Origin of the sequence: Pseudomonas sp. TWI628 (assembly GCF_039673865.1) — a bacterium.
GTDB lineage: Bacteria > Pseudomonadota > Gammaproteobacteria > Pseudomonadales > Pseudomonadaceae > Aquipseudomonas.
In genome coordinates, this window is sequence record NZ_JBDJMM010000019.1 from 1 (window position 1) to 112839 (window position 112839).

General features: G+C 62.9%; 109 protein-coding genes, 1 other RNA gene and 1 pseudogene (1 of these 111 only partly in view). 41 read left to right on the forward strand and 70 right to left on the reverse strand.

All coding sequences use genetic code 11. The features are described from left to right. Positions 1-101 precede the first annotated feature (101 nt). From pcaF to pcaR, 3 genes are all read right to left on the reverse strand, one after another. A complete protein-coding gene (gene pcaF / locus ABE528_RS16055) occupies positions 102-1307 on the reverse strand; it encodes a 3-oxoadipyl-CoA thiolase (protein WP_178083378.1) in 1206 nt (401 codons plus the stop codon). Positions 1308-1460: 153 nt separating this feature from the next. Continuing rightward, the gene (locus tag ABE528_RS16060) at positions 1461-2804 is read right to left on the reverse strand and encodes an MFS transporter (RefSeq protein WP_152954664.1); all 1344 of its coding nucleotides are present in this window, start codon (positions 2802-2804) and stop codon (positions 1461-1463) included. A 291-nt stretch (positions 2805-3095) separates the two neighbouring features. Continuing rightward, complete coding sequence (pcaR, locus tag ABE528_RS16065) at positions 3096-3956, reverse strand: pca regulon transcriptional regulator PcaR (RefSeq protein ID WP_346653532.1); 861 nt, start codon at positions 3954-3956, stop codon at positions 3096-3098. Positions 3957-4430: 474 nt separating this feature from the next. Between pcaR and ABE528_RS16070 the strand changes: the two genes are divergently transcribed. Both ABE528_RS16070 and ABE528_RS16075 read left to right on the forward strand, forming a co-directional pair. Next, the gene (locus tag ABE528_RS16070) at positions 4431-4631 is read left to right on the forward strand and encodes a hypothetical protein (protein WP_027917930.1); all 201 of its coding nucleotides are present in this window, start codon (positions 4431-4433) and stop codon (positions 4629-4631) included. Between the two features lie 316 nt (positions 4632-4947). Next, positions 4948-6420, forward strand: a complete 1473-nt coding sequence (locus ABE528_RS16075; RefSeq protein WP_152954668.1) for an inorganic phosphate transporter — start codon at positions 4948-4950, stop codon at positions 6418-6420. Positions 6421-6478: 58 nt separating this feature from the next. Here the strand turns inward: ABE528_RS16075 and ABE528_RS16080 are convergent, their stop codons facing one another. Beyond that, positions 6479-7954: a helicase HerA-like domain-containing protein gene (locus ABE528_RS16080; RefSeq protein ID WP_346653488.1), complete on the reverse strand. Its 1476-nt coding sequence runs from the start codon at positions 7952-7954 to the stop codon at positions 6479-6481. Between the two features lie 166 nt (positions 7955-8120). Between ABE528_RS16080 and ABE528_RS16085 the strand changes: the two genes are divergently transcribed. The 4 genes from ABE528_RS16085 (at position 8121) to ABE528_RS16100 (ending at position 13059) form a co-directional block, all read left to right on the forward strand. Next, positions 8121-9995, forward strand: a complete 1875-nt coding sequence (locus ABE528_RS16085; protein WP_346653489.1) for a methyl-accepting chemotaxis protein — start codon at positions 8121-8123, stop codon at positions 9993-9995. Between the two features lie 196 nt (positions 9996-10191). After that, complete coding sequence (locus ABE528_RS16090; protein ID WP_346653490.1) at positions 10192-11313, forward strand: glycosyltransferase family 1 protein; 1122 nt, start codon at positions 10192-10194, stop codon at positions 11311-11313. After that, positions 11306-12070, forward strand: a complete 765-nt coding sequence (locus ABE528_RS16095) for a DUF2334 domain-containing protein (RefSeq protein WP_346653491.1) — start codon at positions 11306-11308, stop codon at positions 12068-12070. Before ABE528_RS16090 ends, ABE528_RS16095 begins: the two co-directional genes overlap by 8 nt. Further along, entirely contained in the window at positions 12067-13059 is a 993-nt protein-coding gene (locus tag ABE528_RS16100; protein WP_346653492.1) for a lysylphosphatidylglycerol synthase transmembrane domain-containing protein, read from the forward strand. The genes ABE528_RS16095 and ABE528_RS16100 overlap by 4 nt, the downstream gene beginning before the upstream one ends. Here the strand turns inward: ABE528_RS16100 and ABE528_RS16105 are convergent. Continuing rightward, positions 12965-13195: a hypothetical protein gene (locus ABE528_RS16105; RefSeq protein ID WP_256669050.1), complete on the reverse strand. Its 231-nt coding sequence runs from the start codon at positions 13193-13195 to the stop codon at positions 12965-12967. The genes ABE528_RS16100 and ABE528_RS16105 overlap by 95 nt on opposite strands. Before the next feature lie 44 nt (positions 13196-13239). After that, entirely contained in the window at positions 13240-14091 is an 852-nt protein-coding gene (gene purU, locus ABE528_RS16110) for a formyltetrahydrofolate deformylase (protein ID WP_023378897.1), read from the reverse strand. A gap of 297 nt (positions 14092-14388) precedes the next feature. Here purU and mvaT point away from each other — a divergent pair, with 297 nt between their 5' ends. Further along, complete coding sequence (gene mvaT, locus ABE528_RS16115; protein ID WP_152954681.1) at positions 14389-14766, forward strand: histone-like nucleoid-structuring protein MvaT; 378 nt, start codon at positions 14389-14391, stop codon at positions 14764-14766. Between the two features lie 70 nt (positions 14767-14836). On the opposite strand, the gene sbcB is transcribed toward mvaT, so the two are convergent. The 3 genes from sbcB to ABE528_RS16130 all read right to left on the reverse strand — a co-directional run bounded on the left by sbcB (position 14837) and on the right by ABE528_RS16130 (position 17190). After that, complete coding sequence (gene sbcB, locus ABE528_RS16120) at positions 14837-16273, reverse strand: exodeoxyribonuclease I (protein WP_346653493.1); 1437 nt, start codon at positions 16271-16273, stop codon at positions 14837-14839. 46 nt (positions 16274-16319) lie between these two features. After that, positions 16320-16679, reverse strand: a complete 360-nt coding sequence (locus tag ABE528_RS16125; protein ID WP_152954682.1) for a PilZ domain-containing protein — start codon at positions 16677-16679, stop codon at positions 16320-16322. A gap of 124 nt (positions 16680-16803) precedes the next feature. Next, the gene (locus ABE528_RS16130; RefSeq protein WP_152954683.1) at positions 16804-17190 is read right to left on the reverse strand and encodes a tetratricopeptide repeat protein; all 387 of its coding nucleotides are present in this window, start codon (positions 17188-17190) and stop codon (positions 16804-16806) included. A 181-nt stretch (positions 17191-17371) separates the two neighbouring features. Between ABE528_RS16130 and pyk the strand changes: the two genes are divergently transcribed. Beyond that, positions 17372-18826, forward strand: a complete 1455-nt coding sequence (pyk, locus tag ABE528_RS16135) for a pyruvate kinase (protein ID WP_152954684.1) — start codon at positions 17372-17374, stop codon at positions 18824-18826. Between the two features lie 34 nt (positions 18827-18860). On the opposite strand, the gene ABE528_RS16140 is transcribed toward pyk, so the two are convergent. Continuing rightward, on the reverse strand, positions 18861-19781 hold the full coding sequence (locus ABE528_RS16140; protein ID WP_346653494.1) for an iron-sulfur-binding ferredoxin reductase: 921 nt from the start codon (positions 19779-19781) through the stop codon (positions 18861-18863). A gap of 250 nt (positions 19782-20031) precedes the next feature. On the opposite strand from ABE528_RS16140, the gene ABE528_RS16145 reads away from it, so the two are divergent. After that, positions 20032-21555, forward strand: coding sequence for a fumarate hydratase (locus ABE528_RS16145; RefSeq protein WP_060508498.1), 1524 nt, complete (start codon positions 20032-20034; stop codon positions 21553-21555). 45 nt (positions 21556-21600) lie between these two features. Here the strand turns inward: ABE528_RS16145 and ABE528_RS16150 are convergent, their stop codons facing one another. Beyond that, the gene (locus ABE528_RS16150) at positions 21601-22473 is read right to left on the reverse strand and encodes a carbon-nitrogen hydrolase family protein (protein WP_346653495.1); all 873 of its coding nucleotides are present in this window, start codon (positions 22471-22473) and stop codon (positions 21601-21603) included. Then, positions 22470-23060 (reverse strand): GNAT family N-acetyltransferase, encoded by a 591-nt coding sequence (locus ABE528_RS16155; RefSeq protein WP_152954689.1) that lies wholly within the window; start codon positions 23058-23060, stop codon positions 22470-22472. The genes ABE528_RS16150 and ABE528_RS16155 overlap by 4 nt, the downstream gene beginning before the upstream one ends. 115 nt (positions 23061-23175) lie before the next feature. Between ABE528_RS16155 and ABE528_RS16160 the strand changes: the two genes are divergently transcribed. Further along, positions 23176-23574, forward strand: a complete 399-nt coding sequence (locus ABE528_RS16160; protein ID WP_025340507.1) for a nuclear transport factor 2 family protein — start codon at positions 23176-23178, stop codon at positions 23572-23574. A gap of 44 nt (positions 23575-23618) precedes the next feature. Here the strand turns inward: ABE528_RS16160 and ABE528_RS16165 are convergent, their stop codons facing one another. The 6 genes from ABE528_RS16165 to ABE528_RS16190 form a co-directional block, all read right to left on the reverse strand. Then, a complete protein-coding gene (locus ABE528_RS16165; RefSeq protein ID WP_054885073.1) occupies positions 23619-24197 on the reverse strand; it encodes a DJ-1/PfpI family protein in 579 nt (192 codons plus the stop codon). 51 nt (positions 24198-24248) lie between these two features. Then, a complete protein-coding gene (locus ABE528_RS16170; RefSeq protein WP_346653496.1) occupies positions 24249-25406 on the reverse strand; it encodes a phosphatidylserine/phosphatidylglycerophosphate/cardiolipin synthase family protein in 1158 nt (385 codons plus the stop codon). 1 nt (position 25407) lies between these two features. Then, on the reverse strand, positions 25408-25989 hold the full coding sequence (locus tag ABE528_RS16175; RefSeq protein ID WP_152954693.1) for a YceI family protein: 582 nt from the start codon (positions 25987-25989) through the stop codon (positions 25408-25410). A 44-nt stretch (positions 25990-26033) separates the two neighbouring features. Continuing rightward, positions 26034-26330, reverse strand: coding sequence for an amidase (locus ABE528_RS16180; RefSeq protein WP_152954695.1), 297 nt, complete (start codon positions 26328-26330; stop codon positions 26034-26036). After that, on the reverse strand, positions 26327-27409 hold the full coding sequence (locus ABE528_RS16185) for a serine hydrolase (protein WP_346653497.1): 1083 nt from the start codon (positions 27407-27409) through the stop codon (positions 26327-26329). The genes ABE528_RS16180 and ABE528_RS16185 overlap by 4 nt, the downstream gene beginning before the upstream one ends. Positions 27410-27476: 67 nt before the next feature. After that, positions 27477-28364: an acyl-CoA dehydrogenase gene (locus ABE528_RS16190; protein ID WP_346653499.1), complete on the reverse strand. Its 888-nt coding sequence runs from the start codon at positions 28362-28364 to the stop codon at positions 27477-27479. 147 nt (positions 28365-28511) lie between these two features. On the opposite strand from ABE528_RS16190, the gene olsB reads away from it, so the two are divergent. Both olsB and ABE528_RS16200 read left to right on the forward strand, forming a co-directional pair. Then, positions 28512-29267, forward strand: coding sequence for an L-ornithine N(alpha)-acyltransferase (olsB, locus tag ABE528_RS16195; RefSeq protein ID WP_346653500.1), 756 nt, complete (start codon positions 28512-28514; stop codon positions 29265-29267). Further along, positions 29267-30055: a lysophospholipid acyltransferase family protein gene (locus ABE528_RS16200; RefSeq protein ID WP_346653501.1), complete on the forward strand. Its 789-nt coding sequence runs from the start codon at positions 29267-29269 to the stop codon at positions 30053-30055. The genes olsB and ABE528_RS16200 overlap by 1 nt, the downstream gene beginning before the upstream one ends. A 70-nt stretch (positions 30056-30125) precedes the next feature. On the opposite strand, the gene ABE528_RS16205 is transcribed toward ABE528_RS16200, so the two are convergent. Then, positions 30126-30710 (reverse strand): ACP phosphodiesterase, encoded by a 585-nt coding sequence (locus ABE528_RS16205; protein WP_346653502.1) that lies wholly within the window; start codon positions 30708-30710, stop codon positions 30126-30128. A 152-nt stretch (positions 30711-30862) separates the two neighbouring features. Here ABE528_RS16205 and ABE528_RS16210 point away from each other — a divergent pair, with 152 nt between their 5' ends. Next, positions 30863-31165, forward strand: coding sequence for a helix-turn-helix transcriptional regulator (locus ABE528_RS16210; protein ID WP_054885082.1), 303 nt, complete (start codon positions 30863-30865; stop codon positions 31163-31165). 17 nt (positions 31166-31182) lie between these two features. Beyond that, entirely contained in the window at positions 31183-32232 is a 1050-nt protein-coding gene (locus tag ABE528_RS16215) for an alkene reductase (protein ID WP_346653503.1), read from the forward strand. Positions 32233-32269: 37 nt separating this feature from the next. On the opposite strand, the gene ABE528_RS16220 is transcribed toward ABE528_RS16215, so the two are convergent. The 3 genes from ABE528_RS16220 to ABE528_RS16230 all read right to left on the reverse strand — a co-directional run bounded on the left by ABE528_RS16220 (position 32270) and on the right by ABE528_RS16230 (position 35110). Next, positions 32270-33091, reverse strand: coding sequence for an ATPase (locus ABE528_RS16220; protein ID WP_346653504.1), 822 nt, complete (start codon positions 33089-33091; stop codon positions 32270-32272). An 87-nt stretch (positions 33092-33178) separates the two neighbouring features. Beyond that, positions 33179-34174, reverse strand: a complete 996-nt coding sequence (locus ABE528_RS16225) for an NAD(P)-dependent oxidoreductase (protein WP_346653505.1) — start codon at positions 34172-34174, stop codon at positions 33179-33181. Positions 34175-34219: 45 nt separating this feature from the next. Beyond that, entirely contained in the window at positions 34220-35110 is an 891-nt protein-coding gene (locus ABE528_RS16230; protein WP_346653506.1) for a LysR family transcriptional regulator ArgP, read from the reverse strand. Between the two features lie 90 nt (positions 35111-35200). On the opposite strand from ABE528_RS16230, the gene ABE528_RS16235 reads away from it, so the two are divergent. From ABE528_RS16235 to ABE528_RS16275, 9 genes are all read left to right on the forward strand, one after another. After that, complete coding sequence (locus tag ABE528_RS16235) at positions 35201-35800, forward strand: LysE/ArgO family amino acid transporter (protein ID WP_152954715.1); 600 nt, start codon at positions 35201-35203, stop codon at positions 35798-35800. A gap of 191 nt (positions 35801-35991) precedes the next feature. Continuing rightward, positions 35992-36588, forward strand: a complete 597-nt coding sequence (locus ABE528_RS16240; protein WP_346653507.1) for a Fe-Mn family superoxide dismutase — start codon at positions 35992-35994, stop codon at positions 36586-36588. 237 nt (positions 36589-36825) lie between these two features. Further along, positions 36826-38877 carry a GGDEF domain-containing phosphodiesterase gene (locus tag ABE528_RS16245; RefSeq protein WP_152954718.1) on the forward strand — a complete coding sequence of 684 codons (2052 nt, stop codon included), beginning with the start codon at positions 36826-36828 and terminating at the stop codon, positions 38875-38877. 159 nt (positions 38878-39036) lie between these two features. Then, positions 39037-40374 carry an imelysin family protein gene (locus ABE528_RS16250; RefSeq protein ID WP_346653508.1) on the forward strand — a complete coding sequence of 446 codons (1338 nt, stop codon included), beginning with the start codon at positions 39037-39039 and terminating at the stop codon, positions 40372-40374. A gap of 195 nt (positions 40375-40569) precedes the next feature. Then, positions 40570-41997 carry a di-heme oxidoredictase family protein gene (locus tag ABE528_RS16255; RefSeq protein WP_346653509.1) on the forward strand — a complete coding sequence of 476 codons (1428 nt, stop codon included), beginning with the start codon at positions 40570-40572 and terminating at the stop codon, positions 41995-41997. Positions 41998-42016: 19 nt separating this feature from the next. Further along, positions 42017-43081 (forward strand): imelysin family protein, encoded by a 1065-nt coding sequence (locus ABE528_RS16260; protein WP_152954726.1) that lies wholly within the window; start codon positions 42017-42019, stop codon positions 43079-43081. A 2-nt stretch (positions 43082-43083) separates the two neighbouring features. Continuing rightward, a complete protein-coding gene (locus tag ABE528_RS16265) occupies positions 43084-44181 on the forward strand; it encodes a DUF1513 domain-containing protein (protein WP_346653533.1) in 1098 nt (365 codons plus the stop codon). Positions 44182-44327: 146 nt separating this feature from the next. Continuing rightward, entirely contained in the window at positions 44328-45476 is a 1149-nt protein-coding gene (locus ABE528_RS16270; RefSeq protein ID WP_346653510.1) for an efflux RND transporter periplasmic adaptor subunit, read from the forward strand. Between the two features lie 13 nt (positions 45477-45489). Beyond that, positions 45490-48534 carry a multidrug efflux RND transporter permease subunit gene (locus ABE528_RS16275; protein WP_152954731.1) on the forward strand — a complete coding sequence of 1015 codons (3045 nt, stop codon included), beginning with the start codon at positions 45490-45492 and terminating at the stop codon, positions 48532-48534. 61 nt (positions 48535-48595) lie between these two features. Here ABE528_RS16275 and ABE528_RS16280 read toward each other — a convergent pair whose 3' ends face one another. The 5 genes from ABE528_RS16280 to colR all read right to left on the reverse strand — a co-directional run bounded on the left by ABE528_RS16280 (position 48596) and on the right by colR (position 52284). Next, a complete protein-coding gene (locus ABE528_RS16280; protein ID WP_152954733.1) occupies positions 48596-48817 on the reverse strand; it encodes a hypothetical protein in 222 nt (73 codons plus the stop codon). Then, positions 48814-49515 (reverse strand): lipopolysaccharide kinase InaA family protein, encoded by a 702-nt coding sequence (locus ABE528_RS16285; protein WP_152954735.1) that lies wholly within the window; start codon positions 49513-49515, stop codon positions 48814-48816. The genes ABE528_RS16280 and ABE528_RS16285 overlap by 4 nt, the downstream gene beginning before the upstream one ends. Positions 49516-49521: 6 nt before the next feature. After that, entirely contained in the window at positions 49522-50202 is a 681-nt protein-coding gene (locus ABE528_RS16290; RefSeq protein ID WP_152954738.1) for a class I SAM-dependent methyltransferase, read from the reverse strand. 107 nt (positions 50203-50309) lie between these two features. Then, the gene (locus ABE528_RS16295) at positions 50310-51611 is read right to left on the reverse strand and encodes a HAMP domain-containing sensor histidine kinase (protein WP_152954740.1); all 1302 of its coding nucleotides are present in this window, start codon (positions 51609-51611) and stop codon (positions 50310-50312) included. Next, positions 51601-52284 (reverse strand): two-component system response regulator ColR, encoded by a 684-nt coding sequence (gene colR, locus ABE528_RS16300; protein WP_346653511.1) that lies wholly within the window; start codon positions 52282-52284, stop codon positions 51601-51603. Before colR ends, ABE528_RS16295 begins: the two co-directional genes overlap by 11 nt. A gap of 180 nt (positions 52285-52464) precedes the next feature. Here colR and ABE528_RS16305 point away from each other — a divergent pair, with 180 nt between their 5' ends. Continuing rightward, positions 52465-53193, forward strand: coding sequence for a phosphatase PAP2 family protein (locus ABE528_RS16305; protein WP_152954742.1), 729 nt, complete (start codon positions 52465-52467; stop codon positions 53191-53193). A gap of 71 nt (positions 53194-53264) precedes the next feature. On the opposite strand, the gene groL is transcribed toward ABE528_RS16305, so the two are convergent. The 5 genes from groL to ABE528_RS16330 form a co-directional block, all read right to left on the reverse strand. Further along, positions 53265-54908, reverse strand: coding sequence for a chaperonin GroEL (gene groL / locus ABE528_RS16310; protein WP_152954744.1), 1644 nt, complete (start codon positions 54906-54908; stop codon positions 53265-53267). 49 nt (positions 54909-54957) lie between these two features. After that, on the reverse strand, positions 54958-55251 hold the full coding sequence (locus tag ABE528_RS16315) for a co-chaperone GroES (RefSeq protein WP_152954746.1): 294 nt from the start codon (positions 55249-55251) through the stop codon (positions 54958-54960). 251 nt (positions 55252-55502) lie between these two features. Then, the gene (locus ABE528_RS16320; RefSeq protein WP_152954748.1) at positions 55503-55964 is read right to left on the reverse strand and encodes an FxsA family protein; all 462 of its coding nucleotides are present in this window, start codon (positions 55962-55964) and stop codon (positions 55503-55505) included. A 67-nt stretch (positions 55965-56031) separates the two neighbouring features. Further along, on the reverse strand, positions 56032-56763 hold the full coding sequence (locus ABE528_RS16325; protein WP_346653512.1) for a HugZ family protein: 732 nt from the start codon (positions 56761-56763) through the stop codon (positions 56032-56034). Between the two features lie 91 nt (positions 56764-56854). Then, entirely contained in the window at positions 56855-57862 is a 1008-nt protein-coding gene (locus ABE528_RS16330) for a DUF481 domain-containing protein (protein ID WP_152954750.1), read from the reverse strand. Positions 57863-58015: 153 nt separating this feature from the next. On the opposite strand from ABE528_RS16330, the gene ABE528_RS16335 reads away from it, so the two are divergent. Both ABE528_RS16335 and ABE528_RS16340 read left to right on the forward strand, forming a co-directional pair. Further along, entirely contained in the window at positions 58016-58369 is a 354-nt protein-coding gene (locus ABE528_RS16335) for an MGMT family protein (protein WP_346653513.1), read from the forward strand. A gap of 43 nt (positions 58370-58412) precedes the next feature. Then, positions 58413-59960: an AmpG family muropeptide MFS transporter gene (locus ABE528_RS16340; RefSeq protein WP_152954754.1), complete on the forward strand. Its 1548-nt coding sequence runs from the start codon at positions 58413-58415 to the stop codon at positions 59958-59960. A gap of 70 nt (positions 59961-60030) precedes the next feature. On the opposite strand, the gene ABE528_RS16345 is transcribed toward ABE528_RS16340, so the two are convergent. The 3 genes from ABE528_RS16345 to ABE528_RS16355 all read right to left on the reverse strand — a co-directional run bounded on the left by ABE528_RS16345 (position 60031) and on the right by ABE528_RS16355 (position 62842). Continuing rightward, positions 60031-61275 (reverse strand): MFS transporter, encoded by a 1245-nt coding sequence (locus ABE528_RS16345; protein WP_346653514.1) that lies wholly within the window; start codon positions 61273-61275, stop codon positions 60031-60033. A 122-nt stretch (positions 61276-61397) separates the two neighbouring features. After that, positions 61398-62240 carry a mechanosensitive ion channel family protein gene (locus tag ABE528_RS16350; RefSeq protein ID WP_152954758.1) on the reverse strand — a complete coding sequence of 281 codons (843 nt, stop codon included), beginning with the start codon at positions 62238-62240 and terminating at the stop codon, positions 61398-61400. 116 nt (positions 62241-62356) lie between these two features. Further along, positions 62357-62842 (reverse strand): YajQ family cyclic di-GMP-binding protein, encoded by a 486-nt coding sequence (locus tag ABE528_RS16355; protein ID WP_152954761.1) that lies wholly within the window; start codon positions 62840-62842, stop codon positions 62357-62359. Between the two features lie 102 nt (positions 62843-62944). Here ABE528_RS16355 and ABE528_RS16360 point away from each other — a divergent pair, with 102 nt between their 5' ends. The 3 genes from ABE528_RS16360 to ABE528_RS16370 are packed head-to-tail and all read left to right on the forward strand — an operon-like array spanning position 62945 to position 66491. Further along, complete coding sequence (locus ABE528_RS16360) at positions 62945-63862, forward strand: putative 2-dehydropantoate 2-reductase (RefSeq protein ID WP_346653515.1); 918 nt, start codon at positions 62945-62947, stop codon at positions 63860-63862. A gap of 30 nt (positions 63863-63892) precedes the next feature. Beyond that, positions 63893-65923: an ATP-binding protein gene (locus tag ABE528_RS16365; RefSeq protein ID WP_152954765.1), complete on the forward strand. Its 2031-nt coding sequence runs from the start codon at positions 63893-63895 to the stop codon at positions 65921-65923. Between the two features lies 1 nt (position 65924). After that, positions 65925-66491, forward strand: a complete 567-nt coding sequence (locus tag ABE528_RS16370; RefSeq protein WP_346653516.1) for a cob(I)yrinic acid a,c-diamide adenosyltransferase — start codon at positions 65925-65927, stop codon at positions 66489-66491. Between the two features lie 32 nt (positions 66492-66523). On the opposite strand, the gene ABE528_RS16375 is transcribed toward ABE528_RS16370, so the two are convergent. The 4 genes and pseudogenes from ABE528_RS16375 to secA all read right to left on the reverse strand — a co-directional run bounded on the left by ABE528_RS16375 (position 66524) and on the right by secA (position 71772). Next, a complete protein-coding gene (locus tag ABE528_RS16375; RefSeq protein ID WP_152954769.1) occupies positions 66524-67468 on the reverse strand; it encodes a Nudix family hydrolase in 945 nt (314 codons plus the stop codon). After that, a pseudogene (locus ABE528_RS16380) lies at positions 67465-67623 on the reverse strand (glutathione S-transferase); the annotation flags it as partial. The gene ABE528_RS16375 and the pseudogene ABE528_RS16380, both read right to left, overlap by 4 nt. A gap of 107 nt (positions 67624-67730) precedes the next feature. Further along, positions 67731-68948 (reverse strand): bifunctional glutamate N-acetyltransferase/amino-acid acetyltransferase ArgJ, encoded by a 1218-nt coding sequence (argJ, locus tag ABE528_RS16385; protein ID WP_152954770.1) that lies wholly within the window; start codon positions 68946-68948, stop codon positions 67731-67733. A gap of 88 nt (positions 68949-69036) precedes the next feature. Next, complete coding sequence (gene secA, locus ABE528_RS16390) at positions 69037-71772, reverse strand: preprotein translocase subunit SecA (protein ID WP_152954772.1); 2736 nt, start codon at positions 71770-71772, stop codon at positions 69037-69039. Positions 71773-72071: 299 nt separating this feature from the next. On the opposite strand from secA, the gene ABE528_RS16395 reads away from it, so the two are divergent. Continuing rightward, a complete protein-coding gene (locus ABE528_RS16395; RefSeq protein WP_152954774.1) occupies positions 72072-72527 on the forward strand; it encodes a DciA family protein in 456 nt (151 codons plus the stop codon). A 151-nt stretch (positions 72528-72678) separates the two neighbouring features. Here ABE528_RS16395 and lpxC read toward each other — a convergent pair whose 3' ends face one another. The 18 genes from lpxC to rsmI all read right to left on the reverse strand — a co-directional run bounded on the left by lpxC (position 72679) and on the right by rsmI (position 92066). Continuing rightward, positions 72679-73590 (reverse strand): UDP-3-O-acyl-N-acetylglucosamine deacetylase, encoded by a 912-nt coding sequence (gene lpxC, locus ABE528_RS16400; RefSeq protein ID WP_152954776.1) that lies wholly within the window; start codon positions 73588-73590, stop codon positions 72679-72681. Positions 73591-73704: 114 nt separating this feature from the next. Further along, the gene (ftsZ, locus tag ABE528_RS16405) at positions 73705-74901 is read right to left on the reverse strand and encodes a cell division protein FtsZ (protein WP_003260772.1); all 1197 of its coding nucleotides are present in this window, start codon (positions 74899-74901) and stop codon (positions 73705-73707) included. Between the two features lie 55 nt (positions 74902-74956). Then, positions 74957-76219 carry a cell division protein FtsA gene (gene ftsA, locus ABE528_RS16410; RefSeq protein WP_027594020.1) on the reverse strand — a complete coding sequence of 421 codons (1263 nt, stop codon included), beginning with the start codon at positions 76217-76219 and terminating at the stop codon, positions 74957-74959. A gap of 14 nt (positions 76220-76233) precedes the next feature. Beyond that, positions 76234-77103 (reverse strand): cell division protein FtsQ/DivIB, encoded by an 870-nt coding sequence (locus ABE528_RS16415; RefSeq protein ID WP_152954778.1) that lies wholly within the window; start codon positions 77101-77103, stop codon positions 76234-76236. A gap of 5 nt (positions 77104-77108) precedes the next feature. Beyond that, on the reverse strand, positions 77109-78065 hold the full coding sequence (locus ABE528_RS16420) for a D-alanine--D-alanine ligase (protein ID WP_152954780.1): 957 nt from the start codon (positions 78063-78065) through the stop codon (positions 77109-77111). Continuing rightward, on the reverse strand, positions 78062-79510 hold the full coding sequence (murC, locus tag ABE528_RS16425) for a UDP-N-acetylmuramate--L-alanine ligase (RefSeq protein WP_110635803.1): 1449 nt from the start codon (positions 79508-79510) through the stop codon (positions 78062-78064). Before murC ends, ABE528_RS16420 begins: the two co-directional genes overlap by 4 nt. Then, on the reverse strand, positions 79503-80582 hold the full coding sequence (gene murG / locus ABE528_RS16430; protein ID WP_152954783.1) for an undecaprenyldiphospho-muramoylpentapeptide beta-N-acetylglucosaminyltransferase: 1080 nt from the start codon (positions 80580-80582) through the stop codon (positions 79503-79505). The genes murC and murG overlap by 8 nt, the downstream gene beginning before the upstream one ends. Continuing rightward, complete coding sequence (ftsW, locus tag ABE528_RS16435; RefSeq protein ID WP_346653534.1) at positions 80572-81783, reverse strand: putative lipid II flippase FtsW; 1212 nt, start codon at positions 81781-81783, stop codon at positions 80572-80574. Before ftsW ends, murG begins: the two co-directional genes overlap by 11 nt. After that, positions 81783-83129, reverse strand: coding sequence for a UDP-N-acetylmuramoyl-L-alanine--D-glutamate ligase (gene murD, locus ABE528_RS16440; RefSeq protein ID WP_346653517.1), 1347 nt, complete (start codon positions 83127-83129; stop codon positions 81783-81785). Before murD ends, ftsW begins: the two co-directional genes overlap by 1 nt. 6 nt (positions 83130-83135) lie before the next feature. Next, entirely contained in the window at positions 83136-84218 is a 1083-nt protein-coding gene (gene mraY, locus ABE528_RS16445) for a phospho-N-acetylmuramoyl-pentapeptide-transferase (protein ID WP_054884625.1), read from the reverse strand. Then, positions 84218-85585 carry a UDP-N-acetylmuramoyl-tripeptide--D-alanyl-D-alanine ligase gene (gene murF / locus ABE528_RS16450; protein WP_346653518.1) on the reverse strand — a complete coding sequence of 456 codons (1368 nt, stop codon included), beginning with the start codon at positions 85583-85585 and terminating at the stop codon, positions 84218-84220. The genes mraY and murF overlap by 1 nt, the downstream gene beginning before the upstream one ends. Beyond that, on the reverse strand, positions 85578-87065 hold the full coding sequence (locus tag ABE528_RS16455; protein ID WP_346653519.1) for a UDP-N-acetylmuramoyl-L-alanyl-D-glutamate--2,6-diaminopimelate ligase: 1488 nt from the start codon (positions 87063-87065) through the stop codon (positions 85578-85580). The genes murF and ABE528_RS16455 overlap by 8 nt, the downstream gene beginning before the upstream one ends. Further along, positions 87065-88798 carry a penicillin-binding protein 2 gene (locus ABE528_RS16460; protein WP_178120029.1) on the reverse strand — a complete coding sequence of 578 codons (1734 nt, stop codon included), beginning with the start codon at positions 88796-88798 and terminating at the stop codon, positions 87065-87067. Before ABE528_RS16460 ends, ABE528_RS16455 begins: the two co-directional genes overlap by 1 nt. Further along, positions 88798-89091: a cell division protein FtsL gene (gene ftsL, locus ABE528_RS16465; RefSeq protein ID WP_261941472.1), complete on the reverse strand. Its 294-nt coding sequence runs from the start codon at positions 89089-89091 to the stop codon at positions 88798-88800. Before ftsL ends, ABE528_RS16460 begins: the two co-directional genes overlap by 1 nt. Continuing rightward, positions 89088-90029 carry a 16S rRNA (cytosine(1402)-N(4))-methyltransferase RsmH gene (gene rsmH, locus ABE528_RS16470; RefSeq protein WP_346653535.1) on the reverse strand — a complete coding sequence of 314 codons (942 nt, stop codon included), beginning with the start codon at positions 90027-90029 and terminating at the stop codon, positions 89088-89090. Before rsmH ends, ftsL begins: the two co-directional genes overlap by 4 nt. Before the next feature lie 2 nt (positions 90030-90031). Continuing rightward, complete coding sequence (mraZ, locus tag ABE528_RS16475) at positions 90032-90487, reverse strand: division/cell wall cluster transcriptional repressor MraZ (protein WP_011535546.1); 456 nt, start codon at positions 90485-90487, stop codon at positions 90032-90034. Between the two features lie 309 nt (positions 90488-90796). Further along, an RNA gene (gene rnpB / locus ABE528_RS16480) (RNase P RNA component class A) lies at positions 90797-91156 on the reverse strand. Positions 91157-91223: 67 nt separating this feature from the next. Continuing rightward, complete coding sequence (gene rsmI / locus ABE528_RS16485) at positions 91224-92066, reverse strand: 16S rRNA (cytidine(1402)-2'-O)-methyltransferase (RefSeq protein WP_346653536.1); 843 nt, start codon at positions 92064-92066, stop codon at positions 91224-91226. Between the two features lie 221 nt (positions 92067-92287). Here rsmI and ABE528_RS16490 point away from each other — a divergent pair, with 221 nt between their 5' ends. The 5 genes from ABE528_RS16490 to ABE528_RS16510 all read left to right on the forward strand — a co-directional run bounded on the left by ABE528_RS16490 (position 92288) and on the right by ABE528_RS16510 (position 96029). Beyond that, complete coding sequence (locus ABE528_RS16490) at positions 92288-94105, forward strand: penicillin-binding protein activator (RefSeq protein ID WP_152954793.1); 1818 nt, start codon at positions 92288-92290, stop codon at positions 94103-94105. Continuing rightward, a complete protein-coding gene (locus ABE528_RS16495; RefSeq protein WP_110635776.1) occupies positions 94105-94476 on the forward strand; it encodes a YraN family protein in 372 nt (123 codons plus the stop codon). Before ABE528_RS16490 ends, ABE528_RS16495 begins: the two co-directional genes overlap by 1 nt. Before the next feature lie 86 nt (positions 94477-94562). After that, a complete protein-coding gene (locus ABE528_RS16500; protein WP_008097558.1) occupies positions 94563-95156 on the forward strand; it encodes a phosphoheptose isomerase in 594 nt (197 codons plus the stop codon). Continuing rightward, positions 95153-95731, forward strand: coding sequence for a BON domain-containing protein (locus ABE528_RS16505; protein ID WP_152954795.1), 579 nt, complete (start codon positions 95153-95155; stop codon positions 95729-95731). The genes ABE528_RS16500 and ABE528_RS16505 overlap by 4 nt, the downstream gene beginning before the upstream one ends. 79 nt (positions 95732-95810) lie before the next feature. Beyond that, positions 95811-96029, forward strand: coding sequence for a YgdI/YgdR family lipoprotein (locus ABE528_RS16510; protein ID WP_103449214.1), 219 nt, complete (start codon positions 95811-95813; stop codon positions 96027-96029). A 52-nt stretch (positions 96030-96081) separates the two neighbouring features. Here ABE528_RS16510 and ABE528_RS16515 read toward each other — a convergent pair whose 3' ends face one another. From ABE528_RS16515 to rplM, 7 genes are all read right to left on the reverse strand, one after another. After that, complete coding sequence (locus ABE528_RS16515) at positions 96082-96513, reverse strand: ClpXP protease specificity-enhancing factor (protein ID WP_152954797.1); 432 nt, start codon at positions 96511-96513, stop codon at positions 96082-96084. A 10-nt stretch (positions 96514-96523) separates the two neighbouring features. Next, complete coding sequence (locus ABE528_RS16520; RefSeq protein ID WP_152954799.1) at positions 96524-97147, reverse strand: glutathione S-transferase N-terminal domain-containing protein; 624 nt, start codon at positions 97145-97147, stop codon at positions 96524-96526. 117 nt (positions 97148-97264) lie between these two features. Further along, positions 97265-98044: a cytochrome c1 gene (locus ABE528_RS16525; RefSeq protein WP_152954801.1), complete on the reverse strand. Its 780-nt coding sequence runs from the start codon at positions 98042-98044 to the stop codon at positions 97265-97267. After that, positions 98044-99255 (reverse strand): cytochrome bc complex cytochrome b subunit, encoded by a 1212-nt coding sequence (locus ABE528_RS16530; protein ID WP_016395499.1) that lies wholly within the window; start codon positions 99253-99255, stop codon positions 98044-98046. The genes ABE528_RS16525 and ABE528_RS16530 overlap by 1 nt, the downstream gene beginning before the upstream one ends. Further along, positions 99255-99848, reverse strand: coding sequence for a ubiquinol-cytochrome c reductase iron-sulfur subunit (gene petA, locus ABE528_RS16535; protein WP_016395498.1), 594 nt, complete (start codon positions 99846-99848; stop codon positions 99255-99257). The genes ABE528_RS16530 and petA overlap by 1 nt, the downstream gene beginning before the upstream one ends. Before the next feature lie 263 nt (positions 99849-100111). Next, positions 100112-100504 (reverse strand): 30S ribosomal protein S9, encoded by a 393-nt coding sequence (gene rpsI, locus ABE528_RS16540; RefSeq protein WP_003260797.1) that lies wholly within the window; start codon positions 100502-100504, stop codon positions 100112-100114. Positions 100505-100518: 14 nt separating this feature from the next. Next, complete coding sequence (rplM, locus tag ABE528_RS16545; RefSeq protein WP_003260798.1) at positions 100519-100947, reverse strand: 50S ribosomal protein L13; 429 nt, start codon at positions 100945-100947, stop codon at positions 100519-100521. A 258-nt stretch (positions 100948-101205) separates the two neighbouring features. Here rplM and ABE528_RS16550 point away from each other — a divergent pair, with 258 nt between their 5' ends. Further along, entirely contained in the window at positions 101206-102246 is a 1041-nt protein-coding gene (locus ABE528_RS16550) for an NADP(H)-dependent aldo-keto reductase (protein ID WP_346653520.1), read from the forward strand. Positions 102247-102434: 188 nt separating this feature from the next. Continuing rightward, entirely contained in the window at positions 102435-103355 is a 921-nt protein-coding gene (locus tag ABE528_RS16555) for a GlxA family transcriptional regulator (protein ID WP_178120030.1), read from the forward strand. Between the two features lie 31 nt (positions 103356-103386). Here the strand turns inward: ABE528_RS16555 and zapE are convergent, their stop codons facing one another. From zapE to ABE528_RS16570, 3 genes are all read right to left on the reverse strand, one after another. Then, on the reverse strand, positions 103387-104481 hold the full coding sequence (gene zapE / locus ABE528_RS16560; protein ID WP_152954805.1) for a cell division protein ZapE: 1095 nt from the start codon (positions 104479-104481) through the stop codon (positions 103387-103389). Positions 104482-104566: 85 nt separating this feature from the next. Next, entirely contained in the window at positions 104567-105916 is a 1350-nt protein-coding gene (locus ABE528_RS16565) for a tryptophan--tRNA ligase (protein ID WP_152954808.1), read from the reverse strand. A gap of 25 nt (positions 105917-105941) precedes the next feature. Next, a complete protein-coding gene (locus ABE528_RS16570; protein ID WP_346653521.1) occupies positions 105942-106577 on the reverse strand; it encodes an alpha/beta fold hydrolase in 636 nt (211 codons plus the stop codon). A gap of 135 nt (positions 106578-106712) precedes the next feature. Between ABE528_RS16570 and ABE528_RS16575 the strand changes: the two genes are divergently transcribed. Then, a complete protein-coding gene (locus ABE528_RS16575) occupies positions 106713-107150 on the forward strand; it encodes a DUF1043 family protein (protein ID WP_346653522.1) in 438 nt (145 codons plus the stop codon). 59 nt (positions 107151-107209) lie between these two features. Here the strand turns inward: ABE528_RS16575 and ABE528_RS16580 are convergent, their stop codons facing one another. Beyond that, the gene (locus tag ABE528_RS16580) at positions 107210-108406 is read right to left on the reverse strand and encodes a methionine gamma-lyase (RefSeq protein ID WP_152954812.1); all 1197 of its coding nucleotides are present in this window, start codon (positions 108404-108406) and stop codon (positions 107210-107212) included. 127 nt (positions 108407-108533) lie between these two features. Here ABE528_RS16580 and ABE528_RS16585 point away from each other — a divergent pair, with 127 nt between their 5' ends. The 3 genes from ABE528_RS16585 to ABE528_RS16595 all read left to right on the forward strand — a co-directional run bounded on the left by ABE528_RS16585 (position 108534) and on the right by ABE528_RS16595 (position 110864). Continuing rightward, the gene (locus ABE528_RS16585; RefSeq protein ID WP_054884646.1) at positions 108534-109013 is read left to right on the forward strand and encodes an Lrp/AsnC family transcriptional regulator; all 480 of its coding nucleotides are present in this window, start codon (positions 108534-108536) and stop codon (positions 109011-109013) included. 1270 nt (positions 109014-110283) lie between these two features. Continuing rightward, complete coding sequence (locus ABE528_RS16590) at positions 110284-110604, forward strand: S-type pyocin (RefSeq protein WP_152954819.1); 321 nt, start codon at positions 110284-110286, stop codon at positions 110602-110604. Beyond that, complete coding sequence (locus ABE528_RS16595; protein ID WP_346653523.1) at positions 110601-110864, forward strand: bacteriocin immunity protein; 264 nt, start codon at positions 110601-110603, stop codon at positions 110862-110864. The genes ABE528_RS16590 and ABE528_RS16595 overlap by 4 nt, the downstream gene beginning before the upstream one ends. A gap of 164 nt (positions 110865-111028) precedes the next feature. Here the strand turns inward: ABE528_RS16595 and ABE528_RS16600 are convergent, their stop codons facing one another. Next, the gene (locus ABE528_RS16600; RefSeq protein WP_346653524.1) at positions 111029-111478 is read right to left on the reverse strand and encodes a hypothetical protein; all 450 of its coding nucleotides are present in this window, start codon (positions 111476-111478) and stop codon (positions 111029-111031) included. Positions 111479-111732: 254 nt separating this feature from the next. Then, positions 111733-112839, reverse strand: partial view of a sulfate adenylyltransferase subunit CysN gene (gene cysN, locus ABE528_RS16605; RefSeq protein WP_152954826.1) — the 3' portion only. Its footprint extends 795 nt past the window's final position; only the last 1107 of its 1902 coding nucleotides appear in the window; its start codon lies off the right edge, out of view — the gene reads right to left on this strand; the stop codon is at positions 111733-111735.

Here is a 112839-nt window from a genome sequence, read left to right on the forward strand (position 1 = left end):
GGTCGTACGGGCCGGCCTCTTCGCGGGTAAACCCGCTCCCACACCGGGCGGCGTGGTTCCCCTTGGGGGAGCGGGTTTACCCGCGAAGAGGCCGGTACAGATCAAACCCGCTCGATGGCCAGCGCCAGGCCTTGGCCGACGCCCACACACATGGTCGCCAGGCCCTTGCGGCCACCGCTCTTCTCCAGCTGGTGAAGCGCAGTCAGCACCAGGCGCGCACCGCTCATGCCCAGCGGGTGGCCCAGGGCGATCGCGCCGCCGTTGGGGTTCACCTGCGGCGCATCGTCGGCCACACCCAGCTCACGCAGCACCGCCAGGCCTTGGCTGGCAAAGGCTTCGTTGAGCTCGATCACATCAAAATCATTGACCGCCACACCCAGGCGCTCGGTCAGCTTGCGCACCGCCGGCACCGGGCCGATGCCCATGACTCGCGGGGCAACACCGGCGCTGGCCATGCCCAGTACGCGGGCACGTGGGGTCAGGCCGTGCTTCTTCACCGCCTCGGCCGAGGCCAGGATCAGTGCCGCAGCGCCATCGTTGACGCCCGAGGCGTTGCCTGCGGTGACTGTCTTGTCCGGGCCATTGACCGGTTTGAGCTTGGTCAGCGCTTCCAGGGTGGTCTCCGGGCGCAGGTGCTCGTCACGCTCGACGATGGTTTCGCCCTTCTTGTGGGCGATACGCACCGGCACGATCTCCTCGGCGAAGAAGCCGGCGGCCTGGGCCGCAGCAGCCTTCTGCTGGCTGCGCAGGGCGAAAGCGTCCTGGTCAGCGCGGGAAACCTTGTAGTCGTCAGCCACGTTGTCGGCGGTTTCCGGCATGGCGTCGACGCCGTACTGGCTCTTCATCAGCGGGTTGATGAAACGCCAGCCGATGGTGGTGTCTTCCAGCTTCATGTTGCGCGAGTAGCCGCTTTCGGCCTTGCCCATGACGAATGGCGCACGCGACATCGACTCGACGCCGCCGGCAATCACGAACTCCATCTCGCCGCTGGCAATGGCGCGGAAGGCCGTGCCGATAGCGTCCATGCCCGAAGCGCACAGGCGGTTCAGGGTCACGCCCGGGACGCTCTCTGGCAGGCCAGCCAGCAGCAGGGCCATGCGCGCGACGTTGCGGTTGTCTTCACCGGCCTGGTTGGCGCAGCCGAAGAACACTTCGTCGAGCTGGTCCCACTGCACCGACGGGTTGCGTTCGATCAGCGCCTTCAGCGGCACGGCCGCCAGGTCGTCGGCACGCACGCCGGCCAGGGCGCCGCCGAAGCGGCCGATCGGGGTGCGGATGGCGTCACAGATAAATACTTCACGCATCAGGCTTCTCCTGCCAGGGGTGCTACGTTGCGCCCAGATTAAGGAGACAGGGGGGTCGCTTACAATTCGATAATCGACTATTCGTGCGATTATCGAACCAAATGTTACCCCACTATCCATCTTCGCTTACGGGGCCGCGGTGCGGTCCCCGCCTGCTCAGGTCGCGTCGGCGTGGCTCACCAGCCCTTTGACGATCACGCCCACCGTCGCCAGCGCCGCCGGCACCAGCAATGCGGTCAGAACCTGCTCGAAGTTCCAGCCCAGGCCCAGCAGCGTCGCGCCGCTCCAGGCCCCGAGGATCGCGCCGAAGCGGCCGATGCCCAGCATCCACGATACGCCTGTGGCGCGCGCTTGGGTCGGGTAGAACCGTGCAGCCAGCGATGGCATGGCCGACTGCGCGCCGTTCACGCACATGCCGGCGACCAGCACCAGGGTGGCAAGCACGGTGATGTTGCCCAGGCTCTGGCCGACAGCGTAGGCAAATACACCGGCCAGCAGGTAGAAGATGCCGATGACCTTGTGCGGGTTGAAGCGGTCCATGGCCCAACCCACCCCTACGGCGCTGAGCACGCCGCCGAACTGGAACAGCGCACCGATGAACGCGGCCTGTTCCATGCTGGCACCGCTGTCGCGCATCAGTGTCGGCAGCCAGCTGGTCAGCAGGTAGACGATCACCAGGCCCATGAAGTAGGTCAGCCACAGCAGCACCGTGCCCAGGCCGTAAGTCCCGGAGAAGATCACCGCAAACACGTTGCGTGCAGCCACAGCCTTCTGCTCCGGCACGCTGAAGCTGGCCGCCTGCGCCACTACCGCCGGCGCGATCGGCGCCAGGGTCTTGCGCACCTTGTCGTTACCACGGTTGCGCACCACCAGGAAGCGCGCCGACTCCGGCAGCCAGACCATCAGCACCACGGCCAGCAGCAACGGCAGCACGCCACCGATCACCAGCAGGCTGTGCCAGCCGTAGGCCGGGATCATCTTCGCCGAGATGAAACCACCACCGGCCATGCCCAGGTTGAAGCCGCAGAACATGCTGGTCACCAGCAGCGACTTGAGGCGTTCCGGGGTGTATTCGGACAGCAGCGTGGTGGCATTGGGCATCCCCGCCCCCAGCCCGAGGCCTGTCAGGAAGCGCAGCACCAGCAGTTGGTCTACGTTGCCAGCATAGGCCGAAGCCAGGCTGAAACCACCGAACACCAGCACTGCACCGACCAGCACGCCCTTGCGCCCGAAACGGTCGGCCAGCGGCCCGGAACCCAGGGCGCCGAACACCATGCCGATCAACGCGGCGCTCATCACCGGGCCGAGGCTGGCACGGTCGATGCCCCACTCTTGCGACAAGGCTGGTGCGATGAAGCCCATGGCAGCCGTATCAAGGCCATCGAGGAAGACAATCAGAAAGCAGAGGATTACTACGCGCCACTGATAGCGCGACAGCGGTTGCTCATTGATGAATGACTGTACGTCGAGATTATTCCCGACAGACTGTGGTTGGTTCATTGTTGTTATCCAGAAAGGGGCACGGTCGGGCCACTGCACTTGGGTCAACAGCACAGGGCTTGATTATCGATGAAGTGCGGCCTGAATCAGCCTGGATACAACGGTACTGCGAACGGGTGCGGCCGCGGCAGTCGAGTGACAGTGGTCATGGGATGCGCCTCATATGTTTTTCTTGTATCGGTCGGCAGAGCCGACCGTTGCGAGAGACATTAATCAGCGATGGGGGGAGGCGCAATTGACCCGAAGCGACACTGTGCGTTTATCGAACAGGAAACAGTGCCGCCCCTGCCGTCAACCGAACAACTGGTGGCAGAGATCGCGGCTGGCCGCCAGCAGGATCGGCAGGAAGCGCTGCTCCAGTTCGCTGCGCGTCACCCGACCGACGTGGGTGCTCACGTTCAGCGCTGCCAGCACCTGCCCGGACGCATCATAGATAGGCACGGCGATCGAGCGCAGCCCCTGCTCCAGTTCCTGGTCGACCACGCACCAGCCCTGCTCCCGCACTTGCTGGATGCAGGCGAACAACGACTCGGGGTCATTCAGGGTACGGCTGGTGCGCGCCTTGAGGTCGGCGCGGTCGAGGTACTCGCGCAGACTGGTGTCGTCCATCGCCGCCAGCAGGATACGGCCCATGGACGTGCAATAGGCTGGCAACCGACCACCGACCGACAGGTCGACCGAAATCAGCCGCTCCACCGTCGCCGAACGGGCTATATAAAGAATGTCGTCGCCTTCGAGGGTGGCCATGTTGGCAGCCTCGTGCAACTGGTCGCTGATACGGTCCAGATAAGGCTGGGCCGATACCGCCAGTGGCGTCGACGACAGGTAGGCATGGCCCAGGGTCAGCACTTTCGGCAACAGCGAATAGGTGCGCCCGTCGGTGGTGGCGTACCCCAGCTTGATCAGCGTGTGCAGGCAACGGCGCACGGCGGCCCTGGGGATTTCGGTGCGATGGCTGATCTGGGCGATGGTCAGGTGGCGCTTGCGCTCCTGGAAGGCCTGGATCACCGCCAGGCCACGCGCCAGGGAGGTCATGAAGTCAGGGTCACCGGTAAACGCTTGGATGCGCTTGGCCGCCGAAGCCACGATCGGCGGTGCCAGCGCAGGTGCGCTTGGACGGGGCGCCTCTGGGTTGGCAGATTCGTTGGCCATGGTTTCGTCGTTCATCGCTCACCTCAAAAAAATCACTGGCTCGTGCGATTATCGAACGAACGGCCGATAATCGCAATTGACCGCCGACAAATTTACTTATACCTTTCTCCTGCCACATGTGGCTTCTTTGGAGAGACTGGTCAGGTACCCACCGTAGAAGTCCCCAGGCAACGGCCTCGCCTCGTGCGGGGCCGTTTTATTTCTGCCTTGCGGTAAAACGGCAGCGAACTATTCCAGGCGTTGTTTGCTCAAAGTTTGTACAGGCCGCCTGGGTCTTGAAACTTTGCACACTGTTGTATAAATAACCCTGTTTGGCGATTTACCGATTGCTATAATCGATTCCGCTGGCCCGGATCGATACGCCGGCAATGCGCAATACTGGCCCGGCTTTCATCCGCCAACCAGCACGTCGTGTGCATGGGCAACTTGCACCTGCATGCAACACCCGCCACTTCTACTCATTCAGGTATTACTGTGACGAAAGATGAACTGCGCGCAGAACTCGAGCGCCAGGCAGAACGTTACAAGGAAGTTTACGGTGGTGAAGTCACCACCTATGCCGCGCAACCGGAACCGGAACGCAAGCCGTGGCGCAAACGTGCCACCGTCCAGGACCAGGCCTTTAGCCAGGAACTGGAAAAAATGGAAAAGGAGCTGCGCAGCGAGCAGCCCTGAGCTGCCCTCTGCACCGCCCCTCACGTCGCGGGCCACCCGCCCTCGACGCGGCCGATCTTTACCGAATGGCCGAGGATGAAATGGAATTACACAAATTTCATACAACCGTTTGAAGCCTTACGGCACAGAGATTTTCCCAGAAATTTAACGAATTTTTGGCGATTTCCTGATTTTTAACGGAACTTTTTCCGCCAGATCCCGTCACCTGCTGGGTTGAGAGCGCGCTCAAAAAGCTGCCATCGGTCAGCAGTGGGTGCATCGATTGCCAAGGTTTTCTGGCATAATCCCGCCCCCCTATGACCGCCAGACAACCTTCATGATCGATTTATTCAGCGGACTGGATGCCTGGGTATTGGTGAGCCTGCTGCTCGCCCTGACCTTCGTGCTCGCATTCGAGTTCATCAATGGCTTTCATGACACCGCAAACGCGGTAGCCACCGTCATCTATACCAAAGCCATGCCACCACACCTGGCCGTGTTCTTCTCCGGGGTATTCAACTTCCTCGGCGTTCTGCTCGGTGGTGTCGGGGTGGCCTACGCCATCGTGCACCTGCTGCCGGTCGAGCTGCTGATCAATGTGAATACCGGGCATGGCCTGGCCATGGTCTTCTCGCTGCTGGCCGCTGCCATCACCTGGAACCTCGGGACCTGGTACTTCGGCATCCCTGCTTCCAGTTCGCACACCCTGATCGGCTCGATCCTTGGCGTGGGCCTGGCCAACGCACTGATCAACGACATCCCGCTGGGCGATGGGGTCAACTGGCAGAAGGCGATCGACATCGCCATGTCGCTGGTGGTCTCGCCGATCGCCGGCTTTGCTGTCGCCGCGCTGGTGCTGGTCGGCCTGAAATGGTGGCGCCCGCTGTCGAAGATGCACAAAACCCCGGACCAGCGCCGCAAGCTCGACGACAAGAAGCACCCACCGTTCTGGAACCGCCTGGTCCTGGTGATTTCGGCCATGGGCGTCAGCTTCGTGCACGGCTCCAACGATGGCCAGAAAGGCATCGGCCTGATCATGCTGGTGCTGATCGGTATCGTACCGGCCAAGTTCGTCCTCGACCTGAACAGCACCACCTACCAGATCGAGCGCACCCGCGACGCCACCCTGCACATGAGCCAGTTCTACCAGCGCAACGCCGCCACCCTGGGCGAGTTCCTGGCACTGGGCAAGGCCAAGTCGACCGACCTGCCGGAGAAGTTCAGCTGCAACCCGCAGCAGACCGAACCGACCATCGCCGCCCTGCAGTCCTCGCTGCAAGGCGTGACCGACTACCACGCGCTGGATGCCGAGAAGCGTGTTGAAGTGCGCCGCTACCTGCTGTGCCTGGACGACACCGCGAAGAAGGTCGGCAAGCTGCCTGGCCTGGAAGCCCGTGAAAAGGCCGACCTCGAGAAGCTGCGCAAGGACCTGACTGCCACCACCGAATACGCCCCGTTCTGGGTGATCGTGGCCGTCGCCCTGGCCCTGGGCCTGGGCACCATGGTCGGCTGGAAGCGCGTGGTGCTGACCGTCGGTGAGAAGATCGGCAAGCAGGGCATGACCTATGCCCAGGGCATGTCGGCGCAGATCACCGCAGCCTGCGCCATCGGCATGGCCAACGTGTTCGCCCTGCCGGTATCGACCACCCACGTGCTGTCGTCTGGTGTTGCCGGCACCATGGTCGCCAACAAGAGCGGCCTGCAAGGCGGCACCGTGAAGACCATCCTGCTGGCCTGGGTCCTGACCCTGCCGGCCTCGATGGGCCTGGCGGCCGGGCTGTTCTGGCTGGCCTCCAAGGCACTGGCCTGAGCGATTGCGCTGCACTGAAAAAGGCGCCTCATGGCGCCTTTTTCGTGGGTGCAGGAAGTTATTTCTTCTTGCTACCCAGCAACGACCCCATCAACCCACGCACCAACTGCCGCCCCAACTGGTTGGCTGCCTGGCGCACCGCCGACTTGATCGCCTGCCCCGCCGCGCTCTGCAAAAAGTCCCCTGCCTTGTCGGCGAAACTCTCTTCATCCGCTTTCGGCACTGGCACCGGCTCCACTGCCTCACCTTTACGCTGAGTCAGCATTTCATAGGCCGACTCCCGGTCAATCGCCTTGTCATAGCGCCCCAGCAAGGGTGAAGCCGCAATCAACGCACTGCGCTCTGCCCCACTCAACGGCCCGATCCGCGATTGCGGTGGTGCGATCAGCACCCGCTGGACCATCGCCGGCGTACCCTTGTCTTCCAGGGTGCCGACCAACGCCTCGCCAATCCCCAGCTCGGTCAGCACCGCCAGGCTGTCGAACGCCGGGTTCGGGCGGAAGCCATCAGCCACGGCCCTGAGCGACTTCTGCTCTTTGGCGGTAAAGGCGCGCAGACCGTGCTGGATACGCAAACCCAACTGGGCCAATACGCTATCGGGCAGATCGCCCGGCGACTGGGTGACGAAATACACCCCAACGCCCTTGGAACGGATCAGCCGCACCACCTGTTCCAGACGGTCCTGCAGCGCTTTCGGCGTGCCGTTGAACAACAGATGCGCCTCATCGAAGAACAGCGCCAGCACCGGTTTGTCGGCATCACCGCGCTCCGGCAACTGCTCGAACAGCTCGGCCAGCAACCACAGCAGGAAGGTCGCGTACACTTTCGGCGCCTCATGCACCAGCCGGCTGGCGTCGAGCAAGTGGATACGCCCACGGCCATCGGTATCCGGCCGCAACAGGTCCTCCAGTTGCAGCGCCGGTTCACCAAACAACGCCTCGGCACCTTGTTGCTCCAGGGTTGCCAGCCGGCGCAGCAAGGCCTGGGTCGAGCCGGTGGTCATCAGCGCGCTGTCTTCGCCGAGCAGTTGCGGGTTGTCCTTCAGGTGCGCCAACAGGGCCTTGAGGTCTTTCAGGTCGAGCAGCAACAAGCCTTCGCGATCCGCCACCTTGAACGCCGCATACAACGCGGCCTGCTGGCTGTCTGTCAATTCCAGCAGGTTGCCGAGCAACAACGGGCCCATTTCACTGAGCGTGGTCCGCAACGGATGACCGGACTGCCCCGCTACATCCCAGAGCGTTACCGGATAGGCTTTTGCCGTGTGCCCGAGCCAGGGCATGCCAGCGATCCGCTCGGCCACTTTGCCTTGTGGCGCACCTGCCGCCCCCAGGCCGCACAGGTCGCCTTTGACGTCTGCCGCGAACACTGCCACGCCAGCATCGCTGAACACCTCCGCCAGGTGCTGCAGGGTCACGGTCTTGCCGGTGCCGGTGGCACCGGCGACCAGGCCATGGCGATTGGCCAGGCGCATGGCTTGCTGCACTGGCTGCCCGCTCGGGTCAGCGCCTACAACTATGGTCGAAGTATCCGACATCTCTCTAATCCCCCGCTCAAGCTTTGGCTTAATTCGGCCGATACCTTTGGGTGATATTCGCCTTAATAGACAGGAGCAACCGAAAAAGGACTTTTCGGGATGTTGCACTGTTTGCAGCGACACCGTGCGAACGCCCGATAAAAACCTTAGCGGAACCGATTACGCCATGAACAAAAACCTGCGTTTCAGCCACAAGATTCTTTTGGCTGCGTCATTGATCGTGATACTCGCCTTCAGCCTGTTCACCCTTTACAACGATTACCTCCAGCGTAATGCGATCCGCGAGAATCTGGAGAATTATCTGGCTGAAATGGGCGAATCCACTTCGACCAACATCCGCAACCTGTTCGATGGCCGTATCAAGCTGGTGGAAAACCTGGCGCAGAACATTGCCCAGCAACCGGCCAACGCCGAAACACTGATGGGCCAGAATGCCCTGATATCGAGCTTCCTCACCGTTTACCTGGGCAAGGTCGATGGTGGTTTCAGCGTGCGTCCAGACACCAAGATGCCTGATGGCTACGACCCGCGCAGCCGCCCTTGGTACAAGGACGGCATGAACGCCCAGGGCACCATTCTCACCGAGCCGTACATCGACATGGCCACCAACAAGATGGTCATCGGCATCATCAGCAAGGTTTCCGCCAGCGTCGGTGTGGTCGGTGGCGACCTGGCCCTCGATGGCCTGGTGCAGATCATCAACTCGCTGAACTTCGGCGGCATGGGTTATGCCTTCCTGGTCAACGACCAGGGCAAGATCCTGGTTCACCCGGACAAGGACCTGGTGATGAAGTCGCTGTCGGACCTGTTCCCACAGGACACGCCGAAACTGTCCGGCGCGCTGACCGAAGTCCGCGCCAATGGCCAGGCCCGCCTGCTGACCTTCACCCCGATCAAGGGCCTGCCCTCGGCCAACTGGTACATCGGCCTGTCAGTGGACAAGGACAAGGCCTTTGCCATGCTCAGCACCTTCCGCACCTCGGCGGTGATCGCCACCTTGGTGGCGGTGGTGATCATCATCGGCCTGCTCGGCCTGCTGATCCGCGTGCTGATGCAGCCGCTGCACACCATGACCCGCGCCATGGAAGACATCGCCGAAGGTGAAGGCGACCTGACCAAGCGCCTGAGCATCCACAACCACGACGAGTTCGGCATCCTCGGCAAGGCCTTCAACCGCTTCGTCGAACGTATCCACGGCTCGATCCGCGAAGTGTCGTCGGCGACCGAGCAGGTCAACGAAGTGGCCCTGCGCGTGATCAGCGCCTCGAACTCGTCGATGGCCAACTCCGACGAGCAGTCCAACCGCACCAACAGTGTCGCCGCGGCCATCAACGAACTCGGCGCCGCCGCCCAGGAAATCGCCGGCAATGCCGCCCAGGCCTCGCAGCACGCAAGCTCTGCGCGCCTGCTGGCCGAGGAAGGCCAACAGGTGGTGGAGCGCAATATCGCCGCGATGAACCGACTGTCCGACCTGATCGTCACCTCGAGCGCACACATCGAGACGCTCAACAGCAAGACCGTGAACATCGGCCAGATCCTCGAAGTGATCACCAGCATTTCCCAGCAGACCAACCTGCTGGCGCTCAATGCCGCGATCGAAGCGGCCCGCGCCGGTGAGGCCGGGCGTGGTTTTGCCGTGGTCGCCGACGAGGTACGCAACCTGGCGCACCGCACCCAGGAGTCGGCGCAGCAGGTGCAGACCATGATCGAAGAGCTGCAGGTCGGCGCCCGCGAGTCGGTTGACACCATGGGCCAGAGCCAGCGCCACAGCCAGGACAGCATGCAGATCGCCAACCAGGCCGGCGAGCGCCTGGACAGCGTGACCGTGCGTATCGGCGAAATCGACGGCATGAACCAGTCGGTGGCCACCGCCACTGAAGAGCAGACCGCCGTGGTCGATTCGATCAACATGGACATCAACGAGATCAACATGCTCAACCAGGAAGGTGTCGAGAACCTGCAGGCCACCCTGCGCGCCTGCTCGGACCTGGAGCAGCAGGCCACCCGCCTGAAACACCTGGTTGGCAGCTTCCGTATCTGACCAACAGACCGCGTCGCCTGCCGCGCGGCCAAAGCCGCTCCTACAGGATTGAGGAAATCCCTGTGGGGGCGGCTTTAGCTGCGAAGAATCCACCACTGCCCTCCCGCCCAACCCGATCGAACAAACTATCCTTCAGGTAGGTCAACCTTTAGGCGCGTCATCACCAGATGACAGACCCGAAGACGATCCCGGAGGGATGCTGATCGTGCACATCGCCGACATCACCATGTTCTACGCCCCGGCCAGCGGCGGCGTGCGGACTTACCTCGACGCCAAACACCATCGCCTCGACGCGCAAGCGGGCGTACGCCACAGCCTTCTGATCCCCGGCCCCAGCGCCAGCCATGCCGATGGCATCTACCAGGTCCCCGCACCGCCCTTGCCGTTCGGCAAAGGCTACCGCTTCCCGGTGCGCCTGGCGCCCTGGTGCAACGTGCTACGCCGTCTCAAGCCCGACCTGATCGAAGTAGGCGACCCGTACCTTACCGCCTGGGCAGCGCTGGAAGCCCGGCGCCAGCTCGACGTGCCGGTGATCGGCTTCTACCACTCCGACCTGCCACTGCTGGTGAGCAACCGCATGGGCAACTGGTTCACACCCAATGTCGAAGCCTATGTCAGCAAGCTGTACGGCAATTTCGACCGGGTGCTGGCGCCGAGCCTGGTGATGGCCGACAAACTACGCCGCCTCGGCGTGCGCGACGTGCACGTGCAGCGCCTGGGTGTCGACCTGCAGACCTTCCACCCTGACCATCGTGACCCGCAACTGCGGGCCCAGTTGGGCATCGCCGATAACAGCCGCCTGCTCATCTATGCCGGGCGCGGTTCACGGGAGAAGAACCTGCCGGTGCTGCTGGAATGCATGCAACACCTCGGGCAGCCCTATCACCTGTTGCTGGTCGGTTCGAACATGCCGGCCAGCGTGCCCGAGAACGTCAGCGTCATCGGCCAGTTCCGCCCGCCGCAGGAAGTCGCCCGCCTGATGGCCAGCGCCGACCTGCTGGTACATGCCGGCGACCAGGAAACCTTCGGCCTGGTCATCCTCGAAGCCATGGCCAGTGCCACGCCGGTCGTCGCGGTTCGCGCCGGGGCCTTCGGCGAGATCGTCAACGAACAGTGTGGCCGCCTGTGCCAGGCCAACGATGGCCAGGCCATGGCCCTGGCCGTGCGCGAAGCGTTCGAAGCCGGCGTGCGTACGCTCGGCGCCCAGGCCCGCCGCCATGTGGAGCAGCACTATTCATGGGACAACGTGGTCACCGGCCTGCTGCAGCACTACCAGGCCGTGCTCGGCCACCAACCGCAGGTGCGCGCCCATGGCTGAGCCCGGTAATGCCGCAGGCAGCCTGATGCTGGTGCTGCACGATATTGCGCCCGAAACCTGGCCTGACTACCAGCCGTTCGTGCAGGCCGTGGACGAGATGGGCAATGTGCCAATGACCTGGCTGGTGGTGCCAGACTTCCACCACCGCAACCCGCTGACCCGCTCACCGACCTTCTGCCGCCTGCTCGAACGGCGCCTGGCCCGCGGTGACGAACTGGCCCTGCACGGCTTTTACCACGCCGACGACGGCCCAACGCCGCGCAGCCTCGGCGAATACTTCATGCGGCGTATCTACACCCATGAAGGCGAGTTCTATGCCCTTGACCAGGCACACGCCCTGCAGCGCCTGGAACAAGGCCTGGCGCTGTTCGCCAGGCAAGGCTGGCCAGTGGCCGGCTTCGTCGCCCCGGCCTGGCTGATGAGCCAAGGCACCCGGCAGGCCCTGAGCCAGCTGCCGCTGCGCTACACCAGCACGCCCCAGCACCTTTATCGCTTGCCGGACTTCACCGCGTTCGAGGCACCGGGGCTGGTATGGAGCGCGCGCAGCGCGTGGCGCCGGGGGCTGTCGCGGGTGGTCTGCGACTGGCAGTGCCGGCGCTGGCGCACCGCTGAAACCCTGCGCCTGGGTTTGCACCCGGTGGACATGCGCCACCGCTCAGCGCGCAATTACTGGCTGCGCACCCTCGACAGCCTGCTGCTGCAAGGCCGCGAGCCGCTGACCAAGTCGGCCTGGCTGGAGCGCCAGGTGATCGCATGAACCGCCTCGGCTGGCTAAGCCTGGCACTGGTCGGCGCCCTACTGGTGCCGGCATTGCTCGGCGGCAACGAACTGCTGCCCAGAGTGGCGACCTTCGACATCCGGCTCTTGCTGGCCCTGCTCGGCATGATCCTGCTGTGCTGGGTGATCAATGCCATGCGCCTGCGCCTGCTGCTCGGCCAGCAAGCGCGGCAGCTTGGCCGTGTGCGCAGCCTCGGCGTGGTGATGGCCACCGAGTTCGCCATCTGTACCACCCCTGGCGGCAGCGGCGGCCCGATCACCCTCATGGCCCTGCTCGCCCGTGACCGCATCGGGCCGGCGCGCAGCGGCGCGGTGTTTGCCATGGATCAGCTGAACGACCTGCTGTTCTTCTTCTGCGCGATGCTGGCGATTGCCGGCTATGCCCTGTTCCACAGCCTCGGGCGCAGCCAGCAAAGCATGCTGCTGGGCAGTGCGCTGCTGCTGTGCGCTGCCCTGGCCATTATCGTGGTACTGCTGCGTTATCGCCGGGCGCTGATGCGCTTCAACGGGCGCGTGCTGCAGCGCCTGGGCGTGCCTGGCAAACGCAGACGCCGCTGGGCCCGCAAAGTCTTGCATTTCATCGATGCCCTGGCACAGACCTGGCAGTTGCCAAAACGCACCCTGGCGCTGGTGTTCAGCCTCACCTGCCTGCACTGGAGCCTGCGCTACAGCGTGCTGTACCTGGTGCTGCAGGGCCTGGGGGTGGAGCTGTCGTGGATCCCGAGCTTCCTGGTACAGATGCTGGCGCTCAGTGCCGGCCAGTTCAGCCTGCTACCGGGTGGCGCCGGTGCCGCCGAGCTGACCTCGGCCAGCCTGCTGACACCGCTGGTGGGCAGTTCGACAGCCGCAGCGGCAATCCTGATCTGGCGAGCGATCACTTACTACTTTTATCTGCTGGCGGGCGGGCCGGTGTTTGTCTGCCTGCTGGCGCGTCCGTTGCTGGAGCGCTGGCGGCGTCAGGCGGGTTGAGCTGGCGCCACAATTGGGCGGCATCGGGGAAATCGGTACCGTCGTCTTCGCTCAGGGCTTGGGGGTCGTAGCGGGCCAGGCAGCCTTCGCCGAGGGTGGGCGGGGGGGAGGCGGTGGGATTGTTACGCTTGGCCATATTCGTTCCCCGGCAAAAGGGGGCGCTGCGCGCCCCACTCACTATCAGTCGAATACCACGGTCTTGTTGCCATGCACCAGCACGCGGTCTTCCAGGTGATAGCGCAGGCCACGGGCCAGCACCATCTTCTCGACGTCACGGCCAAAGCGGACCATGTCCTCGATGCTGTCGGCGTGGCTCACACGCACCACGTCCTGCTCGATGATCGGGCCGGCGTCCAGCTCTTCAGTCACGTAGTGGCAGGTTGCACCGATCAGCTTCACGCCACGCAGGGCTGCCTGGTGATACGGCTTGGCGCCGACGAACGACGGCAGGAAGCTGTGGTGGATGTTGATGACCTTCTCGGCATAGTCCTGGCACAGTTGCGGCGGCAGGATCTGCATGTAACGCGCCAGCACCACCACGTCAGCCGCGTGCTCCTGGACCAGGCGCGACACTTCGGCAAAGGCCGGGGCCTTGTCCTTGGGGTCAACCGGCACGTGGAAGAACGGAATGCCGTGCCACTCGACCATGCTGCGCAGGTCGTTGTGGTTGGAAATCACGCAAGGGATCTCGCAATCCAGTTCATCGGTGTGCCAACGGTGCAGCAAGTCGGCCAGGCAGTGCGATTCGCGGCTGGCCATCAGCACCACGCGCTTCTTCTGCGCCGAGTCGGTGATACGCCAGGTCATGGAGAACTCTTCGGCGATCGGCGCGAAGGCTTCGCGGAACGCCTCGATACCGAATGGCAGCGATTCGGCGCGGATTTCATGGCGCATGAAGAACCAACCGCTCTGCTCATCAGAGTGGTGGCTGGCTTCGTTGATCCAGCCATTGTACAAGGCCAGGAAATTACTGACTTTCGCCACGATGCCAACACGGTCGGGGCAGGCGATCACCAGACGATAGGTGCGCATGAATTAAGACTCCAGAACTTCGCAAAGGCGCTCATTCTAGCGGCCCGACCAGAAAAACGCAGTAATCATTGCACCTGCCGGTAGCGCCATGCCCGGCCAGCCTGGCTGTGAACCCGGCTACTACAGCCGGGTGACAATCAGCTCGAAGTGCAGGGTCCTATGTAAATTTTTCTTAATCTTGAGATATTTTGTCACAGGGCTAATAACAGTTAAGTGCCGAATAATATGTTTACTTGAGAGTATCGCCTGTCTATTATTGCCTCACACATTTCTGAACACGCATTAAAGGAACACTCCATGTCCCTGATCAACGAGTACCGCGCTACCGAAGAAGCCATCAAGGAACTTCAGGCCCGCCTGGCCAACCTGTCGCAGGATGACAAGCTGAAGAAAGAACTGGAGTTCGAAGGCAAACTGCGCACCCTGATGGGCGAATACTCCAAGTCGCTGCGCGACGTCATCGCCCTGCTCGACCCAGAGTCGAAACTGAGCAAAGGCCCACGCGGTGCAGCGAAACCTGTCGCTACCAAGCGTGCGCGCAAGGTCAAGCAATACAAAAACCCGCACAATGGTGAAGTGATCGAAACCAAAGGCGGCAACCACAAGACCCTGAAAGAATGGAAAGCCAAATGGGGTGGTGACGTGGTTGAAAGCTGGGCGACCCTGCTGGACTGATTGTCCACAGCCACCCGCTACCTATACAAACAAGAACGCCGGCATGATGCCGGCGTTTTTGTTTGCTCACTCAACAGCGGATAGCAAACTGCTCACTCAAGTTGCGGGCATGCACCTGCCAGGCGTCCAACACCCGCCGCCCGGCCTCGTCGGCGTTGGCCCAGGCACTCAGCCTGGCCTGCTCGAAATCACCCAGCGTGTTCGGTGCGCCCCACTGCGGGTCGCTCAGGCGCTGCTGGCAGAAGCCATACCAGCGCTGGCGCTCTTCGCTGTTCAAGGTCTCCGGGAAGTTACGGGCGCGGTAACGGAACAATAACTCCGGCAAGCGTGGATCATCGAACATCCAATGGCCGTGCCCTAATTGCGCAGGGTCCAGCGTGCGAACTTGCTCGCACAAGCGGCGGTCGCGGTCACCGATGAAACCGTCATACAACTGCTGTTCCGGGTCTTCAACCGCAGCGAAATCCTCCTTGCCATAGATAATCTCCAGCTTGTCTTGCCATAGCGCCTGTTGATTAGCCAACTGTTCAGCGCGTGATTGCATCAGTGCCAGATCGATACCCAGTCGCTGCTGATCTGCGGGGCGCAATACCGACAGCGGAGCGACTACCGGGCAGCGGTTGATCTGCACCAACTTGAGCGGCACCGGCAATTGCCCTTCCGATAATTCTTCATGCCGAGTATACAAACGCTCACGCAGTACCTCGGCACTTTCCCTTATCAAGGGTAGGGTTTCCTGATGCAGGTCGCACACAATCAGTGCATTGCGATTACGCGGATGCCAGGCCAATGGCAGGACCACCCCCAGATAATTACGTGCTGCGGAAAAGCGCCCGGATATATGCACCAATGGCTGCAATAGACGGACCTGCTCCATCACTTTGTGCTTGCTGCGCAACTGGAACAGCCACTCGTACAACTTAGGTTGTTTCTGCCTGATCAGGCGTGCCAGGGCAATCGTGGCCCGTACGTCGGAAAGCGCTTCATGGGCATGCCCATGGTCGATGCCATTGGCCTGGCTGAGCAGTTCCAGGCGCAGGCTGGTGCGCCCGTCCTGTTGCGGCCAGACGATGCCTTCCGGACGCAGGGCGTAGGCAGTGCGCACCACGTCGATCAGGTCCCAGCGGCTGTTGCCGCCCTGCCACTCGCGGGCATAAGGGTCGAAGAAGTTGCGGTACAGGCTGTAGCGGGTCACTTCATCATCGAAGCGCAGGGTGTTGTAGCCAGCACTGCAGGTGCCAGGGCGCGCCAGTTGCTCGTGGACCCGGGTCATGAACTCGGCTTCGCACAAGCCCTGGTTGGCGAGTTGTTCGGGGGTGATGCCAGTGACCAGGCAGGCGGCCGGGTGCGGCAGAATATCGTCCGAGGGGCGGCAATAGAGGTTGATCGGGTCTTCGATCTCGTTGAGTTCGAGATCGGTGCGCACACCTGCGACCTGCAGCGGTCGGTCGCAGCGCGGGTTGATGCCGGTGGTTTCGTAGTCGTGCCAGAAGATGCTGGAAGTCACGGGGTCGTCCTGTTTCGAGGTCGACCCGATTCTAGCGGAGACAGGCTCAGGCGGAAGCGTTGGCGGGGCGGAAACTGAAATAGTCGCGCAGCGAGCGGACGAATTCATCGTATTCGCGCGGCGCCTGCAGCAGCATGAAGCCGGAATCGTAGTGGCCCGGGGTCTGGTCTTCGCGGCACCACAGGCAACTGGCGGTCAGGTTGATGCACTGATACCCGCCCCCCGCCAGCGGCAGGCGCAATTGCAGCTCGAAGTCCGGGCCGACCAGCACAGGCAGCGAGCTGATCAGCATGATCCCGTCTTCGGAGGCATTGCCCAGCTGACCGATCGGCTGATCGGTGAAGCGGTTGTAGACCTTGAGTACACAAGGCAACTGATGACGTTCGATATGGCGCTGGATGAACATGATTGCGAGTGCAGTCCCGTACCTGATGCCAGGAATGCAAGGTACTGGCGGTTGTTGTAACAGCTGAGTTACAGATTAGCGCAGCGCGCCGGGCAAATCCCGTGAAATAAATCACACCTTGGCGTTAACGCCAAGTAGGGGTATTCACCGGGTTGGCCACTGCCGCCTCTGTACCACGGTAGTGCCCGAGCTTCTCCAGGGTCTGCAGGCGCGCCTTGGCCCGATAGGCGTATTCATTGCCCGGGTACTGCTGGATCAGGTACTCGTAGGTCTGTGCGGCATCCACATAAAGCATGTCACGCTCCAGGCACTGGCCACGCAGCAGTGACACTTCCGGGTGGATGAACGGCCGCGCACGGCTGGCGCGGTCGACCTGCGACAACTCCAGCATGACCTTCGAACAATCGCCACGGTCATAGGCGCGGTAGGCGTTGTTCAGGTGGTGGTCCATGGACCAGCGGGTGCAGCCGACGGTGCTGGCCGCCAGGGCGATGATGATCAGGGCGCGCATGGGGTATCTCCTTTGATGCCAGTATATCGGCCGTTGCCGGCAAATCTTCACAGCGTTTTGCAAGGATACTCCCGCCCGTTCAAATGCCACCCTGCATTGGTCGCAGGTAGTGCAACGGAACAATGACTACAGCGTAATTGAGGAGTAGCCTTTCGCTGCGCTTCACTATAGGAGTCTGTGCATGAGCATCCGCCGTACCAAAATCGTCGCCACCCTTGGCCCCGCCAGCAACTCGCCGGAAGTGATCGAACAGCTGATCCTTGCCGGCCTGGACGTGGCACGCCTGAACTTCTCCCACGGCACGCCGGACGAGCACAAGGCACGCGCCCGCCTGATCCGTGACATCGCCGCCAAGAACGGCCGCCATGTCGCACTGCTGGGCGACCTGCAGGGTCCGAAGATCCGCATCGCCAAGTTCGCCAACAAGCGCATCGAACTGAAGATCGGTGACAAGTTCACCTTCTCCACCGCCCACCCGCTGACCGAAGGCAACCAGGACATCGTCGGTATCGACTATCCCGACCTGGTCAAGGACTGCGGCGTCGGTGACGAACTGCTGCTCGACGACGGCCGTGTGGTCATGCGCGTCGAGACCGCCACCGCAGACGCCCTGCACTGCGTGGTGATCATCGGTGGCCCGCTGTCGGACCACAAAGGCATCAACCGCAAAGGTGGCGGCCTGACCGCCCCGGCCCTGACCGAAAAAGACAAGGCCGACATCAAGCTGGCCGCGGAAATGGACCTGGACTACCTGGCCGTCTCTTTCCCGCGTGACGCCAGCGACATGGAATACGCGCGCAAGCTGCGTGACGAATCCGGCGGCAGCGCCTGGCTGGTGGCCAAGATCGAACGCGCCGAAGCCGTAGCCGACGACGAGACCCTCGACAAACTGATCGCAGCCTCCGACGCGGTGATGGTTGCCCGTGGCGACCTGGGCGTGGAAATCGGCGACGCCGAGCTGATCGCCATCCAGAAGAAGATCATCCAGCACGCCCGCCGCAACAACAAGGCGGTGATCGTCGCGACCCAGATGATGGAGTCGATGATCCAGAACCCGATGCCGACTCGCGCCGAAGTGTCCGACGTGGCCAACGCCGTGCTGGACAACACCGATGCGGTGATGCTGTCGGCCGAAAGCGCCGCCGGTTCCTACCCGATCGAAGCCGTACAGGCCATGGCCCGTATCTGCTCCGGTGCCGAAAAGCACCCGACCAGCCAGAAGTCCAGCCACCGCCTGCACACCACCTTCGAGCGCTGCGACGAAAGCATCGCCCTGGCGGCCATGTACACCGCCAACCACTTCCCGGGCGTGAAGGCGATCATCGCCCTGACCGAAAGTGGCTATACCCCGCTGATCATGTCGCGCCTGCGTTCGCATGTGCCGATCTTCGCACTGTCGCCGCACCGCGCCACCCAGGCCCGCGCCAACATGTTCCGCGGCGTCTACCCGATCGCCTTCGACCCGGCTTCGCTGCCGGCCGACAAGGTCAGCCAGGCAGCCGTCGACGAGCTGCTCAAGCGCGGCCTGGTGGAGCAAGGTGACTGGGTAATCCTGACCAAGGGTGATAGCTACCACACCATCGGTGGTACCAACGGCATGAAGATCCTGCACGTCGGTGATCCGCTGGTCGGCTGATAGCCGTGGGGGCCGCTTTGCGGCCCCCATTCAATCAAGCATGTTCGACAAATACATCAGCAAACACCTGCCCCCGCGGCACCCCGGCAATGAACAGCCGCCGGGCAAACCGCTCGACACTCCCAGGCGACCCGCACACCAGCGCCACCGTCTGCCGCGATGACGGCCGCAACCCCGCCAACGCTTCCTCCATCTGCTCCGCCAGCACCCGCTCGACCGTCACACCCTGCAGTTGCCTCAGCGGCTCAGCCAGATAGTGACCAGCGCTGTCCCGCGCCACATGCACCACCCGAATCTCGCCTTGATGCCCCTGGCGCAATGCTTCGCGCAAGATGCCCCACAACGGCGCCAAGCCAGTGCCCGCTGCCAGCAACCAGAGCGGCCGCGCCTGCCAGTCCGGGTCGTAATGCAGCGCCCCGCCCCTGAACTCACCGAGGCGCAATTCGTCGCCCACCTGCAACCCGCGCGCCTTGTCGCAAAAGGCACCGGCTCGTTGGCAATCGATATGAAATTCGAGAAAATCATCCTCCCCCGGCAAGCTGGCAAGTGAGTAAGGCCTTGCAATAGCGCCGTTCCACAGCACCACATGCTGCCCAGCCTGATAACGTAACGCCCGCTCGGGACGCAGGCGCAAACGCAGCACGTCGCCAAACCAGTCCAGCGCGCTCACCCGCGCCGGCACGCCGTCCTGCTGCGGGTCGAACACCGCCACGCGCAGGTCGTCGATCACCCGGCACTGACAGGCCAGGCGCCAGCCCTGGGCGTGCTTGTCCAGCGCCAGGGCCTCGGGCAAGGCATCCGCCGGCTGCCCATCGAGGCAATGCACCAGGCAGGCGTGGCAACTGCCGGCACGGCAGCTGTAGGGCACATTCAGCCCGGCCTCGTTGAGGGCATCGAGCAGGTTGCTGCCGGTCGGCACCGTCCAGCGGCGCACGCCCACGCAAAGTTCGGGCATGGTAAGTCTGTCTCCATCGATCACCGGGTCACTGTATGCCAAGCGCGCATCGGCAGCAAAAAGGATGCCTGCCACCTGCCGACCATGGTCCAGACCACGCGCAGGTGTTTCGCGCGGTGAGGCGCGCTATACTGCCGCGCCCTTTTGCGTCGGCCAGCCTGCCGGCGCGCCTTGCAAGGCGCTTCGACACGCTGGTCGGCACCGTCGAGCGTCTTTTTGAATGTTCCCGTCTTTAAGAGGAGCGCGCTGCATGACCGTGATCAAGCAAGACGACCTGATTCAGAGCGTCGCCGACGCCCTGCAATTCATCTCGTACTACCACCCCGTCGATTTCATCCAGGCGATGCACGAAGCCTACCTGCGTGAAGAGTCGCCCGCTGCACGCGATTCGATCGCCCAGATCCTGATCAACTCGCGCATGTGCGCCACCGGCCACCGCCCGATCTGCCAGGACACCGGTATCGTCACCGTGTTCATCCGCGTGGGCATGGACGTGCGCTGGGACGGCGCCACCATGAGCGTCGACGACATGATCAACGAAGGTGTGCGTCGCGCCTACAACCTGCCTGAAAACGTCCTGCGCGCCTCGATCCTGGCCGACCCGGCCGGTGCCCGCAAGAACACCAAGGACAACACCCCGGCCGTCATCCACTACTCCATCGTCCCTGGCGACAAGGTCGAAGTCGACGTTGCAGCCAAAGGCGGCGGCTCGGAGAACAAGTCGAAGATGGCCATGCTCAACCCGTCCGACTCGATCGTCGACTGGGTGCTGAAGACCGTCCCGACCATGGGCGCTGGCTGGTGCCCGCCTGGCATGCTCGGCATCGGCATCGGCGGTACCGCCGAGAAGGCCGCAGTCATGGCCAAGGAAGTGTTGATGGAATCCATCGACATCCACGAACTGAAAGCCCGTGGCCCGCAGAACCGCCTCGAAGAGATCCGCCTGGAGCTGTTCGACAAGGTCAACCAGCTGGGCATCGGCGCCCAGGGCCTTGGCGGCCTGACCACCGTGCTCGACGTCAAGATCATGGACTACCCGACTCACGCCGCCTCCTTGCCGGTGTGCATGATCCCGAACTGCGCCGCCACCCGTCACGCCCACTTCGTGCTCGACGGCAACGGCCCGGCCGAGCTGGAAGCGCCGTCGCTGGACGCCTACCCGGAAATCGTCTGGGAAGCCGGCCCGAGTGCCCGTCGCGTCAACCTCGACGACATCACCCCGGAAGAAGTTGCCAGCTGGAAGCCGGGCGAGACCATCCTGCTCAACGGCAAGATGCTCACCGGCCGTGACGCGGCGCACAAGCGCATGGTCGAGATGCTCAACCGCGGTGAAGAACTGCCGGTCGACCTCAAAGGCCGCTTCATCTACTACGTCGGCCCGGTCGACCCGGTCGGTGACGAAGTGGTAGGCCCAGCCGGCCCGACCACTGCCACCCGCATGGACAAATTCACCCGCCAGATCCTCGAACAGACCGGCCTGCTGGGCATGATCGGCAAGTCCGAGCGCGGCCCGACCGCGATCGAAGCGATCAAGGACAACAAGGCCGTGTACCTGATGGCCGTCGGTGGCGCTGCCTACCTGGTGGCCCAGGCCATCCGCAAGTCGAAGGTCCTGGCCTTCGCCGAGCTGGGCATGGAAGCGATCTACGAGTTCGAGGTCAAGGACATGCCGGTGACCGTCGCTGTCGACAGCAACGGTGAGTCGGTGCACATCACTGGCCCGGCCCTGTGGCAGAGCAAGATTGCCCAGAGCCTGGCAGTCGAAGTGAAGTAATCCCGATGTAACGGTGGCGGCTCCAACGTGGAGCCGTTGCTGTTCTCACAGGATTCTGTCGAACTGCTCCGGCCAGTCCCTGCGGGTAAACACCTGCCCTTCCCGCCTCACCCGCCGTACTTCCTCAAGATCCACCTCACACACCAGCCACTGGCTGCTCACCGGGCTCAACGCCTCACTCAGCGCCACCACCCCGTCCCCCGGCATGCCGTGATCCGGCGGAACAAACAGCCCAGCCCGGCCGATGTTCTCATCCAGTGCCGGCGACCAGGGCGCCACCCCCACCGTTGGGCTTTGCAACACCGCAATCTGGTTTTCCAGCGCCCGTGCCTGTGCGCCAATGCGCACCCGGTGGTAACCCGCTTCGGTGTCGGTACAGCTCGGCGCCAGGATCAGGTCGGCACCACCCTCGGCCAGGCGCCGCGCCAGCATCGGGAACTCATTGTCATAACAGATCAGGATGCCCAGGCGCCCAAGATCGGTGTCGAACACCTGCAGCCCATCACCCGCAGCAATGCCCCACTGCTCCCGCTCGAAGCGGGTCATCATCAGTTTGTCCTGGTAGCCGAGTGCGCCCTTGGGGCCGAACAGCCAGGCCCGATTACGGTACTGCCCATCAAGGTCGAGCACCGGCAGGCTGCCCGGTTGCAGGTAGATGCCCCAGCGCCGGGCAAGCCCTTCGCACAGCGCCAGCCACGGCTCGATCAGCGGCTGGATGCCGGCAATCGAAGCCTTGAGGTCACCACGCTGCTCGGCCGGCAACTGGCCGCTAAGCACCAGCCCGGCGTATTCCGGCAGCAGCAGTAGCTGGGCGCCCACCTCTACTGCCTCGGCGCACAAGGCCTGCAGATGATCGGCATAGGCATCCCAGGTTTCATGCAGCTCGATGGCGTACTGGCAGGCCGCGAGGCGGATCAAATCGGCAGCTCCTTGGTCCAGAACGTCATGATCTTTTCCGAGCTTTCCTGCTCGTCCAGGTCACGCCAGGCGTAGCGGGTGCGCAGCGAGGGTTCATGCAGGAAGCCGCGATTGCGCCAGAATCCGTGCAACGGCTTGTAGTCCGCAGGCCGGCGCGGGTGCACACCCGGGCGCTCCACGGCACAGAACGCGCAATAGTCGAATTCGGCCAGTTTGTGGGCATAGGATTCGCGCTCGATGAAGAAGCGCACCCCCAGGCCCCGGCCACGGTACTCCGGCAGCACCAGCGATTCACCGAAGTAGTAGACGCTGGCCGGGTCGCGCCCCAGGGCCAGGAACGGCTGCTGGAACTCCGGGGCCACATCCACCAGCGGCAGGCCGGTCGAGGCACCCACCACCTGGCCGTCGTCCAGGGCCAGCACCACCAGGCTGCGCCCGGAACGGGCATAGCTGGCCAGGTAGTTGGCCTCGTACTCCGCAGTGCCGTCGTAGAGGTAGGGAAACTCGCGGAACACGGTCAGGCGCAGGCGAGCGAGGTCATCGATGTAAGGCGCGATAGCGGCGCCGTGCAACAGGCGTATTTCCATGCTTGGCGGTCGTTTTGTCGATGTGGATGACGCGCTCGGCTAAGCCGGGCTTGAGGGGAAACCCTATCATCCGAGCCAACGCACAGCCTTTTCCCTACACGACAGGTACTGTTCCATGACCGCTACCGAACTGGTAAATGCTTACTACGCCGCCTTCAATGCCGGCGACATGCCGGCCTTCCTGGCACTGCTCAGCGAAGACGTGATCCACGACATCAACCAGGGCGAACGGCAGATGGGCAAAGCCAGATTCGCCGCATTCATGGACAAGATGAACCGCTGCTACCGCGAGCGCCTGGCCGACATCGTGGTGATGCAGAACGCCGACGGCAGCCGGGCCGCGGCAGAATTCACCGTGCATGGCGAATACCTGGCCGACGACGAAGGGCTTCCGGCAGCCAATGGCCAGACTTACGTGCTGCCGGCGGGGGCCTTCTTCTACATTCACTGCGGCAAGATTGCCCGGGTCACTAACTACTACAACCTCAATGACTGGGTTGAGCAGGTGGCGTGAACCTGTACCGGCCTCTTCGCGGGTAAACCCGCGAAGAGGCCGGGTCAGGCGATACGGGTGCCGAGCACCTTGAGGAAGGCTGCCAGCCAGGCCGGGTGCGCCGGCCAGGCGGGGGCGGTTACCAAGTTGCCATCGACATGCGCCTGATCCACCGCAATATCGATGAACGTGCCCCCGGCCAAGCGTACTTCCGGCGCACAGGCCGGATACGCACTGCACTCGCGGCCCTCCAGCACACCCGCTGCCGCCAGCAATTGCGCGCCATGGCACACCGCCGCAATCGGCTTGCCGGCCTGGTCGAACGCCCGTACCAGCTCCAGCACCTTCTCATCCAGGCGCAGGTACTCCGGCGCGCGGCCACCGGGAATCAGCAACGCGTCGTAACCCTCGGCCCGCACCCGCACGAAGTCGTAGTTCAGGGCAAAATTATGGCCAGGCTTTTCGCTGTAGGTCTGCTCACCCTCGAAATCATGAATCGCCGTGCGCACGGTCTGCCCCGCAACCTTCTCCGGGCACACCGCATGCACCGTGTGGCCGACCATGCTCAGCGCCTGGAACGGCACCATGGCCTCGTAATCTTCGACATAATCGCCAACCAGCATGAGAATCTTCTTCGCCGTCATCGCACCCACTCCTTCGATTGCCTAGAGACATTCACTGCACGATAGCCGCTCTCAGTCGCGCCGGTCGAGCAAGTTGACCACCAGCCGGTCCAGCCAGCCCCAGATCCGCTGCTTCACCCGACGCCACAGCGGCCGGGCATGCCAGTGGTGAAGGTCAACCACCTCGCTCAAGGCAAAGTCACGCTCGAAGCTGGCCTGCACGGCAGCTGTCAACGGCGGGTCGAGCGCCTCGATGTTGGCTTCCAGGTTGAAGCGCAGGTTCCAGTGATCGAAGTTGCACGAACCGATACTGACCCAGTCGTCGATCAGCACCATCTTCAGGTGCAGGAAGCACGGCTGGTACTCGTAGATGCGCACCCCGGCACGCAGCAACCGGGGGTAATAGCGGTGCCCGGCATAACGCACCGATGGGTGGTCGGTACGTGGCCCGGTCAACAGCAACCGCACGTCGACGCCTTTGCTGGCGGCGCGGCGCAACGACCGGCGCACGCTCCAGGTAGGCAGGAAGTAAGGCGTGGCCAGCCACACCCGCTGTTTGCCACTGTTGATTGCCCGTACCAGCGAATGCAGGATGTCCTGGTGCTGACGGGCGTCGGCATAGGCCACCCGGGCCATGCCCTGGCCTTGCGCCGGCACCTTGGGCAAGCGCGGCAGGCCAAAGCCTTCGGCCGGGCGCCAGGCGGTGCGACGGTTGTTGGCTTGCCACTGGCGGTCGAACAGCAACTGCCAGTCGTTCACCACTGGCCCTTGCACCTGCACCATCACTTCGTGCCAGGCGCTGGTCGCCTCGCCTGGCGTCCAGAACTCGTCGGTGACGCCGGTGCCGCCCACCACTGCCCAGCGCTCATCCACCAGCAACAGCTTGCGATGGTCGCGGTACAGGTTGCGAAAACCACGCTTCCAGCGCAGGCGGTTGTACCAGCGCAAGTACACCCCGGCCTCCAGCAGGCGCTGGCGCAACGCTGCGGTAAAGGCCAGCGAACCATAGTCATCGAACAGGCAACGCACCCGCACGCCACGCCGTGCCACCTGCTCCAGCGCCTCCACCACCGCCTCGGCACAAGCGCCGGCCTCGACCAGGTACAGCTCAAGGTCAACCTGGAACTCGGCGCGCAGGATCGCCTGGAGCATGCGCGGAAAGAACTCGGGGCCGTCGATCAACAGTTCGAATTCATTGCCACCCCGCCAGGGGAAGACCGGCCCCGGCATGTCAGCGAGCGTTGAAGATCAGTACCGCATTGACCGGTACCGACGGGTTGATGGATTTCAGTTTGGCGAACTTGCGCAGGCCTTCCAGCCCTGGCAGCAGGCCGAAGTCCGAAGCCCGCAACACCAATGGTTCAAGGGTCACCACCTGAAAGCGCCGCTCATCCAGGCGCGTGGCCAGCAGCAGCGCGTTGTAACTGTGCGACTGGCCATGCAGGGTGACGGTCAGCGGCAGGCGCAGTTCGATCTGCGCGCCATCGGCCAGGTCGTTGATCGGCCGCAGGTCGATTTGCGCCTTTACGCTCGCCTCGGCGAAGCGCTCCACCTCGAACAGGTTGTCGCGCATCTGCTCGTCACGCAGCGGGATGCCGCTGCTCACCGAGTCCATCTCGATGCTCAGCGCGGCCGAGCCCTTGCGGTTGACGCTGCCATGCAACACCAGAAAGCGATGCACCTCGGCAGTATCGCCATTCTTGCCGGTGACGAATGACAGGCGTGAAGACTCGCCATCGAGGTGCCAGTTGGCGTGGGCGGGCAGGCACAAAGCCAGCAGCAGGGCAGGCAGGAAACGGGGCAGCTTGAACATGACAGGTCTCGTGAAACTTGACCGCCAACCTTACCCGCCCGCCCTCATGGCAGCAAGCGGCAGCCTGCCTGTGCGCCGTGCCAGGCTGCCTGGTTGCGCTGGCCAAGGCCCTCAGCGGTAACCCGCCGTTGTGGGCCGTCTTCCTCCAGCCGGCTCAGGGGCAGCCATTGCTTCACATAGCCCCGGCAATAGGCCTCGTCGAAGCCCATGACGAAGCGGCACGAGCAGTACTCCTTGGCCGAATAGGCCGAAAGGATGCCCGGGAAGTCGGCCAGCGCCTGGCGCTCCAGCCAGGCCCAGCCGAGCAAGGCAACGATTACCAGCAACAGCACGCGCTTCATGCGCCCTCCTTGGCCAGCGCCGCCAGCACCCGCTTGAGCAGTTCGTTGTGGCGGTAGCTGCCGTCGCGGTCATCGGCATAGCGCACGATCAGCAGTTTCTGCGACGGCAGGATGTACAGCGCCTGCCCCCAGTGGCCGAGCGCGGCATAGGTATCGGCAGGGGCGTCGGGCCACGGTGCCGGGCTTCCCGGCAATGGCAGGTTGAGCCACCAGTGGCCGCCAGGGTTGGCTTCACCGGGTATGGCGGCGGCCTGGGTGAACAGCGCGCGGTTGAAGGCAACCCAGCTTGCTGGCAACAACTGGCGCCCTTGCCAGCGGCCATCGCGCTGCATCAACAAACCGATGCGTGCCAGGTCGCGGGCACTGAGGTAGAGGTAGGACGAGCCGACGAAGGTGCCCGCGCCGTCACGCTCCCAGACTGCGCTGTCGATGCCCAGCGGGGTGAACAGCGCCTGCCAGGGGTAGTCGGGATAAGTGCCAGCGTCGAGCATGCCGCGCAATGCGCCAGCCAGCACGTTGCTGTCGCCGCTGGAATAGAGAAAGCGCCGGCCAGGCTTTTCGGCGCTGGCGCGGGCTGCGGTATAGGCTGCCATGTCACTGCGCCCGCGGGTATAGAGCATGGCCACCACCGAAGACTTCAGCGGTGCGTACTCGTAGTCCTCCTGCCAGTCCAGGCCACTGGCCCAGTGCAGCAGGTCGGCCAGGTGCACATCAGGGTGGGCCTGCATCGGCGGGTAGAAGCGTGCGGCCGGGTCCTGCAGCTGAAAACGGCCCTCACCCTGGGCCACACCGAGCACGGTGGCCAGCACGCTCTTGCTGACCGACCAGGTCAGGTGGGCGGTGTTAGCGATGGTGGGGGCGCTGTAACGTTCGTGGAGGATGCGACCGTCACGGATGATCAACAAGGCGTCGGTGCGGATGCCGCTGCGCTCGCTGGCGTTGCGCTCCGGGAAGGCGTAGGCGTCGACGGCCTGCCAGTCGAGGGCAGCACTGTCGATTGGCCAGTCTGGTTCGGGCCAGACTTCGGCCCAGGCGGGCATGATGGTCAGGCCAAGGATTGCCAACAGGGTCTTGATCATGGGGCGTGCCGGCGATGGGGCGCATAGCAGCCCCAGGATCTGAAAGATCCCACAGTTTCTCAGGCTTTCATGACAACCCTGCTGCCAACCAGGCCTTGGCCAGGCGCTTTTCCCGCGCTGCAGTGGCCAATGCCAGCACTCCCTGATCCCGCTGCCACAGTTGCGCCCACTGCTCCGGCCCGGCCAGCAGCGCCTTGTCGATCGCCCCGCGCAGCTCCTGAAACTGCGAAAACAATCCACCCAGCAACAGATGGCAGCCAACGCTGTCGGCGCACTGCCGGCTACCCTCGGCGCATCCCGCCAGCAATCCCAGCAAGCGCAGGCGCAGTTCCTGCGGCCAGTCGCACTCCTGCCCTACCCCATAAAGCCAGGCCGTCAACGCCGCGAGCACGTACAAGTCCTCCAGCGAGCGGAACGGTTTGACATAGGCGTCCCAGCCATCGCCCGCCAGCAGCTCACAGGCCGCGTCTTGCAAGTGCAAACGACCATGCCCGACCTCGGGCATCAGCGGCAGGGTCGGCAATGCTTCCAGCGTGACCCCAGCCTCCCCCGGGTAAACCACCGCCAGGCTCAGCCGTGGCGCTTCACCCAGCGTTTCGCTGCGTGCGGCCACCAACAGCCACTCGGCATCCAGGCCGGCGGTAACGAAATCCTTGTTGCCGTTCAGGCGCAAACCGACCAGCCGGGTATGCATGTCCGCCGGGCGCACGCTGCGCCGCTCGGTGGCGCACAGCGCACCAAGGCTGGCCGGTGCACTGGGCCAGAGCACGCGCAGGGCGGCCTGGTAACCGATGAGGAACGCCAGGCCCGGCGTGGCCATGGCGCGCCCGCCCAGCACCGCCAGTTCGAATGGGGCAACCGCGCCAAGGCGCTCGAACTGCGCGGCATAGGTCTCGCCCAAAGTGCCGGCCAGGGGCTGGCGGAGGGGGTCGTTGAGTCGTTGCAACCAGGCCATCGGACGCTCCTTCAAGGGGGCTGTTAGGGGGTGTCATGCAAGCATCACCAAAGATTCACAGGGGTGACACCGCGTCTACCTAGGCTGACTTTGCACAACAAAGCCGACCGGCCGCAACCCTTCATGGCTGGCTTATGGAGACTCGTAATGACTCGGATCGCTCACTCTGGCGACAACAGCACTGAACGCCGTCTGCAAGCCGAACGCCTGGTCGGCGCCACGGCCCTGCAGGAAGCCCAGGCCCTGCGCTACAAGGTGTTCAGCGCGGAGTTCAAGGCCAAGCTCAAAGGCGCCGAACTGGGCCTGGACATGGATGACTACGACGTACATTGCCGCCACATCGGCGTGCGCGACCTGAGCACCGGCGAGCTGGTGGCCACCACCCGCCTGCTCGACCACCAGGCTGCCAGCAGCCTGGGGCGCTTCTACAGCGAAGAGGAATTCCGCCTGCACGGCCTGCTGCAACTGCAGGGCCCGATCCTCGAACTGGGCCGCACCTGCGTCGCCACCGACTACCGCAACGGCGGCACCATCGCCGTGCTTTGGGGCGAACTGGCGGAAGTGCTCAACGAGGGCCGCTACAGCTACCTGATGGGCTGTGCCAGCATCCCCATGCAGGACGGCGGCGTGCAGGCCCACGCGGTCATGCAGCGCCTGCGCGAGCGCTACCTGTGCACCGAGCACCTGCGTGCCGAGCCGAAGAACCCGCTGCCCAGCCTGGCACTGCCGAACAACGTCATCGCCGAAATGCCGCCGCTACTCAAGGCCTACATGCGCCTGGGGGCGAAGATCTGCGGCGAGCCGTGCTGGGACGAGGATTTCCAGGTAGCCGACGTGTTCATCCTGCTCAAGCGTGACGACCTCTGCCCGCGCTACGCTCGCCACTTCAAGGCAGCAGTCTGATGCCTGGCATGCGGGTAATTGCCCGCCTTTCGCGGCTGTTGCTGGTGCTGGCGCTCGGCATGCTCATGGCCGGCGTCGTCACCGTGGGCGAACGCCTGGGGATCAAGGCGTCCATCGAACTTCGCCAGCGCTGGTCCTGCTGGTTCATGAAACGCCTGGTCGCCGCACTGCCCTTCGAGGTGCAGGTAATCGGCGAGCTGCCACAACGGCCGATGTTGTGGGTCAGCAACCACGTTTCCTGGACCGACATTCCCCTGCTCGGCATGCTGCTGCCGCTGTCGTTCCTGTCCAAGGCCGAAGTGCGTCACTGGCCGGTGGCCGGCTGGCTGGCAGAAAAGGCCGGCACGCTGTTCATTCGCCGCGGTGGTGGGGACGGCCAGCGCCTGCGCGAGCAGATCAGCGACCAGCTGGGCCAGGCGCGGCCGCTGCTGATCTTCCCCGAAGGCACCACCACCGACGGGCGCCAGCTGCGCACCTTCCACGGCCGCCTGCTGGCCGGTGCCATCGACCAAGGTGTGGCCGTGCAGCCCGTGGCCATTCAGTACCGGCGTAACGGCGAGGCGGACCCGATTGCGCCGTTCATTGGCGACGATGACCTGGTTTCGCACTTGATGCGCTTGTTTGCCGAGCCTCGGGGTCAGGTGTGCATTCACTTGCTCAAGCCAATTGGCAGTGTCGAGAAGGAACGTGCGGCGCTGGCATTCCAGGCGCAGCAGGCGATTCACATGGCATTGTTCGGGGTTGAGGAAGTGGCGGTGGTGCCTCGCAGACAGGCGCGGGCTGCCTGAGCCTGGTTTTACCTGTACTGGCCTCTTCGCGGGTAAACCCGCGAAGAGGCCAGTTCAGCCAGCACAAGGCTCAGCTGTCAGACAGCCTTCCTGCCGCCGCAAACGCCTGCAACAGTGGATAAAACTCACGAAAATCCGCCAACAACGGCTCATACAACCGCTCCAGCTCATCCATCACCCCAGCCATCCCTTCCGGCCGCGACAAACGCCGGGCAATCCCGCCGAAGACCTGCTCCAGCGTGGCAAAATCGCCATACGCCCCCAGCCAGTCGTCCGCCGCCATGAACGGCGCAATCCGCGCCAGCCGCCCCGGCAGCTCGGGCTCGGCCAGCAGTACCTGGTAAAAATCCGTGGTGAACTGCCCCAGTGGCTGCTCGGCGTAGTCCCCCCAGTGCCGCGCCAGGCAATGGTCGAAAAACACATCCAGGACAATCCCGGCAAAGCGCCGCCGCTCCCGCGGGAAACGTGCCAGGGCAGCCAGCACCAACGGGTGCTGGTCGGTGTAGCTGTCGATATGCCGATGCAGCCGGATCGCCGCCTCCAACGCAGGCGCAAAGCGCCCCTCCAGCGAGCCTTTGACGAAGTCGCCATACAGGCTGCCGAGCAGTTGTTGCGGCGCCGGGCCGCCCAGGTGCAGGTGTGCGAGGTAGTTCATGGACGCAGTCTAGCACCGCCATCGCCCATATCGTTATAACGCGATATAGCGATTCGTGCTCACCTCAGAACTTCTTCATATTTGTATATCGACAAATACCGATGTACGTTTCGCTCTATCGCGATATACCGCTACAGCACGAGCCTCAACCCATGCCACTCGATCTCGACGAAATCATAAAAGCGCTGGCCCACCCGGTCAGGCGAGAAATCCTCAGCTGGCTGAAAGACCCGGCAACGCAGTTCCCAGACCAATACCACAGCACCGAGAACGGTGTCTGTGCCGGGCAGATCGACCAGCGCTGCGGGCTGTCGCAATCGACCGTCTCTGCCCACCTGGCCACCTTGCAGCGGGCCGGTCTCATCAGCAGCCAGAAGGTCGGCCAGTGGCACTTCTTCAAACGCAACGAAGCCACCATCGAGGCGTTCCTCGAACAACTGCGCCAAGCACTTTGACAAGGCAGGTAACCCCTATGACCACGCTTTTCGATCCGATCCAACTGGGCGACGTGCAACTGCCCAACCGCATCATCATGGCCCCGCTGACCCGCTGCCGCGCCGATGAAGGCCGCGTGCCCAATGCGCTGATGGCCGAATACTACGTGCAGCGCGCCAGTGCCGGCCTGATTCTCAGCGAAGCGACATCGGTCAGCGCGATGGGCGTCGGCTACCCCGACACCCCCGGCATCTGGAACGACCAACAGGTGCGTGGCTGGCACAACGTCACCCAGGCCGTGCACGGCGCTGGCGGGCGCATCTTCCTGCAGCTGTGGCACGTTGGCCGTATCTCTCACCCCAGCTACCTCGATGGCGAACTGCCGGTGGCGCCCAGCGCGATCCAGGCCAAAGGCCACGTCAGCCTGGTGCGGCCGCTGAGCGACTACCCGACCCCGCGCGCCCTGGAAACCGAAGAGATTGCCGACATCGTCGAGGCCTACCGCAGCGGTGCCGAAAACGCCAAGGCCGCCGGCTTCGACGGCGTGGAGATCCACGGCGCCAACGGCTACCTGCTCGACCAGTTCCTGCAGAGCAGCACCAACCAGCGCACCGATCGCTACGGCGGCTCGCTGGAAAACCGCGCAAGGCTGCTGCTGGAAGTGACCGATGCGGCCATTGATGTGTGGGGGCCAGGCCGCGTCGGCGTGCACCTGGCACCCCGTGCCGATGCCCACGACATGGGCGATGCCGACCGCGCCGAGACCTTCACCTACGTGGCGCGTGAGCTGGGTAAACGCGGCATTGCCTTTATCTGCTCGCGGGAGAAGGAAGCCGACGACAGCATCGGCCCGCTGATCAAGGCGGCATTCGGTGGCCCGTATATCGTCAACGAACGCTTCGACAAGGCCAGCGCCAATGCTGCACTGGCAGCGGGCAAGGCCGATGCGGTGGCGTTTGGTGTGCCGTTTATCGCCAACCCGGACCTGCCGGCGCGGCTGGCGGCGGATGCACCGCTGAACGAGGCGCATCCGGAAACCTTTTATGGCAAAGGGCCGGTGGGCTACATCGACTATCCGCGCCTGTAATTGAGATCGCCGGGGCCGCTTTGCTGCCCCGGCCTTTTCAAGGCCGGGAATTGATCTGCTGCTGCAGGTTCTGAATCTGGCTCTGCAGGGTATTGAGGTTGCGCGTGGTCTGCCCACGGAACGCATCGAACTCCTGCACCGTCGCCCCGCTCGACGACGCCGTGCGGTTTTCCATCTGGGTCTTGAGCACCAGCACATCCTGCTCCAGGCTTTCCACCGCAGCCTTCTGGTTGCCCTGCTTCTTCAATGCGGCCACTTCATCGTTCAGGTTCTTCAGCTGGCTATCGAGCTTGCCACCATCCACCTGTCCCGACTTGAGCGCCGCCAGCTCAGCATTCACAGCCTTCAACTGGGCCTGCAGCTGGGTCTGCAACTCGGTCACCGCCTTCTGCTGCTCACGGGTGTCAGCCAGCACCTGCTCCAGGCGCTTGCCCAGGTCACCCGCCTGCCCTGCCACCCCTTGCTGCTGCTTGCCCTGCTCGGCCAGGCTGGCCTGCAACTGACGGATCTGCAGCTTCAGTGCTTCACTGCCGGTGGTACTCGTGGTCTCGCTGGCCTCGACCTTGCCGCTGATTGCCTGCAAACGCCCGGCGGCTTCTTCGCTGATCCGCGCAAAGCTTTCCTGGGTGGCCACCAGTTGCTGCTCCATCAGCGAGATCTGCTGGAAGCTCCACCAGCCCAGGCCTGCCAAGGCGATGAACGATGCCCCCAGCAATGCCCACAGCGGCCCGTTGCTGGCCGGTTTGGCGGCCTTCTGACGGCTGCGCGAGACGTGCGCGGGGAGCAACTCGTCGTCATCGGGGGTACCCGCACGCAAGGTGGGCACATCATTGAAATCGTCGTTGGCATCGTTACGCATAGGTGGCTTCAACCGCGGTGGTAGCAAAGAGACATGAGTATAAACCGCTCGTGCGGCGCACTGATGACCATCATCTGCGCACCGGGTTCACTGCCCCAGCGGTTGATGCTTCCACCAGGAACAGAATTCATCCAGCGCGGTCCACAGGCTGACCTTGGGCTGGTAATCCAGGTATTGGCGGGCACGGCTGATGTCCAGGGTGAAATCACGGCTCATGACCTGCATGCCCAAACGCGACAAGGTCGGCTGCGGGCGCCCGGGCCAGAGCATGCAGGCTGCTTCGTTCAGGGCTGCGAGGCTGTAGGCCAGGCCGTAAGAGCGGTAGCGGGTAACCTGCGGCAGCTGCATCTGGCGCATCACGTAGTTGACCACGTCCCACAGCGGCAGCGGCTGGCCGTTGCTGATGTTGTAGGCCTGGCCCAGGGCACGGTCTTCGGCGAACAGCGCGCTGAGCAGTGCCTCGTTGAGGTTGTGCACGCTGGTGAAGTCGACCTTGTTCAGGCCGTTGCCGATGATCGCCACACGGCCTTTGCGCTGCATCTGCATCAAGCGCGGGAAGATGCTCGCATCACCGGCCCCGGTGACGAAGCGTGGGCGCAGCGCCAGCACTTCCAGGCCGAACTCCTGGGCACCGAAGACTTTCTGCTCGGCAATGTGCTTGGTTTGCCCATAGTGGTCGTGAAAACGGCGCGGCACCTGGTCTTCACGGATACCCAGGCGCGAACGCCCATTGAAGTAGATCGACGGCGACGACAGGTGTACCAGGCGCCGTACATGCTCCTTGAGGCAGCCCTCGACGACGTTTTCCGTGACCACCACGTTGCCTTGGTAGAAGTCCTGGTAGCGCCCCCAGGTGCCCACCGCGCCCGCGCAATGCACCACGGCCTCGACCCCCTGGCAAAGGCGACGGGCCAGCTCAGGGTCACCCAGGTCGCCGGGGATGAACTGTGCGCCACGTTTGACCAGGTGCTCCACGCCTTCGGCACGCCGGCCGCTGACCCGCACAGCCAGGCCTTGCTCCAGGGCAAAGCGCGCAAAGCGCCCGCCAATGAAGCCGCTCGCGCCGGTGACCAGAATTTGCATGTATGACTCCGCCTTGATTTCAGATGCAACAGACGCCAGCCGCCGCTACAAGGGCACCAGCCAATGCTGTGCCGTGTGCCGCAGGTGTTCGGTCAGTTGCGCGAGCAGGTGCCCGCCGTTGCGCCAATGATGCCAGTACAACGGCACATCGATGGGGGTATCGTTGCAGATTTCCACCAACTGGCCATTGGCCAACTGCTCACGGGCCTGCAGCTCGGGCACCAGGCCCCAGCCCAGGCCAGCCTCGGTCATGCGCAGGAAGCCTTCGGACGACGGGCACAAGTGGTGCAGGAAGCCATCTTGAATCCCCAGCGAGGCCAGGTAACGGTGCTGCAGGAAATCGTCCGGCCCATAGACGATGGCCGGCGTGCGTGCCAGCCGCTGCGCCGCGAAACCCTGCGGGAAATACCGCGCCATGAAGCCTGGGCTGGCCAGCGCCCGATAGCGCATGGCCCCCAGCGGCAGGCTTCGTGCGCCAGCCACTGGCCGCTCGCTGCCACACAGGCAGGCCGCCACTTCACCGGCACGCATGCGCTTGAGGCCGACCTCCTGGTCTTCCACCACCAGGTCGGTGAGCAACTGATGCTCGGCGCAGAATGCCCCCACCGCACCGGCCCACCAGGTCGCCAGGCTGTCGGCGTTGAGGGCGATGCGCAGACGCTCGGGCATACCCTCCTCGTCCAGCGCCGGCACCTGGCGTTGCAAGTCGCGCTCAAGCAGCCGTACCTGCTGCACATGGTTGAGCAATTGCCGGCCGACTTCGGTCGGGCTCGGCGGTGCGGCACGCACCAGCACCGGCTGCCCGACCCGCGCTTCGAGCAGCTTGATGCGCTGCGAAATGGCCGACTGTGACAGCCCAAGCACCTGCGCGGCACGTTCGAAACCGCCTTGCTCGATCACTGCCGCGAGGGCAGCCAGCAGCTTGTAGTCGAACATCGATTTTCCTAATGACGGATCAGCGTTATTTGTTTTTCTTATACAGCGTCACTCGCCACACTATCCAGCATCTTCTTTGGAGTAACTGCCATGTGGCAAAGCTATCTCAACGGCATGCTGGTGGCCTTCGGCCTGATCATGGCCATCGGTGCACAAAACGCCTTCGTCCTCGCCCAGAGCCTGCGCCGCGAGCACCATTTGCCGGTGGCTGCGCTGTGCATTGTCTGCGATGCGATCCTGGTGGCAGCCGGGGTGTTCGGCCTGGCCACGGTGCTGGCGCATAACCCGACGTTGCTGGCGATCGCCCGCTGGGGCGGTGCGGTGTTTCTCATCTGGTACGGCGCCAAGGCATTGCGCAGCGCCTGTTCCAAGCAGAGCCTGCAACACCAGGAAGGCCAGGGCATGCGCTCGCGCCGGGCGGTACTGCTGAGTGCATTGGCGGTTACCCTGCTCAACCCCCACGTGTACCTCGACACCGTGCTGTTGATCGGTTCGCTCGGTGCCCAGCAGACCGTGCCTGGCGCTTATGTGGCGGGCGCCGCCAGCGCCTCGCTGGTGTGGTTCTCGACGTTGGCGATCGGTGCGGCCTGGTTGGCGCCATGGCTGGCGCGGCCGGCCACCTGGCGGATGCTCGACCTGATGGTGGCGGTGATGATGTTCGCCGTGGCCGCGCAGCTGATCTTCAACTGAGGGCCGCCGGTCGGCAGCCACCAGCCGCTCTGGAACCTCTATTCCCTATCTTTGTTGCGTGGTTATGCGCCGGGCCCGGTGCTATGATCCAGCCCTTGCGTCGCAAAGAGTACAAACTCGCCGACGTACATCGGGCCGCCCGTGATCGGCCTTGCGCAAACCGCACACAGACCTGAATCAGGAGATCCACCATGGCTTTTGAATTGCCGCCGCTGCCATACGCCCACGATGCCCTGCAGCCGCACATCTCCAAGGAAACCCTGGAGTATCACCACGACAAGCACCACAACACCTATGTCGTGAACCTGAACAACCTGGTCCCAGGCACCGAATTCGAAGGCAAGACCCTGGAAGAGATCGTCAAGACCTCTTCGGGCGGTATCTTCAACAACGCCGCTCAAGTCTGGAACCACACCTTCTACTGGAACTGCCTGGCACCTAACGCCGGTGGCCAGCCGACTGGCGCCCTGGCTGAGGCCATCAACGCCGCTTTCGGTTCCTTCGACAAGTTCAAGGAAGAGTTCTCCAAGACTTCGATCGGCACCTTCGGTTCCGGCTGGGGCTGGCTGGTGAAGAAAGCTGACGGTTCCCTGGCCCTGGCCAGCACCATCGGCGCCGGCTGCCCGCTGACCAGCGGCGACACCCCGCTGCTGACCTGCGACGTCTGGGAACACGCCTACTACATCGACTACCGCAACCTGCGTCCGAAGTACGTCGAGGCGTTCTGGAACCTGGTCAACTGGAAATTCGTTGCCGAGCAGTTCGAAGGCAAAACCTTCAAGGCCTGATTCATTCAGCCCTGAACGAAAAGCCCGGCCCAGTGCCGGGCTTTTTCATGCCTGACAGTTTTCCCGCAGGGTCTTGCTCAGCGCGTATAGCACGCTAACATCAACCGTCTGGAAGTTTGATACCACGCACTCAAGTTGCAGGGTCGGGCAACCGATACACTACCCAAGGTCGGCCGATAGTGTATTGCCAACGTTAATGGCAAAATGATGTCATGCGCATGGATTAAGGAAACCCCATTGAAGCTGGAATTGCGGAACAGCTTATCGGTCAAGTTGCTCAGGGTCGTGCTCCTTTCGGCGCTGGCGGTCGGCGTCGTCCTCAGTTGCGCGCAGATCGTCTACGACACCTACAAGACCCGCCAGGCCGTCAACAACGATGCCCAACGCATTCTCGACATGTTCCGCGACCCTTCCACCCAGGCGGTGTACAGCCTCGACCGGGAAATGGGCATGCAGGTGATGGAAGGCCTGTTCCAGGATGAGTCAGTGCGCATGGCCTCGATCGGCCACCCCAACGAAACCATGCTCGCGGAAAAGTCCCGCCCGCTGCAGGACATGTCGATGCGCTGGCTGACCGACCTGATCCTCGGCCAGGAACGCACCTACACCACCCAACTGGTCGGCCGTGGCCCATACAGCGAATACTACGGCGACCTGAGCATCACCCTCGATACGTCGTCCTATGGCGAAGATTTCCTGATCAATGCAGTGATCATCTTCATATCCGGCGTGCTGCGCGCCCTGGCCATGGGCCTGGTGCTCTATCTGGTGTACCACTGGCTGCTGACCAAGCCGCTGTCGAAGATCATCGAACACCTGACCCAGATCAACCCTGACCGCCCCAGCCAGCACCAGATCCCGCTGCTCAAGGGCCACGAGAAGAACGAGCTGGGCCTCTGGGTCAATACCGCCAACCAGCTGCTGGCCTCGATCGAACGCAACACCCACCTGCGCCACGAAGCCGAGAACAGTTTGCAGCGCATGGCCCAGTACGATTTCCTCACCGGCCTGCCCAACCGCCAGCAACTGCAGGCGCAGCTCGACAAGATTCTCGCCGACGCCGGCCGCCTGCAGCATCGCGTGGCCGTACTGTGCGTAGGCCTGGACGACTTCAAGGGCATCAACGAACAGTTCAGTTACCAGACTGGCGACCAGCTGCTGCTGGCCCTGGCCGACCGCCTGCGCGCGCACAGTGGTCGCCTGGGTGCCCTGGCACGGCTGGGCGGCGACCAGTTCGCCCTGGTCCAGGCCAATATCGAGCAACCTTACGAAGCGGCAGAGCTGGCCCAGAGCATCCTCGACGACCTGGAACTGCCGTTCGGCCTCGACCACCAGCAGATCCGCCTGCGCGCCACCATCGGCATCACCCTGTTCCCCGAGGACGGTGACAGCACCGAGAAGCTGCTGCAGAAGGCCGAACAGACCATGACCCTGGCCAAGGCCCGCTCGCGCAACCGCTACCAGTTCTACATCGCCAGCGTCGACAGCGAGATGCGCCGCCGCCGCGAGCTGGAAAAGGACCTGCGCGAAGCCCTGCCGCGCAACCAGCTGTACCTGGTCTATCAACCGCAGATCAGCTACCGCGACCACCGCGTGGTCGGCGTCGAGGCCTTGCTGCGCTGGCAGCACCCGGAACTGGGCATGGTTCCGCCCGACCAGTTCATCCCGCTGGCCGAACAGAACGGCAGCATCATCAGCATCGGCGAGTGGGTACTCGACCAGGCCTGCCGGCAATTGCGCGAATGGCATGACCTGGGCTTCAGCGAACTGCGCATGGCGGTCAACCTGTCTACCGTGCAGCTGCACCACAGCGAGCTGCCGCGGGTGGTCAACAACCTGCTGCAGGCCTACCGCCTGCCTCCGCGCAGCCTGGAACTGGAGGTGACCGAAACCGGCCTGATGGAAGACATCAGCACCGCCGCCCAGCACCTGCTGAGCCTGCGCCGCTCCGGGGCGATGATCGCCATCGACGACTTCGGCACCGGTTACTCGTCGCTCAGCTACCTGAAGTCGCTGCCGCTGGACAAGATCAAGATCGACAAGAGCTTCGTTCAGGACCTGCTCGACGACGATGACGACGCCACCATCGTTCGCGCCATCATCCAGCTGGGCAAGAGCCTGGGCATGCAGGTGATCGCCGAAGGCGTGGAAACCGCCGAGCAGGAAACCTACATCATCGCCCAGGGTTGCCACGAGGGTCAGGGCTACCACTACAGCAAGCCGTTGTCGGCCCGCGAACTGACCAACTTCCTCAAACAAGCCCAGCGCAATCAGGTCTCCGCGCTGTAACGCTTGCCCCCCGATTACCGGCCGTGACGCGCATTTACATGAATTGCGCGCCAACCCCTTTACAGCAAATGCAAATCTTTCGCATGATGTTGTCGTTTCGCGTGCCACGGCGCACGGCCTAACCCCTTGGTCCAACCACACGACGCAGGAAAACCAATAATGATTCGTATGCCTCTGGCCTCCGCCAGTCTGCTGGCCATCGCCATCGCTCTCGCCGGTTGCGGCGAAGGCAAGGATGACAAGGCCGACGCTCCGCAAGCTCAGGCACCTGCTGCTGCCAGCACCACAGCTGCGGCGCCCGGGGCTGTCGACGAAGCGACCGGCAAAGCCGTGGTCAAGCATTACACCGAAATCGTCTACGCCGTGTACAGCGACGCGCTGAGCACCGCCAAGCACTTGCAGAGCGCCGTCGACGCGTTCCTCGCCAAGCCCAACGACGAAACCCTGAAAGCCGCCAAAGAGGCCTGGGTCGCCGCGCGCGTTCCGTACCTGCAGAGCGAGGCGTTCCGCTTCGGCAACACCATCATCGACGACTGGGAAGGCCAGGTGAATGCCTGGCCGCTGGACGAAGGCCTGATCGACTACGTCGACAAGAGCTACGAGCACGCCCTGGGCAACCCGGCAGCCAGCGCCAACATCATCGCCAACACCGAGATCCAGGTGGGCGAAGAGAAGGTCGACGTCAAGGACATCACCCCTGAGAAGCTGGCCAGCCTGAACGAACTGGCAGGTTCCGAAGCCAACGTCGCCACCGGCTACCACGCCATCGAATTCCTGCTCTGGGGCCAGGACCTCAACGGTACCGGCCCAGGCGCCGGCAACCGCCCGGCTTCCGACTACCTGGAAGGCACGGGTGCCACCGGCGGCCACAACGACCGTCGCCGCGCCTACCTGAAGGCGGTCACCGAGCTGCTGGTCAAGGACCTCGAAGAGATGGTCGGCAACTGGGCACCGAACGTCGCCGACAACTACCGCGCCACGCTGGAAGCCGAGCCGGTGGCCGATGGCCTGCGCAAGATGCTGTTCGGCATGGGCAGCCTGTCGCTGGGCGAACTGGCCGGTGAGCGCATGAAGGTCTCGCTGGAAGCCAACTCGCCGGAAGACGAGCAGGACTGCTTCAGCGACAACACCCACTACTCGCACTTCTACGACGCCAAGGGCATCCGCAACGTCTACCTGGGCGAGTACACCCGTGTCGACGGCACCAAGCTGACCGGCCCGAGCCTGTCGTCGCTAGTGGCCAAGGCCGACGCGGCTGCCGACGCCACCCTCAAGGCTGACCTCGAAGCCACCGAAGCGAAGATCCAGGTGATGGTCGACCACGCCCTCAAGGGCGAGCACTACGACCAGCTGATCGCCGCTGACAACGCTGCCGGCAACCAGATCGTGCGCGATGCCATCGCCTCGCTGGTCAAGCAGACCGGCTCGATCGAGCAGGCTGCAGGCAAGCTGGGGATTGCCAACCTGAACCCGGACACCGCCGACCACGAATTCTGATCGGCTGTCCTGGTTCACAAAGAGGCGACCTTCGGGTCGCCTTTTTTCTGTGCCCCGCGAAAGGGCCGGTGAAGTCCATGAAAATGCTGAGATTTCACATCCTTTTCACCCGGGTAATTGCAAATTGCTCTTATTCAAACAACGCTGGCCTGCTAAGCTTGCACGCCGGTTTTTCGTCCACGCCCAGGATTTTGCATGTCCTCGTCGCTGTCCCGATTCCCCCCTCTGATGCTGGCCCTCGCCCTTGCCGCCTGTGATGACGCCCCGCGTTTCACCCAGGCCGAGCCCGGCGAAGCGCTGTCTGGCGGCCAGGCCACGGTCCAACGCGACGACCGCAAGGCTTTTTCCCTGCCGTCGGCCAACCTCTCGGCCGAGCGGCGCCTGGACTTCGCCGTGGGCAACAGTTTTTTCCGCAGCCCTTGGGTGATCGCCCCTTCCACCACCACCGCGCGTGATGGCCTGGGCCCGTTGTTCAACACCACGGCCTGCCAGAACTGCCACGTGCGCGATGGCCGCGGGCATCCGCCGGAGCCCAACGACAGCAATGCCGTGGGCATGCTGGTGCGCCTGTCGATCCCCGATCAGCCTTACCTGGCCAAGGTGATCGAGCGCCTGGGCGTGGTCCCCGAGCCCGTCTACGGCACCCAGCTGCAGGACATGGCCATCCCCGGCGTGGCGCCGGAGGGCAAGGTGCGGGTTAACTACACTACCCAGACCGTCACCTTCAAGGACGGCCACCCGGTCGAGCTACGCCGCCCGACCCTGCAGATTACCCAGCTTGGCTACGGCCCGATGCACCCCGACACACGCTTCTCGGCCCGTGTCGCCCCGCCGATGATCGGCCTGGGCCTGCTCGAAGCCATCCCCGAAGCCGACATCCTGGCCAACGAAGACCCCGACGACCGCAACCACGACGGTATCCGCGGCCGCGCCAACCGGGTCTGGGACGACGCCCAGGGCAAGACCGTGATCGGCCGCTTCGGCTGGAAGGCCGGGCAACCCAACGTCAACCAGCAGAACGTGCACGCCTTCAACGGTGACATGGGCCTGACCAGCACCTTGCAACCCAAGGACGACTGCACCCCGGCCCAGGTCGACTGCCTGGCCGCGCCCAATGGCGATGGCGAAGGCGACGAGAAGGAAGTCAGCAACAACATCCTGCGCCTGGTCACCTTCTACACCCGCAACCTCGGTGTGCCTGCCCGTCGTGACGTCGGCGCGCCGCAAGTGCTGGCCGGCAAGAACCTGTTCTTCGAGGCCGGTTGCCAGGCCTGCCACATCCCGCAGTTCACCACTGCCGCCAACACCGCCGAAGCGGAGCTGGCCAACCAGCTGATCCGCCCCTACAGCGACCTGCTGCTGCACGACATGGGCCCGGGCCTGGCCGACGAGCGCACCGAATTCGCAGCCAACGGCCAGGATTGGCGGACCCCACCGTTGTGGGGCATAGGCCTGACCGAAACGGTCAGCGGCCACACCCAGTACCTGCACGACGGCCGTGCCCGCAACCTGCTCGAAGCCGTGCTCTGGCACGGCGGCGAAGCGCAGTCGGCGCGCGACCATGTATTGACCTTCAATGCCGAGCAGCGCGCTGCGTTGCTGGCCTTCCTGAACTCACTTTAAAACGCGCAAGGAGCCGGGCATGTTCCGACCCAAACTGTTGTTCACCAGCCTCGCCGCACTCGCCCTGGGTGCCTGCTCGCCGCAGGACCCACAGGCGGTGACTTCCGCCGCCATCGCCAAGCAGGTGATCCTGCCGACCTACAGCCGCTGGGTCGAAGCCGACCGCCAGCTGGCTGCCAGCGCCCTGGCCTACTGTGAAGGCAAGGAAAGCCTGGACACCGCGCGCGCCGACTTCCTCAATGCGCAAAAAGCCTGGGCCGAACTGCAACCGTTGCTGGTAGGCCCGCTGGCCGAAGGCAACCGCGCCTGGCAGGTACAGTTCTGGCCTGACAAGAAGAACCTGGTCGGCCGCCAGGTCGAGCAGCTGGTCAACGGCGACAAGCCGGTCGATGCCGCCGCCCTGGGCAAGGCCAGCGTCGTGGTACGCGGCCTGTCGGCTTACGAGTACATCCTCTTCGACAGCAAGCCGGACATCGCCACTGCCGAGCAGAAAACCCGCTACTGCCCGCTGCTGGTCGCCATCGCCGATCACCAGAAGGTCCTGGCCGAGGACATCCTCAAGACCTGGAACAGCACCGACGGCATGCTGTCGCAGATGACCAAGTTCCCCAACCAGCGCTACGCCGATTCCCACGAGGCGATCGCCGACCTGCTGCGTTCCCAGGTCACCGCCCTGGACACCCTGAAGAAGAAGCTGGGTGCGCCGATGGGTCGCCAGAGCAAGGGCATCCCGCAGCCACTGCAGGCCGAAGCCTGGCGCAGCCATTCCTCGCTGAAGAGCCTGGAAGCCACCCTCAAGGCCTCCCAGGCGGTGTGGGTCGGGGTCGACAACCAGGGCCTGCGCAGCCTGCTGCCCAGCGATCAGAAAGCCCTGGCGCAGAAGATCGACGACGCCTACGCTACGGCGCTCAAGCTGCTGGCCGACAACCAGAAGACCCTCGGCGAGCTGCTCGCCGACGACGCCGGGCAGCAGACCCTCAACCAGTTCTACGATGCCCTCAACGCCGTCCACCGCCTGCACGAAGGCGACCTGGCCAAGGCGCTGAACATCCAGCTGGGCTTCAATGCCAACGACGGTGACTGATGATGCTGCGACGCCAGGCTCTCAAACTCGGTAGCGTATTGCTCAGCGCCCTGACCCTGGGCGGCTGGAGCCTATTTCGCAACAAAGGCAGCGAACCCTTGCTGCTGTCGGCGCGTGACGATGGCGACGGCAAGCACTATGCGGTCGGGTTCCGCCTGGATGGCACCCAGGTGTTCAGCACCCAGGTCGCCCAGCGTTGCCATGCCATCATCAACCACCCCGAGCTGCCGATCGCCCTGTTCGTCGCCCGCCGCCCCGGTACCGAAAGCTACCTGGTCGACCTGCGCGACGGGCGCCTGCTGCAGACCGTCACCTCGCAACCGAACCGGCACTTCTATGGCCATGCGGTGATCCACCAGGGTGGCGAATGGCTGTATGCCACCGAGAACGACACCACCGACCCAGGCCGTGGCGTGCTCGGCGTGTACCGCTTCGAGGGTGAACGCCTGGTGCATACCGGCGAGATCCCGACCCACGGCATCGGCCCCCATGAAGTGGCCTGGCTGCCGGACGGCGAAACCCTGGTCGTGGCCAACGGTGGCATCCGCACCGAGGCCGAGAGCCGGGTCGAGATGAACCTCGATGCCATGGAGCCGAGCCTGGTGCTGATGCAGCGCGACGGCACCCTGCTGAGCAAGGAGACCCTAGCCCAGCAGATGAACAGTGTGCGCCACCTGGCGGTAGGCGACGATGGCACCATCGCTGCCTGCCAGCAGTTCATGGGTGCTGCCGACGAAACTGCCGAGCTGCTGGCGATCAAACGCCCGGGCGAGCCGTTCAAGGCCTTCCCGGTGCCGGAGCGCCAGCTGCAATCGATGGCCCAGTACACCGCCAGCGTTGCCATCCACAGCGACCTGCGCCTGGTGGCACTGACTGCGCCGCGGGCCAACCGCCTGTTCGTCTGGGACCTGGACAGCGGCGCGGTGAAGCTCGATGCACCGATGCCCGACTGCGCCGGGGTCGGGGCGGTCAAGGATGGTTTTGTCGTCACCTCGGGCCAGGGGCGTTGCCGCTTCTACGATTGCCGCAAGGCCGAACCGATCGGGCAACCGATGGACCTGCCGTCCGGGTTCTGGGACAACCACCTGCACCTGGTCTGAAGGCCCATTCGCGGGTTTACCCGCGAAGAGGCCGGCTCAGGCAATCCTCTCCCCCTTCTGCAATACTTCTCTGATCCGCACGTGGGCAGGATCGCCCGTTGTCGTGTCTGAACGAATAACAATCACGCATCCAAGGAACCGGACTTATGCTACGCCGCCGCATGCTCATCATGTTGGCTGTCGTTCTGTTGATCGTGTTGGCCCTGGGGGGCTACAAGGGCTTCTCGATCTACCAGCAGATCCAGATGTTCTCCGCGCCCAGGCCGCCCATCACCGTTGCGGCCGCCCCGGCCGAACAACGCCTGTGGCAAGAACGCCTGCCCGCCGTCGGCAGCCTCAAGGCCCTGCAAGGCGTTGAGCTGAGCCTGGAAGTGGAAGGCATCGTCAAAGCCTTGTACTTCGACTCCGGGCAGAAGGTCAAAGCCGGGCAACCGCTGCTGCAGCTCAACGACGACCAGGAAACCGCCCTGCTCGGCACTGCCCAGGCCGACCTGGGGCTGGCCAAGGTCGACTTCGGTCGCGGCAGCCAGCTGGTCGGCGATGCCGCCATCTCCCGCGGCGAGTTCGACCGCCTGTCCTCCCAGTACCGGCGCAATCAGGCAGTGGTCGAACAGCTCAAGGCGCAGAAAATCAAGAAAAGCATCAACGCGCCGTTCAGTGGCACCATCGGCATTCGGCAGGTGGACATCGGCCAGTACCTGGCCGCCGGCACGGTGATCGCCACCTTGCAGGACCTGTCCAGCCTGTACGTCGACTTCAACGTCCCGGAACAGGCATTGCCGCACCTGAGACTGGGCCAGCAGGTGCTGGTGCAGGTGGCCGCCTACCCCGGCCAGACCTTCCCGGCCAGCCTCAGCGCGATCAACCCCAAGGTCGATGAGAACACGCGCAACCTGCTGGTGCGCGCGACCCTGGCCAACCCGGACGACAAGCTGCTGCCAGGCATGTTCGCCAACCTGCTGATCCTGCTACCCGACCCGCAGCCCCAGGTGGTCGTGCCGGAAAGTGCCATTACCTACACCCTCTACGGCAACTCGGTGTACGTCGCCACGCCGAAGAAGGACAAGGACGGCAACCCGGAAAACGACGATCAGGGCCAGCCGCAGCTCAGCGCCGAACAGCGCACCGTACAGACCGGCGAGCGCCGCGATGGCGTGGTGGTGGTCAGCAAGGGCCTCAAGGCCGGGGAGCAAGTGGTCACCGCCGGGCAGCTCAAGCTGACGCCAGGTGCGGCCATCCGCATTGGCCAGGACAGCGCGCTAAAGCCCGAACAGGGCGCCCCGCGCACCGACTGAGCAGGAGGCAGGCATGGCGTTCACCGACCCGTTCATCCGCCGCCCGGTGCTGGCCAGCGTGGTCAGCCTGCTGATCCTGCTGCTCGGCTTCCAGGCCTGGAACAAGCTGCAGATCCGCCAATACCCGAAAATGGAAAACGCCCTGATCACGGTGACCACCGCCTACCCCGGGGCCAACGCCGAGACCATCCAGGGCTACATCACCCAGCCGCTGCAACAGAGCCTGGCCAGTGCCGAAGGCATCGACTACATGACCTCGGTCAGCCGCCAGAACTTCTCGGTGATTTCCATCTACGCGCGCGTCGGCGCCGACAGCGACCGTCTGTTCACCGAGCTGCTGGCCAAGGCCAACGAGGTGCGCAACCAGCTGCCGCAGAACGCCGAAGACCCGGTCCTGAGCAAAGAGGCCGCCGACGCCTCGGCACTGATGTACATCAGCTTCTACAGCAAGGAGATGAGCAACCCGCAGATCACCGATTACCTGTCGCGGGTGATCCAGCCCAAGCTTGCTACCTTGCCAGGCATGGCCGAGGCGGAAATCCTCGGCAACCAGGTGTTCGCCATGCGCATCTGGATCGACCCGGTGAAGCTGGCAGGTTTCGGCCTGTCGGCCACCGACGTCACGGATGCCGTGCGCCGCTACAACTTCCTCTCCGCTGCCGGTGAAGTAAAAGGCGAGTACGTCGTCACCAGCATCAACGCCAGCACCGAGCTGAAATCGGCCGAAGCCTTTGCTGCGCTGCCGCTCAAGGTGTCCGGTGACAGCCGCGTGCTGCTGGGTGACGTGGCGCGCGTGGAGATGGGCGCGGAAAACTACGACACGGTCAGCTCGTTCGATGGCACGCCATCGGTCTACATCGGCATCAAGGCCACCCCGGCGGCCAACCCGCTGGACGTGATCAAGGAAGTGCGGCGCATCATGCCCGAGCTGGAAAGCCAGCTGCCGTCGGCGCTGAAGGTATCGATCGCCTACGACGCCACGCTGTTCATCCAGGCCTCCATCGACGAAGTGATCAAGACCCTCGGCGAAGCGGTGCTGATCGTCATCGTGGTGGTGTTCCTGTTCCTTGGTGCCCTGCGCTCGGTACTGATCCCGGTGGTGACCATTCCGCTGTCGATGATCGGCGTGCTGTTCTTCATGCAGATGATGGGCTACTCGCTGAACCTGCTGACGCTGCTGGCGATGGTGCTGGCCATCGGCCTGGTGGTGGACGATGCCATCGTGGTGGTGGAAAACATTCACCGGCACATGGAGGAAGGCAAGTCACCCTTCGATGCGGCCCTGGAAGGCGCGCGGGAAATCGCCATGCCGGTGGTGTCGATGACCATCACCCTGGCGGCGGTATACGCCCCCATCGGTTTTCTTACCGGGCTTACCGGTGCACTGTTCAAGGAATTTGCCCTGACCTTGGCCGGGGCAGTGGTGATATCCGGCATCGTCGCCCTGACCCTGTCGCCGATGATGTGCGCCCTGCTGCTGCGCCAGGAGCAGAACCCCAGCGGCCTGGCCCATAGGCTCGACGTGCTGTTCGAAGGCCTCAAGGTGCGTTACCAGCGCCTGCTGCACGCCACCCTCGACAGCCGCCCGGTGGTGCTGGTGTTCGCCGTGATCATCCTGTGCCTGATCCCGGTGCTGCTCAAGTTCACCCAGAACGAGCTGGCACCCAACGAGGACCAGGGTGTGATCTTCATGATGAGCAGCTCGCCACAGCCGGCCAACCTCGACTACCTGAACGCCTACACCGACCAGTTCACGCCGCTGTTCAAGCGCTTCCCCGAGTACTACTCGTCGTTCCAGATCAACGGTTTCAACGGCGTACAGAGCGGCATCGGTGGCTTCCTGCTCAAGCCCTGGAACGAACGCCAGCGCACGCAGATGGAGCTGCTACCGCTGGTGCAGGCCAAGCTGGAGCAGGTAGCCGGGCTGCAGATCTTCGGTTTCAACCTGCCGTCGCTGCCGGGTACCGGCGAAGGCCTGCCGTTCCAGTTCGTGATCAACACTGCGGGTGACTACCCTGCCCTGCTGGAAGTCGCTCAGCGGGTCAAGAAACGGGCACAGGAATCGGGCAAGTTCGCCTTCCTCGACATCGACCTCGCGTTCGACAAACCCGAGGTGGTCGTCGACATCGACCGGGCCAAGGCGGCGCAGATGGGCGTATCCATGGATACGCTGGGCAGCACCCTGGCCACCTTGCTGGGCGAGGCGGAAATCAACCGTTTCACCCTCGAGGGCCGCAGCTACAAGGTGATTGCCCAGGTCGAGCGGCCCTATCGGGACAACGCCGGCTGGCTGAACAACTACTACGTGAAAAACGAGCAAGGGCAGCTGCTGCCCTTGTCGACACTGATCACCCTCAGTGACCGCGCCCGCCCCCGCCAGCTCAACCAGTTCCAGCAGCTGAACTCGGCGATCATCCAGGGGGTGCCGATGGTCAGTATCGGCGAGGCGTTGCAGACGGTGCGCGACATCGCCCGGGAAGAAGCACCGGAGGGCTTTGCCTTCGACTATGCCGGGACGGCGCGCCAGTACGTGCAAGAGGGCAGCGCCCTGTGGGTGACCTTCGGCCTGGCACTGGCGATCATCTTCCTGGTACTGGCCGCGCAATTCGAAAGCTTCCGCGACCCGCTGGTGATTCTGGTGACCGTGCCCTTGTCGATCTGTGGCGCGCTGCTACCGCTGTTCCTGGGCATTTCCAGCATGAACATCTACACCCAGGTAGGGCTGGTGACGCTGATCGGCCTGATCAGCAAGCACGGCATCCTGATCGTCGAGTTCGCCAACCAGTTGCGCGAGGAAAAGGGCTTGAGCGCGCGCCAGGCCATCGAGGAAGCGGCCGCCATTCGCCTGCGGCCGGTGCTGATGACCACGGCGGCGATGGTGTTCGGCATGGTGCCGCTGATCCTGGCGACCGGGGCCGGCGCGGTGAGCCGGTTTGATATCGGCACGGTGATTGCCACCGGGATGTCGATCGGGACCTTGTTTACCCTGTTCGTGCTGCCGTGCATCTACACCTTGCTGGCACACAAATCGGCTGCCAAGGAAACGGTTGCAGCCTGATCAGACTGTCCCAAAAACAAAGGCCTCGCGTTTGCGAGGCCTTCATCTTGCTCAAGCTGTATCAGCCAAACGGCCGTAGCCCCTGGCGCATGCCGAAGAGGAACAACAGCAGGTCCTGGTCCGGTTCGGCCTTGTTCTGCTGTGCCTTGACCTCATGCGGCACCGCACACTGGCCTGCCTTGCTGAATACCACAGGCCGCGGCTCTTCCCAGGCAGCTACCGCCGCCGTGGTCACAGCCAACCCAGCCACCAGGAACAAAGCTCGAGCTATTTCTAGTTTCATCGCCCTAACCCTTTGACAGCGCTGCCAAACGCCATCTGGTAAAAATAGAGCAGCGTTTGCCATTCCGTGTCATTTAGCGACGAGTGGCGGCGCAGCTGGCGCAGGTCGTTACCCGCAGCGCGCTGACAGCTGATGCGTCGTCGGCACTTTTCCAGGTCCAGGAGTGCTACCTCGACACGGGCCTGCTCACCCTCGCCGATGACCTTGATAAAGACGTGCTTGCCATACAGGCAGCCATGCTGCCAATGCCCCAGGTGCATGCGCGCCAGGTTGTCGGCCAGGTCCTTGAGCATGCGTTCATGCACGACTTGTGGATAGCGCTCGCGCGCGCCTTCGGCGTGCCACGTGTCGAGCTCGACAAAGCCATCCAGCGCCTCGCTGACCAGCAACGCGCGCCATTGGTGCTCGGGATCACGCTCGGCACCACAAAACACGATGCGCGGCACACGCACACCCAGTTGCTCGAAGCTGTTCAGTGCATCGAGCTCGCGCAATACGGTCGGCCTGCCGAATGGGTGCAACAGGCTGCGATAGATGTGGCCGACCTGACGCTTGGCATACAGCACCTTGCCGTTGCCATCGCTCAGCCGTTGCACACCACTTTCACCACCGCGCCGCTGGTTGGGTTCCTCGACCCATTCGCCCTGCTGGCGCCAGTAATAATCGAACCGCGACTCCCCATTTTGGGCTACAGCCATCAAACACTACCCCTTACGCAATACATATACCCGCCACATGGCATAGAACGGCAGGAAGTCGAGGTGTTCCTGGATTCTGAAGCCGGCGGCCTTGAATTCTGCTTCGACCGTTTCTGCTGGTAACACGAAACGGTTCTGATAGCTGCCCTGTTCGGCCTTGGCACTGCGCTTTTTCTCGAGTTTCTGGCGGCGCCAGGCCTTGAAGTTACCGTCCACCCACAATGACAGGATTACACTGTCACGGCTAACCCTTTGAAACTCGTCAAGAATGGTCTTGCGGTGAGCCGCTTCGCCAATATGGTGGAACAGCCGCATGCAGAAGATGCTGTCGACCGAATTATCCGGCAAATCGATCGCGAAAGCAGATGTCTGCAAAGGCCGTACCCGCGCCACCACTTCTGGCGGTTGGGCGGCACAGGCGGTCTGGATCATCGCTTCAGAATTGTCGGCACCGATGATTACCCGGTTCGGCTTTTCCGCCAGCAGCGGCCAGAAACGGCCTGCGCCGCAGGGCAGGTCGAGGACCAGACCCGGTTCTCCGGCCAACGCCAAGGCACGACGGGCCAGTTGCTCGTCACGCTGGTGGGACAGGCGTCGAGCCAGCCCATCCTGGTGTTTGAGGAAGTACTCCTTGGCATGTTGCTGGTCGTACTTCTCGGAAAATTCGAGTTTGATCGGGCTGCGCATCGAGTGGCTCCTGTCTCCAATGCGCATACCTTAGGTAACGAATCGTAGGAAACAGGTCATGCCAATGTGAAAATAATGTCATCAAACTGCAGGAATGTTTCATCTTATTACTGAGTGGGATCGGTCTTCTCCGCGCTCTGGCTCAGGTCTACCTGGAAGCGACAGCCATGCGGTGCCGTCGAAGTCAGTGTCACCCGCCAGCCCTGGTCATCGCAGATCCGCTGCACCAGCGACAGGCCCAGGCCCAGGCCCTCGCCACGCCGCTCCTCGCCACGCACGAAGGGCTGGAACATCGCCTCGCGCTTCTCCTCCGGGATACCCACGCCACTGTCTTCGACACTGAAACCGTTGAGCTCCAGGCTCAGGCGGATGTAACCGCTATCGGTGTAATGCGCAGCGTTGCGCAGCAAGTTGCCCATCACCGAGTGCAGGAAGGTGGCGTTGTACAGCAATGGGCCTGCACTGGCCTGGCCATCGAAATAGAGTGCCAGGCCCTTCTGCTCGATGGTATCGCGCCACACCCCGACCAGGTCGTCGGCGACTTCGCGCAGGGTTGCCTGGGATGCCACCGCACCCTGGTCGCGCTGGGCGCGGGCGAGCATCAGGAAGGTCTTGACCAGCTCGCGCATCTCTTCAGTGGCACGGGCGATGCGCTCCACCTGGCTGCGCGCGCGGGTATCCAGATTGGGGTTTTCCATCAGCAGTTCGCACGAGGTGGCCAGCACCATCAGCGGTGTACGCAGCTCATGGCTGACATCGCTGGTGAACAAGCGTTCGCGGGTCAGCGCATCGCGCAGCCGGCCCAGGGTGTCGTCGAACGCCACCGCCAACTGGCCGACCTCATCGGCCGCGTAGTCCGGTGCCAGCGGTGGCGCCAGGCCAAGCAACTGATCGCGATGACGAACCTGTCGCGCCAGGCGGATGACCGGTGCCATCACCCTGCGCGCCAGCAGCCAGCCAAGCACCACCGCCAGCACCAGGCTGAGCACGAAGCCCACCACCACAACGGCAAACAGCACGCGCTCGCGCTCTTCGAAGTCGCTCTGGTCCTGCAGCAGCACATAGCGTCGACCGTCGACGATCTCGACCATCGCGTGGTAGGACAGCTGGTCGCGAAACACCTCATGGAAGCCGACATCGAGGTGGCGCAGGTCCTTGGGCAGCTCGAAATCATCGCGCCCGCCACTGAAGTAGAACAGCTGGTCAGGCCGTGGCCGGTGGCTCCAGTCACTGACGCTGTCCATGCGCAGCAGGCGCTGTAGGTCGCCACCAAGCACCGATGAAATCAGGCGCTCCTCGACCAGGTGCACGGTGGCGACGATACCGAAGGCGAAGGCGCCGGCCACCAGCGCGCTCATCAACGCAAAGGCGATGATGATGCGCTGGGCAAGGCTTTGCTTAAACTCCATCGCGGCCCTCGGCGAGGCGATAGCCGACGCCATGGACGGTATGCAGCAGGGGTTTTTCGAACGGTTTGTCGATCACCTGGCGCAGCTGGTGCACATGGCTGCGCAGGCTGTCGCTGTCGGGGCAGTCATCGCCCCACAGGGCTTCTTCCAGCACCTCGCGGCGCAGCACGTGCGGGCTTTTCTGCATCAGTACGGCCAGCAGCTTGAGGCCGACCGGGTTGAGTTTGAGCAGGCGGCCCTGGCGGGTCACTTCGAGGGTATCGAGGTCGTAGCTCAGGTCCGCAACCTGCAGGGTACGGCGCCCGCCGCCCTGAGCCCGGCGCAGCACCGCTTCGATGCGCGCGGCCAATTCAGACAGGGCAAAGGGTTTGAGCAGGTAATCATCGGCACCGGAGCGGAAGCCCTGCAGGCGATCGTCCAGTTGGTCGCGGGCCGTGAGCATGATCACCGGGGTATCACGGCGGGCATCCTCGCGCAGGCGCTTGCACAGGGTATAGCCATCGAGACCGGGCAGCATGATGTCGAGCACGATCAGGTCGTAATGCTCGGTGGCGGCCAGGTGCAGGCCCGAGAGGCCGTCCTGGGCGCAGTCGACGGTGTAGCCTTTCATGCCCAGGTAATCGGCAAGGTTGGCAAGAATATCGCGGTTGTCTTCAACCAAAAGAATACGCATCGGGTTCTCCTGTGCGGCGCTTCGCTAGGGTGCGCGGCAGGCGCAGCTTAAGGCCATCGCCGGTACTGTGCCAGCCCCAGGGCAAATTCAGCGAACTTGACAGTTTTTTCACTGATCCTTCACGGACAGAGGATAGCGGGCGCACGACAATGCCCGGTCTTTTTACCCCCTGGAGTCGTCATGCAACAACGCACTCGTCCGCGTCCGATCAACCTCTGGCTGTACCTGGGCATTCCACTGGCTGTCGCTGCGGCCCTGCTCCTGCTGGAACTGACCTCGGTCGACATGGACGTCGCCAACCTGTTCTTCGACCCCGCCGCCGGGCAGTTCATCGGCCGTCACAGTTACCTGTTGGAAACCGTCATGCATGACCGGGTCAAGCAAGGCGTGATCCTGCTCGGGCTGATTTCGCTGGGCGCGTTCGCCTCGAGCTTCTTCTGGAAGCGCCTGTTCGGCTGGCGCCGCGAGCTGGGTTGCCTGGTGCTGGCGCTGGGGCTGTCGACGGCCTTCGTCACGCCGTTGAAGAAGGTGACCCAGGTGCAATGCCCGTGGAGCCTGACCCAGTTCGGCGGCAAGGAAACCTACAGCGAACTGCTGCAGCATCGCCCGGCCACCGACAAGCCGGGGCTGTGCTGGCCGGGCGGGCATGCGGCCACCGGGTTCTGCCTGTTCGGCCTGTTCTTCATGCTGCGTGACCGCCGGCCGAAGCTGGCGCGGGTGGCGTTCGCGGTGGCCCTGGTGGCCGGCTCGGCGCTGGGGCTGGGGCGGATGCTGCAGGGCGCGCACTTCCTGTCACATAACCTGTGGACGGCGGTGTTCTGCTGGTTGATCGGCCTGGGCTCGTATTACCTGGTGCTGTATCGCAAGGGCATCGTCGAGGCGTCAGCCGTCGAGCAGCGCGTCGCCTGATAGAGTGGCTGCTAAACGAAAAAGCCCCGCACTAGGCGGGGCTTTTTCTTGGTGCAGGGGGTAAGGCTGGCTTACATCATGCCGCCCATGCCACCCATGCCGCCCATGTCTGGCATGCCGCCGCCAGCTGGAGCTTCGCTCGGGGCATCAGCAATCATGGCTTCGGTGGTGATCATCAGACCGCCGATCGAAGCTGCGGCTTGCAGAGCCGAACGAGTGACCTTGGCTGGGTCGAGGATACCCATCTCGATCATGTCGCCGTATTCGCCGGTAGCGGCGTTGTAGCCGAAGTTGCCCGAACCTTGCTTGACCTTGTCAGCAACAACGCTTGGCTCGTCGCCGGCGTTGGCAGTGATCTGGCGCAGCGGAGATTCAACAGCGCGACGCAGCAGGGCGATACCGACGTTCTGGTCTTCGTTGTCGCCTTTGAGGTCAACGATGGCAGCCAGGGCGCGAACCAGGGCCACACCACCGCCAGGCACCACGCCTTCTTCGACGGCTGCACGGGTAGCGTGCAGGGCGTCTTCAACGCGGGCTTTCTTCTCTTTCATTTCAACTTCGGTGCCAGCACCGACCTTGATCACGGCAACACCGCCAGCCAGCTTGGCCAGACGCTCTTGCAGCTTCTCACGGTCGTAGTCCGAAGAGGTTTCTTCGATCTGGGCACGGATCTGCTTGACGCGTGCTTCGATGTCGGCGTCAACGCCAGCACCGTCGATGATGGTGGTGTTTTCCTTGGACAGGATGACGCGCTTGGCGTTACCCAGGTGCTCCAGGGTGGTGGTTTCCAGGGTCAGGCCGATTTCTTCGGAGATGACCTGGCCGCCGGTCAGGACGGCGATGTCCTGCAGCATGGCCTTGCGGCGGTCGCCGAAGCCCGGTGCCTTGACCGCAGCAACCTTGACGATGCCGCGCATGTTGTTGACCACCAGGGTAGCCAGGGCTTCGCCTTCAACGTCTTCGGCAACGATCAGCAGTGGACGGCCGGCCTTGGCAACGGCTTCCAGAACTGGCAGCAGCTCACGGATGTTGGAGATTTTCTTGTCAACCAGCAGCAGCAGCGGGCCTTCCAGCTCGGCTACCATGGTGTCTGGCTTGTTGATGAAGTACGGCGACAGGTAGCCACGGTCGAACTGCATGCCTTCTACGACGGACAGTTCGTTTTCCAGGCCCGAGCCTTCTTCAACGGTGATCACGCCTTCTTTACCGACTTTTTCCATGGCTTCGGCGATGATTTCACCGATGGAGCTGTCGGAGTTGGCGGAGATGGTGCCTACCTGGGCGATGGCCTTGGAGTCGGCGCATGGCTTGGACAGGTTCTTCAGCTCGGCGACAACGGCGGCGGTGGCCTTGTCAATGCCGCGCTTCAGGTCCATCGGGTTCATGCCGGCAGCGACGGCTTTCAGGCCTTCGTTGACGATGGCCTGAGCCAGAACGGTAGCGGTGGTGGTGCCGTCACCGGCAGCGTCGTTGGCCTTGGAAGCAACTTCCTTGACCAGCTGGGCGCCCATGTTTTCGAAGGCGTCTTTCAGCTCGATTTCTTTGGCGACGGAAACGCCGTCCTTGGTGATGGTCGGAGCGCCGAAGCTCTTGGCCAGCACTACGTTACGGCCTTTCGGGCCGAGGGTCGCTTTTACCGCGTCAGCCAGAACGTTGACACCAACCAGCATTTTCTTACGAGCGGAATCGCCGAATTTTACGTCTTTAGCAGCCATGATCGTTTAATCCTTGAAAATCTTTGGAGTAACGGGAAGTCGGGGAAAATCAGCCTTCTACAACGGCGAGGATTTCGTTCTCGGCCATGACCAGCAGGTCTTCGCCATCGACTTTCACGGTGTTGCTGCCCGAGTAAGGGCCGAAAACCACTTTGTCACCGACTTTAACGGCCAGCGCACGGACTTCGCCGTTTTCCAGAACGCGACCGGTGCCAACAGCAACGACTTCGCCGCGGTTTGGTTTTTCAGCGGCCGAACCCGGCAGGACGATACCGCCAGCGGTTTTCGATTCTTCTTCGCTGCGACGGATGACTACGCGGTCATGCAGAGGACGAAGCTTCATTGTCGATCTCTCCCAAATAGTGGTTTTCATCGGCCGGTACGAAACCGGCGGGTTAATGCAATCCGGCGTTGCCGGGGGTGGCCCGCAAAGGGCGAACCACCTGTGTCATGACTGGTGTTGCCACCAGAAACCTTGCGGTGACCACATACATGAGGCCGCCATATTCAATTACAAGGCTTGATATGCAAAATTTTTCAGCCGGTTGAAAAAGACCGGGGCCGCTTTTGCGGCCCCGGGGGTTACAGGTCTGACTATTTGTCGCGGCGCTCGTACTCGCCTTCGATCACGTTCGGGCGATGGCCGCTATCACGCGGCTGCGCCTGGAACGGGTCGTCCTGGAACGCGCGCTGGCGCAGGGTCTGGGCTTCAGCGCGTTCGCGCATCTTGCGCGCCGCCAGATGGCGGGTGAACGGCAGCAGGCACAGCAGGCCCAGCACGTCACTGATGAAGCCTGGCAGCAGCAGCAAACCGCCACCCACGGCCAGCATCAGGCCCTGGAACATGTCCTCGGCGGGCAGTTCGCCACGCTGCAGGCTTTCACGGGCACGCAAGGCCGTGGCGAGGCCCGCCACACGGACCACCAGCACACCCAGGGCGGAACCGGCGATGATCAGCAGCAACGCCGGGAAGAAACCGATGGCGCCCGCAACCTTGACGAAGACGAACAGCTCCAGCACCGGAAACAGTAGAAACAGCAGTAGAAAAGCACGCATCAAAGCATTCCTCGTCGGAAGAGACCCTTCCTGTAAGACCTACAGATGGATGCGTGCGCTCAAGATTTCAAGCCTCGCCTTCAGTCGCAGTCGGCCATTGGTCGGCGCGCGCCAGCAGAACCAGGGCTTCGCGGACTTGTGTCGGCGTGTTGCAAGGAGCTGGGAAAGGTAACCAATAGATGCCTTGGCCGATGCGCAGGTGCATGCCTTCGCTGTCGATGCCGACCATCTGCGCCGGTACGCTACGCGGCAGGTCGCTCAGGTCGACGTAATGGGCGATGGCATTGGCATGGTCGCTGTTCATGTGCTCGATCATGCTCGACTCGGCCTTGCCCGCAAAGGGATTGGCCAGGGTTACCTGGTCGAGCCAGTGGATCGCACCGAAACCGCCGATGTAGCGATGGCGCACCGGCTGCAAGACCCAGAAGTCGAAATCATGGGCCTTGTGGTAGTTGGCGGCATCGGGGAAGAAGCGGTAGTAGCGCTCGGCCGCCGCCTCGATGGTGGCCTCCTCGACCAGCTTGTGCGCCTCGGCCATGACCGTCAGGCGGCCGACGGCCTGCACGTCCTCGGCCTCACGCTCACCCACCAGCAGCGAGCACTTGGGGTCCTTGAGCAGGTTGTGGGTGTGCTGGGCGATGCGGCTGATCAGGATCAGCGGGTTGCCCTCGGCATCCAGGCAGTACGGCACCACCGAACCGAACGGGAAGCCGGGCATGGATTTGGAATGGGTCGAAAGTACGCCGCGGTATTCCTTGAGCAGCAGCTCCCGGGCGGGGCGGATGGCGTTGGTACTCACTGAAGGCGGCTCCTGGATGCGAACTGGATGAGTGACAAGATAAGCATTATCACATCCAGTGCCAATGGGGCCGCTCTGCGGCCCCGGCGATCTACCAGGTCACACCGAAGCCGGCGGTGTAACGGGTCTTGTCCAAGTCGCTGTCGCGCGTCCCGGTGATGATGTCCTTCTCCGCCTTGAGGTTGAGCGAGGCCCATTCGGTGACCTTGTAGCGCAGCCCCACCTCGGCATCCAGCGCGTAGTCGGCTACGCCACCCAGCGGTTTGGCGAACTCGCCATTGGTGAACAGCTGGACGTTCTTGCCGATCAGGTAGCGGGTGTAGTCCCACTTCACCGCCGCCGAGTAGAAGTTGTCCTTGGCACCGTCCTGGTATTCGAAGTCGGTACGGTTGATCAGCGAGCCCAGCGAGAACGCGCCCAGCTCATCGTCCCAGAACTGGTAGCCAGGGCCGGTACCGACCGTGCGCTGGCGGGACAGGTCTTCGATGCGGTCGCGCTTGTACTCCATGCGCCCCTGCCAGAACCACTTCTCGGTGATGAAGCGGTCGAGCGCGTACTCGGCGCTCCAGTTGTCGGTGGTGGTGACGTCGTCCTTGGATTCGCGGTTGTACTCGCCTTCGGCATTGTGCCGCCAGCGGCCGTGGCGGGCGGTGGTCTTGAAGTCGATGTCGTAGTCGTCGCTGTCGGTCTCGGCGCGCTTGTAGTCCATGGCCACGTCGACATTGCCCTTCCAGATGAAGTCCTCAACCAACGGTTTGGGCTTCATGATCTGCTGGACACTGGCCAGGTCGACCGTCTTTGGCGCATCGCCATTGGCCAGAGTCACCTTGCCCGGCTCGGCGGCCTTGAGCGACTTGGCCTTCTCGCCGCTGTAGGCGTCCTGCTTGACTAGCAGTTCCTGGTCGCTTTCCAGGGTCTGGACCTGTTTCCAGTCCAGCGAGATCGAGCCGCCATACGGGGTTTCCAGCAACAACTTGCCACCGTCGAATACACGGATCTTGCCGCTGAGCCGATCGCCGTTCTTCATCCACACGGTGTCGGCGAACGCCGGGGCGGCACTCAGGGCGGTCAACAGGCAAAGCAAGGATCTAGAATACATAAGCGCGCTACAGGTTCGATTTGACGAAAAAAGCCGGGCATTATCCAGATACCAACGACCAGAGCAAGGACAGACCCAGGAGCATGCCGTTGAGTTCAACTCTCATTTGCCGCGACCATTCATCCGGTTTCATCCCAGCCCAGGGCTGCCCTGATGTCTGAGGGTCATGAGCACACGCTGGCATCGCCCGAAGCCCGACGAACGGCGCTGTATTCGGTGCTTGGCCAGGTCCCCGAGGGCAAGGTGGTCAGTTACGGCGAGCTCGCCGAGCTGGCGGGACTTGGCCGGGCGGCACGCTGGGTCGGGCGCACCCTTGGGCAGTTGCCCGCCGATACGCGCCTGCCCTGGCACCGGGTACTCGGCGCTGGCGGGCGGCTGAGCCTGACGCAGGGCACCCCTTCGGGCGATGAACAGCGCGCCAGACTGCGCGCAGAGGGTGTGAATGTGGCCAATAATCGTGTGGATATGACGCGCCATGGCTGGCGCCCAATGGAGCACAGCGGTTAGAGTGCGCGCTTTGTTTTCGAAAATTTGAGGCAGATGTTGGCCCATGCCCCGTAAAACCTGGCGCGCTGCGCTCGCTGCCTATGCCAGCCCGTCAACCTTGGTACTTTTGCTGCTGGGCTTCGCCGCCGGCCTGCCCTACATGCTGGTGTTCTCGACCCTGTCGGTGTGGCTGCGCGAAGCTGGCGTGGCCCGTGAAACCATTGGCTACGCCAGCCTGATCGGCCTGGCCTATGCCTTCAAATGGGTCTGGTCACCCCTGCTCGACCAGTGGCGCCTGCCGCTGCTTGGCGGCCTCGGGCGCCGGCGCTCGTGGCTGTTGCTGTCGCAATCGCTGGTGGTGATCGGCCTGGTCGGCATGAGCCTGTGCGACCCGCAGCAGCACCTTTCCTGGCTGATCGCCCTGGCGGTGCTGGTGGCCTTTGCCTCGGCCACCCAGGACATCGCCGTCGATGCCTATCGCCTGGAGATTGCCGACGACCAGCGCCAGGCGGCCCTCGCGGCCAGCTACATGGCCGGTTACCGGGTTGCCGCCCTGCTCGCGACCGCAGGTGCACTGTTCTTCGCCGAATGGTTCGGTTCCACTGGCTTCAGCTACCTGCACAAGGCCTGGGCCGGCACCTACGTGCTGTTCGGCGTGATGATGCTGCCAGCGCTGTTCACCACCCTGGTGATGCGTGAGCCACCGGTACCGTTGCGCACCCAGTTGTCGGCTGCGCGCTATGGCCTGATGCACCAGATGGCCTCGGTGTTCGTGCTGATCATCCTGCTGGTGTCAGTACCGGCCAGCTTCACCCAGATGTTCAACACCGGCTGGTCGAGCGTCATTTCCGGCGCTGCGACGCCACTCGACCTGCTGCTCGAAGACCGTGCCTTCCTGCGCCTGATCCTCTACGTGCTGCTGACCTGGGCCTGCCTTTCGAGCATGGGCCGGCGTGGCCTGGCCCCGGTGCTGACACCGGTGCACGACTTCATCGCCCGCTACCGCTGGCAGGCGCTGCTGCTGCTGGGGCTGATCGCCACCTATCGCATGTCGGACACGGTCATGGGCGTGATGGCCAACGTGTTCTACATCGACATGGGCTTCACCAAGGACCAGATCGCCAGCGTCAGCAAGGTCTTCGGCCTGATCATGACCCTGGTCGGTGCCGGCGTCGGCGGCTTGCTGATCGTACGGTTCGGCATCCTGCCGATCCTGTTCATCGGCGGCGCAGCCTCGGCGGCCACCAACATCCTGTTCCTGATGCTGGCCGACATGGGGCCTAACCTGGAAATGCTGGTGGTGACCATTTCGCTGGACAACTTCAGCTCGGGCCTGGCCACCTCGGCGTTCGTCGCCTATTTGTCGAGCCTGACCAACCTGAAGTTCTCGGCCACGCAGTATGCGCTGCTCAGCTCGATCATGCTGTTGCTGCCGCGCCTGATCGGCGGCTATTCAGGGGTGATGGTGGAGAAGTACGGGTATCACGATTTCTTCCTGATCACTGCACTGTTGGGTGTGCCCACGCTGATCCTGATCGCGCTGCACTGGCGCCAGGAAGTGAGCCGGGGAAAGCAGGTGCCGGTGGATAATCCGGCGACCGAGCAGCCCTGATAGCGTTCTACAGCCTGTACTGACCTCTTCGCGGGTTCACCCGCGAAGAGGTCAGTACATCCAACAGAATTTATTGAGCGACAGCCCCTTCCCCAGGCCGCCCGCCTACCACGAACCACAAAGGCCACAGCGCCAAGGCACCCGCCACACCTGCTGCCAGGGCAAAGTGCAGCAAGCTCTCCCCTGCCCCGATCATCGCCAATACCGCACCACCCAGCCCCAGCAAGGCAATGGTGATCATCCCCAGCATCGCCGATACCAACCCCTTGCTCTGCTCGCTGGCGAACAGCGTCATGCGGTACAGCACCGCATTGGCCACGCCCAGCCCCAACGCATACAGCGACATGCCGGCGACCACACTGGTTACCGTCGGCCACAGCCAAGTCGCCAGCACCATCAGGCACAGGCCGGCCAGGTACGGCCCCAGCGCGCCGCGCACAAGGGCCGGCAGCGGGTAACGGTCGGCGATCCGGTTGATGATCAGGTTACCCAGGATCAGCCCGCCGAACACCGGCAACTGCCAAAGCGCATATTCCATCGTGCTCAGCCCCTCATCGTGGATCAGCAGCACTGGCGAAAGGCCGATCCAGCCAATCAGCGGCAGGCCGACCAGGCCCAACGCGGCACTGCCGGCGACGAACTTGCGGTTGGCCAGCAGCTGGCCGTAACCGGCAAGCAGCGGCAGCAGGTGGATTGGGGTAAACGGCAGGCGTGAGCCATCACGACGCTCCACACCGAGGGTTTCCGGCATCAGCCGATGCAGCAGCAGCCAGCACAGCACTGCTCCGACGGCGAAGGCCAGGAACAGCCAGCGCCAGTCCAGCCACTGCAGCATGAGGGTCCCGACCAGCGGCCCGAGCAACGGCGACAGCAAGGCGATATTGGCCAGCAACGCCATCATGCGCACCGCGTCCGCTTCGCTGAACGACTCGTTCAGCGCTGGGTAGCTGACCGTCACCACGAAGCCCAGGCCGATGCCCTGCAGCAGGCGCAGCAGGTTGAACAGGCCAATGTCCTGCACCCAGTAGGTGGCCAGGCAGGCAACGCCGAAGAACGCGCAGCCGGCCAGCAGCAGCGGGCGGCGACCATAGCGGTCGGCCAGCGGGCCGATCAGCCATTGCAGCACCACGCCACCGAGCAGGTACAGGTTGAGCGCGTGGGGAATGTACTCGGGGCTGGCGTTCAGCTGCTCGACCACCACCGGCATGGCCGGCATCACGGCGTCGCTGGCCAGGTAGGTGAGCAGCTCGAACAGGGCCAGGGTCAGGCCGAACAGCAGGGCCCGAAGAGGCGTGATGTAGAGCAGTGGTTTCATGATGGCGTATCGGGTGCAGGCAGGAGGGGACAGGCTATATGCCAGAAATGGCGAGGGATTGCTGTGAACAAGTGTAAGGGGGCTGAAAAGACTGGGGCCGCTTTCGCGGCCCCGGTCTGGCATCACTGCGCTGCAGTTTCCTGCACCACGCGGATCACCCGCTGCGGGAACGGAATGTCGATCCCTTCGGCCTTCAACCGGTCACGGGCATGCTCGTTGAGCATGAACATCACGTCCCAGTAATCGGAGGTCTTGGTCCACAGACGCAGCGACACGGTGATCGAGCTGTCACCCAGGGTCGAGACGACCGCCTGCGGAGCAGGGTCCGCCAGCACGCGCGGGTCCTGAGCCAGCTCCAGCAGCACCTGGCGGGCCTTCTGCAGGTCGGCCTCATAGTCCACGCCCACATCGAACACCACCTTGCGCGTCGGCTGGCGGTTGGTATTGGTAATGATGCCGTTGGACAGGGCACCGTTGGGCATGATCACCGTCTTGTTGTCACCGGTACGCAGCACGGTGTGGAAGATCTGGATGCTGTCGACGGTACCCGACACACCCTGCGCTTCGATCCAGTCACCGATGCGGAACGGGCGGAACATCAGGATCAGCACACCACCCGCGAAGTTCGCCAGGCTGCCCTGCAAGGCCAGGCCGATGGCCAGGCCGGCGGCACCGATGGCGGCGACGAACGAAGTGGTCTCGATGCCGATCATCGACGCCACGCTGACGAACAGCAGCACTTTCAGCACGATGTTCGACAAGGTGCTGATGAAGCCTTGCAGCGCCAGGTCGGCGTTACGCAGCCCAACCAGTTTGCCCAGGCGGGCGCTGACCTTGTTGATGATCCACCAGCCGACAGCCAGGGTCAGCAGTGCCAGCAGAAAGCGGCTGCCGTATTCCATGATCAAGGGGACCCAGGTCTGCGATTGGCGGACCAGCTGATCGACTTCAGCGTTCAAATCCATGTATTCATCTCCTGATGCCGAGCGGCACGTACACAGTAAAGCGGGCCGCGGGTCTGACAGCGGCCATGGCCCCCATGGACATCATTACGCCATCGAGGTTCCGCACAACCCTGCGATCAGTCGCGGAAGTTGTTGAACTGGATCGGCATGTCGAATTCCTTGGTGCGCAGCAGGGCAATGGCTTCCTGCAGGTCGTCGCGCTTCTTGCCGGTGACCCGCACCTGCTCGCCCTGGATGGCGGCCTGGACCTTGAGCTTGCCGTCCTTGATGGTGGCGACGATCTTCTTGGCCAGGTCCTTGTCGATGCCTTCGCGGAACTTGGCTTCCTGTTTCTTTTCCTTGCCCGAGGCGTACGGGTCCTTGGTTTCCAGGCACTTGACGTCGATCTTGCGCTTGACCAGCGCCAGGCGCAGGATTTCCATCATGGCTTCGAGCTGGAACTCTTCCTCGGCGGTCAGCACCACGGTCTGCTCCTTGTCCTTGAACTCGAAGCTGCCCTTGCCCTTGAGGTCATAGCGGCGATCAAGGTCCTTGATGGCGTTGTCGACCGCGTTCTGCACTTCGTGCTTGTCCAGTTCCGATACCACGTCGAACGAAGGCATGGGTAATCTCCATAAAATAAACGCGCGCTCAGTCTGAACATGGAGCGCGTCGGTGTTAGCGGGTTAAAATGCGGGCTCATTATAACGGGTTGCGAAACGCAGATGAGCAGCACCTGGCATATTCTCGGCGCCGGTAGCCTCGGCAGCCTCTGGGCCTGCCGCCTGGCACGCGCTGGCAAGGCAGTACGCCTGATCCTGCGTGATGCGCAGCGCCTGCAGGCCTACCAGCAGGCCGGCGGCCTGACCCTGCTCGAACAGGAGCAAACCCGGCTCTACGCCATCCCGGCCGAAACGGCCGAGTCCGGCGGGCCGATCCATCGCCTGCTGGTGGCCTGCAAGGCCTACGATGCCGCCCCCGCCATCGCCCGCCTGGCACCGCGCCTGGCGGAGGGCGCGGAAATCGTGCTGCTGCAGAACGGCCTGGGCAGCCAGGACGAAGTCGCCGACCAGGTCCCCCTCGCCCGCTGCATCTTCGCCTCCAGCACCGAAGGCGCATTCCGTGAGGACGACTGGCGGGTGCGCTTCGCCGGGCATGGCTTCAACTGGCTGGGGGACCCGGCCAACCCCACTGTCCCCGAATGGTTCGATGACCTGAATGACGCCGGCATCCCGGGCGAATGGACTGTCGATATCCTTACCCGCCTGTGGCGCAAGCTGGCGCTCAACTGCGCCATCAACCCGCTGACCGTGCTGCACGATTGCCAGAACGGCGGTTTGCTCGGGCATCTCGACGAGGTCGAGGTATTGAGCACGGAACTGGCCGAACTGCTGCGCCGTTGCGGCCAGCCCGAAGCGGCGGCCGATCTGGACGAGGAAGTGCAACGGGTGATCCTGGCCACCGCAGCCAACTACTCTTCCATGTACCAGGACGTGCGCGCTGGCCGGCGTACCGAGGTGCACTACCTGCTGGGCCACGCCTGCCGGGCAGCCGAGCGCCACGGCATGGTGCTGCCACGGCTGGAACACCTGCACCAGCGCCTGGTCGATAACCTGCGAGCGCGTGGTTTACCCAGCGCCTGACGTCAACCCAATACGGACATTGCCTTGCCCATGAGCCTGCGCCAACGCCTGGAAAACCTCCCGGTCGGGCAGAAACTGCTGGCAGCCCTGCTGGTGCTGCTGGTGACCATCCTGCTGGTCGCCAACCTGACCTTCATCAGCGCCGCCTACTGGATCACCCAGGAGAGCATGGCGCCGCAGGCATTGCAGACCATCGGCAAGCTGGTGGCCAACCCGCAACTGTCGGCCCGTGCCGGCGACTCGGCCGAGACTGCCACGGCACTGCTCAAGGAGCTGGACAGCTACACCCCGCTACGCGCCGCCGCCATCTACGGCGGCGACGGCAGCATGCTGGCCCAGTTGCAGCACGGCGAACCACTGGCCCTGCCCAAGCGCTACCGCAACATCGACGGCTGGCGCCTCATGGAGTTTCGCAGCACCCAGCTGATCCGCATCCCGCGTGACGCCAGCCCACCGGCGCACCTGCTGCTGGTGGCCAGCAGTGAACTGCCCACGGCGTTCTACACCGGCACGCTCAGTGCCAGCCTGGCGATCCTGGTATTCAGCATCCTGCTGTGGATGATCATCGCCCGACAGATCAAGCGCCTGATCACCCAGCCGATCAACCAGCTCGAAGAACTCAGCCGCCAGGTCACCCGCGAAGAAAGCTATGCCTTGCGCGCCACCCGTGGCAACGACGACGAGATCGGCAGCCTGGCCGAAGCCTTCAACACCATGCTTTCGCGTATCGAGGCCCGCGAGCAGCAGCTCAAGCGCACTCGCGACGAATTCCAGACGGCCTACGACCAGGCACAGGGCCTGGCCGAGGAAACCCGTCACACCAATCGCAAGCTGGAGCTGGAAGTCCAGGTGCGCAGCAAGATCGAGAAGAAGCTCACCGGTTTTCAGAATTACCTCAACAGCATCATCGACTCCATGCCCTCGGCGCTGATCGCCCTCGATGAGCAGCTTTACGTCACCCAATGGAACCACGAAGCCACGGTGCTCTCCGGCACGCCGCTGGACGAAGCGCTGAACCAGCCGATATTCATCGCCTTCGAACCGCTCAAGCCGTTCCTGCCGCAACTCAAGGAAAGCGTCGAAAAGCACCGGGTGGCGAAGATCGAGCGGGTCACCTGGCCCAAGGGCGACGACCTGCGCCATTACGCCCTGACCTTCTACCCGCTGATGGGCGGCGGCGGCCGCGGCGTGGTCATCCGTATCGACGACATCACCCAGCGCCTGTCGCTGGAAGAAATGATGGTGCAGTCCGAGAAGATGCTCTCGGTCGGCGGCCTCGCAGCCGGCATGGCCCACGAAATCAACAACCCGCTGGGCGCGATCCTGCACAACGTGCAGAACATCCGCCGGCGCCTGTCGCCGGATCTGCCGCGCAACCAGGAGCAGGCGAGCGAGCTGGGCATCGACCTGGCCAGCGTCAACCGCTACCTGGACAACCGCGAAGTGCCGCAACTGCTCGACGGCATCCAGCAGGCCGGCGCACGCGCCGCCAAGATCGTCACCCACATGCTCAGCTTCAGCCGCCGCAGCAACCGCCTGCTGGTACCTTGCGAACTGCCGGCGTTGATCGACCAGGCCGTGGAAATTGCCAGCAACGACTTCGACCTGACCATCGGCTTCGACTTCAAGGGCCAGGCCATCGTCCGCCAGTTCGACCCCAACCTCGGCCCGGTGCCCTGTACCGCCAACGAGCTGGAGCAGGTGCTGTTGAACCTGCTGAAGAACGCCGCCCAGGCCATCCACCAGCGGCCACAGCCCAGCGAGCCAGGGCGCATCATCCTGCGCACCAAACTCAACCCGCCGTGGGCCGAGATCCAGGTCGAGGACAACGGTGTGGGCATGCCCGAAACCGTGCGCAAACGCACCTTCGAGCCGTTCTTCACCACCAAGGAAATTGGCCAGGGTACCGGACTCGGGCTCTCGGTTTCGTACTTCATCATCACCAACAACCACAAGGGGCAGATGGAAGTGCAGTCCACGCCCGGCCAGGGCACCTGCTTCACCCTGCGCCTGCCCCTCGGCCAGCCGCCAGCGGCCGCGCCGACCCACACGGAGGCATGACATGGGCTATCGCCTGTCGAAGATCTACACCCGCACTGGCGACAAGGGCGAAACCGGCCTGGGCGACGGGCGACGGGTGCCCAAGGACCATCCACGGGTCGAAGCGATCGGTGAGGTGGACAGCCTCAACAGCCAGCTCGGGGTGCTGCTGGCCGGCCTGGATGACCACAAGCTGGATGAGGTGAGCAACGTTCTGGCGCCTTGCCAGCATCGCTTGTTCGACCTTGGCGGCGAGTTGGCGATGCCCAGCTATCAGGCCTTGAACCAGGCCGAGGTGGAGCGCCTGGAGGCGGCGATCGATGTATGGAACGAGGAACTGGGGCCGCTGCAGAACTTCATTCTGCCCAGTGGTTCGGCACTGGTGGCGCAGGCCCATGTGTGCCGTAGCCTGGCGCGCAGTGCCGAGCGGCGGTGTCAGCAGTTGAATGCGCTGGAGCCGTTGGCGGGGGTTGGGTTGGCTTATATCAACCGGCTGTCCGATCTGCTGTTTGTGGCAGCGCGGATCATCGGGCGGCGGCAGGGGGTTGCGGAGGTTTTGTGGCAGCCTGCGCAACAGCCTAAGGGCTGATAGCGCCGGGGCCGCAAAGCGGCCCCGGATACTCAGGCCTCAGGCCAGAACGCTCGAATCCCAGCAACACCTTGGGCCCCGGCTTCCCAGGCCTTCTCCCGCTCACCCGGCCCAACCCCACCCAGCAGGTAAACCGGCTGGTTGAAGCCGGTAATCAGCCGCTGCGCCTCATCCCACCCCAACGGCACCGCCTCGGGATGGGTCTGGGTCGCCTGCACCGGCGACAGGGTGATGAAATCCACCCCCATCTGCTCGGCCAGCGCCAGCTCTTCGGCACTGTGGCACGACGCCGCCAGCCAGCGCTCAGTGGGGAACGGGCGGCCTTTGGCTGCGTATTTGCGCAGCTGCGCGGCGGTCAGGTGCCAGCCGGCCGACGGGAAGTCGCCCAGCCACTCCAGCGGCCCCTTGAGCATCAGCTGCGCCTTGCCGGCGCACAGGCCGACCGCGTCCACCGCCACATCGCGATACTTGGGGTCGTACATGTCCGGGGCGCGCAGCTGGATCAGGCGAATACCGTTGGCCACGGCCTTCTGGATACCCTTGAGCAGCTGCGGCACTTCCAGGCCATCCGGCGTGATCAGGTACTGATCCGGCAAGCGCGCAGCCGCGACGATCGGCTTGTTGGCTTCAGGGAATTGGTACTGTGCCAGCTCCCGGGGTGCGACCCAGGCCAGCGGCTGGCCTTCGGCGCCATGGGGCTCACCGGTGAACGCATCGACCTCGCGGACATCCAGCAGCACCTGTTTGTCCGGGTAGTCGTGGCTGACCTTGATCAGTGGCCGCGAACGGGTCACTTCGATGCCCAGCTCTTCGCGCAGTTCGCGGGCCAAGGCCGCTTCGACGCCTTCGCCCTCTTCCACCTTGCCGCCGGGGAATTCCCACAGGCCACCCTGATGCTGGGTATCGGCGCGGCGCGCAATCAGAATGCGCCCGTCATTGCCGCGAATCACCGCGGCTACTACATGAATACGTTTCAACCTGCACGCTCCGCCAGGCCAGCTTGCTGCCAGGCCTTGAAGGCCGGCCACTGGTAAAGGGTTTCGATATAGCTGGCAGCCTTGGCGGGCACTTCCACGCGGTAGGTCCGCAGGCGCACCGCCACCGGGGCGAAGAAGGCATCGGCCAGGGCGACGCACAGCGACCAGGAGGAATACAGCTTGTCGCCGATGATCTGGTGATAGCTCATGGTTCGGCTCCATGTTTTTGGGGAATTTGGGGCTGCTTTGCAGCCCCTTTACATCAGGTACGGTATTCGGCGTTGATCTTCACGTATTCGTGGGACAGGTCGGTGGTCCAGATGGTTTCGCTGCACTGGCCACGGCCAAGCTCGATACGGATGGTGATCTCTTCCTGTGCCATCACTGCCGAACCCTGCGCTTCGGTGTAGCTCGGGCTACGGCCGCCTTGGCTGGCGATGCATACGCTGTCCAGATACACGTCGATCAGGCTGACATCCAGCTCCGGCACACCGGCACGGCCCACGGCAGCCAGGATACGGCCCCAGTTCGGGTCGGAAGCGAACAGCGCGGTCTTGATCAGTGGCGAGTGGGCCACGGCGTAACCGACATCCAGGCATTCCTGGTGATTACCACCACCGTTGACCTGCACGGTAACGAACTTGGTGGCACCTTCGCCGTCACGGACGATGGCCTGGGCCACTTCCATGCACACTTCGAATACGGCCTTCTTCAGTGCTTCGAACAGCGCGCCGCTGGCCTCGGTGACTTCCGGCAGGTTGGCCTTGCCGGTGGCGATCAGCATGCAGCAGTCGTTGGTCGAGGTGTCGCCGTCGATGGTGATGCGGTTGAACGACTTGTTGGCGCCGTCGAGGATCAGGTCCTTGAGCACGGCCGGGGCGACCTTGGCGTCGGTGGCGATGTAGCCGAGCATGGTGGCCATGTTCGGGCGAATCATGCCGGCGCCTTTGCTGATACCGGTGACGGTGACGGTGACGCCATCGTGCTGGAACTGGCGGCTGGCACCTTTTGGCAGGGTGTCGGTGGTCATGATGCCGGTGGCGGCTTCAGCCCAGTGGTTTTCCGACAGGTTGTCCAGGGCGGCCTGCAGCGCGCCTTCGATCTTCTCGACCGGCAGTGGCTCACCGATCACACCGGTGGAGAACGGCAGCACCGACTCGGCCGGCACGCCGGTCAGTTCGGCCAGCTTGGCGCAGGTACGTTCGGCAGCGGCCAGGCCTGGCGCGCCGGTACCGGCGTTGGCATTGCCGGTGTTGGTCAGCAGGTAGCGCACGGTGCCCTGCACGCGCTGCTTGGACAGGATCACCGGAGCTGCACAGAAGGCGTTGAGGGTGAACACGCCAGCCACGCTGGAGCCTTCGGCGCAGCGCATGACCACCACATCCTTGCGCCCAGGACGCTTGATGCCGGCAGAAGCAATACCGAGTTCAAAACCCGGAACCGGGTGCAGGGTGGGCAAAGGACCAAGACCAACAGCCATTAGAGCGCTCCTAGAAAAACGGTGAATATGGAAAAAGGGGGCCGCAATGCGGCCCCCAGGGTTGTCACGATACAACAATCAGCTCAGGTCACTCGATCTGACCATGGCAATGCTTGAATTTCTTGCCCGAACCACACCAGCACGGCTCGTTGCGGCCCAGCTTCAGGTCGTTGCGCACCGGGGCAGCGGCCACGGCCACTTCGGCACCCTCCTCGCTCAGTTGCTCGCTTTCGAGGCCCGGCGCAGCGGCGTGCTGGAACTGCATGCGGCTGGCCAGCTCCTCGGCTTCGCGGCGCAGACGGGCTTCTTCTTCGGCCGGGTCTTCGCGGCGTACCTGAACGTGCGACAGCACGCGGATGGTGTCGCGCTTGATCGACTCGAGCAGCTCCTGGAACAGCGAGAACGACTCGCGCTTGTATTCCTGCTTCGGGTTCTTCTGTGCATAACCACGCAGGTGGATACCGTGACGCAGGTGGTCCATGGTCGACAGGTGGTCTTTCCACAGGTCGTCCAGCACGCGCAGCAGGATCTGCTTCTCGAAGGTACGCAGGGCTTCGATACCGGCCTGGTCTTCCTTCTCGGTGTATGCGGTGGTGATCTCGTTCAGCAGCTTCTCGCGCAGGGTCTCCTCGTAGAGGTGATCGTCCTCGTCCAGCCACTGCTGGATCGGCAGCTTCATGGCGAAGTCGCTGGCCAGCGAAGCTTCGAGGCCGGCCACGTCCCACTGCTCTGGCAGCGACTGCGGCGGGATGTGCTGGCTGATGGTGGCGTCCAGCACTTCCTGGCGGAACTCGACGATGGTGTCGCCAATGTTCTCGGCCGCCAGCAGGCTGTTGCGCATGTGGTAGATCACCTTGCGCTGTTCGTTGGCCACGTCATCGTATTCGAGCAGCTGTTTGCGGATGTCGAAGTTGCGGCCTTCGACCTTGCGCTGGGCTTTCTCGATGGCGTTGGTGACCATGCGATGCTCAATGGCCTCGCCGGACTGCATGCCCAGTGCCTTCATGAAGTTCTTCACCCGATCAGAGGCGAAGATGCGCATCAGGCTGTCTTCCAGCGACAGGTAGAAGCGGCTCGAACCTGGGTCGCCCTGACGGCCGGAACGGCCACGCAGCTGGTTGTCGATACGGCGCGATTCGTGGCGCTCGGAGGCGATCACGTGCAGGCCACCGGCTTGAATCACCTGCTGGTGACGCTTCTGCCAGTCGGCCTTGATCTGGGCGATCTGCTCAGGGGTCGGGCTTTCCAGGGCAGCCACTTCGGCCTCCCAGTTACCGCCCAGCAGGATGTCGGTACCACGGCCGGCCATGTTGGTGGCAATGGTCAGCGCACCCGGGGCACCGGCCTGCGCGATGATTTCGGCTTCCTTCTCGTGGTACTTGGCGTTCAGTACCTTATGGTCGATACCTTCCTTCTTCAGCAGGTTCGACATGTGCTCCGAGGTTTCGATGGTGGCGGTACCCACCAGGATCGGGCGGCCCTGGGTCATGCTCTCTTTGATGTCGGCGATGATCGCGGCGTATTTCTCGTCGGCGGTCAGGTACACCAGGTCGTTGAAGTCTTTACGCGCGAGCGGCTTGTTCGGCGGAATGACCATCACGTTGAGGGCGTAGATCGACTGGAACTCGAACGCTTCGGTGTCGGCGGTACCGGTCATGCCGGACAGCTTGGTGTACAGGCGGAAGTAGTTCTGGAAGGTGGTCGAAGCCAGGGTCTGGCTTTCGGCCTGGATGTTCAGGTTTTCTTTCGCCTCGATGGCCTGGTGCAGGCCTTCGGACAGGCGACGGCCAGGCATGGTACGGCCGGTGTGCTCGTCGATCAGCAGGACCTGACCGTCCTGGACGATGTATTCGATGTTGCGGTGGAACAGCTTGTGCGCACGCAGACCAGCGTAGACGTGGGTCAGCAGGCCCAGGTTATGCGCCGAGTACAGGCTCTCGCCTTCGGCCAGCAAGCCTGCCTGGGTGAGCATCTCTTCGATGAACTGGTGACCGGCTTCGTTGAGCTCGACCTGGCGGCTCTTCTCGTCGATGGTGAAGTGGCCTTCCTGGGTGACCTGGCCTTCGACTTCTTCGATGTGCTGGGTCAGGCGCGGAATCAGGCGGTTGATCTCGATGTACAGCTTGGAGCTGTCTTCGGCCTGGCCGGAGATGATCAGCGGGGTGCGCGCTTCGTCGATGAGGATCGAGTCGACTTCGTCGATCACGGCGAAGTTCAGTTCACGCTGGAACTTCTCTTCCTGGCTGAACGCCATGTTGTCGCGCAGGTAGTCGAAACCGAATTCGTTGTTGGTGCCGTAGGTGATGTCGGCGGCGTAGGCGGCGCGCTTTTCTTCAGGCGGCTGGAAGGCCGAGACGATGCCTACGGACAGGCCGAGGAATTCGTACAGCGGGCGCATCCAGTTGGCGTCACGGCGGGCCAGGTAGTCGTTCACCGTGACCACGTGTACGCCTTTGCCAGACAGGGCATTGAGGTAAACGGCCAGGGTACCGACCAAGGTCTTGCCTTCACCGGTACGCATTTCTGCGATCATGCCCTCGTGCAGGGTCATGCCGCCGATCAGCTGCACGTCGAAGTGGCGCATGCCCATCACGCGCTTGCCGGCCTCACGGGCCACGGCAAAGGCTTCGGGCAGCAGTTGGTCCAATGTCTCGCCTTTGGCCAGGCGCTCCTTGAACTCTGCGGTCTTGCCCCGCAGTTGCTCATCGGAGAGGGCCACCATCTTCTCTTCGAAGGCATTGACGATAGCTACCGTCTTGAGCATGCGTTTGACTTCACGCTCGTTCTTGCTTCCAAAAAGTTTCTTTAACAAAGGCGCAAACATATCGGCAGGATCTTCCACACGTAGGGATGGAGGGCGGCCCCATGAGTCGCCCGTGCAGCCCTTAGGCCGCATGCGAACGAGCATTCTACCCGGAAACGATGGTGAGGAAAGTGGTCGATTGCCACGATGCTGGCACAGCGCTTAGGCGGGGGCTTTTCTAAGATAGGGGCATTTTCCCCGAGTTCAACCCGCAGGTTGATGAAACGTAGCGAGAATGACTCGTATCCGTTCCCGCGAGGGGGTGGTGTGGCCTGCAGAGGTGTTAGACTGGCAACCTTGTCACCCTCATTCAAACCGCCATGGCCTTCAAACCCTCTCCTGCACAGCCGCCCGCTACCCTGCTGCGCCAGAACCGCCCGCTGCGCCTGCTGCTGAACCAGGCCGAGCGCCTGGCGCACCTGCAGCGCCTGCTGGAAAGCCAGCTGCAGCCGGCTGCCCGTGAGCATTGCCATGTGGCCTCGTGGCGTGATGGCACGTTGTTGCTGGTGGTTACCGACGGCCACTGGGCTACTCGCCTGCGCTACCAGCAGAAGCGTCTGCAGCGCCAGCTGCAGGCCCTGGAAGCCTTTGGCAACCTGCAGCGTATTCTCTACAAGGTGCAGCCACCGCTGGTGCCGGCCAAGCGTGGCGGTAACACGACGGCGCTGTCGAACGATGCCGCCGACAGTATCCGCGATTCCGCCGAAGGCATCGCCGATCCGAAACTGCGTGCCGCCCTCGAACGGCTGGCGGCTCATGCGAAGGGTAAAGGCTAGGGGCGCTTGCCTCGAGTTTTGTGCTGGCGCTCGATCTCACAGGCGCTGAAAAGCTCATGCCAGGCACCCTCGCCCCCACGACGTCCGTCATCCAGAAATAAAAAAGGCCACCCGAAGGTGGCCTTAATCACACTAGAGAGAGTGTTCGAACTTACACGGCCGCAACAGGGCGCATGTACGAGATCGGTGCCGTACTGGCATCTTCGAAAGTGACCACTTCCCAAGCATCGGTTTCAGCAATGAGCTTGCGCAGCAGCTGGTTGTTCAGCGCGTGGCCGGACTTGTAGCCCTTGAACTCGCCGATCAGGCTGTTGCCCAGCAGGTAAAGGTCGCCGATGGCGTCGAGGATCTTGTGCTTGACGAATTCGTCATCGGAACGAAGGCCGTCTTCGTTGAGCACACCAGTCTCGTCGACCACGATGGCGTTCTCGACACTGCCACCCAACGCAAGGTTGTGCTTGCGCAGGTACTCGATGTCACGCATGAAGCCGAAAGTACGGGCGCGGCTGACTTCCTTCACGAACGAGGTGCTGGAGAAGTCGACGACCGCACTCTGGGTCTGGCCCTTGAGGACCGGGTGATCGAAGTCGATCTCGAAGCTCACCTTGAACCCGTCGAATGGCAGGAAGGTGGCGCTCTTGTCGCCCTCCGTCACTGTCACTTCGCGCAGGATGCGGATGAACTTCTTCGCTGCGTCCTGCTCTTCCAGGCCGGCAGACTGAATCAGGAATACGAAGGGACCGGCGCTGCCATCCATGATCGGCACTTCCGAGGCGGAGAGCTCGACGTAGGCGTTATCGATGCCCAGGCCCGCCATGGCGGAGAGCAGGTGCTCGACCGTATCGACCTTGACGTCACCGTTGACCAGCGTGGTGGACATGGTGGTCTCACCGACGTTGGCCGCACGCGCCGGGATCTCGACCACAGGGTCAAGGTCGGCGCGACGGAAGACGATGCCGGTGTCGACAGGCGCAGGCTTGAGGGTCAGGTAGACCTTCTCCCCGGAGTGCAGGCCGACGCCCGTGGCACGGATGGTATTCTTCAGGGTGCGTTGTCTAATCATGGCATTGGCCGCTTCAGCGCAAATAATGCGAACAGGTATCAACAAAGGCTGGGGATGATAACAGACCCGGCCTTTGCTGAACACCAATCACCCTTATACCCCTGATAAATTCCATCAATCGGCCTGACGACGCAGGAAGGCTGGGATATCGAGGTAGTCCAGGTCATCCTGTGGGTTGAGTTTAGCTGCCGCAGCGGCACCTGCGTGGGCCTGGTTGCGCATCACGGTCGGGCGCTCCAGATCACGGTAGTTGACGGCTGGCTGCTCCTGGCGAACCGGCGCCGGGTTGGAAGCCTCGTACACCTGCTGAGCGGTCTGCAGGGTGTTGTCGACTACCTTGACCGGTTTTTCGATGCGCGCGCCCAGACCAGTGGCAACCACGGTCACATGCAGCTCGTCGCGCATGTCAGGGTCGATCACGGTGCCGACCTTGACCATGGCGTGGTCGGAGGCGAAGGCTTCGATGATGCTACCCACGTCGGAGTATTCACCCAGCGACAGGTCAGGACCTGCGGTGATGTTCACCAGGATGCCGCGGGCGCCCTGCAGGTTGACGTCTTCGAGCAGCGGGTTGCGGATTGCCGCCTCGGTGGCTTCGCGAGCACGGTTCGGGCCGCTGGCGCAGCCGGTACCCATCATCGCCATGCCCATTTCACCCATGACGGTGCGCACGTCGGCGAAGTCGACGTTGATCATGCCCGGGCGCTTGATGATGTCGGAGATACCGCGAACGGCACCGGCCAGTACATCGTCAGCCTTGGCAAAGGCGGACAGCAGGCTGGCATCCTTGCCCAGGATGGTCAGCAGCTTCTCGTTGGGGATGGTGATGAGCGAGTCGACGCTCTCAGCCAGCATGCGGATGCCTTCGTCGGCGATCTGCATGCGCTTGCGGCCTTCGAACGGGAACGGACGGGTCACCACTGCAACGGTGAGGATGCCCATTTCCTTGGCCACTTCGGCGATGATCGGCGCCGCGCCGGTACCGGTACCGCCGCCCATGCCGGTGGTGATGAACACCATGTTGGTGCCCTGCAGCACCTCGGCGATGCGCTCACGGTCCTCCAGAGCCGCCTGACGGCCGACTTCCGGATTGGCACCGGCACCCAAACCCTTGGTCACGCCGGTACCCAGTTGCAGGATGGTGCGTGCGCCGATGTTTTTCAGCGCCTGGGCATCGGTGTTGGCGCAGATGAACTCGACGCCTTCGATGCTGCTCTTCACCATGTGGTTGACGGCGTTGCCGCCGCCACCGCCAACGCCGATCACTTTGATGACCGGACTTTGCGGGACGTTGTCTACGAGCTCGAACATTTTCCCTCTCCTTACAGTTCTCTAGTTGTCGCGCCTACCACTACTGCTTTGAAACTTAGAAGTTGCCCTGGACCCACCGCTTGAAGCGTTCAAGCACTGGGGCCTTCGGTTCATCGCCATAGCTGTTGCTGCTGCTGTTGCTGTTACCGGTCAGGACCATGTCCTCGGACTGCTTGAGCAGGCCGTAGGTGAGCAAGCCCACGCCGGTGGAATAGATCGGGTTGCGCACCACGTCGCTCAGCCCCCGAACGCTGTGCGGTACGCCCAGGCGTACCGGCATGTGGAAGATTTCCTCGGCCAGTTCCACGGCACCTTCCATCTTCGCAGTGCCGCCGGTGAGGACGATGCCGGCTGGCACCAGGTCCTCGTAGCCGCTGCGGCGCAGTTCGGCCTGGATCAGGGTGAAGAGCTCGTCGTAACGTGGCTCCACCACCTCGGCCAGGGCCTGGCGCGACAGCTCGCGCGGTGGGCGGTCGCCCACGCTCGGCACCTTGATGGTCTCGCCGGCACCGGCCAGTTTGGCCAGGGCGCAGGCGTAGCGGATCTTGATTTCCTCGGCGTACTGGGTTGGCGTACGCAGGGCCATGGCGATGTCGTTGGTCACCTGGTCGCCGGCAATCGGGATGACCGCGGTGTGACGGATCGCGCCCTCGGTGAAGATGGCGATGTCAGTGGTGCCACCACCGATGTCCACCAGGCACACACCCAGCTCTTTCTCGTCATCGGTCAGCACCGAGTAGGCCGAGGCCAACTGCTCGAGGATGATGTCGTCGATTTCCAGGCCGCAGCGGCGTACGCACTTCTCGATGTTCTGCGCCGCGTTGACCGCGCAGGTGACCACGTGAACCTTGGCCTCCAGACGCACACCAGACATGCCCAGCGGCTCGCGCACGCCTTCCTGGTTGTCGATCACGTAGTCCTGCGGCAGGGTGTGCAGCACGCGTTGGTCAGCCGGAATGGCCACGGCCTGGGCGGCATCGAGCACGCGTTCGAGGTCGGCAACACTGACCTCACGATCGCGGATGGCGACGATGCCGTGGGAGTTCAGGCTGCGGATGTGGTTGCCGGCCACGCCGACGAACGCCGAGTGGATACGGCAGCCGGCCATCAGCTGGGCTTCTTCCACCGCGCGCTGGATCGACTGCACGGTCGATTCGATGTTCACCACCACGCCCTTCTTCAGGCCGCGGGACGGATGGGTGCCGATGCCCACGATCTCGAGGGTGCCGTCTTCGCCCACTTCACCCACCAGCGCCACCACCTTGGAGGTGCCGATGTCCAGCCCGACGATCATTTTGCCGCTATGCGCGTTTGCCATGGTCCTGCCTCTCTCTAATTCTTCGCAACGGCGGGTTTGGCCGTCGTCGGTGCGTTCGGTTCCCGCCAACCAACGGCAAGTCCGTTGGAGTAACGCAGATCAATGCGGGCGATATTGGTGATCTGCTCTTTGAGTGTCTTGTCGTAAATGGCAATGAAACGGCGCATCTTCTCCACCAGGTGGTCGCGCCCCAACAGCAGCTCGATGCCCGGCCCGGCACTGCTCGCACCGGTGGTCAGGAACCAGCTGCCCCGCTCGCGCAGCTCCAGGCGAGCGATGGAAAAGCCCAGGGGGCGCAGCATCTGGCTCAATACCTGATATTGCTGCATGACTTGTTGCTGAGCGCGCTGCGGCCCGGCCAGCTGCGGCAGGTGCTCGTAGTTGGCCAGTTCGCGCGGGGTGAAGGCCTGGCCCTGGTTGTTGAGCAGGGCTTCGTCACCCCAGCGTGCCACCGGCAGCTGTTCTTCCAGGCGAATCACCACTTCGTCGGGCCACACCCGGCGTACTTCGGCGTGGGCGATCCATGGCATCTGCTCGAGCTCGGCGCGCATCGCCGTGAGGTCGACGCTGAAGAAGCTCGCCGCCACATACGGCGCAATGCGCTGCTGCACCGACTGCTGGCTGATGTAGCTGAGGTCACCCTGCACGTCGATCTTGGTGATCGGCCGGTCGGCATAGGGCATCAGGCGGATGGCGCCCTCATAGGCACCAAAGCCCGCAGCCACCAGCACGATCGGCCACAGCAGGCGTTTCAGGCCGCCCAGGCTGGGCCGCGGCAGGCGCGCCGATACGGGCTCGTCGGCCACCAGTCGGCTGGCACCACGCGGCACCGGCTTGCTACGGCCGGTAACGGGTTGCTGCTGACGTATCATTGCGCCTTGCATGATGGTTAACCTCGCGTCTTCACGCTTTCAGCCAGGATCGCCAGCACCAGTTGCTGGAAGTCCAGGCCGGCCGCGCGGGCCGCCATGGGCACCAGGCTATGGTCGGTCATGCCGGGTGCGGTGTTGACTTCGAGCAGCCAGAACCGGCCCTGCTCGTCCTGCATCACGTCCAGCCGGCCCCAGCCTTCGATGCCGATGGCATCGCAGGCGCGCGCGGTCAGGTCGATCAGTTCCTGCTCCTTGGCACTGTCCAGGCCGCACGGGATGCGGTACTGGGTGTCATTGGCGATGTACTTGGCGTCGTAGTCGTAGAACACGTGCGGTGTGCCCAGGGCGATCGGCGGCAGCACCTGGCCACGCAGAACGGCGATGGTGAACTCCGGGCCGTGGATCCATTGCTCGACCAGGACTTGCGAATCGTAATGGGCGGCATCCTTCCAGGCGGCGACCAGCTCTTTCACGCTGCCCACCTTGGCCATGCCGATGCTGGAGCCTTCATGGGCCGGTTTGACGATCAGCGGGAAGCCCAGTTCCGTACCGGCGGCAACACAATCGTCTTCGCTGGCCAGCACCGCGTGACGCGGGGTCGGAATACCCAGGCTCTGCCACACCTGCTTGGTGCGCAGTTTGTCCATGGCCAGGGCCGAGGCGAGGATGCCGCTGCCGGTGTAGGGAATCCCTAAGCATTCGAGCAGGCCCTGCATGCTGCCGTCTTCACCGCCACGGCCGTGGAGGATGATGAAGGCACGGTCGATCTTCTCGCTCTGCAGGCGCACCAGCAGGTCGTCACCGACATCGATGCCGACCACGTCGACACCAGCAGTGGTCAGCGCGTCGATCACCGCAGCGCCGGACTTCAGCGACACTTCACGCTCGGCGCTCTTGCCGCCGTACAGCACAGCCACGCGGCCGAATGCTTTCACGTCCAGGGTCGAGCGCAGTTGTTCGTAGGCGCTGGTCATTTCGACTTCTCCTGCTTGGCGCCAGCGAACAGCGGGCTTTTCATCAGTTGCGGGGCCAGGCCACCGACGTCACCGGCACCCTGGCAGATCAGGATGTCGCCAGCGCGCAGCAGCGGTTTGACCAGCGGTGCCAGTTCGGCGCCGCGTTCGATGTAGATCGGGTCCAGCTTGCCGCGCTGGCGGATGCTGTGGCACAGCTGGCGGCTGTCGGCGCCGGGGATCGGCTCTTCGCCGGCCGGGTAGACCTCCATCAACAGCAGCACGTTGGCATCGCCCAGTACCTGGACGAAATCGTCGTACAGGTCGCGAGTACGGCTGTAACGGTGCGGCTGGTAGACAATCACCAGGCGGCGGCTTGGCCAGCCACCGCGCACGGCCTTGATCACTGCAGCCACTTCGGTCGGGTGGTGACCATAGTCGTCGACCAGCATCACGCTGCCGCCATCGACCGGCAGTTCGCCGTACACCTGGAAGCGTCGGCCGACACCTTGGAAGCCGGACAGCCCCTGGACGATGGCTTCGTCGCTGATGCCTTCGTCGGTGGCGATGGCGATGGTGGCCAAGGCATTGAGCACGTTGTGATTGCCGGGCATGTTCACCGACACCTCAAGCGGCTCGCAGTCGCGGCGCAGCACGGTGAAGTGGGTCTGCATGCCCTGCTGGCGCACGTTGATGGCGCGGATGTCGGCCTCTTCGCTGAAACCGTAGGTGACGGTCGGGCGCTTGACCTGCGGCAGGATCTCGCGCACGACAGGGTCGTCCAGGCACATCACGGCCAAGCCGTAGAACGGCAGGTTGTGCAGGAACTCGACGAAGGTCTTCTTCAGTTTGTTGAAGTCGCCTTCGTAGGTCGCCATGTGGTCGGCGTCGATGTTGGTGACCACGGCTACCATCGGCTGCAGGTGCAGGAAGCTGGCATCACTTTCGTCAGCTTCGGCAATCAGGTAGCGGCTGGTGCCCAGCTGCGCGTTGGTGCCGGCAGCGGTCAGGCGGCCACCGATGACGAAGGTCGGGTCCAGGCCACCGGCGGCGAACACCGAAGCCAGCAAGCTGGTAGTGGTGGTCTTGCCATGGGTACCGGCAACCGCCACGCCGTGACGGTAGCGCATCAGCTCGGCGAGCATCTCGGCACGCGGCACCACAGGGATGCGACGCTCCAGGGCCGTGGCGACTTCCGGGTTGGCCGGGTTGATCGCACTGGACACCACCAGCACATCGGCATTGGCTGCGTTCTCGGCACGGTGGCCGACGAAGATTTCGGCGCCGAACGACTCCAGGCGCTCGGTAACCGGCGACGCCTTGAGGTCGGAACCGGACACCTGGTAGCCCAGGTTCAGCAGCACTTCAGCGATACCGCACATGCCCACGCCGCCGATACCGACGAAGTGGATGCGGTTGATGCGGCCCATCTTCGGCTGGGGCATGGCTTTCTGGCTTTCAACCATGGGCCACCTCCAGGCAGATATCGACCACGGTGCTGGTTGCAGCAGGTTTGGCCAGGCGCCGTGCGGTGCCAGCCATGGTGTTGAGTTTCTCGGGTTGCATCAGCACCTCGTTCAGGCGTTCAGCGAGTTGCGCTGCGCCAGTTGTCGCTTGTGGCATGAGGAAGGCAGCGCCTTCCCGGGCCAGATATTGGGCGTTGTAGGTCTGGTGATCGTCGATCGCGTGGGGCAAGGGCACCAGCATCGAAGGCAGGCCCGCCGCCGCGAGTTCGCTGACGGTCAGGGCACCGGCCCGGCAGACCACGATATCGGCCCAGCCATAGGCATGGGCCATGTCCTTGATAAACGGTTCGACCTGGGCCTCGACGCCCGCCTCGCGGTAACGCTCGGCAGTGGCTGGCGCATGGTGCTTGCCGGCCTGGTGAAACACCTCTGGGCGCAGATTCGCCGGTACTTCGGACAGGGCCTTAGGCAACAATTTGTTCAATGGTTCCGCACCCAGGCTGCCACCCATCACCAGCAGGCGCGCGCGACGCTCGGCCAGGGGCGCGCGCACGGCGTCCATGAACAGCTCCGGGCGCACCGGGTTGCCGGTAGTGCGCAGCTTGTCGCTGGCGTCGAAGGTCGCCGGGAAGGCTTCGCAGACACGCGCCGCCAGCGGCAGCAGCAGGCGGTTGGTGGTGCCGGCGCGGGCGTTCTGCTCGTGGATCACCAGCGGCACGCCGCACAGCCGTGCAGCAACGCCGCCCGGGCCAGTCACATAGCCGCCGAAGCCCACCACGCACACCGGTTTGAGCTCACGCACGATACGGCGTGCCTGGAGCACCGCCTTGAGCAGGGTGAACGGCGCCTTGAGCAGCGAGAGCTTGCTCTTGCCACGCAGGCCGCTGACCTGGATCAGGTGCAGTGGCAGGCCGGCTTGCGGCACCAGTTCGTTCTCGATGCCACGCGGGGTGCCCAGCCAGTGCACGGTGTAACCGCGCGCCTGGAATTCACGGGCGCAGGCCAGGGCCGGGAACACGTGGCCCCCGGTGCCGCCCGCCATGATCAATACGTTCTTGCCGTCAGCGGCCATGACTGGTCTCCTCGGCAAAGTCACTCTCTTTGAATTCGTGCTCTTCACTGCCAAGGTGCGTGCGGCTCTCCCATTCGATGCGCAACAGCAAGCCCACGCAGGCACAGCAGATTACCAACGATGAACCGCCGTAACTGAGGAATGGCAGGGTCAGGCCCTTGGTCGGCAGCAGGCCGACGTTCACGCCGATGTTGATCAGAAACTGACCAATCCACAGGAACGCCAGGCCGAACGCCATGTAGGCGGCAAAGAACTGCTTGGCCTTCTCTGCCCACAGGCCGATGTACAGCGCGCGGATAGTGACGAAGACGAACAGCGCGATGGTTACCAGCGAGCCGACCACGCCCAGCTCTTCGGCCAGTACCGAGAACACGAAGTCGGTGTGCGCTTCAGGCAGGTAGAACTGCTTCTGTACGCTGTTGCCCAGGCCGACGCCCAGCCACTCGCCGCGGCCGAAGGCGATCAGCGCCTGGGTCAGCTGGTAGCCGGAGCCGAACTGGTCGGACCAGGGGTCGGTGAAGGTGATCAGACGCGCCATCCGGTATGGCTGCGCCTGCACCAGGATGAACACCGCAGCCACCGCCAGCACCACCATCAGGCTGAAACGGAACAACCCCACCCCGCCGAGGAACAGCATCGCGGCGGCGGCCCCCATCATCACTACGGTGGCGCCGAAGTCCGGCTCCATCAGCAACAGGGCGGCCATCGGCAGCAGCACGATGAACGGCTTGAAGAAACCCATCCAGGTTTCGCGCACTTCGGTCTGCCGGCGCACCAGGTAGCCGGCCAGGTAAATGACCACGAAGACCTTGGCGATCTCCGAAGGCTGCACGTTGAAGAAGCTGAAGCCGATCCAGCGCATCGAACCGTTCACTTCACGGCCGATGCCCGGCACCAGCACCAGCACCAACAGGCCGAAGGCGCCGATCAGCATCATGAAGCCCATGCGCTGCCAGGTGGCGATCGGCACCAGCATGGTCGCGCCACAGGCCACAAGGCCGAGGAACACGTACACCAGGTGGCGGAACATGTGGTACAGCGGGTTGCCGGACTGCACGGCGGCAACTTCCGACGACGCCGAGGTGATCATCACCAGGCCCAGGCCCAGCAGCGCCAGGCAACCGGCCAGCATGGCGAAGTCGAGGTCGACGCCACGGCCGCTGATCAGCGGCGACGGATACGGCTTGAGGATGCCGAAGATCATGCCAGCCCTCCCGCCGCCTGGGCGAACAGGCGCCCGCGCTCTTCAAAGTTCTTGAACATGTCGAGGCTGGCGCAGGCCGGCGACAGCAGCACCGCGTCACCCGGCTGGGCCAGCTCGGCGCATTGCTGCACTGCCTCATCGAGGGTCTTGACCCGCACCAGCGGCACGCCATCGCCCAGGGCCTCGGCCAGGCGCTCGGCATCACGGCCAAGCAGCACCACGGCGCGACAGAAGTTTTTGACCGGTTCGCGCAGGGCGGCGAAATCGGCACCCTTGCCATCGCCACCGGCGATCAGCACCAGCTTGCCGTCGATGTCAGCGCCCAGGCCTTCGATCGCCGCCAGGGCGGCACCGACGTTGGTGGCCTTGGAATCGTCGTACCAGTTGACGGCGTTCCGCTCACGAATCCACTGGCAACGGTGCGCCAGGCCCTTGAACTCACGCAGTGCTTCGAGCATCGGCGCAAATGGCAGGCCGGCAGCATGGCCGAGGGCCAGGGCCGCCAGGGCATTGCTCTGGTTGTGGGCGCCACGAATCTTCAGCTCACGCACCGGCATCAGCGCCTGGAATTCGTAGGCCAGGTATTTCTCGCCATCGACTTCACGCAGGCCAAAGGCCTTGAAGTCCGGTTGGTTGAGGCCGAAGGAGAAGCATGGGCGGCCTTCCACCGGCAGCGGCCGGCTCAGGGCATCCTGGCGGTTGACCACGACCTGACGGGCACCGCGGAAGATCCGGTGCTTGGCCAGGTGGTAAGCCGGCAGACCGCTGTAGCGGTCCATGTGGTCTTCACTGATATTCAGCACGGTGGCCACTTCGGCGTTGAGCTGGTCGGTGGTTTCCAGCTGAAAGCTGGACAGCTCCAGCACATACAACTCGACGTCGTCGCTCAGCAGGTCCAGCGCCGGGGTGCCCAGGTTGCCGCCCACGGCCACGCGCTTGCCGGCCTTGGCGGCCATCTCGCCGACCAGGGTGGTGACGGTGCTTTTCGCGTTGGAGCCGCTGATTGCCACGATCGGCGCCTTGGCATGGCGGGCGAACAGTTCGATGTCACCGGACAGCAGCACACCACGCGCCGCTGCCTGCTGCAGGGCCGGGGTGGCCAGTGCCAGGCCCGGGCTTACGTACAGCTCGTTGGCGCGGCACAGGAAGTCCACATCCAGCTCACCACAGCGCACTTCCACCTGCGGGTAATCACGGCGCAGGGTTTCCAGTTCCGGCGGTTGCTCACGGGTGTCGGCGACCGCAAAGGCAATGCCCCGGTTCGCCAGGAAGCGAACCAGGGACATGCCGCTCTTGCCGAGGCCGACAACGATGCGGAATTGGTCGGAAGCGATCAATGACACGCTTTTCTACCTCAGTTTCAGGGTTGCCAGGCCGATCAGCACCAGAATCACGGTGATGATCCAGAATCGGACGATCACGCGCGGCTCAGGCCAGCCCTTGAGTTCAAAGTGGTGGTGAATCGGCGCCATGCGGAACACGCGCTTGCCGGTGAGCTTGAACGAGGCGACCTGAATCACCACCGACAGGGTTTCCATCACGAAGATGCCGCCCATGATGAACAGCACGATTTCCTGGCGCACGATCACGGCGATGGTGCCCAATGCAGCGCCCAGCGCCAGTGCGCCGACGTCACCCATGAACACCTGGGCCGGATAGGTGTTGAACCACAGGAAGCCCAGGCCGGCACCGATCAGCGCGCCGCAGAACACGATCAACTCGCCCGAACCCGGCACGTACGGGATCAGCAGGTATTCGGCGAACTTCACGTTACCCGACAGGTAGCAGAAGATGCCCAGCGCACCACCGACCATCACGGTTGGCATGATCGCCAGGCCATCGAGGCCGTCGGTCAGGTTGACCGCGTTGCTGGAGCCGACGATGACGAAATAGGTCAGCACGACGAAGCCGATACCCAGCGGAATGGTGACATCCTTGAGGAACGGCACGATCAGGGTGGTCTCGACAGTGGTCGGTGCGGTCATGTACAGGAACACCGCCGCGCCCAGGCCGAACACCGACTGCCAGAAGTACTTCCAGCGGCTCGGCAGGCCACGCGAGTTCTTTTCGATCACCTTGCGGTAGTCGTCGACCCAGCCGATGGCACCGAACAGCAGGGTGACGATCAGCACGGTCCAGACATAGCGGTTGGACAGGTCGGCCCACAGCAGGGTGCTGACGCCGATGGCGGACAGGATCAGTGCGCCACCCATGGTCGGGGTGCCGGATTTGGACAGGTGCGATTGCGGGCCGTCGTTACGCACGGCCTGACCGATCTGACGGATCTGCAGGGTACGGATCATCCACGGCCCCAGCCACAGCGCCAGCGACAACGCGGTCAGTACGCCAAGAATCCCGCGCAGGGACAGGTACTGGAAGACCGCGAAGCCCTTGTGGAACTGTTGCAGATACTCGGCCAACAGCAGCAGCATTAATGTTTCTCCCCGCTGGCACCGCACAGTGCAGCCACGACGTTTTCCATCGCAGCGCTGCGCGAGCCCTTGATCAAGATAGTGGTTTCGCTGGCAGTCTCGCCGCGAACGGCGTCGATCAGCTCAGCTTGAGTAGCGAAATGACGGCCATTGGCGCCAAACGCCTTGACCGCATGAATCATGTTGGAACCCACTGCATACACGGCGTCAACCTTGCCGCGTGCGTACTCACCCACCTGCCGGTGGCCTTCTTCCGCCCACTGACCCAGTTCGCCGATATCCCCCAGCACCAGAACGGTGCGCCCGGAAAAGGCGCGGAGTATATCAATGGCCGCGCACATCGAGGTGGGATTTGCGTTGTAGGTATCGTCGATTACCCGCACACCGCTCGGGGCGATTTGCGCCACGGTACGGCCCTTGACCGGCTGCACGGCGTTAAGGCCGGCGGCGATGCCACTCAGGCTCAGACCAACGGCATGGGCAGCGGCGGCAGCGGCCAGGGCGTTGCTGACGTTGTGTTCGCCGAGCACATTGAGTTGCACGTCTACCGTTTCACCCGCGCCATGCAGTTTGAACGACGGGCAGCCACGGGCATCGCGACCGATGTCGCTGGCGTAAAAATCAGCCTGATCGTTGCCACGAGCGAAGCTGATTACCTTGTGCGCACCGGCACGGGCCTTCCAGATGGCGAAGGCTTTGTCGTCCAGGTTGAGAATGGCGATACCGCCCTCGCCCAAGCCCTCGAGGATCTCGCCCTTGGCTTCGACGATCTTCTCGGGGCCGCCGAACTCGCCAACGTGGGCAGTACCGGCGTTGTTGATGATCACCACCTGCGGCTGGGTCAGGCCGACGGTGTAGCGGATTTCACCGATGCGCGAAGCACCCAGTTCGATCACGGCGGCGCTGTGCTCCGGAGCGATCTCCAGCAGGGTCAACGGGGCGCCGAGGTCGTTGTTCAGGTTGCCGCGGGTGGCATGCACCAGGCCGCGGGTGCGCAAGATGCTGGCGAGCATCTCCTTGACCGTGGTCTTGCCGCTGGAACCGGTGATGGCGACGACTGGCTTGTCGAAGGCTGCGCGGTTCAGCGCACCGAGCTGGCCGAGTGCTACGCGGCAGTCGGCGACCAGCAGCTGCGGCAGATCAACATCGGTAATTTCGCGCTCGACCAGTGCAGCGACGGCGCCTTTGGCTTGCACGTCGGCGAGGTAGTCATGGCCATCGAAGCGCGGCCCGCTCAGGGCAACGAACAGCTGACCGGCAGCAACGCTGCGGCTGTCGATGCTGACACCGGTGAAGCTGGCGTCGGCGTTGACCAGGCGCGCATTCAAGGCGCCGGTCAGCTGGCTGAGGTTCATGGGCTTAAGCATGTGGCGCCTCCCAGGCTGCAAGTGCCTTGTCGGCTTCGATCAGGTCGGAGAAGGCATGGCGCTCGCCATTGATCTCCTGGTAGTCCTCGTGCCCCTTGCCGGCCAGGACGATCACGTCATCGGCGGCAGCGGTGGCAATCAGGTGAGCAATGGCTTCACCACGGCCAGCGACGAACTCGACGTCGGCAGGCTTGGCGAAACCAGGGCGAATGTCGTCGAAGATGCGCAGCGGGTCTTCAGTACGCGGGTTGTCGTCGGTGACCAGCACGCGGTCGGCCAGGCGCTCGGCCACTTCGGCCATCAGCGGGCGCTTGCCGCGATCACGGTCACCACCGCAGCCGAACAGGCACAGCAGCTTGCCGTGCGCATGCGGACGCAGGGCCTCGAGGACTTTTTCCAGGGCGTCGGGGGTGTGGGCGTAATCGACCACCACCAGCGGCTTGTCACCACCACCCAGGCGCTGCATGCGGCCGACCGGCCCTTGCAGGTGCGGGGCGACCTTGAGGATCTCATCCAGCGAGTAGTCCAGTGCCAACAGCGTGGCTACCGCCGCAAGCATGTTGCTCAGGTTGAAGCGGCCGAGCAGCTGGCTGCGCAGGGTGCGTTCACCCTGGGCGGTGACGAGAATGGCGCGCACGCCATCATCATCAAAATGCGCTTCACGGCAGAACAGCGAAGCGTCAGGGTTCTCCAGGCTATAGCTGAGCAGCCGGGTTTCGATATGGTCGACACTCGGGCGACGGGCAAAGTCTTCGGCCAGGCGACGACCGAAGTCGTCATCCAGGTTGACCACCTGGCAACGCAGGCTCGACCAGGCGAACAGCTTGGCTTTGGCGGCCTCGTAAGCCTCCATGCTGCCGTGGTAATCCAGATGGTCGCGGGACAGGTTGGTCATGACCGCGATGTCGAATTCCAGCGCGGCGACCCGGCCCTGCTCCAGGGCATGGGAGGAAACCTCCATGGCCACGGCCTTGGCGCCGGCTTTCTGGAGGTCGTTGAGGGTCGACTGCACGGCGATCGGATCGGGCGTGGTCAGGCGGCCGCTCTGCAGCTCGCCATAGAAGCCGGTGCCCAGGGTGCCGATCAAGCCACAGCGCTGGCCCAGCGCATCGAGCGCCTGGGCCACCAGTTGAGTGACGCTGGTCTTGCCGTTGGTGCCGGTGACGCCCACCAGGCTCAGCTGGCGGCTAGGCTCGCCATAGAAGCGCCCGGCAATCTGCGACAGCTGGCCGATCAGGCCCTTCACCGGAATCAGCGGCACGTCGGTGAGCGGCAGGACGTTGACGCCCTGCTCTTCATAGGCCACGGCCGCAGCACCACGAGACAGCGCATCGGCAATGTGCTCACGGCCATCAACCTTGGCACCTGGCACGGCCAGGAACAGGTCGCCCTGGCGCACCTGACGGCTGTCCAGGGTCAGTTCACGGATCAGCGGATCACGGCTGGCGTGGGCGAAAAGCTTGCTCAATGGCATTGTCATCATCCACGCCCTCCCTTGGCGGGTACTGCACTGGCCTGCTGCGGATCAGTTGGCGGCGGCAGGTTGTCTGGCGGCACGTTCATCAGGCGCAGGGTGCCCGACATGACCTTGCTGAATACCGGGGCCGATACCAGGCCGCCGAAATAGCCGCCCTTGCCCGGCTCGTCGATGACCACGACGATGGCGTAGCGCGGGTCACTCATCGGGCCGAAGCCGGCGAACAGCGAGCGGTAGGCGTTTTCGGTGTACCCCTTGGAGCCGACGGTGGCTTTACGTGCGGTACCGGACTTGCCGGCCACGTGATAGAACGGCACCTGGGCACGGAATACACCGCGTGGTGCTTCGATCACCTGCTGCAGCATGCCCTGGATGGTTTCGGCGGTTTCCTTCGGAATGGCCTGCACCGCTTCCGGCGCCTTGTCGACCTTGAGGATCGACAGCGGCACCATCTTGCCGTCGTTGGCCAGCGCGGCGTAGGCATGCACCAGCTGCAGGGCAGTAACCGACACACCGTAGCCGTAGGACAGGGTCGCGGTTTCAGCCTTGCGCCACTCGCGGTGGTTAGGCAGGTTGCCGACGCGCTCGCCCGGGAAGCCGAGGCCGGTGTACTGGCCCAGGCCGACCTGGGACATGACCCGGTAGATGGCCTCGCCGCCGATATCGAAGGCGATCTTGCTCATGCCGACGTTGGAGGAGTTGATCAGGATGCCGGTCAGGTCGAGGATCGGGCCCTCGCTCTTGGATACGTCCTTGATGGTGTAACGGCCGATCTGCAGGCTGCCCGGGTACACCTCGACCTTGTCGGTCGGCTTCCAGCGGCCGCTCTGCAGCGCCGCGCTCATCGAGATCGGCTTGACCGTCGAGCCTGGCTCGAACACGTCGATGATTGCCCGGTTGCGCATGGCAGCCGGGAACATGCTGCGGCGGTTGTTGGGGTTGTAGGTCGGCTGGTTGACCATGGCCAGGACTTCACCGGTCTTGACGTCCATGATCACCAGGCTGCCGGCCTTGGCGTCCTGTTCGGCGATGGCGTTGCGCAGTTCGCGGGTGGCCAGGTATTGCAGGCGCAGGTCGATCGACAACGCCAAGGTCTTGCCGGCCTTGGCGTTCTTGGTGACCTGGATGTCCTTGATCAGGCGGCCGCGCCGGTCCTTGATCACTTGCCGCTTGCCGGGCACGCCGGCCAGCCATTCATCGTAGGCCAGCTCCACACCTTCACGACCGTGGTCGTCGAGGTCGGTGAAGCCAACCATGTGTGCGGTCACGTCGCCGGCCGGGTAGAAGCGGCGGAATTCTTCCAGGCCATACACGCCCGGTACTTTCAGGTCGAGCACGTGCTGGCCCTGCTCCGGGGTCAGGCCGCGGACCAGGTAGATGAACTCTTTGCTGGCCTGCTGGGTCAGGCGCTCGGTCAGTTGCTGGGCGTTCTGCCCAAGGGCTGCGGCCAACTGCGGCCAGCGATCCTTGGCGACCTGCATCTCCTTGGGGTTGGCCCACAAGGTGGTGACCGGGGTACTGACCGCGAGCGGCTCGCCGTTACGGTCGGTGATCAGGCCACGGTGCGCAGGAATGGGAATGTGACGCAAGCTGCGGGCATCGCCCTGGCCTTTGAGGAAGTCACGGTCAACCACCTGCAGGTCGATGATGCGCCAGCAGATGGCGCCAACCATCAGCGCGAGCAAGCCGATCACTACCCGGAAGCGCCAGGGGTAGAGTGCGCCTTCGAGCTTCATCATGGCGCCACCATCCGTACTTCGTCAGCCGCAGGCACACGCATCTTCAGCTGCTCGGAGGCCAGGCTCTCGATACGGCTGGAGGCCGTCCAGGTGCTTTGCTCAAGAATCAGCCGGCCCCACTCGGCCTGGGCCTTGTCACGCTCGTTCAACTCGCCGTACAGGGTGTTGAGCAACTGGCGATTCCAGTGGGCGCTGTAAGACACGGCGATGGCCGAAACGAGCACACCGACAAACAGCAGAAGCATCAGGAAGCTTCCGCCTGGCAGAGGTTTGGCGAATAGCCGGCTCACCGAAGCTTCTCCGCCACCCGCATCACGGCGCTGCGCGACCGCGGGTTGGCCTTGAGTTCGGCTTCGGAGGCAAACTGGGCCTTGCCGATCAGCTTGATCTTAGGCTCGAAGACCTTGTGCTGTACCGGCAGGTTGCGTGGCAGGTTGTCGGCCTCGCCCTTGACCAGCTTGCGCATGAACAGCTTGACGATGCGGTCTTCCAGCGAATGGAAGCTGATGACCGCCAGACGACCGCCTATTTCCAGGGCATCGAGCGCAGCTTCAAGGCCAGCCTCGAGGTCACCCAGCTCGTTGTTGACGTGAATGCGCAGCCCCTGGAAGGCCCGGGTCGCCGGGTTCTTGCCCTTCTCCCAGGCCGGGTTGGCTACCTTGAGCACTTCAGCCAGGTCGGCGGTGCGGGTGAACGGCTGCTTTTCGCGGCGTTCGACCACGGCACGCGCCATGCGCCCGGCAAAGCGCTCTTCGCCATATTCCTTGAAGACACGGGCAATTTCTTCGACAGGTGCGGTGGCGATGAACTCGGCAGCGCTGATGCCCTGATCCGGGTTCATGCGCATGTCCAGCGGGCCATCATTGAGGAAGCTGAAGCCGCGCTCAGGGTCATCCAGCTGCGGCGAGGACACGCCCAGGTCAAGCAGGATGCCGCTGACCTTGCCGTGCAGACCACGCTCGGCGACTTCCGCGCCGAGCTCGGCAAAGCTGCGCTGCACAATGACAAAGCGGCCGTCTTCGGCCGCCAGCGCTTGCCCGGTGGCAATCGCTTGAGGATCTTTGTCGAAGCCCAGCAACCGCCCTTGCGGCCCGAGCTTGCTGAGGATCAGGCGGCTATGGCCGCCACGTCCGAAGGTGCCGTCCAGATAGCAACCGTCGGCGCGCAGGGCCAATGCCTCGACAGCTTCGTCGAGGAGGACGGTGATGTGGTTGAAGCCGCTATCTATGGTCACAGGATCAGGTCACGCAAATCGTCGGGCATGGCGCCCGGTTGTTGGATAGCTGCAAGGTCGGCTGCCGAAACCGCGTTCCAGGCATCCTCATCCCACAGCTGGAATTTGTTCAGCTGCCCCACCAACATCGCCTTCTTGTCCAGCTTGGCGTACTCACGCAGGCGGGGCGGTACCAGGAAACGCCCACTGCCATCGAGCTCCAGGTCAACCGCATTACCGATCAGCAAACGCTGCAGGCGGCGGTTTTCCTCACGCAACGACGGCAAGGCACGCAACTTGGCTTCAATCTGTTCCCACTCATCGAGGGGATAAACACACAAGCAGGGGTCAACGGCGTCGATGGTCACGATCAGCTGACCATTGCAACGCGAATCGAGCTCGTCACGGTACCGGCTCGGCATGGCGAGACGGCCCTTGGCATCGAGGCTGACGGCGTTGGCTCCGCGGAACACGGCTGCGATTCCCCACAATGTTAGCTTTTTTGTGCCAGAAAACCCACTTCATCCCACTTTCTGCCACTTGCGCACACTATAGGAATCCGCCCGCTGCACCGTCAAGGCACGTTCATAAGGAAAACCCTTACAGGACCGAGATTTAGCGCAACATTGGAAGGAGAAAGGACTGCCAGGAGGGAAAAAACACGAGAAAAATCAAACCGACTCAAACGAATGCCGTTCGAAGTTAAAGTGAATTATTAAGAGTAAGATCTTTTTGGTATTACCAAGAGGGATCTGCTGTCGATTCAAGCAGGAGAGGAAAAGGTGGAGAGTCGATCTGTAAGCCGGGTTTTGTCGAGGACAGTCATTCCTCTACGACGGCCATCACTGGACGCCTCTAGCAACCTACCCGGTTCCGACGCGGGCCACGCCTGATGGAACCCTATTTGGTCTTGCTCCGAGTGGGGTTTACCTAGCCACGAACTGTTGCCAGCCGTGCGGTGCGCTCTTACCGCACCTTTTCACCCTTACCGGCACCGAAGTGCTTAGGCGGTTATTTTCTGTGGCACTTTCCGTAGGCTCGCGCCTCCCAGGCGTTACCTGGCACTCTGCCCTATGGAGCCCGGACTTTCCTCCCCCATCTTTTGCGGAACAAAAGACGGCAGCGACTGTCCGATCGACTCTCCGCCGACAAGGTTAACGGCACGCGCGCGCAAGAACAAGTGATACCGTGAACTATGTCTAATTGCCACTACTGCGCTTTCTGCTTTTCCAGGGCCGCCTGATACAGCAGGTTCTTGCGCACACCGGTGATTTCCGCCGCCAATGCTGCGGCCCTTTTCAGCGGCAACTCGGCCAGCAACAGGTCCAGCACACGCTGCGCCTCTGCGCTGATCGCATCCTCGCCCTCAGGCGCACTCCAGCCACCAACCAGCACCACGCACTCACCCCGCTGCTGATTGCTGTCGCCGGCGACGAACGCACGCAATTCAGCCAACGGCAGGCCCTTGAGGGTCTCGAAAGTCTTGGTCAGCTCGCGCGCCAGCAGCGCCGGGCGCTCGCCGCCGAACACCAGCTCCATGTCTTCAAGGCACTCCAGGATGCGGTGCGGCGCCTCGTAGAAGATCAGCGTGCGAGGCTCTTCCTTGACCTGCTCAAGGCGCGCCCGACGACCAGCAGCCTTGGCTGGCAGGAAGCCTTCGAAGATGAAGCGGTCGGAAGGCAGGCCGGCCGCCGAAAGCGCGGCAATCAAGGCGCAGGCGCCAGGCACTGGCACCACACTGACACCTGCGGCACGGGCCTGACGCACCAGGTGGTAACCCGGGTCGGAAATCAGCGGCGTACCGGCATCGGAGACCAGCGCAACATCTTCACCCGCCAGCAACTTGGTGATGAAGCGCCCGCCCTCGTCGCGCTCGTTGTGCTCATGGCAGGCCGCCAACGGCGTATCGATGCCGAAGTGCTGCAGCAGGCGGATCGAATGCCGGGTGTCCTCGGCGGCGATCAGGGCAACACCGGCCAGCACCTTGAGCGCCCTGGCGCTCATGTCATCAAGGTTGCCGATGGGGGTCGCGACCACATAAAGCGTCCCCATGGTGGATTTCGAAGCCCCGGCCACATCAGTCACTGCACACACCCTGCCTTTCGGATCAAAGGCGACATTGTAGCCCGAGCGCCGGTAACAGGGCGCAAAGAACTTCATCGGCGCGCCTGCGCAAGCCACCTATAGTGAAGGTTCTGCTAACGGCAGATCGCGCCCCGGCCGCCGCTTGGGTACAATTGCCGGCCAACTTGATCGAGTAACAGGACCTTTACATGATCGCTTGCCTGCGGCTGTTCACAGCCCTCTGCCTCGCTGCCCTGCTGGCAGCCTGCGCCAGCTCGCCCTCATCCAGCCTGGGCGAACTGCCACGCACCCCGGATGCCAGCATCGAGCAACTGCTCGAGAAGGCCGCCACCAGCAAGTCCGCCGAAGACGCTGCCTTGCTGCGCCTGAGCGCTGCCGACCTGGCTTACAAGCAGAAGGACTTCCCACGCGCCGCACGCATCCTCGAGCAGGTGCCGATGGACACGCTGAAGCCGGCCCAGCAGATTTTCGCCGCCACCCTCGGCGCCGAACTGGCCATGAGCCGCAACCAGCCCAAGGCCGCCCTGACCGCGCTGTCCCACCCGAGCCTGCAACACATCGCAGAGCTGCCGGAGCAACAGCAGGTGCGCACCTACAGCGTTCACGCCGCCGCCCTCGAGGCCGACGGCCAGGCCATGGCCGCCGCCCAGCAACGCGTGCTGCTGAGCCCGCTGCTCAGCGGCCAGGCTGCCAGCGCCAACAATGACGCGATCTGGGCCCTGGTCGCTTCGCTGCCAGCCGAGCAGCTGCAACAGCCTGCCAACAACGAAATCCTCGCCGGCTGGACCAGCCTGGCGCTGGCCGTGAAAAGCGCCGGCACCCTCGAGCAGCAACAGGCTGCCATCGAGGCCTGGCGCAAGCAGCATCCTGACCACCCGGCCGCCAAGCAGCTGCCGCTGGCCCTGACCAAGCTCAAGGAACTGGCCAGCCAGCCGCTGACCAAGATCGCCTTGCTGCTGCCTCAGGAAGGCCCGCTGGCCGGCGTTGCCCGCGCCCTGCGTGACGGCTTCATGGCCGCGCACTTCCAGGCCCAGCAGGCTGGCGGGCAAGCGCCTGCCGTGCAGGTTTACGACAGCTCGCGTATCGGCTCGCTGGACGCCTTCTATCGCCAGGCTCAGGCCGATGGCGTGCAACTGGTGGTCGGCCCGCTGGAAAAGCCGCTGGTCAAGCAGCTCGCTGGCAACACCCAGCTGCCCATCACCACCCTCGCCCTGAACTACGCCGACGCCGGCCAGAAAGCACCACCGCAGCTGTTCCAGTACGGCCTCGCCGCCGAGGACGAAGCCCGCGAAGTGGCACGCCGTGCCCGTGCTGACGGCATGGTCCGCGCCGTAGCCCTGGTACCGAGTGGCGAGTGGGGTGACCGCGTGCTGGCCGCCTTCCGTCAGGACTGGGAAAGCAACGGCGGCACCATCATCGCCGCCGAGCGCATCGCCCAGCCGGTCGCCCTGGCCCAGCAGATCGCCAACCTGTTCCAGCTGCGCCAGAGCGAAGGCCGTGCCCAGAGCCTGCAGAGCACCGTGGGCGGCAACATCGCGGCACAACCGTCGCGCCGTCAGGACATTGATTTCATCTTCCTCGCCTCGACCCCACAGCAGGCGCAGCAGATCAAACCGACCCTGAACTTCCAGTACGCCGGTGACGTACCGGTCTACGCCACCTCGAACCTGTACAGCGCCAGCGGTGACGTCAACCAGTACAACGACATGAACGGCATTCGCTTCTGCGAAACCCCATGGTTGCTCGACACCAGCAACAGCCTGCGCCAGCAGGTGGTGCAGCAGTGGCCACAGGCCGCAGGTAGCCTCGGCCGCCTGTACGCCATGGGTGTCGACGCCTACAGCCTGGCGCCACGCCTGGGCCAGCTCAAGGCCCTGCCAGACAACCGCGTGCAAGGCCTGTCCGGCAGCCTGAGCATCAACGCCAGCCAGCGCATCGAGCGCCAGCTGCCGTGGGCCGAGTTCTCTGGTGGCCAGGTCAAGCGCCTGCCAGACACTTCGCACTGATGCCCGAAGCATCGCCGAGCAGCGCCGGCCAGGCGGCAGAAACCCAAGCCCTTGAGTACCTTCAAGGGCAAGGCCTGCAACTGCTGACGCGCAATTGGCGATGCAAAGGCGGCGAGCTTGATCTGGTCATGCTCGACGCCGATACAGTAGTATTCGTCGAAGTCCGCTACCGGCTGCACGCGGACTTCGGTGGCGCCCTCGGCAGCATTGACGGGCGCAAGCAGAAACGGCTGGTGCTTGCCGCCACACTGTTCCTGCAGAAGGAGTCTCGCTGGGCCAATTACCCCTGCCGCTTCGACGTTGTCGCCCTGCAGGGCAGCCACCATGCAGGCCGGCCACTTCAATGGCTGAAAAACGCCTTCGAATGCTGAACCCACTCCGTTTTTTTTGCTCTATGTTTCGCGGGCTGGTCCTTGTTGCGCGTAGCAAAGGCCACCGCCCTACTTAAGGTCACCAGATGGACATGCAATCCCGAATTCGCCGGCTGTTTCAGGCCAGCATCGACACCAAGCAACAGGCAATGGACATCCTGGCACCGCACATCGAGCAGGCTAGCCTGGTCATGGTCAATGCGCTGCTCAACGAGGGCAAGATGCTCGCCTGCGGCAATGGCGGCTCGGCCGGCGATGCGCAGCACTTCTCTTCGGAGCTGCTCAACCGCTTCGAGCGTGAGCGCCCGAGCCTGCCGGCCATCGCCCTGACCACCGACAGCTCGACGCTGACCTCGATCGCCAACGATTACAGCTACAACGAAATCTTCTCCAAGCAGATCCGCGCCCTGGGCCAACCCGGCGACGTACTGCTGGCGATTTCGACCAGCGGCAACTCTGCCAACGTGATTCAAGCGATCCAGGCCGCACATGATCGCGAAATGATTGTCGTAGCATTGACCGGACGTGATGGCGGCGGCATGGCATCACTGCTGCTGCCTGAGGACGTGGAAATCCGCGTCCCGTCGACGGTCACCGCACGTATCCAGGAAGTCCACCTGCTGGCGATCCACTGCTTGTGCGATCTGATCGACAGCCAACTGTTCGGGAGTGAAGAATGACCCCCATACGCCTCGGCCTGATGGCCCTGACTCTGTGCCTGAGCGTCACCGGCTGCAGCTCGGTACTGACCTCGACCCGCAACTCGCCGATCGAGGATGATCGTGGCACCCGTACCATCGGCAGCAAGATCGACGACTCACTGATCGAAACCAAGGCCTCGGTCAACATTGCCAAGGCCAGCCCTGACCTGGACAAGAGCTCGCACATCGTCGTCAGCAGCTACAACGGTATCGTCCTGCTTGCCGGGCAAACGCCGCGTGCCGACCTCAAGAGCCTGGCTGAACAGACCGCCAGCCAGGTCCAGCGGGTGAAAAAGGTGCACAACGAGCTGCAGGTGATGCAGCCCTCCTCCATCCTCGCGCGCAACAACGACGCCTGGCTGACCACCAAGATCAAGACCCAGATGCTCGCCGACAATGCCGTGCCTAGCTCGCGCATCAAGGTGATCACCGAGAACGGCATCGTCTACTTGCTCGGCCTGGTAACCCAGCAAGAAGCCAATGCCGCCACCGCCGTTGTTCAGGGTGTGTCTGGCGTGCAGAAAATCGTCAAGCTGTACGAGTACATCGACTGATTCAGTTGCCGCCATGACCAGCAACTGGCTGGCATCGGCGGCAGCTTGCCCCAGCTGTTCAATTTCCAGGAAATACCGCATGAAAAAGCTTCTGCTGCCCGCCCTGCTGTTCGGCACCTTCGCCACCCTGGCCGGCTGCTCCACCCCAAGCCTGATCACCCTCAACGACGGCCGCGAAATCCAGGCTGTCGACGCCCCGCACTTCGACAAGGACTCGGGCTTCTACGAGTTCCAGCAGCTCGACGGCAAGCGTACCCGCATCAACCGGGACCAGGTCCGCACCATCAGCGACCTGTAAGCACAGCTTCGCGGCAAAGAAAAAGGCGACCCTTACGGATCGCCTTTTTTTGTTACTTGACCACCTTCAGGCTAGGTCGCCCGCTTGGGCGTGGTGGCTGGCCACCGCCTTGCGGCGGGCCATCGTCATCCGGCTCGACGCCTTCGTCTTCCAGCTCATCGCCATCCATCAGCGGTGGCTCCAACTCGAAGACCATGCCCTGGCCGTTCTCCCGGGCATAGATACCCAGGATGGCACCTGCTGGCACGAACAACGAATGGGCAACGCCACTGAAGCGCCCCTCGAAGCTCACCGCGTCGTTATCCATGTGCAGGTTGCGCACGGCACTCGGCGAAATGTTCAGGACGATCTGGCCATCACTGGCAAAACCTTGTGGCACCTGGACTGCCGGGAATTCGGCATTGACCAGCATATGGGGGGTGCAATCGTTGTCGACGATCCACTCATACAGCGCTCGAACCAGGTAGGGGCGACTGGAGTTCATCAACGGCTCCTTAAAGCTTGCGCATTTCACGTTCAACAGAGGACAGGCTCGCCTGGAAAGGCTCGCGGACGAACTGTCGCTCCATGTATTCCAGCAGCGGCTTGGCCTGCCGCGGTAATTCGATACCCATTACCGGCAAACGCCAGAGTATGGGCAATAGACAACAGTCGACCAGACTTTGCTCCTCACTCATGAAGCAGGCAAATTCGCCAAACAGCGGCGAGACGCCGGTCAGGCTTTCGCGCAGCGCCTTGCGTGCCTCGGTACGGGCCGCCTCAGCGCTGCGCGGGTCGAGAATGGTATCCGCGAGGGCGCACCAGTCACGCTGAATGCGATGCATCAGCAGACGGCTGTTGCCACGCGCCACCGGGTACACCGGCATCAGCGGCGGATGTGGATAACGCTCCTCGAGGTATTCCATCACCACGGTCGACTCATACAACGCCAGATCACGATCGACCAGGGTCGGCACGCTGCCGTAAGGGTTCACCTCTGCCAGCCTGGGTGGCAGGCGCGCAGGGTCGACGTCAATGACCTGCACGCTGACGCCCTTCTCGGCGAGCACGAGGCGTACCCGATGAGAATAATGGTCAGCAGGGTCGGAATAACAGGCTAACCGGTTGGTTGCGCCCATGTAGCGCCTCCTCGCAGGGGATGCTTGTAAAACTCTAAATGAAAACGCGCCCGCGGGGCACTGGCGTATTTGCCAGTGCCCCGCGGGCGCGTTCAACTACCAGAAATTACTGCGTGATCAGTGCACGTCCTTCCAGTATTCGCGCTTGAGCAAGTAGGCAAATACGAAGAAGAAAGCCAGGTACAGCAACACGTAGGTACCGATGCGCTGGCTTTCCAGTTTGACCGGGTTGGCCGAATAGGCCAGGAAGGTCACCAGGTTCTTGACCTTCTCGTCGAACTGCTCGGCGTTCAGGGTACCGGAATTCGGCGTAATGGTCAGCTGGTCACAGGCTTCATGGGTGAGCGGGCTACCCGTCAATGGGTCGAATTGCTTCTTGCCATCGACCACCATCTGCACCTGCTTGCAGCCAACCACCTGATTGCCCTGCAGGCCGACCAGCACGTTAGGCATGCCGACGTTCGGGAACACCTTGTTGTTGACCCCGTACGGGCGCGACGGGTCCTCATAGAAGCTGCGCAGGTAGGTGTACAGCCAGTCGGTACCCCGTACCCGTGCGACCAGGGTCAGGTCGGGCGGCGCGGCGCCGAACCAGGTCTTGGCGTCACTGGGCTGCATGCCGATCTGCATGTGGTCACCGATCTTGGCACCGGTGAACACCAGCTTCTCGAGCATCAACTCATGAGGGATGCCGAGGTCATCGGCAACCCGCTCGTAACGCTGGAACTTGGCGCTGTGGCAACCCATGCAATAGTTGGCGAAGGTGCGCGCACCGTCCTGCATGGCCGCCTTGTCGGTCAGGTCGATATCGACCTTGTCCAGCTCCAGGCCATGTTCGGCAGCGAAGGCAAAGGCAGGCATCACTGCCAGCAAAAATACTGCAATCAACTTTTTCATCAGCCAGTCACCCTTTCCGGAACCGGTTTGGTCTTCTCGAGCCTTGTGTAGAACGGCATCAGCAGGAAGTAGGCGAAGTACAGCACCGTGCACACCTGCGACAGCAAGGTACGCCCAGGCGTAGGCGCCAGTACGCCGAGGATGCCGAGGATGACGAAGGCAATGCAGAACACCAGCAGGAAGACCTTGCTGATCCAGCCCTTGTAGCGCATGGAGCGCACCGGGCTGCGGTCGAGCCAGGGCAGCACGAACAACACGGCAATGGCGGCGCCCATGGCGATTACGCCCATGAGCTTGTCAGGCACCGCTCGCAGGATCGCGTAGAACGGCGTGAAGTACCACACCGGGGCGATATGCTCGGGCGTCTTGAATGCGTTCGCCTGCTCGAAGTTAGGTTTTTCCAGGAAGTAACCGCCCATTTCCGGGAAGAAGAACACCACGGCACAGAACACGAAGAGGAACACCACCACACCCACGATGTCCTTGACGGTGTAGTACGGGTGGAACGGAATACCGTCGAGCGGAATGCCGTTTTCGTCCTTTTTCTTCTTGATGTCCACACCATCGGGGTTGTTCGAACCCACTTCGTGCAGGGCCAGGATGTGCAGCACCACCAGGCCGAGAATCACGATTGGCAGGGCCACCACATGCAGGGCGAAGAAGCGGTTCAGGGTAATGCCCGAGATCAGGTAGTCACCACGGATCCATTGGGTCAGATCGCCACCGATCACCGGAATGGCACCGAACAGCGAGATGATCACCTGGGCACCCCAGTAAGACATCTGCCCCCACGGCAGCAGGTAGCCCATGAAAGCTTCAGCCATCAGCGCCAGGTAGATCAGCATGCCGAACAGCCACACCAGCTCGCGGGGCTTCTGGTAGGAGCCGTAGAGCAGGCCGCGGAACATGTGCAGGTAGACCACGATGAAGAACGCCGAAGCGCCGGTGGAGTGCAGGTAGCGCAGGATCCAGCCGTACTCGACGTCACGCATGATGTACTCGACCGAGGCGAAGGCCTCTTCCGCCGAGGGCGTGAAACTCATGGTCAGCCACACGCCAGTGACGATCTGGTTGACCAGCACCAGCAGCGCCAGCGAGCCAAAGAAATACAGGAAATTGAAGTTCTTGGGCGCGTAATACTTGCTCAGGTGGTCTTCCCACATCTTGGTGGCGGGGAAGCGAGCGTCAATCCAGTCCATGAACTTGCTCATCATGCTTTCTCCTGGTCGACGCCGATGACGACAATGTCGTCCGACTCATAAGAATGCGGCGGTACTGGCAGGTTGAGTGGCGCCGGCTGCGACTTGTAGACACGGCCAGCCAGGTCGTAGTGGGAGCCGTGGCAAGGGCAGAAATAGCCACCGACCCACTTCGGCCCGAGGTCTGCGGGCGCGACTTCCGGGCGGAAGGTCGGCGAGCAACCCAGGTGCGTACAGAGACCCACGAGAATGAGGATTTCCGGCTTGATCGAGCGAACCTCGGGGTCGACATAGGTCGGCTGCACCGAGCTCTTCGACTGAGGGTCGGAGAGGTCACCCTCGATCTTCTTCAGGTTGCCAAGGATCTCCTGCGTTCGCCGCACGATGAACACCGGCTGGCCACGCCACTCGGCAACCATCTGCTGCCCTGGCTCGACCTTGGCAATATTGACCTTCACCGGTGCACCGGCCGCCTTCGCCTTGGCACTGGGGAACCATGACCCCACGAACGGTACCGCAGCCCCCACTGCCCCCGCTGCCCCGACCACGGATGTCGCGGCTACGAGGAAGCGGCGCCGGCCTGCGTTGACGCCGTCATTGCTCATTCAGTCCTCTCCCATCAGCTTGCTTGGCCAGTTGGACCTGACCTGTACTTAGGTTGTGTCTGTGGCGCTAAAAATTGGCCGCCATGGTAAGAAACAAATCCACACAGTGACAAGGTGATTACCCCCACAAGGAGCTATAACCCGCGCTTTGCTTGATCTGCGTCTATGCGACAAGTGGTCACCGACATGCTGACAGGTTAGTTCAAGCACAAAAAAAAGCCCGGTTCCAAGGAACCGGGCTTTTTTCGACTGCCGAAGCGGTATTAACGCTTGGAGTACTGAGGACGCTTACGCGCTTTACGCAGACCCACTTTCTTACGCTCGACTTCACGAGCGTCGCGGGTGACGTAGCCAGCACGACGCAGAGCGCCACGCAGGGTTTCGTCGTATTCCATCAGGGCGCGGGTGATACCGTGACGGATCGCACCGGCCTGACCGCTGACACCACCACCGGAAACGGTGACGTAGATGTCGAATTTCTCAACGGTTTCGGTCAGCTCGAGCGGCTGGCGAACAACCATGCGAGCGGTTTCGCGACCGAAGAACACGTCCAGAGAACGGTTGTTGATGGAAATGTTACCAGTACCCGGACGCAGGAAAACGCGAGCGGTTGCGGTCTTGCGACGGCCAGTGCCGTAATTTTGAGTCGCCGACATAATGAACTTTCCCGTTAGATCTTCAGTTCTTGAGGCTGCTGAGCAGTGTGTGGGTGAGCAGCACCCGCGTACACTTTCAGCTTACGGTACATGTCGCGACCCAGCGGGTTCTTAGGCAGCATGCCCTTGACCGCGGTTTCGATAACACGCTCAGGGGCCTTGGCGATCAACTTCTCGAAGTTGATTTCCTTGATACCGCCTGGGAAACCGGAGTGGGAGTAGTACATTTTGTCGGAAGACTTGGCACCAGTCACACGAACCTGTTCAGCGTTGATGACGACGATGTAGTCGCCGGTGTCAACGTGAGGGGTGTATTCTGGTTTGTGTTTGCCACGCAGACGGCTAGCGATTTCGGTAGCCAGACGACCCAGGGTCTGGCCAGCGGCGTCGACTACGAACCACTCGCGCTTTACTGTTTCCGGTTTAGCAGTAAAAGTTTTCATTCTCTAAAGCCTCAGAGGCCGCCCAGCGAAAAATAGACGGCGAATCTTACTGGATAGTGCACAACTTGCCAAGGGCAAGCGCGCAGCCGAACGCTGACGCTTTTGGGGGCTCGGGTCGGGCACGCCAATGTTCGACGGGGTTCTTCCTGCGAGGTGGTGCATCACTTCCGCCACACGGAGAGGGGCAGAATTATCCAGATTGCGCGAAAAATTTCAACCTGCTTTGATGGGCTTCTTTTGCCAAGGAGTGTTTTCCCGATGGAATACCGCAAGCTCGGCCGTACCGACCTCGACGTCAGCGCCCTGTGCCTGGGCACCATGACCTGGGGCGAGCAGAACACCCAGGACGAGGCCTTCGAGCAGATTGCGCTGGCCAAGGCCAGCGGCATCAACTTCATCGACACCGCCGAGATGTACCCGGTGCCGCCACGCCCGGAAACCTATGCCGCCACCGAGCGCATCATCGGCAACTGGTTCCGGGCCAACGGTGATCGCGATGACTGGGTATTGGCCAGCAAGGTCGCCGGCCCTGGCAACGGCATCAGCCACATCCGCGACGGCCAACTCAAGCACAACCGCCAGCACATCGTCGCCGCGCTGGACGAGAGCCTCAAGCGCCTGCACACCGACCGCATCGACCTCTACCAGCTGCACTGGCCGGAGCGCAGCACCAACTTCTTCGGCAAGCTGGGTTACCAGCACCTGGCCAACGACCTGTTCACCCCACTGGAAGAAACCCTCGAGGTGCTCGACGAGCAGGTGCGTGCCGGCAAGATCCGTCACATCGGCCTGTCCAACGAAACCCCGTGGGGCACCATGAAGTTCCTGCAACTGGCCGACAGCCGCGGCTGGCCGCGGGCGGTGTCGATCCAGAACCCTTACAACCTGCTCAACCGCAGCTTCGAAGTGGGCCTGGCGGAAGTGGCGATCCGCGAACAATGCGGCCTGCTGGCCTATTCGCCACTGGCGTTCGGCTTGCTCTCAGGCAAGTACGAGAACGGTGCCCGGCCAGAAAAAGCCCGCCTGACCCTGTTCAGCCGCTTCGCCCGCTATTCCAACCCGCAGACCGTGGCAGCCTGCAGCCGCTATGTACAGCTGGCCCGGGCGCACGGCCTGGACCCGGCACAGATGGCCCTGGCGTTCGTGACCCGGCAGCCATTCGTGACCAGCAACATCATTGGCGCAACCGACCTGGTGCAACTGCAGAGCAATCTCGACAGCCAGCAGCTGAACCTCAGCGACGAACTGCTCGCGGCAATCGAGGCGATCCATCAGGAGCAGCCGAATCCCGCGCCTTGAACAGCATGGGCCGCCACGCGGCCCTTCTGTGACACGGGGTAGACACAATCGCCAAAAAATAAGACGATCCAGCCGGTGATTGACCACTCTACCCTATAAGAACAATGACAATGATGTTTACCCAACCCTCCGCGTCGTTGCGGCGCGTCAGCATCCTGGCCATTGACAAGGTGTTCGCTTCGACCCTGATGCAGGCCAAGGATTTCTTCCACCTCGCCAGCTTGCGCTACAGCAAGCAGCTGGGCCTGGGCTTGCAGCCCATGTTCGAGATTCACCTGGTGAGCCCCGATGCCCAGCCGGTGGACAGCTTCAGCAATGTGCAGCTGCCGGTCGATGGCGGCCTCGATGATGCCGATGTGATCATCCTCCCGGCCTTCTGGGAGGATTTCGACAACCTGCTGCAACGTTATCCACAGGTGCTGCCTTGGCTGCGCGAACAGCACGCCCGTGGCGCCGTGCTGTGCGCCGAAGCCAGCGGGGTGTTCTGGCTGGCCGAGTCCGGCCTGCTCGACGGCAAGGAAGCGACCACCTACTGGCGCTTCTTCAACAGCTTCACCGAGCGCTTCCCGAAGATTCGCCTGAACCAGGACAAGCACCTGACCGACGCCGACAATCTGTACTGCGCCGGCGGCACCACATCGGCCTGCGACCTGTACATCTACCTGATCGAGCGTTTCTGTGGCGCCAATGTGGCGCGTGCCGTGGCCCGCGACATCCTCTACGAAGTGCAGCGCAACTACACCCCAGGGCGCATGGGCTTTGGCGGCCAGAAGCTGCACCAGGACCTGATCATCCTGCAGATCCAGCACTGGCTGGAGGAACACTTCGCCGACAAGTTCCGCTTCGAGGATGTGGCCCGCAACCATGGCATGAGCATCCGCAACTTCATGCGCCGCTTCCAGGGAGCGACCGGCGACAAGCCGTTGCACTACCTGCAGCGGCTACGCATCGAGACGGCCAAGGGGCTGCTGTCGAGCACGCGCAAGAGCATCAAGACCATCAGTTATGAGGTCGGCTATGACGATGCGAGTTTCTTTGCGCGGTTGTTCCGCCAGCACACGGAGTTGTCGCCGAACCAGTATCGGCAGCAGTTCATGCAAGAGGCTTGAGGCCTAGGGGCTGCTTTGCAGCCCCAGCCTTTTACGGCTTGTGCGGGCGCGAAAGGAACTCGTGCGACTGCATTTCCAGCAAGCGGCTCAAGGTCCGCTGGAACTCGAAACTCAGGCGCCCGCCGGTGTACAGGTCCTTGAGCTCCACTTCGGCCGAGATGATCAGCTTGACGTTGCGGTCGTAGAACTCGTCCACCATGTTGATGAAGCGGCGGGCAATGTCGTCGGTGGTGACGCCCATCTGCTCCACGTTGCTCAGCAACACGGCATGGAAGATCTTGCCCAGCTCGATGTAGTCGTTCTGGCTGCGCGGCCCGTCGCACAGGGCGCGGAAGTCGAACCAGGCGACGTCGTCGCAGGTGCGCAGGGCAGTGATCGGGCGGTTTTCGATCATCAGCACGTCATTCTCGACGGCCTGGGTGCACTCGGGCGTCAGCGCCTTGAAGCTGGCGCGCAGGCTCTGGTGCGCTGCGTCGTTGAGCGGGAAGTGGAACAGTTCGGCCTGCTCCAGGTGGCGCAGACGGTAGTCGACGCCGCTGTCGACGTTCACTACGTCGGTGAACTGCTTGATCATGGCGATGGCCGGCAGGAAGCGCGCGCGCTGCAGGCCGTCCTTGTACAGGCCGTCAGGGACGATGTTGGAAGTCGCCACCAGCGAGACGCCGTTCTTGAACAGCTCTTCCATCAGGGTGCCGAGGATCATCGCATCGGTGATGTCGGAGACGAAGAATTCGTCGAAGCAGATCACCCTGGCTTCGTCGCTGAAGCGCTTGGCGATGAGGGTCAGCGGGTTCTTCTCGCCCTTGAGGGTTTTCATTTCCTCGTGGACGCGCTTCATGAAGCGGTGGAAGTGCGTGCGCATCTTCTGCTTGAACGGTAGCGCTTCGTAGAAGGTGTCGACCAGATAGGTCTTGCCGCGCCCTACCCCACCCCAGAAGTACAGGCCCTTGACTGGCGTCTGCTCCTTTTTGCCGAACAGCTTGCCGAACATGCCCGGCTTGTTGTTCTGCGCGTGCACCAGGTCGTCGTACAGGCGCTGCAGGTGACGAACCGCAGTTTCCTGCGCCGCGTCATGGAAGAAGTCGGGACGTTTCAGATCTGCTTGATATCGTTCTAGGGGCGTCATGATTTCGTTAGCGAGGCAACAAAAAACGGGCCGTCACTGTAGCGACAGGCCCGCTTAATGGCAATCAGACTTGCGGCGAAATGCCTCAGTCCTGTTGCGGCTGAAGCGCTACACGCAGGCTTTCGATGGCCGAATCACGGGCTTCGGCAGTGTCGAACTGCGGCCCGTCGGCAACCTGCTCATCGTTCAGCCACAGGCTGAAGCCCAGGCCATCAACGCGCACATCGGCGTCGCCACCCTGCTGCAGCTGCTTGCTCACGGCACCGGCGCTCTTGCCGTCGGCGAAGCTGCGCGACAGCAGCAGTTGCTCGCCATCGGCGGCCAGCAGGCGGAAGCGGAAGCTGCCGTCTTCATCACGGAAGCTGACGAAGCGCGCACTCTTGGCGGCTTTCTTCTTCACTTCGGTGTTGGCCTGCACGCTGCTGCGGAACGAGCGCAGGCCAACGGCTTCACGCAGCTGTTCGAGGAACGGGGTGGCGATCTTGCGGGCCTTGGCGGCGCCAGCAAGGAGGATGTCCTCCAGGTCCGCCGGGCGCGCGATCAGCTGGTGGTAGTGCTCGCGCTTCTCGGCCAACTGGCCGTCGAGCAGCTGGAACAGGCGCTGTTTCGCGTCGCCCCAGCCCAGGCCCTGCAGCAGCTCTTCGCGGAACTCGGCGCACTGCGCCGGCGTCGAGAAGGCCTGGAACAGGGTGAACAGGTGCGAGTTGTCCGGGTCCTTGGCTTCGCCAGGTGCACGCGAGTCGGTGACGATGCGCGAGATGGCGTCTTTCATGTCCTTGGCGCTGGTGAACAGCGGGATGGTGTTGTCGTAGCTCTTGGACATCTTGCGACCGTCCAGGCCCGGCAGGGTCGCCACGCTCTCCTCGATCACCGCTTCCGGCAGGGCGAAGAAGTCGTTGCCCTGGCCGAACAGGTGGTTGAAACGCTGGCCGATGTCGCGGGCCATTTCCACATGCTGGATCTGGTCCCGACCGACCGGCACCTTGTTGGCGTTGAACATCAGGATGTCCGCGGCCATCAGCACCGGGTAGCTGTACAGGCCCATGGTCACGCCGGCATCCGGGTCTTCGCCGGCTTCCAGGTTCTTGTCCACCGAGGCCTTGTAGGCGTGGGCGCGGTTGAGCAGGCCCTTGGCCGCAACGCAGGTCAGCAGCCAGGTCAGCTCGGGGATCTCGGGGATGTCGGACTGGCGGTAGAAGGTCACCTTCGCCGGGTCCAGGCCACCAGCCAGCCAGGTGGCGGCGATTTCCAGGCGCGAGCGCTGGATGCGCAACGGGTCGTCGCACTTGATCAGGGCGTGGTAGTCGGCCAGGAAGTAGAACGAGTCGACACCCGGTTGCTGGCTGGCGACGATCGCCGGGCGGATGGCGCCGGCGTAGTTGCCCAGGTGCGGGGTGCCGGTGGTGGTGATACCGGTGAGGATGCGCGTGGTCATGGGTGTTCGCTTATTCAGGCTTGGCTCAGTTCGAAAGGCGCGGCAGCAGCAGATCCTTCAGATCGGTCAGCTTGCCATGGAAGAAGTGTCCGCATTCTGCCACTTTCAGCAGCTCATGGGGGCGCCCCAGTGCGTCGGACCATTCGTAAACCAGCTGCGGATCGACGACTTCGTCGGCGTCCGGCTGCACCACAGCGATCGGGCAGTGTTGCGGCAGCGGGAACTCTGCGGTCAGGCGCATCACCGCCGGGGCGATCATGAACAGCTGCTGCAGCGCCACGCCCTGGGCTTCCAGGCGCCCGGCCAGGCTGGTGGCGACAAAGCCACCGAACGAGAAGCCCATCAGCACCAACGGCAGCTCGGGATGCTTGGCACGCAACCAGGCCGCTGCGGCCTCGGCATCGTCCACTTCGCCAGCGCCCATGTCATGGCTGCCGGCGCTCTGGCCAACGCCGCGGTAATTGAAGCGCAAGGTCACGTAGCCGGCATCGCGGGCGGTGCGCTGCAGGGTCGAGACCACCTTGTTGAGCATGGTGCCGCCCTGGACCGGGTTGGGGTGGCAGATCAACACCGCACCGCGGGCATCGGCCACGTCCAGGTACAAGGCTTCCAGCTGGCCGATCGGGCCATCGATGAACAAGGGGGTTTCGCGGACAAGCAAGGCACTACTCCGTGACCTCGAAGGGGGTCGTTTCGTCTAGGTGAGGAATTCTGTTCTGATTTGCGATCGCTCGCGGTATACAGCGCAGGTCTGAGCCGTTAACGTAAAGCAAAGCCGTTTATAGAGGAAGGACTCGTGGAACTCTCGCTCCTTGTTTGGTTGTTGCCAACCCTGGCCCTGGTCATCGGTGTGGCGGTCGGTTTCATCGTTGCCCGCCTGCTGCCCAATGCGGCGCCCAGCAGCACTCAGCGTCAGCTGGATGATATTCAGAAGCGCTTCGACACTTACCAGAATGAGGTGGTCACCCACTTCAACAGCACTGCCGTGCTGGTCAAACGGCTGACCCAGAGCTACCAGGATGTACAGGATCACCTGGCAGAGGGTGCCAACGCCCTGGCCCTCGACGACGTGACCCGCCAACGCCTGCTGGCTGCACTGCACTCGGAAGGCTCTCAGGTTCCACGCGATCGCCTGACCCCACCAAAAGACACCGCCGAAGTGCCACGTGATTACGCGCCCAAAACGCCGAACTCGCCGGGCATGCTGGACGAGAGCTACGGGCTCAAGCGCTGAACCGCTGAAAAGAACAAAGGCCTCGCATGAGGCCTTTTTCTTGAGTTTGATTCACTGATTTAGCTACAAGCCTTCAAAGCCTGCTCGACATCCGCCAGCAGATCCTCCACATCCTCCAGCCCCACCGACAACCGCACCAACCCCTCGGAAATGCCGTGATGCGCCCGCTCTTCGGGCGTGTAGCTGGAGTGGGTCATGCTCGCCGGATGCTGCGCCAGCGATTCGGCATCCCCCAGGCTCACCGCCCGGGCAAACAGTTGCAGCGCATTCATGAAGCGCCGCCCGGCCTCGATTCCGCCCTTGAGTTCGAAAGCGATCATGCCGCCCGGCAAGCGCATCTGCCGCTGCGCCAGTTCGTACTGGGCAAACGATGGTAGCCCCGGATACTGGATCAGCTCCACCTGTGGCTGGACCGCGAGAAACTCGGCAACCCGCTGGGCATTCGCGCAGTGGCGATCCATACGCAAAGCGAGTGTCTTGATGCCACGCATCAGCAGCGAGGCATCGTGCGGCGACAGCACAGCGCCCGTCATGTCCTTGAGGCCTTCAAGGCGAATGCGGTCCACCAGTGCCTTGCGTCCGATCACCAGCCCGGCCGTGATATCGCCGTGCCCACTGAGGTACTTGGTCGCCGAATGCACCACCAGGTCGGCCCCCTGCTCCAGCGGCCGCTGCAGGTAAGGCGTGCAATAGGTATTGTCGACCACGATATGCAGGTCATGCCCCCGCGCCGCCTCAGCAACTGCCGCGATATCGACCAGTTGCATGTTCGGGTTGGCCGGGGTTTCGAAGTAGATCATCCGGGTTTTAGCGTTGATCGCAGCCTTCAAGGCCTTTGCGTCATTGAGGTCGACATGGCGCACCTTCACTCCGAACTCGCCGATGCCATGGTGCATGTAGGCGAAAGTGCAGCCATACACCGTGCGCCCGACGATCAACTCGTCACCGGGGCGCAGCAGGGTCCAAAGCGTCGAGGTGATGGCCCCCATGCCCGACGCCAGCGCCAAGCCTGCCTCGCCCCCTTCCAGAGAAGCCATGCGCTGCTCCAGCAAGGCCAGGGTCGGGTTGGAGATACGGCTGTAGAAGTGCCCGCCCTCCTCACCGGCAAAGCACGCCGCGCCGTATTCGACGCTGGGGAAGGCATAGGTTGCGGTCTGGTAAACCGGTGGCACCAGGGCGCCGCCGTGGGAAAGCGGATCGTAGCCATGATGGATGGCGCGGGTGGAAAAACCGGTGTTGTTATGGGAGTCGCGCATGGCAACAGCCTCTGGTGGTTTGTTATAAGCTTATGCCACCGAGCTGCCTGAATTTTTCCAAAATTGCCCACGCATTCGCGCCTGTTTTGGAATGAAAACAACAATTACAACACCAGGAGGGCAAATCATGCCTTCAAGCCTCGACCGCACCGACCGCGCTCTGCTCGCTGCCCTGCAGGACAACGCCCGTCTGACCATTTCCGAACTTGCAGACCAGGTTGCGCTGACCACCTCGCCGTGCTGGCGGCGGGTCAAGTTGCTGGAAGATAACGGCTATATCACCGGCTACCAGGCCATCTTGTCGCCCAAGTCGCTGGGCTTTGGGGTGACGGCGTTTGTCAGCATCATGATGGATTCGCATACCAAGGACATGGCGTTGGCATTCGAGCAGCGACTGATGGAGATTCCCGAGATTGTTGCTTGTCACAACATCTCTGGGCGGTATGACTTTCTGTTGGAGATTCTGGCGAGGGATTTGGAATCGTTTGGGGAATTTACCCGGGAGGTGCTACAGCGGTTGCCGGGGGTGAAGGAGATTTATTCGAGTTTTTCCTATAAGGCGGTCAAGGAAAAACGAGTGATTCCGGTATCAGAAATACACATCTGAAAAGCCGCACCGTCTATAACGGTCTCCAAACCGCTAGCATCAGAGCAACGCGTGCAGTTTGGAGATCGACAAGCTCTAATGCACCGCTATGACTCATGGATAATCGTGAGGGATTTTAATAAACGGATCAGGAATGGGAGGGTAAACATGAGGGTATATTTTAGGATTTCGAGGCAGTCGTCCTGGCACATAACCTTGACGCGCCCATCGAACCTCCCCATTGCGGTCATCAAAAATTATAATATTTCCAGTATCGATAACCTTCAGGTAATTATTTGTCCAATACGATCTATCCAGCGTCTCCGTGCTCTGCGCGGACCATATCCTATCGCGTGACGGATCATATAAAAACCTGAGTTACTCACGACAAACTGAAGTGGCTCACGAGATCGATTACGGAACGTAGAGCTGTATGGCTGCGTATGGTCAGCGACCCAAACGACCGAACCAGCGTCTTCCAAAACCAGATTACCATCGTCCCTGAGACGAAGTACAAACCTTCCATTATCAGATTTTATGAAATGCCCCGCCCGCATGGCCTGGTTAGGAGGAAGCAATACCCCTCCAGACCCTTGAAACAGCTGATATTGTATTTGTTGATACTTGCTTTTTCCCATGACGAAAGTCTCCTTCAGGTAAGTGCCAGACACTACTCAACTAGTGGTACGCACTCATCATCCGCAAATGCAATCAGCATTCTCACCAAAAAGTATTCCCACCCCTGCCATGGGAAAAAATCCTACAACAACAATAGAATCCACCCACATATAGTCATCACATTTCGCATTGAGGAATTAGTCATAATCTCTCAGGCATGGCAAGCGCCCACTCGGCAGGCAAAATATACCTAACACACCAAACAACGCCCCAAATAACGTCACTACACATAAATTCGAGAACTGTATGAAAAATCTATTAGTAGTCGTTATTCTCATATTATCCGGATGCAAAGGCGAGATGCCCCTTTTGCTTCCTAACAGAGAAGAAATGAAATTCCAGTGTGACATGGACCCTTACAAACAGGGCTGCGAACGGATGATGGATTATCAAGAGCACCGTCGCTGGATCAAGAAACCAATGACCTAAAGCCATGGCATGCAGGCAACCCAAGATCCCATCGGCGGGGGCATACTACTGCAGCTGTTAAACCAGCAAGGAAAAAACCTACAAAAAACAGAAAAATCCTCACACTTTACATAGCACCTCGAATACTTAACTACCGCGCAACTTAAGCGATGCTACCAGCATCAATCAGGAGGGGAACGCTGAAATGGCATTACCATTACCCAACCACATCGCAAACAAGCTTGCTGAGCAAATCTTCAACAACTTCGACGATTTCTCCCAGGCTTTCTGGCTGGCAATCGCCGAAGACCCGATCTACTCCCAACAATTCGTTACCTCGCAACTCAACCGCATCAAGCAAGGATGGCCACCTCGCGCGCCTTTCGGTGAAACCGCAAAAGGCGTACGCGACTATCAGATCTGCCACATCGACCCACCTGCCTTTTGCGGTGCGACGTACGACGCCGAAAACATGCGGATCATGAGCGCCCTGCAGTACGCGCTGTCATCGGAGGTGAAGTGGTGATCAGTCAAAAACACTCCCTTGCCGACTACACCTGCGCCGAATTCAGGACAGTGGTTGAGGAATTGCTACAGGCATCTGGTACCTCCGCCTGGCAGGATCGCTTACTCGAACACTTTATCGAGATGGCCGGACATCCGGATGGCTCTGACCTCCTCTACTACCCTGCAAACGAACTGGAAGGCTGCGCCGTGGGGGTGATCGCACGGATCATTGCCTGGCGAAAATCAAAGGAACTTCCCCTGTTCAAGGATATGCAATGAACAAATTTGTATGGGTGTTGATGCTGCTTCTATCCGGTTGCGCCGATGGCAGGGTCTGAACGCTGAAGTGACACAGACCTGAACTTCAATCCCACCAAGGACAAGAAGGCTAGATACGTTAACGGCTATGCACAGCGAGAAAAGGGCCTTCCCCGAGGTCCTTACTATTGGCCCGGGATCAAAGCATTAACGTAATCACGCTTGATGATTTCCAAGGCGACTGCATCATCCAGCAGATCAAAGCGCGGCACCTCGTTGCTCGGCTCCCCTGGGTCTGAATAGTCCATCTTACCGACGAGATGCTGAAGCAGAAAATTCATGGCCTCGATATCCGTAGGGGTCACGTTAAGCGACTTGATCAACAAGGCAACTACTGCCTTAGGTTTGTTTTCCGCAAACTGAAACGAAGGGTAAAACTTCCTACAACCGTCGGCGTGAGTGTATGCGAGAAGCTTCCCTGCGCTGGCCTCCTTGATCAACTTTTGCTGTGTAATACCCAACAATTCGCAAGCTGCCTGTACATCCAGTAGCTGACAGCGACTGTCGATACGCTCGAACGCGCGCGCTTTCATTCTGGTTATTGCATCCTGATTACGCGTTGCAACCGAAGCCATCAGTCCTCCTCGGCAATTCGATATTCCGTAAACTCTGAGGCTATGGCTCTCCAGTTGCATGAGTCAATTTTTCAATGCGTCTATTTGTAAACACGGCCGTCACTCGTAGATACATGTCTTGGGCTCTGAGCTGGCGCTCGATCTCATAGGCGCTGAAAATGCTGCGGCGAACACCCCGCAGCCCACTCTCACTGCCCATTAAATCCACCAACAAAAAACCCCGCCGAAGCGGGGTTTTTCACAAGCACCAATGCTTAGATCGCGCCACGCTGGCGCAGCACATCCAGCACCTGCTTCACGCCTTCATCAACACTGGTGTTCTGGGTATCGATCACCAGGTCAGCATCCAGCGGCACATCGTACGGGAAGCTTTCGCCCGGGATGTTATCGCCCCCAGCGGCGTACAGCCCCTGCGGGTCACGCTCACGGCACGCCAACGGCGAGGCCTGAACGTAAACGGTCACCAGACGCTCCTTGCCGATCAGCGCCTTGGCCTGCTCGCGGCCTTCGGCATCCGGGGCAACGAACGCCGCCAGGGTCAGCAGGCCGGCTTCGTTGAACTGGCGAGCCACGTGGGCGGCGCGGCGCCAGTTCTCGGTGCGGCCGGCGCGGTCCTGTGGCAGGCCCTTGTTCAGGTCGTGGCGCAGGTTCTGACCATCGAGTACGTACACCGCACGGCCCATATCGAAGAGCTTGCGCTCCACAGCGTAGGCCAGGGTGCTCTTGCCAGCGCCGGACAGGCCGCTGAACAGCACGGTTGCAGGCTGCTGGCCGAAGCGCAGGGCGCGCTCTTCGGTGGCCACGTGAGCGAGCTTGCCATGCTGGCCGGTGCTGCCGTGCGGCAAGACGGGCGGCGCGATGATCATGCCGGCGCCAACGGTGCCGTTGGTCAGGCGGTCGATGACGATGAACGCACCCGTGGTGCGGTTGCTGTCGTAACCGTCCAGGGCGATCGAGGCGTCCAGGGCAACCTTGACCCGGCCGATCTCGTTCAGCTGCAGCGCGCTGGCAGCGCCCTGCTCCAGGGTGTTCACATCGACCTTGTGGGTGATGCTGGCAATCGAGCCCGGCACGTAGCTGGTAGCGCGCTTGATATCGTACTTCTTGCCCGGGAGCATCGGCTCCTCGGCCATCCACACCAGCATGGCGTCGAACTGGTCGGTGACTGGCGGCACGTTATCGGCGTGCACCAGCAGGTCGCCACGGGAGATGTCAATCTCGTCTTCCATGGTCAGGGTAACGGCCTGGCCTGGGCCAGCGTTTTCCAGTTCACCTTCGTAGGTGACGATGGACTTGACCCGGCTGCTCTTGCCCGACGGCAGCACGACCACTTCATCACCCTTGTGCACCACGCCGCTGGC

What these genes read in the sequence shown, in the direction of transcription:
- ABE528_RS16515 (WP_152954797.1), bottom strand. Translation starts at nt 96,513, where the DNA reads ATGAACTCCAGTCGCCCCTACCTGGTTCGAGCGCTGTATGAGTGGATC.
- ABE528_RS16060 (WP_152954664.1), bottom strand. Translation starts at nt 2,804, where the DNA reads ATGAACCAACCACAGTCTGTCGGGAATAATCTCGACGTACAGTCATTC.
- ABE528_RS16260 (WP_152954726.1), top strand. Translation starts at nt 42,017, where the DNA reads ATGTTCCGACCCAAACTGTTGTTCACCAGCCTCGCCGCACTCGCCCTG.
- ABE528_RS16225 (WP_346653505.1), bottom strand. Translation starts at nt 34,174, where the DNA reads ATGCAAATTCTGGTCACCGGCGCGAGCGGCTTCATTGGCGGGCGCTTT.
- ABE528_RS16335 (WP_346653513.1), top strand. Translation starts at nt 58,016, where the DNA reads ATGTCTGAGGGTCATGAGCACACGCTGGCATCGCCCGAAGCCCGACGA.
- lpxC (WP_152954776.1), bottom strand. Translation starts at nt 73,590, where the DNA reads ATGATTAGACAACGCACCCTGAAGAATACCATCCGTGCCACGGGCGTC.
- ABE528_RS16085 (WP_346653489.1), top strand. Translation starts at nt 8,121, where the DNA reads ATGAACAAAAACCTGCGTTTCAGCCACAAGATTCTTTTGGCTGCGTCA.
- murC (WP_110635803.1), bottom strand. Translation starts at nt 79,510, where the DNA reads ATGGTTGAAAGCCAGAAAGCCATGCCCCAGCCGAAGATGGGCCGCATC.
- ABE528_RS16095 (WP_346653491.1), top strand. Translation starts at nt 11,306, where the DNA reads ATGGCTGAGCCCGGTAATGCCGCAGGCAGCCTGATGCTGGTGCTGCAC.
- ABE528_RS16365 (WP_152954765.1), top strand. Translation starts at nt 63,893, where the DNA reads ATGAGCCTGCGCCAACGCCTGGAAAACCTCCCGGTCGGGCAGAAACTG.
- ABE528_RS16275 (WP_152954731.1), top strand. Translation starts at nt 45,490, where the DNA reads ATGGCGTTCACCGACCCGTTCATCCGCCGCCCGGTGCTGGCCAGCGTG.
- pcaR (WP_346653532.1), bottom strand. Translation starts at nt 3,956, where the DNA reads ATGGCCAACGAATCTGCCAACCCAGAGGCGCCCCGTCCAAGCGCACCT.
- ABE528_RS16500 (WP_008097558.1), top strand. Translation starts at nt 94,563, where the DNA reads ATGGACATGCAATCCCGAATTCGCCGGCTGTTTCAGGCCAGCATCGAC.
- ABE528_RS16490 (WP_152954793.1), top strand. Translation starts at nt 92,288, where the DNA reads ATGATCGCTTGCCTGCGGCTGTTCACAGCCCTCTGCCTCGCTGCCCTG.
- ABE528_RS16510 (WP_103449214.1), top strand. Translation starts at nt 95,811, where the DNA reads ATGAAAAAGCTTCTGCTGCCCGCCCTGCTGTTCGGCACCTTCGCCACC.
- ABE528_RS16270 (WP_346653510.1), top strand. Translation starts at nt 44,328, where the DNA reads ATGCTACGCCGCCGCATGCTCATCATGTTGGCTGTCGTTCTGTTGATC.
- ABE528_RS16125 (WP_152954682.1), bottom strand. Translation starts at nt 16,679, where the DNA reads ATGTTCATCCAGCGCCATATCGAACGTCATCAGTTGCCTTGTGTACTC.
- argJ (WP_152954770.1), bottom strand. Translation starts at nt 68,948, where the DNA reads ATGGCTGTTGGTCTTGGTCCTTTGCCCACCCTGCACCCGGTTCCGGGT.
- rpsI (WP_003260797.1), bottom strand. Translation starts at nt 100,504, where the DNA reads ATGTCGGCGACTCAAAATTACGGCACTGGCCGTCGCAAGACCGCAACC.
- ABE528_RS16080 (WP_346653488.1), bottom strand. Translation starts at nt 7,954, where the DNA reads ATGTCGGATACTTCGACCATAGTTGTAGGCGCTGACCCGAGCGGGCAG.
- ABE528_RS16205 (WP_346653502.1), bottom strand. Translation starts at nt 30,710, where the DNA reads ATGAACTACCTCGCACACCTGCACCTGGGCGGCCCGGCGCCGCAACAA.
- ABE528_RS16250 (WP_346653508.1), top strand. Translation starts at nt 39,037, where the DNA reads ATGATTCGTATGCCTCTGGCCTCCGCCAGTCTGCTGGCCATCGCCATC.
- ABE528_RS16240 (WP_346653507.1), top strand. Translation starts at nt 35,992, where the DNA reads ATGGCTTTTGAATTGCCGCCGCTGCCATACGCCCACGATGCCCTGCAG.
- ABE528_RS16230 (WP_346653506.1), bottom strand. Translation starts at nt 35,110, where the DNA reads ATGTTCGACTACAAGCTGCTGGCTGCCCTCGCGGCAGTGATCGAGCAA.
- olsB (WP_346653500.1), top strand. Translation starts at nt 28,512, where the DNA reads ATGACTCGGATCGCTCACTCTGGCGACAACAGCACTGAACGCCGTCTG.
- ABE528_RS16530 (WP_016395499.1), bottom strand. Translation starts at nt 99,255, where the DNA reads ATGAGCAAGTTCATGGACTGGATTGACGCTCGCTTCCCCGCCACCAAG.
- ABE528_RS16455 (WP_346653519.1), bottom strand. Translation starts at nt 87,065, where the DNA reads ATGACAATGCCATTGAGCAAGCTTTTCGCCCACGCCAGCCGTGATCCG.
- ABE528_RS16330 (WP_152954750.1), bottom strand. Translation starts at nt 57,862, where the DNA reads ATGTATTCTAGATCCTTGCTTTGCCTGTTGACCGCCCTGAGTGCCGCC.
- ABE528_RS16145 (WP_060508498.1), top strand. Translation starts at nt 20,032, where the DNA reads ATGACCGTGATCAAGCAAGACGACCTGATTCAGAGCGTCGCCGACGCC.
- purU (WP_023378897.1), bottom strand. Translation starts at nt 14,091, where the DNA reads ATGCGCACCTATCGTCTGGTGATCGCCTGCCCCGACCGTGTTGGCATC.
- ABE528_RS16075 (WP_152954668.1), top strand. Translation starts at nt 4,948, where the DNA reads ATGATCGATTTATTCAGCGGACTGGATGCCTGGGTATTGGTGAGCCTG.
- ABE528_RS16185 (WP_346653497.1), bottom strand. Translation starts at nt 27,409, where the DNA reads ATGATCAAGACCCTGTTGGCAATCCTTGGCCTGACCATCATGCCCGCC.
- ABE528_RS16415 (WP_152954778.1), bottom strand. Translation starts at nt 77,103, where the DNA reads ATGCAAGGCGCAATGATACGTCAGCAGCAACCCGTTACCGGCCGTAGC.
- ABE528_RS16360 (WP_346653515.1), top strand. Translation starts at nt 62,945, where the DNA reads ATGAGCAGCACCTGGCATATTCTCGGCGCCGGTAGCCTCGGCAGCCTC.
- colR (WP_346653511.1), bottom strand. Translation starts at nt 52,284, where the DNA reads ATGCGTATTCTTTTGGTTGAAGACAACCGCGATATTCTTGCCAACCTT.
- ABE528_RS16565 (WP_152954808.1), bottom strand. Translation starts at nt 105,916, where the DNA reads ATGACCACGCGCATCCTCACCGGTATCACCACCACCGGCACCCCGCAC.
- ABE528_RS16580 (WP_152954812.1), bottom strand. Translation starts at nt 108,406, where the DNA reads ATGCGCGACTCCCATAACAACACCGGTTTTTCCACCCGCGCCATCCAT.
- ABE528_RS16090 (WP_346653490.1), top strand. Translation starts at nt 10,192, where the DNA reads ATGCTGATCGTGCACATCGCCGACATCACCATGTTCTACGCCCCGGCC.
- ABE528_RS16520 (WP_152954799.1), bottom strand. Translation starts at nt 97,147, where the DNA reads ATGGGCGCAACCAACCGGTTAGCCTGTTATTCCGACCCTGCTGACCAT.
- ABE528_RS16495 (WP_110635776.1), top strand. Translation starts at nt 94,105, where the DNA reads ATGCCCGAAGCATCGCCGAGCAGCGCCGGCCAGGCGGCAGAAACCCAA.
- ABE528_RS16280 (WP_152954733.1), bottom strand. Translation starts at nt 48,817, where the DNA reads ATGAAACTAGAAATAGCTCGAGCTTTGTTCCTGGTGGCTGGGTTGGCT.
- ABE528_RS16210 (WP_054885082.1), top strand. Translation starts at nt 30,863, where the DNA reads ATGCCACTCGATCTCGACGAAATCATAAAAGCGCTGGCCCACCCGGTC.
- petA (WP_016395498.1), bottom strand. Translation starts at nt 99,848, where the DNA reads ATGAGCAATGACGGCGTCAACGCAGGCCGGCGCCGCTTCCTCGTAGCC.
- ABE528_RS16600 (WP_346653524.1), bottom strand. Translation starts at nt 111,478, where the DNA reads ATGGCTTCGGTTGCAACGCGTAATCAGGATGCAATAACCAGAATGAAA.
- ABE528_RS16130 (WP_152954683.1), bottom strand. Translation starts at nt 17,190, where the DNA reads ATGCGCGCCCTGATCATCATCGCCCTGGCGGCCAGCACCGTCGGCTGC.
- ABE528_RS16590 (WP_152954819.1), top strand. Translation starts at nt 110,284, where the DNA reads ATGGCATTACCATTACCCAACCACATCGCAAACAAGCTTGCTGAGCAA.
- ABE528_RS16295 (WP_152954740.1), bottom strand. Translation starts at nt 51,611, where the DNA reads ATGGAGTTTAAGCAAAGCCTTGCCCAGCGCATCATCATCGCCTTTGCG.
- groL (WP_152954744.1), bottom strand. Translation starts at nt 54,908, where the DNA reads ATGGCTGCTAAAGACGTAAAATTCGGCGATTCCGCTCGTAAGAAAATG.
- ABE528_RS16315 (WP_152954746.1), bottom strand. Translation starts at nt 55,251, where the DNA reads ATGAAGCTTCGTCCTCTGCATGACCGCGTAGTCATCCGTCGCAGCGAA.
- ABE528_RS16420 (WP_152954780.1), bottom strand. Translation starts at nt 78,065, where the DNA reads ATGACCAGCGCCTACGAACAACTGCGCTCGACCCTGGACGTGAAAGCA.
- ABE528_RS16220 (WP_346653504.1), bottom strand. Translation starts at nt 33,091, where the DNA reads ATGCGTAACGATGCCAACGACGATTTCAATGATGTGCCCACCTTGCGT.
- rsmI (WP_346653536.1), bottom strand. Translation starts at nt 92,066, where the DNA reads ATGGGGACGCTTTATGTGGTCGCGACCCCCATCGGCAACCTTGATGAC.
- ABE528_RS16525 (WP_152954801.1), bottom strand. Translation starts at nt 98,044, where the DNA reads ATGAAAAAGTTGATTGCAGTATTTTTGCTGGCAGTGATGCCTGCCTTT.
- mvaT (WP_152954681.1), top strand. Translation starts at nt 14,389, where the DNA reads ATGTCCCTGATCAACGAGTACCGCGCTACCGAAGAAGCCATCAAGGAA.
- ABE528_RS16160 (WP_025340507.1), top strand. Translation starts at nt 23,176, where the DNA reads ATGACCGCTACCGAACTGGTAAATGCTTACTACGCCGCCTTCAATGCC.
- ABE528_RS16505 (WP_152954795.1), top strand. Translation starts at nt 95,153, where the DNA reads ATGACCCCCATACGCCTCGGCCTGATGGCCCTGACTCTGTGCCTGAGC.
- ABE528_RS16190 (WP_346653499.1), bottom strand. Translation starts at nt 28,364, where the DNA reads ATGGCCTGGTTGCAACGACTCAACGACCCCCTCCGCCAGCCCCTGGCC.
- ABE528_RS16555 (WP_178120030.1), top strand. Translation starts at nt 102,435, where the DNA reads ATGCAGGCCAAGGATTTCTTCCACCTCGCCAGCTTGCGCTACAGCAAG.
- secA (WP_152954772.1), bottom strand. Translation starts at nt 71,772, where the DNA reads ATGTTTGCGCCTTTGTTAAAGAAACTTTTTGGAAGCAAGAACGAGCGT.
- ABE528_RS16100 (WP_346653492.1), top strand. Translation starts at nt 12,067, where the DNA reads ATGAACCGCCTCGGCTGGCTAAGCCTGGCACTGGTCGGCGCCCTACTG.
- ftsZ (WP_003260772.1), bottom strand. Translation starts at nt 74,901, where the DNA reads ATGTTCGAGCTCGTAGACAACGTCCCGCAAAGTCCGGTCATCAAAGTG.
- rplM (WP_003260798.1), bottom strand. Translation starts at nt 100,947, where the DNA reads ATGAAAACTTTTACTGCTAAACCGGAAACAGTAAAGCGCGAGTGGTTC.
- ABE528_RS16355 (WP_152954761.1), bottom strand. Translation starts at nt 62,842, where the DNA reads ATGCCTTCGTTCGACGTGGTATCGGAACTGGACAAGCACGAAGTGCAG.
- ABE528_RS16370 (WP_346653516.1), top strand. Translation starts at nt 65,925, where the DNA reads ATGGGCTATCGCCTGTCGAAGATCTACACCCGCACTGGCGACAAGGGC.
- ABE528_RS16350 (WP_152954758.1), bottom strand. Translation starts at nt 62,240, where the DNA reads ATGGATTTGAACGCTGAAGTCGATCAGCTGGTCCGCCAATCGCAGACC.
- murF (WP_346653518.1), bottom strand. Translation starts at nt 85,585, where the DNA reads ATGCTTAAGCCCATGAACCTCAGCCAGCTGACCGGCGCCTTGAATGCG.
- zapE (WP_152954805.1), bottom strand. Translation starts at nt 104,481, where the DNA reads ATGACGCCCCTAGAACGATATCAAGCAGATCTGAAACGTCCCGACTTC.
- ABE528_RS16235 (WP_152954715.1), top strand. Translation starts at nt 35,201, where the DNA reads ATGTGGCAAAGCTATCTCAACGGCATGCTGGTGGCCTTCGGCCTGATC.
- ABE528_RS16255 (WP_346653509.1), top strand. Translation starts at nt 40,570, where the DNA reads ATGTCCTCGTCGCTGTCCCGATTCCCCCCTCTGATGCTGGCCCTCGCC.
- ABE528_RS16170 (WP_346653496.1), bottom strand. Translation starts at nt 25,406, where the DNA reads ATGCCGGGGCCGGTCTTCCCCTGGCGGGGTGGCAATGAATTCGAACTG.
- ABE528_RS16305 (WP_152954742.1), top strand. Translation starts at nt 52,465, where the DNA reads ATGCAACAACGCACTCGTCCGCGTCCGATCAACCTCTGGCTGTACCTG.
- ABE528_RS16290 (WP_152954738.1), bottom strand. Translation starts at nt 50,202, where the DNA reads ATGCGCAGCCCGATCAAACTCGAATTTTCCGAGAAGTACGACCAGCAA.
- ABE528_RS16345 (WP_346653514.1), bottom strand. Translation starts at nt 61,275, where the DNA reads ATGAAACCACTGCTCTACATCACGCCTCTTCGGGCCCTGCTGTTCGGC.
- ABE528_RS16585 (WP_054884646.1), top strand. Translation starts at nt 108,534, where the DNA reads ATGCCTTCAAGCCTCGACCGCACCGACCGCGCTCTGCTCGCTGCCCTG.
- ABE528_RS16340 (WP_152954754.1), top strand. Translation starts at nt 58,413, where the DNA reads ATGCCCCGTAAAACCTGGCGCGCTGCGCTCGCTGCCTATGCCAGCCCG.
- ABE528_RS16155 (WP_152954689.1), bottom strand. Translation starts at nt 23,060, where the DNA reads ATGGAAATACGCCTGTTGCACGGCGCCGCTATCGCGCCTTACATCGAT.
- ABE528_RS16180 (WP_152954695.1), bottom strand. Translation starts at nt 26,330, where the DNA reads ATGAAGCGCGTGCTGTTGCTGGTAATCGTTGCCTTGCTCGGCTGGGCC.
- ABE528_RS16550 (WP_346653520.1), top strand. Translation starts at nt 101,206, where the DNA reads ATGGAATACCGCAAGCTCGGCCGTACCGACCTCGACGTCAGCGCCCTG.
- ABE528_RS16200 (WP_346653501.1), top strand. Translation starts at nt 29,267, where the DNA reads ATGCCTGGCATGCGGGTAATTGCCCGCCTTTCGCGGCTGTTGCTGGTG.
- mraY (WP_054884625.1), bottom strand. Translation starts at nt 84,218, where the DNA reads ATGCTGCTGCTGTTGGCCGAGTATCTGCAACAGTTCCACAAGGGCTTC.
- ABE528_RS16285 (WP_152954735.1), bottom strand. Translation starts at nt 49,515, where the DNA reads ATGGCTGTAGCCCAAAATGGGGAGTCGCGGTTCGATTATTACTGGCGC.
- ABE528_RS16105 (WP_256669050.1), bottom strand. Translation starts at nt 13,195, where the DNA reads ATGGCCAAGCGTAACAATCCCACCGCCTCCCCCCCGCCCACCCTCGGC.
- ABE528_RS16175 (WP_152954693.1), bottom strand. Translation starts at nt 25,989, where the DNA reads ATGTTCAAGCTGCCCCGTTTCCTGCCTGCCCTGCTGCTGGCTTTGTGC.
- ABE528_RS16265 (WP_346653533.1), top strand. Translation starts at nt 43,084, where the DNA reads ATGCTGCGACGCCAGGCTCTCAAACTCGGTAGCGTATTGCTCAGCGCC.
- pyk (WP_152954684.1), top strand. Translation starts at nt 17,372, where the DNA reads ATGAGCATCCGCCGTACCAAAATCGTCGCCACCCTTGGCCCCGCCAGC.
- ABE528_RS16140 (WP_346653494.1), bottom strand. Translation starts at nt 19,781, where the DNA reads ATGCCCGAACTTTGCGTGGGCGTGCGCCGCTGGACGGTGCCGACCGGC.
- ABE528_RS16320 (WP_152954748.1), bottom strand. Translation starts at nt 55,964, where the DNA reads ATGCGTGCTTTTCTACTGCTGTTTCTACTGTTTCCGGTGCTGGAGCTG.
- ABE528_RS16165 (WP_054885073.1), bottom strand. Translation starts at nt 24,197, where the DNA reads ATGACGGCGAAGAAGATTCTCATGCTGGTTGGCGATTATGTCGAAGAT.
- ftsA (WP_027594020.1), bottom strand. Translation starts at nt 76,219, where the DNA reads ATGGCAAACGCGCATAGCGGCAAAATGATCGTCGGGCTGGACATCGGC.
- ABE528_RS16215 (WP_346653503.1), top strand. Translation starts at nt 31,183, where the DNA reads ATGACCACGCTTTTCGATCCGATCCAACTGGGCGACGTGCAACTGCCC.
- ABE528_RS16395 (WP_152954774.1), top strand. Translation starts at nt 72,072, where the DNA reads ATGGCCTTCAAACCCTCTCCTGCACAGCCGCCCGCTACCCTGCTGCGC.
- murG (WP_152954783.1), bottom strand. Translation starts at nt 80,582, where the DNA reads ATGGCCGCTGACGGCAAGAACGTATTGATCATGGCGGGCGGCACCGGG.
- ABE528_RS16460 (WP_178120029.1), bottom strand. Translation starts at nt 88,798, where the DNA reads ATGAAGCTCGAAGGCGCACTCTACCCCTGGCGCTTCCGGGTAGTGATC.